This is a genomic window from Leptolyngbya sp. KIOST-1 (assembly GCF_000763385.1).
GTDB lineage: Bacteria > Cyanobacteriota > Cyanobacteriia > Phormidesmidales > Phormidesmidaceae > Nodosilinea.
This window is the reverse complement of the sequence record NZ_JQFA01000002.1, coordinates 1,546,707-1,660,976: the sequence shown is the minus strand read 5'-3', so window position 1 is coordinate 1,660,976 and position 114,270 is coordinate 1,546,707. Positions and strand designations below refer to the sequence as shown.

Below are 114,270 nucleotides of genomic sequence, written 5' to 3'. Positions count from 1 at the left end.
AACATTTTCATTCACGTCTTTCCAAGGCATGAAGATTAATGCCTTCCTGATTGAATAGGGTAATTTCATCTTGATTTCATAAGTTGATGGTAGTGAATTTAGACAATCAACTATTTTTCATATTGCCTGTATTTCATTGGCGTTTCATAGTTCAGTCATAATATGGCTATGAGAAACGCTAAGTATTATTTCGCTGCCTTGACTCTACAGTTTACTAGAATCTCTATCGTCATGGTAGTGAGAAATTAGCTCTTGTTTAAGGCAGCTACCTGAGTGAGTTGTTGAAATTTAAGCACCTATGCGCTCTATCAAACGACGAGAATTTTTGGGTTTAAGTGCGGGAGCTACAGCAGCTATCCTGCTCTCTCAGTGTTCCAAAGCACAAACACAAGGCTCTACGGCTAGCCCTACTCTGCTGCCAGGGCGAGTTATCAACAGCCAAGGAGGATTACTAAGCCTTGATTTAGAAGCGAATGTTCAGCCAGTACCCCTGGGTAATCGCAGAGCCAACCTGCTGACCTTCAACGGTCAAATGCCCGGCCCTCGGCTAGAGGCCAAACCCGGCGACACAGTGCAGATTCGCTTCACCAATCGGCTCAATCAACCTACCAATCTGCACTACCATGGGCTGCACGTTACTCCCCAGGGCAACGCAGACAACATTTTCCTCAGCGTGCCCCCAGGGGAGCGTTTGACCTACGAATTTACCCTGCCAGCCGATCATCCGGCGGGTACGTTTTGGTATCACCCTCATCACCACGGCCATGTGGCCGAGCAGTTGTTTGGCGGGCTGGCCGGGCTGTTTATCGTCCGGGGCGAGCTGGATGAGCTGCCTGAAATCAAAGCTGCTCAAGAAGCGTTTATGGTGCTGCAAGACTTTGACATCACCCGCGCTGGCGATATCGCCGCCCCTAACCCGATGGCAATGATGATGGGTCGCGAGGGGCCGATAGTGACGGTGAATGGACAGGTCAATCCAGGGTTAGCCATCCCCCAGGGCGGGCTTTTGCGGCTGCGGTTGCTCAATGCGTCTCCGGCCCGGTTCTATCGATTGCAGCTGGAGGGGCATACGTTGCACCTGGTGGCGACGGATGGGGGGGCGATCGCCGCTCCCATCGAGCTATCTGAACTCTTGCTGGCCCCTGGCGAGCGGGCCGAAGTGCTGGTGCAGGGCAACCGCGAACCGGGCCAATATCGTTTGCTTAACCTCCCCTACGATCGCGGCGGCATGATGATGGGGGGTGGCATGGGTATGGGTGGCGGTGGCATGGGCGGCATGAATCACAGCATGGGGAATATGCCGCATCAGAGCGGTGGTGACACTGCCCAACCTTTGGCCACCCTGACCTATGACGGTTCAGTTGCGGCCCTACCCCTACCCCAACAGCTAGGTCGTGTAGACCCTCTGCCAGAACCCACAGTGACCCGCCGCCTCGAACTATCGATGGCGATGGGGCCAGGTATGAGTATGGCGTTTTTGTTCAACGGCAAAACCTTTGATGAGCAGCGGATCGACATTACTCCTACACTCAACACCATCGAAGAGTGGGAATTGGCCAACGTCGATCCTGACCGGATGGATCATCCATTTCATTTACATGTCAACCCGTTTCAAGTGATCAGCCGCAACGGACAACCTGAACCCTACCAGGCTTGGAAAGACACGGTACTGGTAAAAGGCAACGAAGCCGTGCGCATCCGCATTCCATTTCGCACCTTTACAGGTAAAACGGTGTACCACTGCCACATCCTTGACCACGAAGATCTTGGCATGATGGGCACTGTGGATATTCAGCCCGCCTGAGCGCAAACGGAAACGCGAGCGGCTACCTATGGCTGAGCCACTCGCGTTTCTGGTCAACGCGAATTACTTCATAAAGGAAAATCGGCCATTCACCTTCTCGCCGCCGATATCCGACAAAATAGCGACGTTATACTCCCCGGTGGCGGTGGCTGGCAGCATAGCTGTGTAGTGTGCGCCGTCAGGGTCATAGCTCAACTCGATAGACTCCTGAGTGCCGTCGGGAGACTGAACTTGCGCCACTACCTTGGCATCGGCGATCGCCTCGTGGGTGTCGCCCTTTTGTAAAAAGAAATCTAGGTGAACCCCGGTCGGCTCATTGGAGGTGATCAGCTCTAGGTGGTAAGGGCCAGATTCAACCACCTGTCCCCCTTGGGAAGCTTGCGTTCCAGCGGAAGGTTCGGGGGCTGTTTGAGCTTCAACAGCGGGTGCTTCGGCAACGGGCGCTGCGGGAGCACTACTTTGCTCTCCACTGCTGCCACAGGCACCTAGGGTTAGAGACAGGCCGAGGGCTACTGCGGAAAAGGTCAGGGTCTTCTTAACGGTCATAGCGTTATTCCTTCAAAAAAGAAAACAGGATGTTGCTTAGGGGCAGCGTTGGGCTGCCCTATAAGAGTGAGCTACTGCACCAGAGCAGGATCGCGGGGCTCAGGTTCAAGCTCTGCGGGCGATTGCAGATCCGTCGCCTTGGGAACCAGATGTCGCCCAAACTGGGCGTACAGGGATGGCAGCACCAGCAGCGTCAGCGCCGTCGAGGTAAATAGCCCGCCCAAAACGACCACGGCCAGGGGCTGCAAAATTTCTTTGCCCGCCCCACTGCCCAGTACCAGGGGCACCATGCCCAGGGCCGAGGTGAGGGCCGTCATTAAAATGGCCACCAAGCGCTCTGAGGAGCCTTCGACAATCACCTGGCGCAGCGGCATTCCCTGGGCCAGTTTGGTGTTGTAGTTATCGACTAGCAGCAGACCGTTGCGGGTGGCCACCCCAAACAGGGTGATAAACCCAACCAGCGACGCCACCGACACCACCCCGCCACCTAGCGCAATGGAGGCAATGCCCCCCACCAGGGCCAGGGGTAGGTTGGCCATGATCATGATCACCCCTAACACCGACTTAACGGCGAAATACATCAGCACAGAGATGACGACGATCGCCAGCCCCCCAAACACCAACAGGTTGCGGCTAGCCCGCTGCTCCGACTCAAACTGCCCGCCGTACTGAATGTAGTAGCCCGACGGCAGCGCTACAGAGGCGCTGACGCGATCTTGAATGGCATCGACCACCGAGCCCAAATCGCGCCCGGCAACGTTAGCCGACACCACAATCAGGCGCGAGACATTTTCGCGATTGATGGTGTTTGGCCCAGTGCCATAGTCAATACGAGCGACCTGAGCTAGCGGAATTTTTTGGCCCACTGGGGTATCGATCAGTAGATTGCCGATCGCCTCCAGGTTGTTGCGGGCGTCATCTTGGAGCCAGACCAGCAGATCAAAGAGCTGCTGCTGCTCTAGCACCTGAGACACCACGCGCCCGTTGAGCGCCGTTTCAACCACGCTGGCAATTTGCCCTACGGTGAGGCCGTAGCGGGCTGCAGCGGGCCGATCAAACTGAATCTGCACCTGGCGAATGGGCACCTGGGGCTCCAGTTGCAGATCCACCAGGCCATCGATATCGCGAATCGCGGTTTCAACATCGCTGCCGATGGTGCGCAACTGGTCGAGGTCGGGGCCAAAGATTTTGATGGCGATCGCGCTTCTCACCCCCGAGAGCACCTCATCCATGCGGTGGGTGATAAACCCGCCCACGCTGGGGGCAATGCCGGGAATGCGGGCAAACTCTTCTCGAATGGTTTCGATGGAGGCTTCGCGATCGCGCAATCCTGCTTGGCTCAGCTCGATATCGAGGTGGCCCAAATTGACCCCACCGGCATCGGCATCTCCCGGTGCTCGCCCCGCCCGCAGCTGCACCGTCGCAAAGCGGGGGTCATCCTTGAGCGCCTCCTGCATGGCAATCCCGGCCTGGTTAGTGGCCTGCAAAGACATGCCGGGGTACAGGAGCATGGCGTTCACCAACGAGGGCTCTTGAAATTCTGGCAAAAACACCCGCCCCAGACTCGAAAACATCACCAGCGACGCTACCAACGCCGCAGTGGCAATGGCCAGCACCAACTTGGCACGGGCCATCACAAACCGCAACGCCGGTTGATACAGCCGTTGCGACGATCGCGTCACCCAGGTTTCATCGCTGGGCAGCGGGCAGTGGGCCAGCAGAATGGCGCAGAGTGCGGGGGAGAGCGTCATCGCCACCAGCGTAGAGGCCACAATCGACACCAGGTAGGCCACCCCCATGGGGGCAAAAATCCGGCCCTCCACCCCGGTCAAACTAAAGATGGGGGCAAACACCACCGCAATAATGACGGTGGAAAAAATAACGCTCACCCGCACCTCAACAGAGGTGTCATAGACCACCTTAAAGGGATGTTCCGGAGTGCCCGCCAGCTGGTTTTTGCGCAGCCCGCGATAGGCGTTCTCCATATCCACAATCGAATCATCGACCACGGAGCCAATGGCGACCGCCAACCCGCCCAGGGTCATGGTGTTAATGCCCTGACCAAAGGCATTGAGAATGATCATGCCCACCAAAATCGACAGCGGAATGGCGCTCAGCGTAATTACCGCCGTGCGCCAGTTCATCAAAAACAGCAGCAGAATAACCGAGACGATGATGATGCCGTCTCGCAGAGAACCCAGCACGTTTTCAACCGACGCCTCAATAAAGTTTTCTTGGCGAAAGGTTTCGGTGACGACGACATCCTCGGGCAGAGCCGCTTTTAGCTCCTCCATCGCGGCTTCCACCGCCCGTGTGACGGTGGGCGTGTCGTTGAGGGGCTGCTTGTTGACCACCATCACCACTGCTCGCTGGCCCCCCACGCTGCCGTCGCCCCGCTGGAGGGCGGCTCCAATGCGCACATCAGCGACATCTTGCAGCTTTACGGGGCGGCCATCTCGGGCGGCGACCACCGACTCTTGCAGTTGCTCAATCGAGTCTAGCCGCCCTACCCCCCGAATGATCAGCTCCTGATCGGGGGTGTTGAGAAACCCGCCTGCGGCATTGACGTTGGCCGCCTCGGTCGCCTCGGCTACCTCTTGCAGCGACACATTAAACGCCACCAGCTTGTCTGGATCCACCAGCACCTGGTACTGCCGCACGTCACCGCCGTAGGCAATCACCTGAGAAATCCCTGGTACCGCCAACAGCCGGTTGGTGACATCGCGATCCACCAGCCGCCTCACCTCCATCAGCGGCGTGGTTTCCGCCGTAAAGGCGTACATCAAAATTGTGCCGATAGGCGACGAAATCGGCGAAATTTGGGGAATGCCGACCCCCGCTGGCAGCTTTTCCTGCACCTGCTGGAGCCGCTCGGTCACCAGCTGTCGAGCCTGGTAGACATCGGTACCCCACCGAAAAATGACCTTGACGACCGAAATACTGACCGCCGAGGATGAGCGCACGGTTTCGACCCCTGGGGTGCCATTGACGGCACTCTCAATGGGCAGGGTAATCAGCGCCTCCACCTCTTCGGGGGCCAACCCCGGCGCTTCGGTTTGAATTTCCACCTGGGGAGGCGCAAAGTCTGGAAACACGTCCAGAGGCATTTGGGTGAGGTTGTAAATGCCTAAAAACGTCACCACGATCGCCCCGATGACCACGAGCCACCGCTGGGCGATCGACCATTTCAAAATGTTATCTAGCATCGCTGTTGTTCAAAATTTGGCAGGGTAGGTGGCTCACCATGGCCGTTGTAGTCGTAGGGTGGGCATTGCCCACCATCTGGAAAGACACTTCCCAGTCATTACCACAGCTACTTACGCGAAGGCTCTCCCTCTTCGACCAGGGGAGCAGCAAGGGTTGGCCCAGTGCCGTAGCGAGGATGCCCTTGTGCTGAAGGCGAAACCGCCTCGTCACCGATCGCTAGGGCATAGGTCGGACGCTGTCGCCTGGCCCACCAGATTCCGGCAGCAAAGGTGGTCATGGCGATCGCACCACTGCCCAGCCCCATCGCCCACCAGGGGATGCCCGCAGTTGCAGCCGCCTCGACGGGGGCGGCGGGTTCCTCTTCTGCTTCAGCACTCCCGCCCCGCAACGACTGGGCATAGAGCTGGTTAGCCCGCTGGGTAACGATTTCATCGCCCTCAAACAGGCCACTGAGCACTTCGACTTGATCGCCCGCCGTTCTTCCCAGGGTGACGTCAACGGGTTCAAAGGCATTGCCATTGCGCACAAACACTAGGGGTTGGCCGTTGGCTTCTACCACCGCTGACTGGGGAATGGCCATCACGGCCTCAGAAGTGCTCTCGGTGAGCACTTCCAGGGACGCAAACATACCGGGTTTGAGCGTACCATCGGCATTGTCTAGCTCGGCCTGCACAGGTACGACCCGAGTTTCGCCATCAACTACCGAACCAACCGTGGTAATTTGTCCTTCAAAAATTTGATCGGGCAGGCTGGCTACGGTGATTCGCACCCGTTGCCCAGGGGATACCTGAGGCAGATCTTTTTCAAAAATATTGGCGGTGGCCAATACCGTGCGATTGTCCACGATAGTCATCAGCACCGCGCCTGCGTCCTGGGCGGATTGCCCCAGGGTGACGTCGCGATCGGCAATGGTGCCTGCGATCGGCGCTTTGATGGTGATGGTGCCGTCTGGGTTAGCCGTGGCCCCCAGCTGCTGCAATCGGGTTTGGTAGGTCTCTGTACTCAACTGAGCGCGAGATTGCGCCACATTCAAAGCAGTCTGCGATCGCGCCACCTCGGTACGGGCATTCAACACCTCTAACCGACTCTCTGCCTCGGTTAAGGCCCGCTTGGCGTCGGCCAGCCCCGCCTCTGAGGCCAGCAGCTCCCGGCGGGCAATCGCCCCTTGCGCGGCTAGTTCCGAGTCGCGATCGTATTGCTCTTGGGCCACCCGCAGATCGGTTTGGGCTTCTGCAATGGCCCCTAGGGCAATCTGCTGCTGTTGGGCATAGGTCTGCTGAGCTAGCTGCAAATTGGCCTCGGCCTGCTGCACGTCTCCCTGTCGCTCAGCAGAGTTTTCCAGGGCGGTCACTCGCAATTCAGCCAGCTCTCCACTAGTGATGACGGCTAATGCCTGGCCCGCTTCCACGCGCTGCCCTGGCTCCACCAGCAGCTTAGTCACCGTACCGCCGACGGGGTTCGTCACCGATACCTGTCGCCCCGGCGAGGCTTCAATTTGCCCCGTTGCCTTTACGCCAAAAGCTAAAACCTGGCGCTTTACGGGCTCTACAGTCAGACCAATACGGTCAGCAATCTCAGAATCAACCTCAATGCCGGTTGGAGATGCTCCAGCTCCACTCCCCTGAAACTCATCTCCATGGCCAGCATGGGCCAAGACCTCGCCGGCCGGGGCCAGCAAGAGCATCAGCAAGACGGCTACAGGGAGCGATCGCCCTCTAGCCGCGATACAAAAGCGATCAAAGATAGCTGTCATAGGCGTGCCCTTGAACCACTCAATTACAGTCTTTGGAGAAAAATGCCATCGTTCCCCAAACATCCCACAGAAAAATGAAATCAGGATGAAATTTGTAGCTTTAATTGAGCAATCAATAGATTGCGCAGAGAAAATCCCCCAAAAGTTCAAGCTGAATCGCGCTAAAAGTACGTCTAAGCAAAGACTATGGCGAATAAGATTAGGCTTCTACTCTAATTCAAAAAGCTTAAAAACTTCATAAAGTTTCTAAGTGAAAAGATGCACTCTAATTTTTCTAACAAAACTTTCATTCTTGACTTAGGTAGCTATCACCAAATTAGCTGAAATGGGATCTACTATGACAAAACTTCCGCCAATAACCAAGCGCGGATCCTAGCAGTTCTCAAGGAGAAGACAATGAAAAAATATGTTCTTTCTGCACTAACTATTGCACTAGCTACAATTGCCTTTGCTCCTGTGGCCAGTGCCTCTAGCCAAACTAACCTCCGTGGCTTAGCTGCCGAAAAAGGCAGACCTGTAACCATGAGTGAACTTATTCAGCATAACCGTGATTATAGGGGTTCATAGACTTTTTTTAAGTGATAGCGCTTCAAATCGCTATCACTCATCAAGATGTCGCTCATCTCAATAGACTCTAAAGCCACCATTGCTCAAAAGCCTGGTGGCTTTTTTGGAAAAGCATATAGTGTCTCGTTATGTTTAAGAAGATCTAACAAGCAAAGTACTATATAGCCCCTCTTAATCAAGTGAGGCACAGCAGAAAATTGAAAATCTTGCTGCATGGCAGCCTTATCTCTTGATTCGCACCTCACTAGAGTAGGGTGTGCTATATGATTTAATGGCCATAAACTTTGCTCTAATTTTTCTAATAAAACTTTCATTATTAGCTTATGCAATTATCAGCCAATATTTGACCAGAAGATCTACGATGATAGGAGTTTCGCTGATGAATGCAAGGCGAAATCTAGTTGCTTTCATAGAGAATAAAATGAAAAAGTACTTTCTTTCCGTGCTGACAATTGCAATGGCTTCAATGGTGCTATCGCCTGTGGCAAGTGCTTCAGGACAGACAAATCTTAATGATTTATCTGCTGATCTGAATGGGGATGGCATTGTCTCCCTTGGCGAACTTAGGTTTCACAACGCTGAATACAGAGGGAAATAGTCAGCGATCGCCTTTGAGAAAAGCAAAAAGAGTAATGACTCTTTAGTTTCTTCAGGGGGCAGCTTCTCTTCACAGACAGATTCAAGTTACCTTACTCACTCTAAAAACTGCAAAGCCCACCGTAGATTAACGCTACGATGGGCTTTTTTTTGACTTTAATTTACTTTATATTTCAGAAAAAGTCTAACCGGGGTATTTGAGCAGATCTGCAAAAACTAGTCTAAATAAGGTTGTTCAGTTGCTCTTTGTATTGCAGCCAACGACCGATTGTAGTCTATGATGGCGTTTGCTAAATTGCCTTCTGCTTCAGCTAAATCCCCAATGGCACTTAATACGTCTAGTTGAGTGCCTACACCTGCATTAAACCGCAAGTTGGCCAATCGAAGTGCCTCCTGCGCTTGCTGTACCGCTACAGTAGCCGTAGTGATATTTTCTTGATTAGCCGTTAAATTAAAATAAGCATCTTCAACTTCCAAGCGAATACTGTTGCGAGTTTGGGAGAACTGAGTTTCTGCAATTTCAGACTCCTTATCTTGCTGAGCCGCCGATGCTGAAGCAGCACCCCCATCAAAGAGTTGCCACTGTAATCTAGCGCCCACGCTGAACCCATCATTCAGTGCCGTTGAATTGCCGCTCAAAGCCTGCTGAAGGCCGTAGTTGGCAACTAAGCTAAGGTTAGGTCTTACCGCTGCCAGGGCAATTTGTCTCTGGCGTTGGGCAATCGTGCGTTGGGCCAAAACCTGCGATAGCTCAACGCGACTTTGATAGGCCAGTACAATACTTTCCTCTAAGGTCAGCGGCCAGCCTCCAGCAATTTCGACAGGCAACGTCTCAACATTTACTGAAGCTGGTAAATTTAGCCTGCGTGATAGTTGTCTCTGCGCAATTTGTCGTTGGCTTTGAACCTGCGTCAAGTCTTGGCGGGCATTGGCCACCTGCACTTCTGCCCGTAGCACGTCAAACTGAGTGCCTACGCCAGCACGCTCTCTTAAAATTGTGTCCTGTAGATTGCGCTCCGCTTCATCTAAAAAGGCCTGGCTAATCCGAATTTGCTCAACGGTCAGCTGTAAGGCGTAATAATCATTGGCGGTATCGAGCAGCAGTTGAGCCCTACGCCGGTTGATATCTAGTTCAGCGACCCGAATTTGCTCTTCGGCTACTTGTATTCTGGCTTGTCTACCCCCTGACAAGCCCAAGTCATAAAGGGCCTCAAGGTCTCCTCTTAAAGTCGTTTGGTTGTCATTCTCTTCGCTATTACTTTGTAATGTTGATGCTAAACCAACGGTTGGATACAGTTCTGCTCTAGCTTCTCTAAGGGCAAACTGACTGCGTTCTAGCTCTAGTAAGGCAATCTGAAGATCTTCGTTGTTGCGCAATGCTAGCTCAAAAGCTTCTTCTATAGAGAGAGTCTCTGTCGTAGTAATTTCAACAACTTCTGGCTGAGTTGGCAAAAATAGCGGACTAGGCTCAGGGGAAAGACGGTCAAGTCGTGAGGTATCTTCTCCTGGCTGAGGCAAAGATTGAGCAAGGGCTCTAGATGCAGTCAGGGGAGCAACATCCAACGCAATCACCATGGCCAGACTGGCTAGGGTAGATGTAGAAAGTCGACAATTTTGACGCATGTTTAACAAAGAAATGAGTGCTCTTAAATCAACAAATAAACTACGCCAAAGCTAGAGAGAGGGAATTTCTAGATCGCCCCCTAGCAGCAGTCTTGAGAATGTATCCAAACCCTCGAATGGTGTGGATTAGCCGTTCTTTTTGACCGTCTTCCATCTTTTTTCGCAGAGAGCAAATGTAAAACTGGAGCACGTTGCTCTCATGGCCAAGATCGCAGTCGTAGCTCCAAACAGCATCAATGATCTGTGTTTTTTTAAGCGCTTCCTTAGGGTGCTCAAGAAAGTAAGCCAGTAAATCGAACTCCTTGGCTGTCAGGGTTAATTCATGACCGCCTCGATATACCGTCCGGCTGTAGTGGCTGAGTGTCACATCAGAGAAGACAAGTATTCTCGATGCATCTTCGCTATTGTTTCTCCTTAAAAAAACTTTAATGTGAGCCAAAACTAAATCTAGACTTATGGGTGTAGTGACATAGGCATCAGCCCCTGCTTCTAGAACAGCCGCTTGCTTTTGAGGAGTAGTGTCCTTATCGATATAGAGAATGGGAATTGGATTGCCTGTAGTCCTTAGCCTTCTGCATATATCAATAGCTGTTAAATCAGAAATAGACGAGCTAATAATTAGCGCGTCTGGCTCAATTTGGCGAACGTTGACAAGGCCGCTAAAACCATCTTGATAAACACTGACGAGGTAGCTCTCTTGGATTAGCTCGGACTCAATTAAACGAGAAAAGCTAGATTCATTTTCTATGACAAGAATATGTTTGGCCATATAAACCCACCTCACTCTCTAAAGTGAAAGCACCAGAAAGCAGGGCAAAATAAAGCCTATTCTAGGCGCTAGAACATAGGCTCTTCTTAACACTCTTAGCATCAAGCTTTCTGAGTCTTTCAGTGTTTGTCGCTACAGTATGGCAAGTAAAAATGAAATGAACGTGAAAACTCTACTCAATTCAGAAAGTGTTTTTTTGTCTCGTCCAGTCGTTGCGATTAAGGCGATTGCGGAAAAAGCTTAGTATTGTTGGCCAGATGGCATCTAGATAAGGTGCTGCAATAGGTTTCCCGCATCTGATTATTTAGTCACATCGACAGTTTTTTGCTTGTTGAGTTCTAAAAATTAAGGCCAGAAAATATTCCATGAAAAACAGGCCTCAGTTTTTGGAGTGAGGCCTGCCAAATTTTATTCGTCAACGAAATTACTGGCCGTACCAGTCTTTTCGCCACTGCTCCATTTGATCAATTTCGACCTGCTGGGTCGATACAATATCTTGGGCGAGTTGTTGAACGTCTGGTCGGCTACTTTTCTCTAGGGCATCTTGCGCCATAGCTAATGCCCCCTCATGGTGGGGAATCATGCCATTGATAAAACGTAGGTCAAATTCATCATCGGCAGCGCCCAAGTCGCCACTCATCATCATGGTGGCCTGCATATCAGGCGTCATAGCCATGGAATGTCCCATGGCTGCATGGTACATGACGGGCTCTTGGCTGGCATTTGGGTACCACGCTTGTCGCCATTGCTGCATGCGGTCAATCTCGACCTGCTGAGCGGCGATGATCTCCTCTGCCAACTGCTTGACTTCATCACGCTGCGAATTTTGCAAAGCCGATTCAGCCATCATGACTGCACCCTGGTGATGCAAAATCATGCCGTCAATAAACCGTAAGTCGAACTCCTCGTCACTAGGGCCGAGATCCATCATCATGGAATGGTCGGCCATGGGTTCATCTCCCATGGGCATAGCGGCAGAGTCTGATTCTTTAGGTGCCGGGGATGACGTGCCGCACGCGCTCACCATTACAGGTAGGGACACCAGTCCGCCCACTACTATCCACGAAGCTAATAGTCGTCTCAGAGTCATCGGATGTCAAACCTCTTTTTCATCACAAAGGCGATTGCTCGCTTTCAAGCGCGCTGACGCGCCCGGCACAACTGTCGGTTCTAAGTTTGACACTCAAAAATGAAATGCGGGTGAAATGGAACAGGTCTGAGCAAAATGACAGGACTCTGTCATGATCCAGAATCCATTTCACTTGATACAGCCATTGTTGATCGCACATTTGCCAAACAACAGCGTCCCTGGGGATTGTTCACCTCGCAGCCGCAGCGCTGGGCTTGAATATGGGCCGTAATGTCGTCAAGGGCGCGTCGGTTGGTCGGATTGCGGAGCTGCTGCCGTCGCCAGTCAAAGCAGTAGCACACCGGCACTTCCGGGCCAGGATCTTTGGCAAAGACCGGCACCTTGAGGCGATCGGTTTCAAAGGTTTGCCCGTCGGCACCAAAGTAAACCACCGGGCAGTCAGGGCTAGCGCAAAATCGGTAGCTCTGCTGGGCGTTGAGCTGCGCCAGAGCACTGGGCACCAGCAAACTCTTAAGGGTAATCAGCGGCACGGGTTTGCCCTTAGCCCTATTGCGGGGGCAGTGTTGAGGGGATTGCGTGGCGGTAGTTGGTTGGTCAGTACAACAGTCGCTCATCAGTGGTCTCCTAAATGGACTTTTCCTGAATTGATCTACTTCGCACAGCAGCGGCGATGCTGTCGATAGGCCACCACTGTTAGAGCAATCAAGACGCCCAACAGCGGCAGCAGGACAACATTGAGATAGCCTACCCAGACCGCCAATCCTAGGGGACTGAGTAGAATCACCAGCATCGGTGTAAAGCAGCAGAGGGCCACCACTACGGTGCCAATTAGACTAGCGATCAAGGTGTTTCTAGGGGGCATGGGATACCTGTTCAATAAAGCCGCAGATGGTTCCCTGACAAAGGGTTTCGGTTGGAACAGTAGCATCGTCGGGAAGTTGTGCCGCCAGGTTAGCGTAGTAGGTAGCCAGTTCCTGGCGGAGGGCTTGCAGCTCGGCAATTTGTTGATCGAGCTGCTGGAGATGGCTGGACACCATCGCTTTAAGCTGTTGGCAGGGCGCTGTGCCCCCGGCACGCAACGCAATCAGCTGACCAATTTCCGTCAGCGATAGCCCTAGCCGCTTGGCTTTTTGGATAAAGCGCAGCCGCTCCACATCGGCAGTTCCGTAGAGGCGATACTGAGCCGCGCTGCGCTGGGGGGCTTGCAGCAGCCCCAGCTGCTCGTAATAGCGAATGGTGGAAGCGGGCACCCCAGCGGCCCGACTCAGATCGCGAATTAACATGACGGTGGTTCTACCCCTGCCCTATCCCCGTCGCCGCCAGAGCGTCGCGGGAAATCGGCTGCTGTTGACGGCAACAGTCCACCAATTCGCCATCGACCACCACGGCGGGAAGCCGATGGATGCCGTAGTCCTCCAGTTTTTGACGAGCGGTGGCCGTGATTTGCTCACTGCGCACATCCCAAACTTGAATCTGGCAGGCTGTACAGCTCATCTGCTGCACCAGAGCCACGGCCTCGTCGCACCGAGGGCAACCGGCTACAAAAATTTCAACTTGTCGTTGAGTCATTTCATTACCTTGGAAGTTGTGTTCACTCTAAACCTTGAACCTAGCTTCAAGGTCAAGGGGGAGGCTAAACTCCGATTCGGTATGACAATTTACCAAACGCCCTTGACTCTCTAACGACTTTAGGGTTTAGCCTGAGATGACGGTTAATGCGGCAACTGATGCGAGGCCTCTATTGTGGATCCTTTGGATATAAACCCTTCAGATCTTAGAATCTCAGCAGACTTGGCCTCAGAAGTGTTGGCGCTGGCAGCACGACTACAGGCTGAGCAGCAAAGCAGCTACTCCCTGGAGGAATTAGTTGACACAGGAGCCGAGGCTAACATTGGGCCGGAGTATATTTGTCAGGCAGCGCAACAGATTCAATCACAACAGATTCAGGCGACATTACGCCCTGCCAGCTTCTCTTGGCTAGCTAAGGGCGGTGCGATGGCGGCAGTAATTTTGGTCGCGCTATTCGGTATGTCGCTAATTGGCGGCTCCACCGGTATGGGCTGCCATGCCAGGATGGACGCGGTAGAGAGCCATCGCCGATAACCCAGAGCTAGCCGCAGCCCTAACCTAGCGACTGCGGCGTCTCAATTATGAAATAAATATGAAAAGTCCTCGCCATCCACTATGCTTGTGATTATGAAACAATTATGAAAAGCAATGGATTGGCATGTACAGCGGCGATCGCTCCTTGGAGCCGGGCTTCTAGGGGCTGGCACCTGGTTGGGTAGACGGTTTAGCCAACCGGCACTGGCTCAGGAGCGTGCCCAGACTGCTCCGGATCTTCATCACCAGGGCATGACTACCCTAGGCGAGGTTGATCACCTTAGAAATGGCTTTGACCCTCACGTACTGCTGACCCAGTGGAATGGAGGACATGTCTCAATGCTGCCTACTGGGCAGCGACTGCGAGAGTACGACATTACTGCCGTCGAGCGAGAAATTGAGGTGGCTCCGGGGGTGTTCTATCCCGCCTGGACGTACAACGACCAAGTGCCGGGGCCAACCATTCGGGTCACGGAGGGCGATCGCATTCGCATTCGCTTTACCAATCAGGGCACTCACCTACACACCCTGCACTTTCACGGCATTCATGGAGCCAGGCAGGATGGCATTCCAGGAGTGATGGAGGCTGCGCCGGGGCAAACAGTGACCTACGAGTTTGATGCAAAACCCTTTGGCTGCCACCTCTACCACTGTCATTCTGTGCCGTTTAAGCGCCATCTCCACAAAGGGCTCTACGGGGCCTTTATCGTTGACCCTGACCCTCAGTGGCACCCCGACCAGGCAGATGTTGCCCGATCGCGCCTGCTGGGCTCCCCAGAAAACCAGCGCTGGCAGGAGTTGATGATGGTGATGAACGCCTTTGACACCAATTTTGATGAGGAGAACGAAGTCTACGCGGTTAATTCCATTCCCCACGCCTATATGAAGCAGCCGATTCGCATTGAGCGCGATCGCCCAGTGCGCGTCTATCTAATTAACGTGACCGAGTTTGACCCGATTAACTCCTTTCACCTGCACGCCAATTTCTTCGACTACTACGACCATGGCACCACCCTAACCCCTACCCACCGCACCGTTGATACCGTCATGCTCTGTCAGGCGCAGCGGGGCATCATCGAATGCTCCTTTGTAGACTTTGAGCCAGGACTCTATATGTTTCACGCTCACCAAGCCGAATTTGCCGAACTGGGCTGGATGAGTGCCTTTGAGGTGGTGGCATGAAGGCTTTGCCCTGGCGCTGGGTGTTGCCGCCCCTCTTGTTGTCCGGGCTGGCAGCCCTGCTGCTGACCCTGAGCCCGGCCCGGTTGCTCAACTTGAATGCACCGCCGCTGGAGTCCCTGATTGTGGAGCGTACCGTGCTCAATGATCGGGGCATCACCCTCAAGGTGCGGGCGGAGGGTTCAGCTCCCATGACCATTGCCCAGGTTCAAGTGGATGGTGCCTATTGGGCATTTACCCAGCAGCCTCCTGGCCCGATCCGGAGACTGGCGACGGCAACGGTGCAAATTCCATACCCCTGGGTAGAGGGTGAAGCGCATCACGTTCAGTTCTTGACCAACACGGGTGTTGTCGTTGCCCACCCCATTGACGTTGCTCTACCTACACCCGCTCTGTCTCTGGCAACGCTGCTGGGCTATGGCTGGCTGGGGCTCTATGTGGGCCTGGTGCCGGTGGGGCTAGGCATGTTGTGCTACCCCTATTTGAAAGTGCTGGGCCAGCGGGGGCTGACCTTTGTTTTAACCCTGACATTGGGGATGCTAGCCTTTTTGCTGGTAGACACCTTGCAGGAAGGGCTGGAGCTGGCCGGAAAGGCGGCGATCGCGTTTCAAGGCCAAGCCCTGGTCTGGTTTGCAGCTACAGTGGCTGGTCTGGCCCTATTTGTCGTGGGCCGACGCCGAGGCAAACCGCCCGAAGGCTCTGCGCTCTCTACCTACATGGCCCTAGGTATTGGCCTGCACAATCTGGGCGAAGGGCTGGCGATCGGCACCGCCTTTGCCCTGGGGGAAATTGCCTTGGGTTCATTTCTGGTGATTGGCTTTACGCTCCACAACCTGACTGAAGGACTGGGCATTGTCGCGCCGCTGCTCAAGCAAAAACTGCGCTGGCAGACCTGTGTGGCGCTGGCCGCCCTGGCTGGACTCCCTGCTGTAGTGGGGCTGTGGGTGGGGGCTTTTGCTTTTTCTCCCCATTGGGCGGCCCTATTCTTGGGCATTGGTGCAGGAGCGATTTTGCAGGTGATTGTAGAACTAGGCACTTACCTACAGCAGCAACTGCATCGGTCAAGTCTCTCTGGCTTGGCAGGGCTGAGTTTGGCTGGCTTTACGACCGGGCTACTTGTGATGTACAGCACCGCGCTGCTGGTAAAATTTTAGCCAGACAACCTAGCCACCACTTGTTTGAGCGCTACAAGCGCGTTAGATCTGGTGTGGGCTAGGTTGCTGGTACAGGTATGAGTCCGTGTACTGCCCAAGCTGGAAAGACGCTTTTAGCATGGGCACTGCGGGCGGCTTGAGAGGCTATCTGGTCTCTAAAACAGCCTTATCGTCTTTAGCTTAGTCGCAGTTAGAGGGGGGGCAATCAGGGGTGGGGAACAGGCAGGGGGCGGCAGCAGCAACGCCAGCCACGGCAGCGGTCAGAACAAGGGCAGAAACAGCCGCCAGGGAGAGCCTCTTAATCTGAGGAACTTTGAGCATCGGAATTGACCTCTTTGGTAAGAATGGTGAATCAAACGGCCTCTAGACGAGACTTTCCATAAGGTAAACCCTGAGGTTGGCTTGAGAGTCAACCCCCCAAACTTGCACTAAGCTAGCTCTAGCGACAATGGTCGCGCATCCCCAATCGGTCTTTTTCTAAAAGGATGGCCTGCTCAGACAATGAAGAAACTCCTCAAAATAGGCGAGCTGGCCAAACAGGCCCACGTGACGGTAGCCACCATTCGCTACTACGAGTCGCTGCACCTACTAGAATCGGTGAGCAAAGCTGAGAATGGCTATCGCTATTACGATGACGAAGCCGTTACTCGTCTGCTATTCATTAAGCAGGCCCAGACATTGCAGTTTTCCCTGGCAGAAATTCAGCAGGTGTTTGATGTTCGCAAGCAGGGGGAGCCGGTCTGCACCCTGGTTAAAACGCTAATCGACTGCAAAATTGCGACCCTGGAGCAAGAAATTCAGCAGGCCACCGCCCGTAAAACCATGCTAGAAACCTACCGCACGAGCTGGGCCGCCCGTCCTCTAGACAAGCCATCCGACGTTAAAATTTGCAGCCTGATTGAAGAAGTGGGCCTGGCTCTGAATTGTCTAGAGGCTATTTGAGAAACTGTCCGATCAAGCCTAATTTATTACAAATAAGCTTAAAGCCATGAACTATTATAGTCCCTCGAATTGGCTAAATTTACCCGAGGTCAATATTGCCATATTCTCTTATCTGCTGTCTTTCTTTTGGGAAATTCAGCAAATGCGGTTTTACCAAATTCCGGCTGGATACTCCCACTTCGATATAGTCAGAAATTGCACCCTCGCTACAGTCGGAGATGTCGTAATTATATTGATTGCATTTTGGGCCGTTGCAGCTCTATCGAAGTCTCGTCAATGGTTACGTTACCCAAACCGTAGCCAAATGGGTGTTTTTATCCTCGTAGGAGTGGTTATCACCGTTGTTGCCGAAGCCTTGGCTACTGGCCCCCTCAATCGGTGGACTTATGCCGAGTCCATGCCAACAATTCCGATTTTAGGCACTGGGTTAGTGCCATTGTCAATGTGGTTTCTAGTGCCTCCGCTCACCATTTGGTTTGCCAGGCGTCAAATTCAGCCTGTAAGGTCATAACATTCAGATCCAATCGTTCGAGATTTAACCAGAGCGAAGGATAACTAATACTGTCCCAGATTCATGGTGAAGTACATAGTTGCTAACCTTTCTGGAAGAGAGTCGCTGAGAATATTACAAGGCTCATGATAATGAGGTATACAGGTTTCTTTGCTATGGGGAATCTTACGCGTTATGGTGAGACTCCTGTAGATGAGATAGTTTGGTCTGAGTGTTGCGATGACCCCACGGGAGAAATGCAGGAGTCACTGCGGCATAATCACTAATCGACCGCAAAATTGCAACCACAGATACCCTAACCATGACCTGGTTTGAGCGATCGCAGCCCCTGCTAATTCTGCTTTCGGTGCTACTGGGGCTAGGTCTGGCGCAGATTGGCGACGTTGCTGCCCTGGCAGACCATCTCATTACACCGCTGTTGATGGGGATGCTGTACGCGGCGTTTCTGCCAATTCCGCTGCGGCACCTGGGTAGAGCTTTTGGCAACTACCGTGTGACCCTTGCCAGCCTGGCGGTCAACTTTGTTTGGACACCCCTGCTGGCTTGGGGTTTGGGGGCGCTGTTTCTGCGAGATGCGCCCGATTTGCGGGTGGGCCTGCTGATGTTGATGGTGACCCCTTGTACTGATTGGTATCTGGTGTTTACCGGCATTGCCAAGGGCAATGTCAGCCTCGCGACGGCTCTACTACCGCTGAACTTTGTCTTGCAGATGGTGCTGTTGCCCGTCTATCTGGCCCTATTTGCCCAGGCGCTGGTCTCACTCGATCTTGGGGTATTGGCGGGCAAAATAGCCACCGTTCTGCTGATTCCGCTGGCATTGGCGCTGCTGTCTCGCTACGGCATAAGCTGGCTAAGGGGGCCAACCAGGCCCCACCAAAAGCTGCCGCAGGTGGCGATGGTACAGCTCCTCTGTTTGAACTTGGCCGTTGTGGCTATCTTTGCCGCCGAAGGCGAGGCGTTACTTCAGCGTCTAGATCTGCTGCTGTGGTTGCTGCTGCCTATTGGTTCGTTTTTTGTGATTAACTTCGTGCTGGCTCAATGGCTGGGGCGGCGGTTGCGGCTGGCGTATCCAGAGGTAGTTTGCCTGACTTGCACGACCCTAGCGCGGAATTCTCCGGTGGCGCTGGCGGTGGCAGCAGCAGCCTTTGGCGATCGCCCTTTGATTGCCCTAACCCTGGTAATCGGCCCGCTGCTAGAGCTGCCGATTATGGCGCTGGTGGCCCATCTGCTGCTGCGCTCTCGCCCTGGCGATGGTTTGCCCCGCAGCAGGGAGAGTTGAGAGCTAGAGCGATCGCTGGGCGTACTGCAAAATGCCTGCGGCAATGCCCTGAGCCATGCGGCTGCGCCAGGCCGGGTCGTTGAAATTACGGGCATCTTGAGCCCCAGTGACAAACCCGGTCTCGACTAAAACCGATGGCATAGAGGTGTTTACGAGAACATGAAAACGAGCCTGGCGCACCCCGCGATCGGGCATGGTCACCAGACGCAAAATAGATTGATGAATCACCTGGGCGAGACGATTCCCTGAGCTGTGGTAGTAGGTCTCAAGCCCGTTTACCTCGGGCCTACTCAGGCTGATGGAGTTGGCGTGAATGCTGACAAAGAGATCGGCATTGGCCCGCTCGGCAATTTGCACCCGAGGGGCTAAGTCCATCTCCCGATCGTCGGAGCGAGTCAGAACCACCTGCGCACCGCTTTGTTCTAAAATTCTGGCGACTTCGTAGGCAATCGCCGAGACCACATCTTTTTCGCGCAGGCCACCCACGCCGATCGCCCCCGGATCTCGCCCGCCATGGCCTGGGTCGATCACAATGGTGACCGCCTGCTTGGGAATGCCGCTACTCGGTGGGGGCACCGCTGGGGTAGCCGGTATCATGGGCTCAGGCTGGGGGGGCACCACCGGAGCTTGAGACGGCGGTTGTACGGCAATGGGGGGCGACACAGCTGCGGGTGCCTGAGCCGATGCCGCGACTGGGCTGGCTGGGACAGCGGCGATCGCGACTCCCCTGGGCGGCAAAATCACAATGCCGCTGCCGTTGCTCACCGAGGCTTGCCATTCGGCACTGTTGGCGGGCACCGTGAGGGTAATTTGCAGAGTCGGCACCGCTGCGCTCACCGGCTGAATATCCCAAGCGGTGACCCCAAACTGATTGGCGGGTAGAGTTTGCCCGGTTAGGGCTGCCGCCACGGCAGCATTTTCGAGCTGAAGCACTACCTGAGTGCCACTGCTGCGCACGACCGTCAACCTTGGGCTTGCCCCAGAGGTGCGGATGAAAAAGCCATCGGGGGTAGTGCGTATGCCTTCAACCTGGGTAGCGGCTCCAGCGACTGGGGTGGCATTGACTTGGCTGGGGGTAGCCTGAGGAGGCGTTACACCTTGGGGCGGGGGCAGTTGCACTACCCACTGCTGTGGCGTTTCCCCCCGTACCACGACCTGGTCTGGGTTAAGGGTGTAGCCAGGGGCTAGCTCAATAACCAGCCGGGTAGTTTGAGCATCAACCTGCCCAATGCGAATAGCTTTAACAGCGCCGCCAACGGCCTGGTTAATCGTCCGCTGCTCTAGGGTGGTGCCGGGCAAGTCCACCACAATGCGGGTGGGGTTAAAGAGAAGCTGCGCCCTGGGCTGCACGGCGGCATCGGTCGAAAACTCTAGCCGGTTTTGCTGAGGGTCAAAGCGCCAGGTTCTAAACTGAGCGGCTTCGACTGGAAGCGCCAGCAGTAGCCCACCTACCATGCCGATTAGGCTCACCAGAGGTCGGTATTGTTTCATGCAGCATCTCACAGTGCGCTGGGTCAGCCTTTGATTTTGCCTGATTTTACGGCATCACGATCGCCCCTTTCATCTTGTTTCAGAGAAAATCTCATCCTCAAAACGGTCGCTACACTGTAGGAGGCAGGCTCTACCCCAAGCGTGAAGGTTCGCCTCAGAAACGCCATAGGCTCGGATTCATGGGGGCTCGGATTCATGGGGTTAGCTCAGCTTGTAAAGCGTCACAAGGCGCTGGTTTGCAGTCGTGCCTGGGCCTTACGGTACAGGCTCACGGTTAAGACCCATAGCTCAGTCGTGCGGTTAGGAGAGAAGCCATGCAGATCCAAAGAATGTTAGCGATCGCTCTAGGAATGGCCGTTGTGGTAGCCCCTGGAAGTGCTGTGGGGATAAGGCCTGCCCACGCGGTAGAGCAAGTTGCCGTCAATCTCCTGAATCAAGGCCGCCAGCAGGCGGAGCAGGGGCAGCTAGAGGCAGCGATCGCCACCTACAGCCAGGCGATTCAAGCCGATGCCAGCAGTGCTGATGCCTATTTCCATCGCGGCATTGCCTACCACGACCTGGGCGATTATCAGCTCGCCATCGCTGACTTTTCCAGAGCGCTTCAGCTTCGCCCCGACCATCCAGAAACCCTGTACAACCGGGGAGAAGCCCACGCTCACATGACCAATGCCGAGGCGGCGATCGCCGATCTGACCCAGGCCATTGCGCTAGCCCCTGATGTTGTCCAGCCCTATCTAGATCGCGGCCTTGTCTTGGCCGCCACCGGCAACTTACCCCAGGCCCTCAGCGACCTAGACGCCGCAATTGCCCTGGCCCCCGACAACGCCGATGCTTACTACAACCGAGGCAAAATTTATACCGAGCTGGGCAATGGCGAAGCCGCCCTCTCAGATTTCAATACCGCGCTCCGCCTCAACCCTGAGCTAGCTGAAGCCTACGGCAATCGCGGTATCTTGCAGTACCAGCTCGGCGACTCCCAAGCCGCCATGGCCGACTTGCGCCAGGCGGCGGCGCTGTTTCAGGCCCAGGGCGATCGCCAAGGCTATCAGCAAACCCTGTACTTCATGCAGCAGGTGCAGCAGGGGAGTGAGCAAACCCCGTGAGGTCAACGCCCTCAATCCTCTGAACAGATGTTCAGTGGTAACGATTCTCAGTATCATAGAGAAAAAGCCAGGAAACCTAATCGATGGCTCATTCTCGCTCTACAGAGAACTCTACAATTCAAGCCGTTGATGCCCCCAGTTGTGACGTCAGTTGTGACGAGTCGCTGGTGCATTTAGACAACGTTCGCCAGGTTCAGCCCGAGGTGCTCAGCACCGCAAAGGCCCAGCGGATGGCGGAGTTTTTTAGCGCCCTCTCTGACCCCCACCGGCTCAAGCTACTGTCGGCTCTAGCTCAGCAAGAACTCTGTGTGTGCGATCTGGCCGCTGCGGTGAAAATGGGTGAATCGGCGGTGTCGCACCAACTGCGGGTGCTGCGATCGCAGCGTCTAGTCACCTACCGTCGCCAAGGCCGCAACGTCTACTATGGCCTGGCTGACGATCACATCATGTCCCTCTACCGGGAAGTCGCCGCGCACCTAGATGAGTGACGTAATCCCTCTTTTGAAGGTTATCGAGTCACGGTGACTTCACTACGATCTGTAGGCAAAAATGTTCACTCTCACCCCCAAGCAAGTATTCATGTACTACATAGTCGAAACGACAAAACCCTTTGAACAGGCCGCCACCGATCTTGAATTGGCCGTTAAGCATCATGGCTTTGGCGTTCTCCATATTCACGACTTGGGGGCAACACTGCGTGGTAAAGGCATTGAGTTTGAAGCGCAGTGCAAGGTGTTTGAGGTTTGCAATCCGCAGCAAGCCGCCGCCGTCATGGCAACGGATATGCGACTGAATATGGCATTACCCTGTCGGATCTCGGTCTTTACCGAAAAAGGTACAACGAAGATCGGTTTGATCAAGCCTGCCCAAATGCTTGCAGCTCTGTCTCAGGATCCGGAATTAACTCGAATTGCTGAAGAGGTTGAAGAAAGAACTATCCAGATGGTTGATGAAGCAAAATAAGTAAAAGTTAAAAGTCCTCTTCCATAGTTGTTTGAATGCGGAAGAGGGGTGATGAAAACAGTTTTAGGCAGGCTAGCGTGGTCGGTTAAACCTCAAGTGGTTAACGTTCCAAGGACTGGTCTGCCCACGAAACCGGGTCTTCTGAAGGTTCTAGATGGGTGAATATAAATGTGCCGGGTAGAGAGCGGGCGATCGCCAGCTCAATTACTTCACAGAGGTCATGTCCCTGTTTGACCGTCCAACTACCTGGCACCAACACATGTACCGAGACAAACCGCCGGGCACCAGCCACCCGAGTTCTTAATGCATGAAATTGAATTCCCTCAGCCTCAAAAGGCTGCAAAGTATCGGCAACAATTTGACGCTCCTCAGCCGGTAAGGCCGTATCTAAAAGACCCATTCCCGTTTCGCGCAGCAATCTCAGCCCCGCCCAAACAATATTTGCCGCGACAACCAAGGCAATAATCGGGTCAAGAATTAGCCAACCCGTAGTGGGAATCAGAATTACCCCCACCACGACCCCTACCGATGTCCAGACATCGGTCAGTAGATGGTGTGCATCTGCCCGCAGAGTAATAGAGCGCAGCCGCCGACTGGCCCGCAGCATAACGATAGCCAACGTCCCATTGATCGCCGTTGCCGCCAGCGATAGGGCTAAGCCAATGCCCACCTGCTCTAGGGGTTGCGGGTCAAACAGCCGACCCCAGGCAGCAAAGGCAATGCTGCCCGCCGCCACCAAAATCAACACACTCTCGACGCCGCTAGAAAAATATTCCGCCTTGAAATGCCCAAAGGCATGGTCTTCATCCGGCGGTTTAGCCGCAAACGTCACGGCCCAGGTCGCGACGATCGCAGCCACCAGGTTCACCACCGATTCAGCAGCATCAGACAGTAGTCCCACCGAACCAGTCAGCAGGTAGGCCGTTGTTTTCAGCAAAATTGTTAAAACAGCAGCCCCGATGGAGAGCAGCGTGTAAAACCGAGCCGAGCGGTTTCCCATGGTAAATCTTGAATGCAGCAGAGAAGCCAAGCTCTACTGAGTAAGCCTACAGCAGTTAAACGCGTTTACGCAGCAGTAGCGATCAGGATCTGTCCTATGCCCCTTTATCTGTTGTAGACGCTCTAAGCATGAGTACTAAAACTAAACGAAGTATCGTTGCTTAGGGCTATCTATAGCTTTTAGGGCCGAGTCAGATAGCAGTGGCAATCTGGCTTCTCAAGCAGTGTTTCGATTAAGGCGTTCAAAGTTACAGCAGCCAAGAGCCCGCCGCCAAGGCTTCCTTGAATCGTAATGTAAGGGATGGATGTTGCCATCAGTCGCCGCTTGGCAGCAGGGGCGTGATTAAAGCCAATAGGCATACCAATTACCAGAGCCGGTTGAAAACGCTGTTGCTCTATTAACTGACAGACGGTGAGCAGCACTGAAGGGGCATAGCCAATGACCAGCACACTACCGGATAGACAGTCATGTAATGGTTGCTGCCAGCGTTTCTGGAGCCAAAAAGCCTGTTCAGCCTCGTTGGCGGCGGTAATGTGAGGATCGTCAATCAAGGTTGTAACCGGACAGCCCAAAGCGGCTAGCCGAGTTTGATCAATCGCCGTGGCTACCACAGGCACATCGGTAATGATCTCACACCCACTGCTGAGAGCGGTGCGTGCTGCGGCGATCGCATCGCCACTAATTTGGATGAGGTTAACTAAGCTCACATCACCGCAGGCCAGCACCAGCTGTTGGATCAAATGCTGGGTAATTTCAGAATAGTGCGAGAGGTTAGGCAGCAGGCGCTGAAGCGATTCCTGAAAGGCTTCGGGGTGGGCGGTGGTTTCGGCATCGAGGCTAGCCCAGAGCTGATCGATCTGGCTTAGACCCGCCTGGGTGTCTACATCGAGCTGCTTGAGCTGAGCCAGAGCTTGAGCCTGGGTGCGTTGACAATCTAGATCGCGCCCCAGCAGCCCCTCCAGGGCCGAAGCGGTATGGCGCAGGCGGGCAATCTGCTGCATCACAGCCTGATACTGCTGCTGTAGCTGGGTCATTAGGCTCGCGTCTGCGGTGGCTTCAGAGTCACTCTCTAGAATTTGCCCAATGTGAGAGAGCTGAAAGCCCTGCTGTTTAAGCGCTATCACTCGCTGTAATCGCTGTATATCCCGCTGGGTGTAAAGTCGGTAGTTGCTCTCTGAGCGGGGAACGGGAGGCAGTAACCCCAGGGTGTGATAGTGCCGCACCATGCGAGGGGTGACGCCTCCGCCTACCGCATCAGTGAGTTCTTTGATGGTCAGAAATTCAGTCGTCATAGGCTTAGCTTACGCTAAACCTTGACATTGGTGTCAATGTCAAGGTTTAGCCTGACAGAGTGAAGATTTCTCAGGTTGGCCTATGGTGTCTACTGCCCCGTTGAATGCTCTGTCGAAGTCTCGATTCGGCCACCTGTGCAAAGGTTTGTTTGACGAGCACCCCGAGGCGGTGGCGGCGATCGCCTGTGCGGTTTTAGTGGGGTTGGGCTGGCAAACCCTGGCCCTGGGCTGGGTGGGGGGTGCCCTGCTGTTTCTAGCGGCGGCCTACGTCATTGGTGGATTTGAGAGCGCCCGTGAGGGCTTGACCACGCTGGTGCAGGAAAAAGAGCTGGATGTAGACCTGCTAATGATTATCGCTGCCCTCGGGGCCGCCAGCCTGGGTCTGTGGCAGCGGGAGTACAACTTAATTGTCGATGGGGCCGTCCTGATTCTGATTTTTGCCATTAGTGGTGCCCTAGAGGGCTATGCCATGGGACGAACGGGGCGAAATATTCAAGGGTTAATGAGCCTGACGGCTGACACCGCAACGGTGATTCGCCAGGGGCAAGAGCAGATCATGCCAATCTCAGCGCTGCAAGTCGGCGATCAGGTTTTGGTCAAACCGGGGGAACTGGTGCCTACCGATGGGGTCGTGGCCGAAGGCTTCAGCACGGTGAACCAGGCGTCGATTACGGGGGAATCTATTCCTGTAGAGAAAACCGTGGGCGACGAGGTTTTGGCGGGCACCCTCAACGGCTACGGTGCGCTGCGCCTAACGCTCCACCAGCCGCCGGAAAGCAGCTTGATTCAACGCGTGATTCGCCTAGTGCAGCAGGCCCAAACCGAAGCGCCTCCCTCCCAAAAATTTATGGAGCGGTTTGAGCGTCGCTACGCCCAGGTGATTGTGACGGTGGGCGTTTTGCTGTCCACGCTGCCGCCCCTGCTGCTGGGCTGGGGCTGGGAGGAAACAATCTACCGCGCCCTGGTGTTTTTGGTCGTGGCCTCCCCCTGTGCGCTGATGGCCTCAATCATGCCGACCCTGCTCTCTGGTATTGCTAACGGGGCGCGACAGGGCATTTTATTCAAAAATGGGGCGCAGCTGGAGCAGATGGGCCAAATCAGAGCGATCGCCTTTGACAAAACCGGCACCCTCACGACCGGACAGCTCGACGTGGTGAATGTGCTGGCTGACGATCCGGATGAGCTGCTCACCGTGGCCGCCGCCCTCGAGAGCCTTTCGGAGCATCCCATTGGTGCGGCGATTGTGCAAGCGGCGCAGCGCCGAGCCCTGACCTGGCCAGCGGCGATTAACGGACAAGCCCAGGTAGGTCAGGGCATCACAGGGGAGGTAGCTGGGCGGTCTGCGGTGGTAGGTAAAGCAGCCTTTGTTAGTGCCCAGGTTCAAGCTCGTGGGCAGGCCGTTTCCTCTCATCTAGCGAAGCAAAGCCAGCAGTGGGAGGCAGAGGGCAAAACCGTGGTTTGGGTGGCCCACGGCGGCCCAGTGCTGGGCTTGATTGCGGTGGCCGACCGAGTGCGTCCAGAGGCGGCCAGGGCGATCGCCCGCCTTAAGCACCTGGGCATTGAGCAAGTGGTAATGCTAACGGGTGACAATGCCCGCACGGCTCACAGTATGGCCCAACAGCTGGGGGTAGATCAGGTGCATGCCGATTTAATGCCTGAAGATAAGGTCACGGTTCTACGGCAATTGCAGCAGCAGTATGGCAGCGTGGCGATGGTCGGCGATGGCATTAACGATGCCCCCGCCCTGGCTCTGGCCACGGTCGGCATTGCCATGGGCGCTGCGGGCAGCGATGTGGCCCTAGAGACCGCCGATATTGTGCTCATGGCCGATCGCCTAGAAAAGCTAGAACACGCTATTGGCCTAGGGCGGCGGGCACGGGCGATCGTGCGACAAAACATCGGCTTTGCCCTTGGGCTGATTGGGGTACTCATCGCGGGTACCTTGAGCGGGCATATCACCCTACCAATGGGCGTGTTGGGCCATGAAGGCTCTACTGTTATCGTCACCCTCAGTGGTTTGCGCCTGTTGAGAAGTTAAGCAAGTAAGCTAGCTTCAGTGCCTAGATCAAGAGGTCAATGCTAATTTACGTTTTAGCTTCTTTTGCTCGTATAGAGGCAGTTGTACTATCACCACGGTGACAATGTTGCGAAAGTAGTCAAATAGCAGCAGTAGCGCCTAGCCATTGAGAACTACTAGAGGGAGGGGCAATCCCCAGAGACTTAGACGCAGCAGGCGAGATTTCCAGCTCATGGTGAGTTGAGATATTGGTAGGCAGTTTTGCAGCCGTTCATTCGGGCAAGCCCAAACCCCAGCGGATTTTATCCTGCTCTACAATCGGCAGAGCCCAGGCCCACGGGCGGTAAGAGCACAATAGCGAAAGCCTCATCGGGAAGCGCTTGGAATGTACCGAATACCAGCGCTAATCAGGGCAAGAAACAGAACTCCCATTGCTCCGGCTAGCGGGTTTTGGTTCAGACCCGTCACCCATTCCGGCACTCGCCCGGTGTAGATCGCTAAATCGCCCACATCGATCAGGTAATAGCCCGCCACCAGCCCCCCATGCAGCCCAATGGCCAGCCCCAGGCGTCCGGCAGTGCGCTGGCGTGCCCAGCCCAGGGTCAGCCCCAGCAGCAGTAGGCCCGGAAAGCTAGGCAGCTCTTTCACAATGGCCTCCCAGGGTTTGATAAAGTGCAGCGCCGCATAGATCGTGCCGCTGGCCCACAGTGCCGGAGTAAAGCCCCAGTCGTAGCGCAGTTCATCCAGCAGCCAGCCACGAAAGAGCAGCTCTTCGGCCAGGCCAACACCCAGGCCCACCAGCAACCCCTCCAGGGCAATTCGCCCTAGGGTGGGCGGTGCCGGTTGCCAGGTCAGCCAACCCAACCCGCCCTCTAGGGTAAATAGCAGCCCCAGGCTCACCAGGCCCACAACTACCCCAATTGCCAGCTCTCGCCCATAGCGGGCCGATGCCCCTAGACCGTGGGTGCGCAGCGGTTGAGCTTGGCCATGCACGCGGCGACCCCACGGTACCAGCCATACCATAAACAAGACGTAGAGCAAAACTAAGGGAATAACGCTCAGGGAGCCATCAGTGCCCAGCCACGCGTAGAGAGGTAGGGCGATGGGCACCCAAACTAGCGCTAGCAGTAGCAGAAAGCAGAAAATCCTCACCGGGGCAGGATAGTGAACCAGCTTATGCAGTTGAATCATGCCAAAGGTGCCCGTTTAACCCGCTTGCTGAGCGTCATACATGGCCCTTAGCACCAACCCAGGGTCAACCCAATTGCCGTCGTATTTCAGCATCCAATGGAGGTGTGGGCCGGTGGTGCGCCCCGTCATGCCGACGCGGCCCAGTCGTGCCCCAGTGGACAAGTCTTGCCCCTGCTCATAGCGAATGCCCCCGTCTGGATCAACCAAATAGCGCTTGCCATTTGAGACTTCGACCCGACCGCTCATATGACAATAGCGATGCTCCCACTGGCCCGACCGAATGACGGCAGAGGTGCCACAGGTGGTGTGGTCAGAGACTTCGATCACCTTGCCGTTCCACCAGTTGCGCACAAAGCTGCCCTGGGGTGCGGCCAGGTCTAGCCCGTAGTGAAACTGAGATTCCCCGCCGCCAGTGGGAGAAGTTCTATAGCCAAATGCGGAGGTGTAAGCCTGAAAATTTTCGACGGGGAAGGACGCCTGCCGCCAAAACGCAACCGTGTCTTGGGCGAAGGCAGGAGCCGATGAACCAGGCCAGTGCAGGGTCAGAAAGAGCCCCAGGCCGAGGCAAAACGCTATCCGTAAAAACCTCGCACGACGCCAGAGATGACCCAGTTTGCTCAATGCTGTCACGACATATCTCCTCTGCACAGGCACAGTCAACGGCCTATTTATCGCCCAATTATGCATCAAGTTGAGTCGGTGTCTCAGATCCTCGACAGTTTGTCTCTCGATGCCTTGGTTTTCGAGGCAGACTAAAGTTCTTGTACTGGGGAAGCGCTCAGAGCCGCTACTGCCATCAGGCCCCAAATTACATCAAATCGCACTCGTTGAGCACGCGATATACAAAATTCGGCATTTTCTAAGAGAGTGTGCAGTTCAGCCTCGCTATAGCATTGCTGATGGGCCGGGTCAATTCTTTGCAGTACCCAATCACACAGTCTGCAAAACCAAAAGTCTCTACACCAGTCTAAAATTACTAGCTTTCCTTCTGGCTTGAGCACGCGCTTCATCTCAGCTAAAGCAGCCTGTGGATCTGAAAAATAGTGAAAGGCATTGGCAGAAACTACAACATCGAACGACTGAGCTGGAAACGGTAAATCCGATGCTGATGCCTCTTTAAAGGTAATGTTTGGATAGCGTTCGAGTTTTTGCTGGGCTTGAACCAACATTTGCTCAGAGATGTCGATGCCAGTGATGATTTGAGTTGGGTTGTTTTGTAAAAGCAAACGCTCTAGCTCACCTGTGCCACAGGCAATATCTAATACTGCTGCCGTCGGGGCAATCTCAGCCCATGCCTTGAAAAAGTTCAGCGTATTCGTGACATATCGCTTCCAGCGCCGATCGTAGACATTGGCGATCTGGTTGTACTGGTCTGTAACCGTTGACTCAATAGAACTCATCGGGGCGTACAGAAAATTTTGTGGGAGACACTCGCCAGTTAATCCTAACGGCTGGTGGGTCTACGTCAGATGTTTCCATCCCTGCCGGGAACGACGGGTGCCTTACCTCTAAGACTAGCCTTTTGCAAAGAGCATGACAGCGTACGATACTTACTGTACCATCTGAATAGTCTTTCAGATGTTCAATAGCTTTTCAAAGGTGCCGCTATGGCAGACTCTCACTCCCAGGCTTGTTGCGACAGCCCCGGCCCCACCCCTAAAGCTGCGGTAAACGCCCATGACGACTGCTGTGGGTCTGACCACGGCCACAGCCAAGATTCAAGTGACTTCAGCCTGCGGCAAGAGTTGACGCCGATCGCGATCGCCACCATTCTCTTCCTCATCGGGCTAATTTTCAACGAGGCGCTGCACAACACCTCCTTCGCCATCGCTGAATACGCGGTGCTGATTCCGGCTTATCTAATCAGCGGCTGGACTGTGCTGACCACGGCGGGGCGCAACATTTTGCGGGGGCGCGTCTTTGACGAAAACTTTCTGATGACGATCGCAACTCTGGGGGCGATCGCCATCCATGAAATTCCCGAAGCCGTTGCCGTGATGCTGTTCTTCCAGGTGGGAGAACTATTTCAGGGCTACTCGGTGGGGCGATCGCGCCGCTCGATCAAAGCCCTGCTAGAGGTGCGGCCTGACACCGCTAACCTCAGTGTTGACGGCGACATCCGTACCGTTGCCCCCGAGACCGTGCGGGTTGGGGATGTGATTGTGGTGCGCCCCGGCGAAAAAGTGCCCCTGGATGGCGACATTCTGGAGGGCAAATCCCTAGTTGATACCTCCGCTTTAACGGGCGAATCGGTGCCTCGCACCGTTGCCCCCGGTGAAACTTTGCTGGCCGGGATGATCAACCAGTCGGGGCTGCTCACGGTACGGGTGACCAAACCCTTTGGTGAGTCGTCGATCGCCAGAATTTTGGAACTGGTCGAAAACGCCAGCAGCAAAAAAGCCGACACTGAAAAATTCATCACCCGCTTTGCGCGGTATTACACCCCTGTAGTGGTGTTTCTATCTCTGGCGGTGGCGATTTTGCCGCCCTTGTTCATTGAGGGGGCTACCCAGGCCCAGTGGGTCTATCGCGCCCTGGTGCTGCTGGTGATCTCCTGCCCCTGCGGGTTAGTGATCAGCATTCCCCTCGGCTACTTTGGCGGGGTGGGCGGTGCCGCCAAACGCGGCATTTTGGTCAAAGGCTCCACCTATTTAGACACCCTGGCCCAGGTAAAAACGGTTGTGTTCGACAAAACCGGCACCCTCACCCAGGGCAACTTTCGCGTAACGGATGTGGTGACTCACAACGGCCTGAAGAAGCACCAACTACTGGAGTTAGCGGTCCAGGTCGAGTCGCAGTCTAACCATCCGGTGGCGCAGTCGATTCGTCAAGCCTACGGACAGACCGTCGATACCTCCGGCGTGCAAGACTACGAAGAAATTGCGGGTCACGGCATTCGTGCCACGGTGAACGGTCGGGTGGTGCTGGCGGGCAATGATCGGCTCCTGCACCGCGAAGCCATTCCCCACGATGTCTGTGTGGTAGACGGCACCGTGGCCCACCTGGCCGTGGATGGCGAATATAGTGGCCGCATCATCATCGCCGATGAGCTGAAAGAGGATGCTGTCGAAGCTATCCGGGCGCTCCATGCCCAGGGCATTGCCACTGCCATGCTCACTGGCGATAGTCAGTCAGTGGCCGACAGCATCGCCAAAAAGCTCGGCCTCGACGAGTATCGAGCCGAGCTGCTGCCGGAAGACAAAGTAGAGGCATTGGAGGCGTTTCTCCATCAAGCCAAGCAAGTCAAGGGAAAAGTCGCTTTTGTCGGTGACGGCATTAATGATGCCCCAGTGATTGCTCGGGCCGATGTGGGCATTGCCATGGGCGGGCTGGGCTCCGATGCGGCGATCGAAACCGCCGACGTGGTGATTATGACCGATGCGCCCTCAAAGGTGGCCGAAGCCGTTCAAATCGCCCACAAAACCCGGCGCATTGTTTGGCAGAACATCAGTCTTGCCATGGCCGTCAAAGCCCTCTTTATTGCCCTGGGGGCGATCGGCTTGGCCACCCTTTGGGAGGCCGTGTTTGCCGATGTAGGCGTTGCCCTGCTCGCCATCTTAAATGCGGGTCGAATTATTCGGAACCCTCGATAACGGGTTGAGATGAGCATTCTCCGGAGAATTGCAGCGTCCCCCCGTTACCAGCACCCGCCGTGGTGGTGGCCGCCGTGAGTGCCGTTGTGGTGGTTGACTATCACAGTATCAGCGATGTCTGAGGAGTTAACCGCAGCAGGATTACCCTGCCCCCATGCAACAGCTTGCATAGAAATCGCGATCGTAGCGGCGACAACTGCACTAACCATAGAAATCCGTGTCATGGCATCCTCCTTATGTGCTGAGTATTTATACTCTAATCTTAGCTTTCAGGTGGGGGCAAAACCCTCATCTGAGCAATTCGTCACAGGATGTCACCCTAGTTCATGTCCTGACCGAGACCCATTTCTAGTTATGTCTGCCTCCCTTCAAATCGTGCTGGGCACCTTAGCCCTGAGCCTGATTCATCCGCTAATTCCCAGCCACTGGCTACCGTTCGTAGCGTTGGGCAAGGCCGAAGGATGGTCGCGGCAAGAAACCCTATGGATTACAGCCCTAACCGGCTCGGCCCACACCGTTAGCACTCTCCTAATTGGGGTGGCCGTAGGGCTATTGGGCTACCAGTTTGCCGACTACTACGACATCGTGACGCACCTGGTCGCTCCGGCGGTGCTGATTGGGTTGGGCTTGGTTTACCTGAGTAAACCGCTGCGTCAACGCTGCGTCCCATGCTGCTCTCCGGACGAATCTCACCCTGTTGTAGCCACAGTTAGCCCCTCTGGCCGCAGTAAGGTAGCAGCGGTCGTAGCCATTGCCAGCGCGATGTTTTTCTCACCGTGCCTCGAAATTGGTGCATTTTACCTATCCGCAGGGGCGCTCGGATGGCAAGGCATTGCCCTGGTCTCCGGGGTGTACCCCGTTGTTACGGTACTGGGCATGGTGTTGGTCGTGAACTGGAGCTGGCAGCGGGCAAAATCGTTGTCTGCCGCAATCCCTACCTGGAATCTCAGTGGCCATACCTCAACAGGTCTAGTCCTCGTAGTTCTGGGTTTTTTGACGTTTTTTATTGATGTGTAGTCATGCCGCGTAAACAATCAACTCCCTGGATTCATCGCTATGCCCGCCCTCTGATGGCGGGGTTAGCGGCGGTTGGCGCTGTCGTCACCGCTTACTTAACGATCAACAAGCTCACGGGTAGCGCCACGGCCTGCCCTACCAAGGGCTGTGACATCGTGCTCTCTAGCCCCTATGCCACGGTGTTTGGCCAGCCGCTGGCCCTGTTTGGATTTTTGGCTTACGTGGGTATGGCAGTGATGGCGATCGCCCCCCTGCTGGTCAATGGGTCTGGGCAAAAAGACCTCAGGGATAAACTCACCCGATTGACCCAACCCCTGCTGCTGATCGGCGGCACCGCCATGATGGTCTTTAGCGGCTACCTCATGTATCTGCTTACCGCAGAAATCCAGGCGGCCTGTCTTTATTGCATCGGCTCAGCGCTCCTCTCTACCAGCCTGTTTTTGCTTGCCCTCATCGGCCAAAATTGGTCTGATCTATCTCAACCCTTCTTTATTGGCAGCATTACAGCATTTCTGGTGGTGGTGGGCACCCTGGGCGTCTATGCCAATGTCAACAACCCAGTTGCCGAGGGCTCGGGCGATCAGCTGGGGCCTGCCATCACCACCCAATCTGGCCCGGCTGAAATGGCTTTGGCTCAGCACCTGGCCGACACTGGTGCTATTTTCTACGGAGCCTGGTGGTGCCCCCACTGCCACGACCAAAAGCAGCTGTTTGGCCAAGAAGCCAGCCAGGTTATGCCCTACGTAGAGTGCGCTACCCCCGAGGGGCAAGAGCAAACCCCCGAGTGTCAGGAAGCTGGCATTACCGGCTATCCCACCTGGGAAATCAATGGTGAGCGCCTGTCGGGGACACAAACCCTAGAGGAACTTGCCCAGCTCTCGGGCTATACCGGCCCCACCACATTTCAAAATTCAATTTAGCGCGAAGGAGAATCCCTTGAGAGGTACAGGTAAACTATTGGGCCTGGCGGGTATGGCGATGGGAGGGCTGCTAATAGTGGCCACTCCGGCGGGTGCTCACAGCCCCGGCCAGGCGTTGAGCGAGCAGGCCCAGCGCGATGAACTGGCCGACTTGCTAGAGTCGGGGGCAGAGCTAGTCGAAGCCGGTGATCTGGCTGAGGCGCTCGCTCGTTACCAGCACGCGGCTGGTCTAGCTGAGGACAATGCCAAAATCTTCTCGGCCATTGGCTACCTTCAGGCTCGCCAGGGCAATTTTCAAGCGGCGATCGCCGCTTTTCAAACCGCTATTGGGCTAGAGCCTAACAATCTGGCTGTTTACTTTGGTTTGGCCCATGCCCATAGCAACCTGGGGGAGTATGAAGCGGCAGGCAATGCCTACCGGCAAATCCTACGATTGCAGCCCGATAACCAGGCGGCTCAACTGGGGCTAGGCGCGGCGCTGTTTCAAACCGCAGCCTTTGAAGAGGCTCTGGCGATCTACACCAAGCTTTTGCAGCAAGACCCCAACAACCTACAAGCCGCCGAATCTATCGGCCTGATTTTGCTCCAGCAAGGCAATACCGATGCGGCGATCGCCGCCTTAGAACGAGCCGCTATCCTGGCCCCCCAGGCCAGCCGAATTCAGCTGAACCTGGGCATTGCCCACCTCAAAGCAGGGAATATGGCCTCGGCGCTAACTGCGTTTAGAGCGGCAGCGGCAGAAGAGCCCCGCAACGCCGATATTCGCATGCAGATTGGCTACCTGCTCTGGCAGCAGGGGAATCTAGACGCCGCCCTAGAAAGCTATCAGCAGGCAGCCCGGCTTCAGCCCGACTCGGTGATTGCCCACGATGCGATCGCCGATCTCTACTTCGAGCAGCAAGAGGTACTGATGACCATCGTCGCCCATCGCGAGGTGCTCGAGATGGCCCCCGACCACGCCCCTGGTTACTACCATCTAGGCGTTGCGCTAGAGGCGCGGGGCCGCCGGGCAGAAGCGATCGCGGCGCTGCAACGGGCAAAGACGTTACTCCTGGAGCAAGAAAACGGTGAAGACGCCCAGATTGTTGACGAGCTGCTGCAAAAACTCCAATCGTCGTAGCCTGCCCAAGCTAAACAGACTGCACTTTCCACAAACTCCGCCGATAACCACATTGCTGCACTACGGAACGTTGAACTATGGCGACTGACAGTAGCAAAAGGGAATTTAACCCGTTCTTGGGGTACAGCTACTCTAGGCGGCTGGTAGAGCTAGGGCGTGTTGTCCTGCTTGTGGGTGGGTTAAGCAGCGGGTTGGCGGTTGTACCAGCCCTGGCCACAACTGAGATAGACCCATCAACCCCCATTTCAGCAGAGTCGTTGCTCCCTGCCGCAGCCAGTCCGTCCGGAGTCGAAAGCGGACCCCAAGCTCCTGCTCCTGCTTCAATACAGGGTTCGGTAGAAGCGTTACCCAGTGCAAGCGTTAGCGCACCTGCTCAACCGCCCGAACGGACTGTACCCAATCAAGTGCCTGCTAATGACTCTGTTCCGGCTGGTTATAACAGCGTCTTTATTGACCCAACTGATTACAGCCTTGGGGCGACAGCGGCTCCAGGAGGGGCTTCTCCTAATCTCGTGTTTGCAGAACGAGCAACGGGCTGTCAAATCACCGTAGCAGGGTCGCAAACCCCTCCCCAGTCTTCCTGTCAAGCAACCGCCCCAAACTCTACCAGCCCACCTGCGGATAGTGGCTATGGCATTCAAGTGGGGCCTGTTACTATCAGCTCGCGCGGTGTTAGCTTGGGCGATACCACCATCGTTAGCCGAGCCCAGTTAAATGAAAGACTGCGGCCCTTAAACATCCTCCGTCGCGGCAATGAGGAATATGTTTTCCCCCTGTCTATTCCAGCCCCAATCACCTCGCTGTTCGGCTGGCGGATGCATCCCGTCCATCAAAACTGGCGATTTCACGCTGGCACCGACTTGGGGTCTCCTGCTGGCACCCCGGTTTTAGCCACCCGCTCAGGCAAGGTTGCGGTGGCCGATTACCTTGGTGGTTATGGCCTAACGGTAATTCTGCGCCACGATGATGGGGATTTGGAGTCTCGCTATGCCCATTTGTCCAAGCTGGCCGTGCAGGCTGGAGAATGGGTTGAGCAAGGGGAGGTTATTGGTCTGGTGGGCAGCACCGGCACGGCGACTGGCCCAAACCTGCACTTTGAAATCCGCCAGCTAACTAGTCAGGGCTGGATAGCAGCAGATGCCAAAGATATCTTAGACGACGGCATTGCTGACCTGCTCAACGTTATCAACAACCCCTTGCAGGCATTGGGAGCGGGTACCGCTGGTGAAGCCAGTGGCGCAGCGGCTCCCGCCGACTATCCCTTCCGCCCGGCCCAGCCAAACGCCAGCTAGTGCCCTGGCTACAGCATCTGTCATGTCCAAAAGCCCTTTCCCCTTTGCAGCGATGGCCACCCCTAATCGTGCTTCTGCTCGGCGCAACCAGAGACTAGTTCAGCAACGTCAACTGTTGGCCGCCAAAATGCAGGTGGTGGCGTGGCGGCGCATCGTTGTCGTCTGGCTGCTGTTGGTGCTGGCCTTAGTCGGAATTGGCGGGCGGCTGGTCTACTTACAGCTGCTGCAAGGGGAGACCCTGAGCGCTCTAGCCGAACAGCAGCGAACACTACCGACGCTGATTCGCCAAGCTCGTTACCCAATTGTCGATCGTTTCGGTGGCGTGCTGGCGACTGACCAGGTTGCTTATACCCTTTACATGCATCCCAAGCTGTTTAAGCAGTCTGTCGCCGAGGTAACCGAGGCATTGGCCTCTGTGGTGGCTATGCCACAGAATGAACTCTTGGCTTTACTTAACCAGCAATCCACCGGTATTCGGTTTCCGGGTCAACTGTCAGAGGTGGAGGGCGATCGCATTCGATCCTTACGCATCGATGGCCTAGAGTTGGTGCCTCAGCAGCAGCGGTTTTACCCCCAGCAGGAACTCTTTGCCCCGATCCTAGGGTTCATCAATCTCGATGGGAAACCCCAGGCCGGGTTAGAGATGGCCTACGCCGAACAACTCGCGATCGCCGCGCCCCCAGCTGTCGATCCAGCGGTGCCGTCGTTAGCGCGTGGGTCATCCCCAAACGCAAGCTTACGCTTGACGCTTGACAGCCGCCTACAGCGCATTGCCCAGCAAGAACTAGAGGCGGTGGTTCAGGCATACAACGCCCAGCGAGGCACCGTAATGGTTATGGACGCCCCAACTGGAGAAATCTTAACCCTGGCCAGCGTGCCCACCTATGACCCCAATCGCTACTACGATGCCGACATCAGCGCCTTTCGCACTTGGCCAGTGAGCGACACCTACGAACCCGGCTCGACTTTTAAGCCGATCAATGTTGCGATCGCCCTAGAAGATCAAGTGATTTCCCCTGATGACGTCATCAACGACAGCGGACGTATGCAGTTTGGTAAGTGGTTGATTAAAAACAGCGACTACGGCGAGGTCGGTGCCCGAGGCCCCATTTCAATTACCGATATCCTCAAATATTCCAGCAATGTAGGCATGGTGCAAATCATGCAAAAAATGGCGGCTTCCAACTACTTTAGCTGGCTAGAACGCCTGACCCTGGGGCAGCCTACAGAGATTGACTTGCCGTCGGAAGCCTCTGGGCAAATGAAACCCCGAGACAAATTCATCAACAGTCAGGTCGAAACGGCCACTACTTCATTTGGTCAAGGGTTTGCGCTGACACCGGTAAAAATGCTGCAACTGCTGGCCACCTTAGCCAATGGTGGGAACCTGGTAACTCCTCACATTGTCGAGGGTATGGTGGCAGAAGACGGTACCTATCTGTGGCAGACCGAACATGCCGATCCTAAAGCCGTCTTCTCCCTACAAACCACCCAACAGGTGCTCGCCATGATGGAAGCAGTGGTCGCTGAGGGAACCGGTAAACCTGCCCAAATTGAGGGCTACCGGGTTGCTGGAAAAACGGGCACAGCCCAAAAAGTTAACAACTCAACCGGTTATAGTTCTGCCCGCATCACTAGCTTTGTAGGCATTGCGCCCGTAGAAGCCCCCCGCTATGTGGTGTTAGCGGTCATTGATGAGCCCACTGGCGAGAACGCCTACGGCTCGACGGTAGCAGCTCCTCTGGTTAAACGGGTGATGGAGTCGCTGTTGGTGCTCCAGGGAGTATCTCCGAGTCGCGCTGGAGAAGTGCCGTGAGGCACAAAGATTTTAGTACTTGCTCTCACCATGTTTGCATCATTGACGTGCTGTAATCAACTTCCCAAGGGGGAATTCATCATGTGGCCAGTCAAACACGGGCAACCCTATGCCAACGAAATCGAACGGTGGATGTACGCCAACTTTGTAGCAGCATTCTTTGAGAAATTTGACGAGCTGCGCGACCTCGACGTTGACGATCCGTTTGAGTGTATCGATGCCACCGAGCAGTTTGATGCCCTACCTAGCGAAACAAAGCTAGCGGCAGTCTGTGAATCGGCTATCGCGATTATGGATCCGTTGTCTTCCCTTGGGGGGCAAAATGCCCTGCTTGCCGAAGCGGGGGCGATTCCGTTTGAGTGCATGAAAGGTCTCATTGTCATGGAGATTGAAACGACCCAGGAGCTTGAGTCTGTGGAGCCTGGCCTCTCAAAATGGGGCGACTTCTGGCGGCGGCAGGTGCTCCTCTTTTTCTACGCTCTCCATGGCTTGTCGTTGGTAGACATGGTTGAGAGCATTCTCTATGAAGAGGCCGGTGAGCCGGGTGAACTGTCTGAAGCCCTGATTCAATCGTGCAGTGCTCGGGCGCAAGAGGCGATTGACCAGAAAACCTATCTAGACTTTCTGCCCTGGATCCCGAAGTCACCCCAGGAAACGGACATCGAGAAATGGGAAGACTTGATTGAAAGTTACCTGATGGATGATCGCCTGTTTCAAGATCACGACTGGCTGATCAGTCTGCCTTCTTCCCATCCTGAATTGCCCGATGCGGCGGTTCTGGAGTTGCAGTTCAAAAATCAGGAAATCCAAGCAACCGTCGGCATTGCTCCAGCCTACTTTGACATGGGGCTAAGCCAACGACAGCTCAAGCCCTGGAAGGATCTCAGGCGAGAGCTGGAGACCTATTGGGTCGCGCCCCACTTACAGACCCCGGCCATTGCCCACAGAATTGTGGAGGCTCTGGGGCAGGGGCATTTACTGGGGGCACATCCAGCCGAGGACAGCGAACCAGAAGCGTGGCGCTCAGGTGCGCCCAAACGAGTGCAGGACTTGCTGGAGAAAATTACCTTTCGCGAAGGCTGCCACCTGGCGCTGAATATCGCTGAGCCGGGCGAGGTCGATCAGCTGGTTCCGATTACCCACATCAGCGTGCTGGAAGCGGAGGCGGGCTATGGCGTGGGAGGTAAAATCTGCGAGTTTGAGACTGAAGCCGGTGCTGCTGCGATCGGGGATGCGCTGAACCCTGAGGCGATCGAGGAGGTGGTTGTCTTGGCAGTTGAGGGGTTGGCGTCCTTTTTTGGGCCAACGGATGATGCGGCGGGGTGAAAATCGTTTCCGGTGCCTGGGTTACCAGGGCGAAGATCGACATTTGATGGGAAGAAATCTTCTGGGAGAGGATATACCTAGGGGGTAGCTCTGGCACAGGCTAGACAGATCGAGTGAAAAGCTACTGGGAAATACCCCGGAGAGCAAAAAGCACTGATAGGCCCCAGAGGGTGACGAACTGCTGCAACACTGCCCTGTCAAGCTCACGGCTGGGGTAGGAAAAATGACGCTCAGCCTGCTGCGGTGAATTTCTCCTGGAATAGCAAGTAACCCAAAATCCTAGCTTAGTCATTGCCATCGCTAGTTGAAAACAAAATGCCGAAAGAACTTGGTAGACCTTGTATCTCGGCATAATCGTCCCCCGTCACTAGCGTGGGGTCTTCTTCATAGTCATCAACAGCTTCCCAAAGAAATCGGTTACAAAGCCACTTAGCCAATTTGTCAAAATCGCGGTCAGCATCCAAAAACAGTACCCCTACGACCGCCTCAAACATTTCTCCCCAGACGCCAGGTTCATCTTCAGGAGGTTTCTGGTTTTTCCGATTCCAAGAAGAGCTAATCTCGGGTAGGCCAAGGGCGATCGCAAAGTTAGCCAAAAACGGTCTATTCACTAAATTTTGCCGATAGTTATCAAAACCTTCGTGAGTTAATTCGCGCCTGGTGCCATAGAGAAAATCCGCCAGAATAGCGTCTATCAGCATGTCACCTAGAAAAGCAAGACGACGGTATTCTTGCTTGAGTGTGACTTGTTGGCTGGGCGGCAGTCCCAACTCATTGATAGTGCAGGGATCCGTAAGGGCGATCTTAAGTAACTCGTCACTGTGAAAATCAGGAAACGCGATCGCACGCTTAGCCTCTTCAAGCTTGATCATGATGGCAGGCATCGATAAAAGTCCTTGCTGGGTTTATCTAGCCATTCTTCCCAGCGGACTCCCTTGCCTCTAACGCCTCCCTCAAGAGCATTTCAACCACGAACGTAAACGATCGCTGCTCTCTGTCTGCGATCGCCTGAATAGCTTCCCTCATCGGGTCTGGCAGGTAAATGCTGGTCTGACGCTTTTGGGTAGTCATAGCCGCTCTATTTAGCTCTAGAGCAAGCCTAGGTGAAGCATTGCGCTCAAGGGTAATCTACTCTAGGTTAGAGTAGATTAATCTAATACAGATAGATATATTCGCTAGTTCAAGCCACCTCAGCTTTTTTAGCGGCCAGGCTGACCTTCGCCAGCGCCCAGGAGGTGCTATCCCTATGGCTCAACCTTTTCCAAAACAGCGATCGCGCCAGCTTCAGGTCATCTATCGAGCCTTTGGGTACGCCCTTAACCCTGGCCACTTGCACCTCCCACCAACCACTAACCTGCCCGCCGCCTTCCCCCAGGTCGAAGCGCCCCGCTTTCACTACGGCGATCGCCTCTGCTGGATTCCCTATGGCAACGCGACCGATTGGGGCCTGGTTATTGGCCAGTTCTACAGCTACGCTCCCCACAGCCGCCGCTGGCAGTGGTGCTACCTGATCTGGCTCGATCTTGCTTCCCCCAGTGCCACCTGGGTCAGAGCCGATATCGCCTGGGAAGGCGACCTCGAACCCCTTGATGAGGAGCCTATCCGATGAATCCTCGCCCCCTTTCTCCCCGCGAGCAGCGCCTAATCGAGCGGTACAGCTACTGCCAATTGGGCATGACGCCCCAGCGTTTTTACGCCAAGTGGCAGGTGAGCCAGGAAGACATGGCGGCGATCTGCTCCCGATCAGTTTCGACGGTGCGGGGCTGGTTTCGCAAAGGTCGCAGCTATCGTCGCCCCACCCCTGTAGACCTGCGCCATTTGGCCCTAATGGATTTTCTGCTCGACAACTTTGACCAGATTCCGGCAGACCTACGGCAGGCCCTCTGCACCACCGAGCAGGAAGACGATCACACCTAACCCGAAATTGTCAATATCACCGTGCTCTGTTTTGGTAAATCTCCCCCAGATAGGGTGGCATCAACTGCACTGAATCGAAGCATCAGGGAGGACAGTCAAATGAGCCAAGGGCACCGAATCATGGCCGATATCAAACGTATCCGGGCGGCGCTGGCAACGCCAGGGCAGGGCTCGTACCGTCTGCAAAAGCTTCCTCGGCAGGCTGTTTGGCTAGTTCACTGTAGAAACAGCAAAACCTACCGGCTAACCTTCCAGCCTGCCCCGATTAACGCTTGGACGCTGCATCCCCCAGATCGAGAAGCTTCTGAACTGTTGGGCAAGATTGAGCAGGCATTGAAGCCCAGCGCGGCCAGTGCCGGAGAGAGCGTGCAGTCTTACCCAATGGATGCTGTCAGCGAGCAGGAGACTCACCGTTTAGAGCGCCAGCAGTACTCTTCATATGCGGCCTACGAGGTGGAAGCTCCTACGGCCTACAACCAGCTGCTCCATCCCTGGTGCGTTGTTCAACTCCTCCCCCACATGCAGCGGCGCACGGTGGCGCGGTTTCGACGGCGCAATGATGCTGATGCCCATTTGAGGGCTATGCAGCGGCTGAGCCCCTCAGCTCAGTACACCGTTATGTTTGATCCAGCTCCATCCAGCCACTGCTTCACTCCCGAGGGGCATGGGGAGGTGTTTGCCTGAGGGGAGAGAAAAGCACCATACCGTTCTCAACCCTATCTAATGGCTTAGACCTGGATAGTGAGAGTAGGAACCACCGCTTCTTGTCCCATTTGTAGAATGTCTTTCGCCATTGTTTGAGAGGCCACATTCGCGATGCCCCTCTGGGGCGGCTACGCCAACGCTCTGCCAGTCTTCTGTAGTGAACATCTGAGCGAGTATAGCGATCGCCTCAGCCCGAACCCCCTTCTGTTCGTTGGGTAACGCCTGCTCTTCCTCTGCCAACAGCGCCTCAATCCATGCCGTTTGTTCGGGGGTGAGATACCTCAGGTGACCGTATAAGCATTTTTGCGCCTCCATGTAGACAGCCTCTAGACTCCGCCCGAGCTGCCACGACTCTAACCACCCCTGCAACTCCGGTAACAAAATGGATAGCACTCGCACAGTCCACCGCTGCCGCTGCAGAGCTTCCGGCGAAACCTCCTTGAGTAACTCCACATACGGCTGTAGACCTAGACCAGCCTCAACCTTCCCTTCCTCACTGGCGCGATCGACATCTGCCTCCCGAACCCAATCCTCATCATTGAGCAAGTCCATCAGGTTGCCTGTTCTGCTCAGTTGTTCAGCTAGGATTGCATCATTCATAAGCTGTGAGGACGTTGTGAATCGAATAGGATGTTAAACCCCCACCTATTCTTCCAACTCACTAGGGTCGATACCCAGTTCCCGTAGTTTTTCCATAGCCCGATCTAATTTGCGCTGGGTCTGGTTCCGTTCCTGGTACAGCTCCTCAGGGTCTTTGAAGCGCTCCCCATTGGGATAGAACAGCGCCAGTCCATCCTCAAACATGTCAAATGTGACCCCTAGGGTCGGGGATGTCCAGGGCAAATTGAGGCGGGTTAGTAGCACTAGCCGTTCATCTGGGGCCTGGCGCGTCAGTCCCCAAAACTCAAAATTGTCGGGGTCGTAGAAGACCATTTCCAGCACCCCATACCGGTCATAAAACGCTTGCTTTTGTGAAATCTCAGTGGCTGAATTACTGGGAGAGATAATCTCAAAAACTACCTGGGGCGGGATGTTGTCCTCTTTCCACTGCTTGTAGCTGCCACGGTCAACATCCGGACGCCCCAGCACCACCATGGCATCAGGGGCCTGGGAAGGAACGGGGGGAGCATCCACCTGAACCGGATACCAGAGCAAATCCCCTGCGACAAAAGCTGTTTGGCCCTGCAAGAGATTTCTTAGATTGCTGACCAACCGCACAATCCAACGGTATTGCTTCGTGTTATCAGCCATGGGCTGACCATCGGAGTCGGGATAGATATCCGTGGTTACCGTTGCTTGAGTCATGGTCAGGTGGCCCCATCATCATATGGCTAGCGAACAAGGTGCTGAGCTCTTTGAGCTACCTCTCGTCTGAGTTGTTGAGGCCCTCGATCGTACTCAGGCGGCATTGACGCCTGATGGACGGGTTCCGCTAAGACCTCTAACAACTGAACCATGACCTCCAAGCTTGTTCTGAGGCAGATGCTCAATCAGGGAAATCGCTCGTTGCCGAATATCCATAGAAGACAGGACGAAAGGTTTTAGGCAAGCTTGCCTCAATTGTAGCAGTGGGCAAGTGTGGCGCAGCTTGAAGGTCGTTGGATCAGCTCCTATCCAGCAGGCGACCGTCAGCACCCCAGAGATAAGGTCGTAGGAATTCTTAACCATGTCCAAATCGGGGTAAGTTTGGGGTAACGCTAAATTCATGGCCTTGAAACCCTTGCTGAATAAGAAGTGATTCACAGCTTCCCAAGCTGAATGTCGTCGGTTCGAGTCCGATCACCCGCTTTCAAGTGTTTCAGTGTCCATTAAAGGATTATTTGTCCGACTTTAAAGGATTAGTGTCCATTTTTAACGAAAGAATGGGGCTTCCAGCGATCGGGGGCCGTTTTTGCTAGGTTCGGCGAACTTCTTCACCAGTTTTAAACAATTAATTGTCCAGTTCCGGGTGCGACACTCAAAGCAATACACTAGATCTAGTCGCAGGCAAGCTGTACTATTCTCCCAGTGAGAGTTTCTGCCAAAGCTGCCAAGCTTATTGCCTAAAATGCCTAGCCCTTAGCTTCGTACTTAGAGAAAATACTTGCAGAAGGATAATGTCGCTCAACTGTAATTTGCCGCAAAGGCATAGTTTCCATCTGGGAAACGTACTACTGGAACCCAAAAAGGATGGCCATACCAGTTTCTTGAGGTTGAACCCAGCAGTTTTGTCATTAGTAGGGCTGGCCTTTGCCTGCTAACTCCGTAGGGTGGATTGCCGGCGTTACCTGGAACAATTGCTCTAGTCAAGCCAGTTAATGAACGCGAAATATTAGAAGCTCGGCTAATAATAACAAGAGATATATTGTCATCGAATTCTGAAGAATTACGAATTTCAGCCAATGCAGTTCTAATTAGCTCATCATCCCACGCACCATTTAGCCCTCCTATGGTACCGAAGTGAAAGTTGAGAATCTGCAAGGCAGAATCTATAGAAATAGTGTATGCAGTGCGTTCCTGTGGATATTGGGAGAGAGAAAGAAGTTCATCTAACTGCTGGGTTTGTGCGTTAACTAGAATCGGAGGTTCTGCGATCGGCTGACGAGGAAAATATTGTCGACCACCCACGTAAGCCCGTTGATCTACAGTCATCTTGTTAAGAACATTTCGCCGGGTCGGATTTAGGCTGGTGCTTAGAGGAAGTACAGAAATTGGTTCACCTACCTGATTACAAACCTCTCTAACCGCGTTATCAGAAGCGTGTATATCATAAAATCTACGAGCTAAATGTATTGGCAAATAAATTCTAATTGCTGGCAATTCATTTTGCCTATATCCATACATTCTTGCATGTTGCAGCACAGTATCCATTTGAGGTTTTTGTGCATCCCTACCGTAATAGGTTACTAGCAAATTTCTAATAGTAACTCCTCTTCCAATTTTAGCGCCACCGATGTAAATAGTATGCCTTCTGGTAGGGTTTGGATCTACTCCGTCCCCCGTAGAAGCATTAACTTCAGAAATGGAAGTAGATAAAATGTAGTTTCTAACTTCGCTTATTACATCTTCAAAGGAAGGCATATCATTTCCAAATGTGCTCTGCAAAGCATTATATGCCTCCATAAAGCCGCTCATTGTCCTATTTGAAGGAGTTTGATTAGGGCCTAACTCACCTTGCAACTGGGTAAAAAACTGACTTATTACGATAGCGGCTTGGGTGTGCTGTGCTTGCCTAAAACTTGTATGAAGTAAATATGTATAATTTTTAATATTGCCTAGCAATCTGAGGGAAGCAGCTCCTGTTAAGAAAACAAAGAGTGAGTCTATCAGTGACGGAGGAATTTGATTCTGATTGCTAAGTAACGCTAAATCCATTGGAGGCACTAAACACAAATGTGGTGACGATTGAAAATCATCATCATTGAAGAAATGGTTCCCTCCCACATAACTTTCGCTCGCTGTGTAACTTCTACAAAGGTTGGCCTAAAAGCGTCTTGGCTATCTTGCAGAAATAGTGCTTGTGGCGTTGCAGTCGTCTGCAAAAACGTATATGAAATCAAAGAATTTCTTAGGTTTGTGATTTCTCTATTAACGCTACTAGGTGGACGATTATTATTGATATTGGTATCTAAGCTTGCTTGATCTGCTTCATCATCAATAATCAGAAAGTTGTTCTCGTTACGACCAAGCTGGTCTATCGCAGCCGTGAGTCTTGGGAGAACTGTGGGATTTTTTGATGAAACAAAAATTAGGGGAATACTCGGATTAAGATTGGGGGGTTGTTTGAAGTCTTGCTTTTCAAGTACGTGGCAATTATGTAGAGAAGATTGTATCCTATTCAGAGTTTGAATATACAAATCATTCAAATCAGAAGTTAGAACCACAAAATTCTGGTGGCCATTATCTAGACCTAATGCAATCACGGCAATAATTACGGCAGTCTTACCACTTTGAATGTTCCCATATATCAATCCCTGAGAAGAGCCTGTCTCTTCTGGAGCTACGCAACGAGTAAGAATGTTAGTAGCAGTTGTAAATATCACGTTGCAATCTGATTCCGCAATGCCTTCCAACAACATAGTTTGCCGAAGATTTTGTACAGTTGTTCCTTCAACTACTTGTCGGCTCGAAGTGTTGCTGAATACCATGTAGACAGACCATTTAGTTCAACCGTTTTATAATAGACAAGGAAAATGCTCCTTGCAAAGAAGAAAACAGAGTGCAACAAGAAAACGATACAAGTGTATTAATTTTCTTAAAGTTTAGCCCTGCATGCAAAATATTTGGATTTTTGAAATAAGATAAGAGATCATTTAAAAGTCATGCTGAAGCGTTTGTCGCTATCCTCTCAATTCACGAAGTTCTAAAAAGAATAGTTATGCATTTGACGCTTGATTTCCGAAAAAAAGACGAGGGGTTCTTAGGACTTGAGGAACGTACTATTCTTTTGATTGAAGACGACGCTGAAAATTCTATTCGCAGAACTTCCATCGGTATTGACGGTGGTCAAAAATATATACTGATAAAACTTCATGAAATCAGGAATGGTACAGCAGTCAAATTGGCTGAAGAGAAACTCTTTCCCGAAAACTACGGGCTAGGAAGATTGAATTCTTCAAAAATTAATTTAGCTCTCAAGTTGATCGATGAGAATGCTTCCAGTGAGGAGCAAGCGATTATTGTAGGAAGAAGTGTATACGGCTGTGATTCAAGGTTTTTAAAGGAGTTAGCTGCAAGAAGACTTGATTTTGCATTAGAATTACGTCCCTCATTTAGGGCTTCAATATCTGCCTGCGAAAGCGACAAAAAAGATGCTCTCGATTTGAAGAAAAAAGACTTGCCAAAACTCTCAGAAGTACTTGATCTTCAGATCCACAGAAAATGGGAGACTTTTTCTGTGCTTGAGCCTACAAGTGATAAAAACATTGCTTATTCTTGCATTGATTTAGGGGTTATGGATTCCTCCAAAGGTGCTGAGAGCAGAATTTTTCTGGCTCAAAGAGGTGCTATTTCAGGGATCAGCAGAAATAGTATTTTTTTTGCTACTTCTTTGAAGGAGGCAAATATGCAAGAACTTGTCTCTATTGTAGGTTGGTCGCGGTGGATTCGCCCCGTCAGTCGTGCTCAGAAAAAAAGAGATACTGCAATATCTCAATCTCCAAAAAGAGAAGTGAAAAGAACTTCAAAGTTAGCAACCCGACCCAACTTAACTAATCAAACTATCCTCCCGCAAAAAAGCCAAGGTTTTCCAGATGGAGAGGCACAGGTACTTAAGGGAACTTTAAGAAAGAACTGGGAGGACTTAAATATTATTGAGCTTTTCGCCGGTGCAGGCGGTATGGGGCTTGGTTTTTTGATGGCTAATAAGGGAGCCAACCCGTACAGAATCATTTTTTCTGGAGAAGTTAATCCAATATATGTAAGAACTTTAGAGCAAAGCCATATTTTTGCTTCTGAAATCTACAAAAAGGAATTGGGACTTTCGTTGCCAGAGCAAAGTGTCCCAATTGATCTTCGTCAGCCAGACGCCAAACAATATCTATCCAGAATTGCTAGAGAAGCAGGAGGTATCCAATTACTTATAGGAGGCCCACCTTGTCAAGGTTTTTCCAGCTCAAATCGAAATTCTGGAGGAATCAATAATCCCAATAACAAATTATTTGCAGTCTTTTTAGATTATGTAGAACAGCTTAAGCCAGCAGTCTTTCTTCTCGAGAATGTTCAAGGAGTAGCATGGGCACAGCATCAAAATGATCAAGATGGTAGTCTGCTTGGATATCTAAGTCGGCGGATGGAAAAAGCAGGTTACTTTGTCTCGCAAAAACTTCTTGATGCAGCTTGGTATGGAGTACCTCAATATCGTTACCGTTTCTTTGCCATAGGTATTAGAGCAGACCTAGGTTACACCTCTGAGGACTTTGGAGATTGGGGACCATATCCTTTTCCAACTCATGGACCAGGAACCTCTAAAAGTTTCGTGACTGTACGCGATGCTATCAGTGATCTGCCTTCAATTGGAAATGGTCATAATGAAATATTTACTCCATATACACCTATGGAAAATGGAAACTTATTTTTAGACACTATGAGACATGGTGCTGCTACAGATTTTGTTGCTGACCACATAACATCAAAGCACGCGGCACTGGTCTGTTAAGAGGAGATACATTGAAACCCTCTCAGGCAGAGAAGTTCCTGGGTGGATAGCAAGCGACTACACAAGCCTTGGCAACTATGCCTTGGTCAGCTATGTCGTGCTGGCCGCCGCTGCCCTGTTTGAAAGTTTAGCCCTAGCCGTATCTATTCGGGAGTTTAACAAAAACTATCCCCGCAAAGCTGAGGTTAGTTTATGGCAAGCCATTCGCGAGAGTAAAGATCCCAGCGCATTTATTGTCATTGTGGAAGATGCTGCTGCGCTGGTCGGGCTTGCCATTGCCTTTGGTGGAATTGTGCTCACCCAGATGTTCGACAATGCTCTCTATGACGGCGTTGCTTCCATCCTGATTGGGCTATTGCTCATCGTAGTCGCCACGCTGTTGGTCATCGAAACGAAGAGTCTACTGATGGGGGAAAGCGCTTCTATCGCGGTGCGAGACAGCATCAAAACCCTCGTCAAGGCTGACCAGGCTGTCTCTGATATGGGGCCACCGATTACCCTGCACCTAGGCCCTCGGGATATCATGCTGGCGATGAATATTGAATTTTGCGATCATCTCTCTGCCGATGAGATTGAAACAGCGGTATGCCGTATCGAGCAGAGCATTCGCGCCACCCATCAAGACGTGAAACGCATCTTTATTGAAGCTGCCTCTCTGGATGGAGTTGACTAAAAAATTAAGTGTGGAGCTGGTGCGATTGCCTAGTATTTGTAGGGCTAGGCGATCGCACCCTTCCCGAAACTAACCCCTACTGCGCCCGGTAGCTATCAATGGCCTGACGCACCATCGCCTGGGCCTCCCTCGCGTCGCCAAAGCCGCGCAGCTCGATCACATCGCTACCCTGGGGCAGGCGCTTGTAGACCGCAAAAAACTCCTCCATCCGCTCCAACTCCATGGCGGGCATATCGCTGATGTCGCGAATATGGCACTGGTCTGTTAAGAGGAGATACATTGAAACCCTCTCAGGCAGAGAAGTTCCTGGGTGGATAGCAAGCGACTACACAAGCCGATCGCCATGGCCGGAGTCGTCCGTTTGCCCAGTCCCCAGTGTGGCCTGACCCAGTTGTGGAGGATCCGCTGAACATCCAAGGTTCGTTGCAATCCATCACGAGTCTTAGCATAGAGGTTTTGACGCCGACGATAAGCGCTGCATCGCCGCCTCAGGGCGGCATTGTGAGCCTCGTTATGGTTGGCATGCACCTCGACTAGCGGGCTAACCGCGGTGTAGGGATGCTCGGGTCTCACCCATACGACCCGCCTGAGACCTTGAGACCCTTTCACTTTCATGGCGACTTCCAAGCCATGCCGCCAGACTTTTCGGGTGCGATACCGACTGGGACACTCCCTCAGGGCCAAATAGACGCTAGCCAAGTCCCACAGTGCTTTAGCATAGCGGTGTTCTCCATCGGTAAACCAGCGAATGAACGGGCAGCGTTTGGCCCACTGCCAGGCCTGTTGGGTTCCCCGTTGAAACAGCAGTTCATCTTTGTGCCCGGCCATCGCTGAGACCCAGTAGCGGCTTTGGCGCTCAATAAAATGAATCGTCCACCCTTGGGCGCTACTGGGGGGGACGGTTCTCGCCCACGCGAGTGTAGACTTCATCGCCTTCCAGCGTTACCTCTCGACCACCTGGGGCCGGCGGTGACCAGGCATCCGCTTGACGGGCTAAGCGCTCTTCCCACCGCAAAATGGTAGAGTGCGACGCCCCAAACAAGCGACCGGTTGCTCTCACTCCCAGGCCTTCGCTGCGACCATTGAGGGCGGTCGCAACCACTGAACTCGGGGTGCGCAGGCGAGCCATCGGGGTGCCGGTTCGGTCGTTAAAGCACTTGCTGCAACCCTTACAGCGATAGCGCTGAAGCACAGTGCCGTCCGAAAGCGACTCTCGCCCGTTTTTCACGACTTGTTGGCTTTGGCAGTAAGGACAATCCATCATGCTGAAGTAGTTACACTACAGTCATTCTACCTATCAACGCCTAGCAGACCAGTGCCACGGGAAGACCTGCGGCGGCAGTTTGAAACCGGAGAACTCCAGGGGCTAGTCGCCATCCGCTGCCTGGATGAAGGGGTTGATATCCCCGCTACTCAGACGGCGGTGATCATGGCCAGCAGCGGCAACCCGCGCCAGTTTGTGCAGCGGCGGGGCCGGGTGCTGCGGCGTGCCCCCGGCAAAGATCGGGCGACCCTTTTTGACATGATCGTCGTGCCCCCGGCCCTGGAGGGCGAGTCGCTGGCGGTGGAGCGCTTAGATACCACTCAAAAGCGTAAACGCTGTGAAAAAAACTCCCCTCTCTACAATGCCTTGAACGCCTGGCTGGGTCAATCAGTGCCTTGGGCACATCGAGCCCATTTGACGACCTGCCTCTGGATGGTGGTGGCCCTGCTCCAACGAGGAGAGGTCAGCCTGACGCGGTGGTTACCCTATGTGCCGTGTCGAGGGGTGCAGGCGCAAAGCAAACAACGCCGTTTGAGCCGCTGGTTACACAATAGTCGTCTGAACGTCCACCGCTTGTACCAACCGTTGATCCAGGCGGCGTTAGCCGATTGGGGTGAGGTGAACTCGGGGTGCGCAGGCGAGCCATCGGGGTGCCGGTTCGGTCGTTAAAGCACTTGCTGCAACCCTTACAGCGATAGCGCTGAAGCACAGTGCCGTCCGAAAGCGACTCTCGCCCGTTTTTCACGACTTGTTGGCTTTGGCAGTAAGGACAATCCATCATGCTGAAGTAGTTACACTACAGTCATTCTACCTATCAACGCCTAGCAGACCAGTGCCAAGCACGCTGATTATGTGATTAAAAGATATAGCTTGATTCCATCAGGCGGAAATTGGGAAAACATTAAAGACGCAATGACAAATTATGCAAATATTTCTAAAACACATAGTAATATTTACAGGCGACTGATTTGGGATGAACCTTCCATAACTATTGGACATTATCGGAAGAGTATGCTCATTCACCCAGAACAAAATCGTGGTCTTTCTTGGAGAGAAGCGGCAAGACTTCAATCTTTTCCAGATTGGGTTCGTTTTGCTGGAAATCCTGACAAGAGTAAGTGGGAACAAGGGATTGTTCACAAACAGCAACAGCTGGCTAATGCGGTCTGTCCTCTTTTAACAAAAGCAGTCGCCGAATTTATTTTGAAAATTTGAGTTAGCCAAAGAAAGTCATTGTAAACAAATGCAGTCAAAAAAAACAGGTTGGCTCCGTTACTGGATTGGCCATTGGCTCCGTTCTTTTTCCCGTGCGGCATTCACTCAATCCTTATCGCTAGCCGATCTAAATCCACCATACTTCGTTGGCGAGGCGGGCATTTCCACAGATAGTTCCCGTTTTAGTCCTAAATACAGTCCCAGCTAACGAGTTCTTTAGTTTTCAGCAAAAACTTTACCTGCCGTAGAGCCGCCAGGCAATCACCCAACCTGAATCTTGAGATAGCCGCGCCACAGAGATACTACAGAGCTAAGTGCTCAGCCCATCAGACTCCATTTCCCGCTTGATATCTTCCCAAAGCTCCGGCCTAGTGTTACTAAGGGCATCTGTGCTTGCAATGAGCAGAGACAGAAACACCAAAAGCTACACTGCCTCAAGCCGCTGGTAGATTTCCTCGGCCAGAGCCCTTGTCCTGTAAGCTTAGGGACTTTCCTCAACCGAGGTGTACCTCATAAGTTCAAGAACCGTTTTATACTTCCCGTTCTATTCTTAGGTACAGCCCAGAACGACGAAAACGAAACTTGACCTAGCTGCAGAGCCATAGGCCCTTAGAAATATCAGGAGCTCTATTAAATTTAACGAATCATCTGCAAACAATCCGTGGTATATCTCCGTTTATACGGACTACCGCTTCTTTTGGGTCAATACTAGGGGCAATAAAAGAGTATGCTCTAGCGTCTTCTTGTAATTGTCGTTTATGTGCCTTAGGTAAGCTACCCAGCTTTTTCAACCATTTCTCAGCTTCTGGGCCTTCAATAGGAATAACCCAACTTTCCATCGTTAGACCATCAATGAGTTCTTGTTGAAGCGCACAGGGTCCGTGTTTAGTCAAAAAGGCTGCAATTAGCAATCGCTCCAGATACTCAAATTGTCTGCGATCTTCAGTGTAGTTGTCCATGATCTCACTACGGAAATAGTAGCCTTCAACCCCCTCTACAAAGCTCATATTGGTCTTTAAAGCAGAGCCATCTCAAAGCAATCAGTGACCAATGATTTTTGAGCAGACCTAGTTCAAGTCCAAGAATGACCAATTTACGATAAGCATCTGTTTGGGGGAGCTAGTAGTCATATTCTTTTGAGTTCGAGAGATTTTCGGTCAGCTTGATCAATAGTATTGGTACAAGCCATGAGATAAAACAAAAACTTCTGGAGATCGGCTTCACAAACATCCAGGTAAGTTTGGTTAGCGACGGTAGTTGCCCTCGTAGCACAAGGTCCTTTATGAACTGTATAGACCGTGGACCCATCGAACTCAGCAGGACATCATCGCGCCCCACCTGGATGAGCCCCAGCGCATGGCCTTGAAAGTGCTGAACTGCTGTAGTGAGTTAGAGGGGCAGAGTGTGGGGGCGATCGCCAGCCTGGCAGAGCTGCATCAGGAATCGACTCGGGCGATCTTGAAGTCTCTAGAAGGAAAGATGGTGGCCGCTGAAGTGACGGCTATGGGGAAGTTGTGGAAGCTTAAACAATAAATCTTGGTTAAGAAAAGGTTGCTCAAATCCTGATTCTAATCAAGCCGTTATGCTTACAGCATTTTTCACTCTAATGAGGCACAATCTATGCTTCTTGAATCTGCTTGATATAACAGTATGAGACCTTATTCGCTAGCCTTCCGTCGAAAGATTATCAAGGCCTATGAAGACGAAGCTATTTTGCAAAGAAAATTAGCAAAGCGATTTAGTGTCGCACCTAGTTTGATTCAAAAACTGCTTAAGCAGTATCGAGAAACAGCTTCAGTGTCACCTAAGGTGAGCACTCAGCAGACTACTCCTAAGCTGAATAGTGAGCATCTTGCTATACTCCATCGTTTGGTCGAAGAATAGAATGATGCCACTCTAGAAGAACTGCGAGATCTATTAGCTGCCGAAGCAGGTGTTAACGTCAATCGCTCAACAGTTGATAGAGCCTTGGGTAAATTAGATCTGACATTAAAAAAAGACGTTCCATGCCGACGAAAAGGAAAGTGAGCGTGTCTTGCTCAAACGTGTAGTATTTTGGCAGATGCTTCAAGGCATTCTGGCTCAAAACCTTATCTTTCTTGATGAGTCTGGCGTCAATCTGGCCTTAACCCGATTGAATGCTCGCTCTACCAAAGGTAGTCGAGCCCATGGAAAACGTCCTCAAAAGCGGGGTAAGAACGTTTCCATTATTGGAGCGATAGGCTTAAAAGGAGTTGTAGCTAGTGCAAACATTATGGGAGCCGTTGATGGTTTGACATTTGAAGCTTTTATTTTCCAGAGATTAGTGCCACAGCTATGGGAGGGAGCTTGCGTTATTATGGATAGCTGCTCAATTCATCTAGGAAAAGAGATTGATAAGTTGATTGGCCAGGTTGGTGCGAGGCTCATTTATTTGCCACCCTACTCTCCTGAATTTTCCCTAGCCGAAAATTTCTGGTCAAAGGTTAAGTCCATATTATGTTCACTCGAAGCGAGGACTTATTCTGACTTAGAAAAAGCACTTAAAGAAGCGTTTGAACAGGTCTCTCTAGAAGATATCGAAAATTGGTTTACTAATTGCTGCTACTGTACCTCACCAGGCTGAGAAGGGCTATAAAGGCTCAAAAAACAGAATAGCTAGTCGGTCTGATTGTCCTTTGATCGCCGTGGGATGGCTAACCAAAAGGCTTTCTGTCAAAAGAGGATCGGGGCTCGGGCGGGCGAGCTTCGTACTGAATCAAACGGCGAATGGTGGTTTCGGGCACCCGCAGTCGCTGGGCCATTGCGGCCTCAATGGCTGCTGGGGTCTGTTCCGGCAGGTAAAAGTCGAGGGTGCGGGGCACCGGTTCAACAACGATCACCTCTACCCGAGTGAAGGGGCGATCGCCCCTGAGGGTCGCCCGAATGCTCAAAATGCCGTCGGTCTGGGCCGCGTTGGGCACCAGCACCAGGGGCTCGACCGCGCGCCCCGCCACGCCCAGGTAGTGCCGAGTCCAGGCCCAGCCCCCCAGACCCAGGCCACCGCCCAGCAGCGCCAGGGGTAGCCACAGGCCAATGCCAGAGCGGTTGATCAGGTATTGGAAAGGGAGCATGGCGGCGGACTAAGCGAGGGGAGCGTACTTTATTTTAGTTTGGCGTTGAACGGGGCCGCTTAACCTGGCCGGTTGCCTTGCCATCATCTAGCCGTCCACTTTAGTACACTGGGAACAGTTCCCTTTTTCTGGCCAGGTGATGAGAATTTTGTTGGCCGAAGACAACCCCGACCAGCTGGAGCCGATGCAGACGGCCCTGGAGCAGCAAAACCACATTGTCGATGCGGCCGCCGATGGCACCACCGCCGACTGGCTCTGCGGCACCAACACCTATGACCTGCTGATCCTGGACTGGATGCTGCCGGGCCTGAGCGGACTCGATCTCTGCCGTCGCTACCGGCAGAGGGGGGGCAAGGCTCCGGTGCTGATGCTAACGGCCCGGGGCAGTCTCAAAGACCGGGTGACGGGCCTAGATACCGGGGCCGATGACTACCTGGTGAAACCCGTGAGCCTGGTGGAACTGCTGGCCCGGGTGCGGGCATTGGGTCGCCGATCGCCCCAGTGGCAGGGGGAGGTGCTGACCCTGGGCGATCTGCATCTCCATCTAGACCGTCTGGAGATCGAGCGGGGTAGTCAGCGGGTCAAGCTCTCGAAGCGGGAGTTTCAGCTGCTGGAGTACTTGCTGCGCCACCCCCATCAGGTGCTCACCCATGCCCAGCTTGAGCAGGCCCTTTGGGCGGTGGGGGCTGAGCCGGAGAGCAACGCCCTGTCTAAACTGGTGCGACGGCTGCGGCGACGCCTGGAGAGCCTGGGGGTGGACGGCTGGCTGGAGACGGTCTACGGCATGGGCTACCGCCTCAGCGTGCCCGAACTCTGTCGCTAGGCTGACCCATGTTCACCCGGAGCCGTCAGCAGTTGACCCAGTGGCTCATGCTGGCCATGGGCAGTGTGTTTGTGGTGTTTGGTGGCCTGCTGTACGTGCTGGAGGTGGAGCGCGAGCTGTACAAGCTCGATCGGCGTCTGTACCGGGAGGCAGAACTGCTGGTCAGCGGCGGCGGCAGCCAATCCCTGCCTGACCCTCACTACCCGGTGCAGTTTGAGGTGACTACGGTCCCCCTGTTGGGGGGGAGCACCCTGACCATTACCTCCGACCTGGTCTATGCCCGCTGGTACGACTCCAACAACCATTTGCTGATGTATTTTGGCCCGTTGGGGGGCGATCGCCAGGTGCAGCCTGGTTACCAAACCCAGACCCTGGACGGTCAGCGCCTGCGACAGATGACCGTCCCCATCGAGTCGGAGGATCAGGTGCTGGGGCACCTGCAGCTGGCCGTGCCGCTGGCCCCCGCCGAGGCCGCGCTGGCTCAAATTCGCCTGTTTTTGTGCGTCGGGCTGCCGGTCGGGGTGGGGCTGATGGGGCTGATGGGCTGGTGGTTTGCGGGCCAGGTGATGCGGCCCATTCAAACTGCCTACCGACGACTAGAACAGTTCAGCGCCGACGCCAGCCATGAGCTGAGGTCGCCCGTGGCCTCGATTCTCAGCCAGGCGGAGCTGGGGCTGATGGCCGACAACCCCCAAAACCAGACCTTGCGGCTGCGGCGCATTGCCGAGTTGGCCCAGTCCATGGGGCGGCTGATCAACAGTTTGATGCTGCTGGTGTCGGCCGATCAGCCCTCCACCGAGCAGCCGTTCAACCTCACCGAGCTGCTCCAGAGTCTGGCCCTGGAGCTGGAGGCCGAGGCCGAGGCCAAAGCCCTGCGGTGGGATCTGGACCTGCCCGCCGCCGCGATCTGGGTCAAAGGTGAAGCGGACCTGCTGCGTCAGGCGATCACCAACCTGCTCAGCAATGCCTGCCGCTACACCCCGGCGGGGGGGGAGGTGTGGCTGGCGCTCAGCAGCCAGGCCGAAACGGCCAACATTGTGGTCCGCGACAGTGGCATTGGCATTCCGGCCGCTGACTTGCCCCACGTGTTTGACCGCTTCTACCGAGTGGATGCGGCGCGATCGCGGGAAACCGGCGGCTTTGGGCTGGGGCTGGCGATCGCCCAGCAGATTGTCCAGGCCCACGGTGGCAAGATTCAGGTCACCAGCACCGAGCACCAGGGGTCTACCTTTACCATTGTGCTGCCGCTGGCGGGGGCGCGGTTGAACCCCCAGCGCCAGCGCTCCCGCCCCCGGTCTCTGCGGACAAAATCGGCAGCCACTCATCTGCTGGAATGATTGCTGGGGATTTTTGAAAAATTAATTTCTTCAGCTTTTTAGAAGCACGCCTTTTAGACGCACACCTTAGCAGCGGCAAAACGGGTTCTAAACCTATTAACCAGCGCTTAATCCTGAGGCCTTAGTGTGATTAGGTGTTGATGCAAGCGTTGATCTAAGTAGACAATCCACGGATTGTTTTCAGCGGCTGCGGCGTCGAATCGCTGTCCACGGTGGGGAACGTAAAAATGATGACAGGGGTATGCCAAAGGCAGTCAACCAAGGACTGGTAAAGACCAGATTAAAATTTGGTTAACCTTCCGATGGTCATGATTTTGGCCGGGCTGGCAGGCTAGATTTTGTCCTTTTTTTGTCCTTTTTTTGTGTAATTCTCACAGCGGACGTGACTCGGCGGCTCAAACCTAAATTGATAACTTTTTCACCGGATAGTGTGATAGTTTCTTGGTTGGGCGCTCCACTGCAAATCTAAATGTTTCAAATGTTTCAGGTTTAGTTTCGGGTAATGCTTGCAGCCTAATTCAGAGGTCTGTTTTTATCTGATTCTGTAGTCGTTCTAAAAGAAAGTTGGACTTGTTTGCCATGATGTTTAATCGCAAAGCGTTCAATCGCAAAGCACTGCTGGCGGCATCCCTGCCTGTGATTCTGGGTGTGGCGGCCTGCGGAGGCGACACAACCACCGCCGGTGACCCCGACGCTCCCCCGGTAACCGCTGGCGGTGGCACCGGCAACACCATTGCCATCAGCGGCGCCGGTGCTACCTTCCCAGCGCCCATCTTCCAGCGCTGGTTTGACGCCTATAACCGCGAAGTCAACCCCGACGTGCAGGTCAGCTATCAGTCCGTGGGCAGTGGTGCCGGTCTGGAGCAGTACATTGCGGGCACCGTAGACTTTGGTGCGTCCGAGGCTCCCATCACCGAGTCCGAAGACCGGATGAAGTCCTTCCAGGATGCCTATCCCTTCGAGCCGATTCAGCTGCCCATCGTCGGTGGCCACGTGTCCTGGTCCTACAACCTGCCGGGTATCGAAGACCGGGAACTGAGGCTCAGCCGCGAGGTGTACTGCGGCATCGCCACTGGGGAGATCACCCAGTGGAGCGACCCTGCAATCGCCGAGGTCAACCCCGATCTCGATCTTCCTGACCTGCCCATCACCTTTGCCCACCGTTCCGACGGTTCGGGTACCACCTTTGTGTTTGTCAACCACCTCGACACGGTTTGCGACAACTGGCAGGCGGGCGTTGGCACCTCCGTGGACTGGCCGGTGGGCATTGGTGGCCAGGGCAACGAGGGCGTAGCCGCCACCATTCAGCAAAATGAAGGGGCGATCGGCTATCTGTCCTACGCCTATGCCGCCCTCAACGACATTTCCTCCGCCGTGATCGAAAACCAGGCCGGCAACTTTGTGGAGCCTACTCCCGAAAACGCCGCTAACGCCCTGCTCGACGCGGAAGTGCCCGACGACTTTGCCCTGCTGGTGCCTGACCCTGCCGGCGAAGACGCCTACCCCATTGTGGGTCTGGTCTGGGTAATGATCTACCAGGAGTACGAAGATGATGCCCGCTGGCAGGCCATGCGCGACGTGTTCGAGTGGGCGCTGGGGCCCGACGGTCGGGCTCTGACCGAGGAGCTGCTGTTTGTGCCTCTGCCCGATCCCCTGGTACAAAGGGTTCAAGAAGTGTTTGATACCGTCAACGCGGGTTAAACCCTGGCTAAGGCTGCGGTGGGCATGTCAGGAGCTTGTGGCGGCATTCCCACCGCAGCCAGACTCGGTAAAGTCTCCCGGAACTGAAACTTACAGCAACTCACTGGAGTTAAGGAATTGTCATGGCCCTGGCTGAACAATCAACAGGCTTTACTAAGCGCAGTCTCGAAAAGCGCACCAGCACGGCTCGGGTTTTAGATGTGGGCTTTTGGGGGTTTACCCTCACGCTGGCCATTGGGGCTGGGGCGGTACTGTTCTGGATTATTATGCAGACGGCGGTTTCGGCCTGGCCTGCTATCCAGCAGTTTGGCCTCGGCTTTATTGTCGGCACTACCTGGAACCCGGTCACCAACATCTACGGGGTGCTGCCAATGATCTACGGCACCCTGGTGACCTCCTTTATCGCTTTGCTGATTGCTGTACCCCTGGGCATAGGGGTGGCGATTTTCTTGACTGAGGGGTTTGCGCCCAAGTGGGTGACTACCCCCATTGCCTTTGCCATCGAGCTGATTGTGGCGATTCCCAGTGTGGTTCTGGGCATCTGGGGCATTTTCGTCCTGATTCCGTTTATCCGGCCCATTTTCAGAGCTATAAACGCCTATCTGGGCTGGATTCCTATTTTTGGCGGCCCCAACCCCCGCGGCAACAGCCTGCTGCTGGTGGGGTTGGTGCTGGCCATCATGATTGTGCCGATTATTATTTCCATCACCCGGGGCACCTTTGAAGTTCTGCCACGGGAGTTGCGCAACGGCTCCCTGGCCCTGGGGGCGACGCGGTGGGAGACTATTCTGCGGGTGCTGATTCCGGCTGGGCTGTCTGGCATCATCAGTTCGGTAATGCTGGCCATGGGGCGAGCCCTGGGCGAAACGATGGTGGCGGCTATGCTGGTGGGCAACGCCAACCGCATCGATATTTCCTGGCTACAGCCCGGCTCGACCATTACCGCTCTGATTGCGTCTCAGTTTGGAGAGGCGGGGCGGACCCAGGTGTCGGCGCTGATGTACGCCGGTCTGGTGCTGATGGTGTTGGCCCTGGTGGTCAATATTTTGGCGGAGCTAATTATTCGCAAATTCCAGAACATCGAGTAGATCGCCGCTGAGACCGATGGGGCAGCAGTAAGTAACCTGGCTGTCCACCCTTTCGATCCCATCCAGACAGTTAGCCAAGGCAAAGAGACGCTATGGATACCGCAGACATTAGGGCTGATGTGGCCTACGGAACCGATGACTTTGACATGACTGGCCAGGCGCTGGCCACCCACCGCCGAATTTTGGGTAAGGGGCTGACGGTGCTGACCATGGTGTTTGCCGCAGCGGTGGTGGTGCCCTTGCTCTGGGTGCTGCTCAGCGTCTTTCAGAAGGGGGTCGATGCGTTTGTCTTCCCCGATCTGTTTACCCGGCTGCCGCCCCCGCCGGGTCTGTCGGAGGGTGGGGTAGGCCATGCCATTATCGGTTCACTGATGACCCTTGGCATTGGCACGGCCATTTCGGTGCCCTTCGGTGTTTTGGCTGCGGTCTACCTGGCCGAGTTTGGGCGCGGTACCCGGCTGGCCTACCTGGTGAAATTTTCCTGCAACGTGCTAACCGGGGTGCCCGCCATTCTCATGGGGCTGTTTGCCTACAACATCATCGTCCGGCCGATGGGGTCCTTTTCGGCTTTTTCGGGCGGGGTGGCCCTGTCGGTGCTGATGTTGCCCATCATTATTCGCTCCACGGAGGAGGCGTTGCTGCTGGTGCCCAATGAAATGCGCCTGGCCTCTACGGGGATTGGCGCTACGCGGTTTCAAACCGTGACTCAGATTGTTTTGCCTGCGGCGGTTACGGCCATTATTACCGGCATTGTGCTGGGGGTGGCACGGGCCGCTGGGGAGGCGGCACCCCTGCTGTTCACCGCCTTTAACAACAACTTCTGGGCCACCAGTATCTGGCAACCGGTGTCGACCCTGCCGGTGCTGATCTACTTCTTCTCCATCATTCCCTACAAAGCTTCCCAGCAGCTGGCCTGGGCTGCGGCCCTGGTGCTGCTGGCCATCGTGCTGACCTTCAGCATTGCCGCCCGCTACCTGAGCCGCAAGCAGAAGTTCTAGACCCCCGCCCCGTTCGGTGTCCTGCTGCTTTAGTGGGGCACAATACGGTAGCTTTTTGCAAATTCTCGCTAGCCTTCTCCCCCCTTAACTCGCACTAACCCTGGAGACACCATGTACGATACGAGCGCCACAGCTGTGGATACCCGGCGCACCTTTGAGGTGAGAAACCTATCGGTTTACTACGGTGGCACCGTAGCCCTGCGGGACGTCACTCTGGATATTCTAGAGGGCAAGATCACGGCGTTTATCGGCCCTTCGGGCTGTGGCAAAAGCACCCTGCTGCGCTGCTTTAACCGCACCAATGATCTCATTCCAGGGGCTGGGGTGAAGGGCCATCTCACCTACAAGGGCAAGGGCCTCTACGATGACTCTGTTGACCCGGTGGTGGTGCGCCGCCGCGTTGGCATGGTGTTTCAACAGCCCAACCCCTTTCCCAAGTCGATCTACGACAACGTGGCGTTTGGTCTGCGGGTGAATGGCTTTAAGGGCAATCTGGACGAGGTGGTGGAGACCTCCCTGCGTAAGGCGGTTCTGTGGGATGAGGTGAAAGACAAGCTCAAGGATTTGGGCACGTCGCTGTCCGGGGGGCAGCAGCAGCGCTTGTGCATTGCCCGCGCCATTGCCATTAGCCCAGACGTGCTGCTGATGGATGAGCCTTGCTCGGCCCTCGACCCGATCTCCACCCTGCGTATTGAGGAGTTGATGAACGAACTCAAGCGGGAGTTCACCATCATCATCGTCACCCACAACATGCAGCAGGCCTCGCGGGTGGCCGACTACACGGCGTTCTTCAATGCCGAGGCCCTGGAGGGGGGCAAGCGGGTGGGCTACCTGGTGGAGGTGGACAGAACCGAGACTATTTTCTCGAACCCCCAGGACCAGCGCACCCGGGATTACGTCAGCGGTAAGTTTGGCTAGGGGATACCCCCAGGGGGGTGGCTTTAGCGCACAATAGGAGCTATTCCACTTCCCCTCGGCCATGGTTCAAAATCTCAAATTTGACGCGGTCAGCGATCGCCTGCCTCCCCAAAACATTGAGGCTGAGGAAGCCATTTTGGGGGGGATTTTGCTCGACCCGGAGGCGATCGGTCGGGTGATGGAGATTCTCACCCCCGACGCTTTTTACATCGGTGCCCACCGGGACATCTACAAGGGGGCACTGGCCCTCCACGCCAAGGGGCAGCCCGCCGACCTGATGACGATCGCCGTGTGGCTGAAGGACAACGGCAAGCTGGAGCAGGTGGGGGGCCAAACCCGCCTGGCCCAGCTGGTCGATCGCACTATCAGCGCCGCCAACATCGACCAGTACGCCACCCTGGTGATGGACAAGTACACCCGTCGCCTGCTGATCCAGTCGGGGGGCGACATTGCCCAACTGGGCTACGACACCACCCTGCCCCTGGAGAATGTGCTGGACCAGGCGGAGCAGCGGCTGTTTGGCATCACCCAGGCCCGGCCCCAGGGGGGGCTGACGGCCACCTCCGATATTTTGATCGAGACGTTTTCGGAGATCGAGCAGCGGTCCCTCGGCGTCGTCCTGCCCGGCATCCCCTGCGGCTTCTACGACCTGGACGCCATGACCCAGGGTTTTCAGCGCTCAGACTTGATTATTGCCGCTGCGAGACCGTCAATGGGCAAGACTAGCTTCGTGCTCAATATAGCTCGCAATATCGCGGCTTTGCAAAAGCTTCCTGTAGCTATTTATAGCTTAGAAATGTCGAAGGTGCAGCTGGTCTATCGCCTGCTCTCCAGTGAAGTGGAGATGGAGAGCAGCCGCCTGCGCACGGGCCGCATCGCCCAGAACGAGTGGGAAAAGCTGGGCCACGCCATCAGCGTGCTATCCCAGATGCCAATTTTTATTGACGACACCCCCAACATCTCTGTCACCGAAATTCGCTCCCGCTGTCGACGTCTCCAGGCGGAGCAGGGTGGGGCCCTGGGGCTAATCTTGATCGACTACCTGCAACTGATGGAGGGCGGCGGCGACAACCGGGTGCAGGAATTGTCGAAAATGACGCGATCGCTCAAGGGTCTGGCCCGGGAATTGAACGTACCGATCATCGCCCTGTCGCAGCTCAGCCGTGGCGTCGAGTCGCGCACCAACAAGCGCCCGATGATGAGCGATCTACGTGAGAGTGGTGCGATCGAGCAGGACGCAGACCTGATCATGATGCTCTACCGCGAAGAGTATTATGACCCCGACACCCCCGATCGCGGCATTGCCGAGATCATCCTCACCAAGCACCGCAACGGGCCTACGGGCACCGTCAAGCTGCTGTTCGAGCCGCAGTTTACCCGCTTCCGCAACCTGGCCACACCGGGCATGTAGGGGGCCTGACTTAGGGTTCACGGTTCACGGTAAGCGGTTTAAGGAGAGCCATGTACAGCTTACCGTAGACCGTCAATCCGGTTAACCCGCCGCATCTAACTTGACTGCCTACTGGGGCCGCACTGCGATCGCCTCACTCAACCGCACCCAATTTCTGCTGGCTAAAAACAACTAGTTGGTTATATAGTAAATATAGCGGCCCCGCCGTTCCCCCTTCCCCAGGAGTTTATCGCCGTGGATCACGACCTCATCTTTCGCCAACTCTTCGATGCCGACTCGTCCACCTACACCTACCTGCTGGCCGACCCGACCTCTAGGCAGGCCGTGCTGATCGACCCGGTGTTTGAGCAGCACCAGCGCGATCGCGCCCTGATCGAAGAGCTCGGCCTGACGCTGGTGGCCACCCTCGACACCCACTGCCATGCTGACCACGTGACCGGTGCGTGGCTGATGCAGCAGGCGCTGGGTTCAAAAATTGGCATTTCGGGGCGCTACGGCGATATGGTGCAGGGGGCCGACTATTTGCTCGATCACGGGGATGTAGTGAAGTTTGCCCAGCGCAGTCTCGAAGTTCGCGCCACCCCCGGCCACACCGACGGCTGCATTACCTATGTGCTCGACGACCACTCCATGGCCTTTACCGGCGACTGTCTGCTGATTCGCGGTGCGGGTCGCTGCGACTTTCAGCAGGGCAACGCCCACACCATGTACGCTTCCATCACCGAGCAGATCTTTAGCCTGCCTGACGACTGCATCATCTGGCCGGCCCACGACTACAGCGGTCGCACGTCATCTAGCGTAGCTGAAGAAAAGGCCTACAACCCCCGCATTGGGGGCCAAGCCGACGAAATTGACTTCGTAGGCTACATGGAAAACCTGGGCCTGCCCCACCCCAAAAAAATCGACATCGCCATTCCGGCCAACTGCGTTTGCGGCAAACCGGAGGATGGCAAAATGCCCGCCGTGGCCGAGTGGGGGCCAGTGCGCCTTACCTACGGCGGCGTCAAAGAGATAGATCCCCAGTGGGTGGCCGAAAACTTAGGCAAAGTAAACGTGCTCGACGTGCGCGGCCAGGATGAGTTTAACGCCGAGCTAGGCCACATTGCGGGGGCTCAGCTGCTGCCGCTAGGTGAGCTAGAGGGGCGAGTGGATGAGATTTCTGCAGGGCAGCCGGTGGTGGCGGTATGCAAATCGGGACGGCGATCGGCCCAAGCTACCGTGATTCTTAAAAAGCAGGGGCTAAAAGAGGTGGCCAGCCTGCGCGGCGGCATGCTGAGGTGGAATGCCGCCCACCTGCCCGTAGAGAAAGCTTAGCGACGACCAAGTTTGCATCGATGGACTCAACTCCGAACCAGGGCACCGTCTAGGCGGTGCCTTTTTTTACGGGAGCTGGTCGGGGTCAATGCCCTGGGCGCGGAGTAGGGCGGCTAGGCGATCGGCCCGTTGACGCTCAACTTCAGCCCGCTGACGCTCGACTTCAGCCCGCTGGCGCTCGGTTTCGGCCTGTTCTGAACTCCAGAGCAGCAGGTTGCCGTCGGCATCCCACCAGCGCAGCCAGTTGAGAGTTTGGGCTAGGCGTTCGCCGTACCAGATCCCTAAAAATAGCTCCAGGGGCTCAATCCAGAAGCGTCCTGCAGCATCGGGTTGTTGAATTTCATAGCGCCCGTTTTGCAGGTGACGCACTTCTAATTTGGCCCTTTGAGGGGCGTAGATAACGTAGGTGGGCACCTGCAAAATGTGTTCGTAGAAGTAAAGCTTGCCGTAGGGTGCAATCGATCGAATGGATAGCTCACCGTTATCATCGGCAGAGAGGAATTCCATCACGACAGCTACCGCATCGCCTTCTAGCTGGGGAGTGTAGCTGCGGCGTACGACATCCTCAGGAATTGGATTCACCCGTGGCACGTAGAACCAGTCAGGCGCTTTGACGATGGTTTCGTCATCGACCCCGGCAACTAGGCCAAAGTTGGAGCCGATCAACATTTCAGGCCGAATGCGTTGGGCTGCGCCGAGGGCATCGGTGAGGGCGGCGGCCAAGGGCGGCTGATGAATGTTTTCCACTGGGTCGTCGATCAGTTGGAAGTCGTCGGGCAATGGTGGCCAGGTGATCGTCGGGCCAGTACGGGGCTGAGCTTGAACCATGGCAAGCTTGTCCTGGGCAAGGGAAGGGACAGTGCGATCGCTGATTCTATCCTAATCTCTGGCTCAATTAGACCTGGCTAGAACTCTAAAAACTTAAGCCAGCGCCCGTTCCCTGAGCGGAGTCGAAGGGAACGGGCGCTGGCCCAAATTGAACCTACAGAACCGCCAGGGCCTAGCGCATTGCGCCGACGCGCACGGTTTGCAGGCTCTCGGCCAGCTGGCGCACCACGGCGACCATCGCCAGTGGGTTGTCGAGCTTGTTGACGGCTGAGCCCACGCCGACGCCTGCGGCACCGGCGGCGATCGCCATCGGAGCGGTCACATCCGACAGGCCCGAGGCGCACAGCACCGGCACCGCCACCGCCCGGGAGATAGCGTGGGCCGCCGCCAGGGTGGGGGCAGCTTTTTCGATCAGCCCCAGGGTGCCGGGGTGGGTGGGCTGGCTGCTGGTGCCCCCCTCGGTCTGGATGATGTCGGCCCCGGCGGCCACCAGGGCTTCGGCCAGCGCCACCTGCTCGTCGAGGGCCAGAATGTGGGGTACCGTCACCGACAGGGTGATCTGGGGCAGCAGGGCGCGGGTGCGGCGGGTGAGGTCGAGCACCTCGGGCGCTTCAAAGCGACGGCCCTGGGCGTAGAAGGCGTCGAAGTTGCCAATTTCGATCAGGTCGGCCCCGGCGGCGACGGGGGCCAAAAAGGCTTCGGGCTCTACCGCCGAAACACAGATGGGCAGGGTGGTGTTGGCCCTGGCCAGGCGCACCAGGTCGGCATCGGCGGCGATGTCGACAAAGGTGGCCCCGCCCTGGTCGGCGGCTTTGACCACGGCGGCTACCCGCTCGTGATCGAGGTTGGTGAGGCCGCTGATGATTTTGAGCACGGAGTGGGTGGCAAAAGCCCGCTGCAAATCAGAACGCATAGGTATAACTCTCAATCGCTGATTCAATTGCTACGTCAGGCCCAGTTCAGGGTAGGTTGGCAGTGCGATCGCGCCGCTACCCGCACCTGAACAAGGATCAATTGGCAACATTGTCGCATTCCAGATGAGTTTGCGGGAGCAATCCCAAGGGAAGTCCGCCAGCCCGCCGCTGCCAACCTATTCTCTGGCCAAAATTAGGCCCTCCCCTTGCCCGCCTGGCTAAAATCCTTCCTGCGAGGGATAAAAAGCCGCCATTCCATCCAGCACCATTGACCCTAGGTAATGCTGATTTGGCTCGGCGTAGGCCCCAAGGGCTGTGCTTGCCCCCATTACCGCCGCAATATTGACCGCCGCAACATTGGAAAAGGCATGAAACTTTTAGTCGTTTACTACACCATGTATGGCCACACGATGCAGCTGGCCCAGGCGGTAGCTGAGGGGGCCAAACAGGTGGCTGGCATTGAGGTGGTCCTGCGTCGGGTGCAGGAATTTGATGCCGTCAATCAGGTCATCGATCAGAACGATGTTGCCCGCCAGGTGCGGGAGCAGCAGCAGGAGATTCCGGTGTGTACCGTCGATGATCTGAGAGAAGCCGATGGCGTGGTGTTTGGATCGCCCACCCGCTACGGCAACATGACCGCCCAAATGAAGCAGCTGTTCGACTCCACTGCCAGCCTCTGGCTGAATGGCGAGATGGAAGGCAAGCCTGCGGGGGTGTTTACCTCCACCGCCTCCACCCACGGCGGCCAGGAGACCACCCTGCTGACGATGATGGTGCCGCTGCTGCACCTGGGCATGCTGGTGGTGGGCGTGCCCTATTCCATAGAGGGCATGATTCATACCGAAGCGCGGGGCGGTACGCCTTATGGGGCCTCCACTATCGCCGGTGGCCAGGGAGAACTCAGCCCCAAACCAGAAGATCTGGCGATCGCCCAGGCCCTGGGGCAGCGGGTAGCCCAGGTGACGACCCAGGTTCGAGGCGGTTAAACCCAAAGTATGCCTGGGAGACACCCACTCTTCAGCTGCCCCATGACGCAGGCAGGTTAAGCCAGACCGCTGAGGGGGAACTCCCGCCGCTGGTTGGTTTCGGCTTCGGCATTTACCGCCCGCCGGTAGGTATCGACAATGTGGTTGGGCAAAATATCGCCCCCCTGGGTGAGAAAGGACCATTCTTCCCCCACGTGCACAAACTCGGCCCGCAGTCGGGTGGGGGGCATGGTGGGGATGGGGTCGGCCAGGTTGGTGATCCGAAAGCTGTTGGGCAAAATCTGGGCGTAGCTGCGGGCAAACTGGGTGTTGCCCACCCTGGGGCTGGCGTACACATAGAGTTGCAGGCTGGGCCGCAACTGGGGCAGGGCCAGGGCAATATCGAGGGCCAGCACCGTGGCCAGCGCCGCCCCCAGGCTGTGGCCCGACACGTAGCAGGGCTTGCTGGGGTCGATCTGGTTTACTGCGTCCACCACCACCGGGTTAATGATGCTGTTGGCAATGCGGCGAAAGCCCGTGTGGATGTTGCCCAGGCTTTCGCCGCTGGTGGGATCGAGGTAGGGCTGCTGCACGGCATAGATATTGCCCACCCACTCGGCGGTGCGCTGGGTGCCGCGAAAGACCAAAATGCTGTCGTCGTCAGACTCCAGCAAAAACCCGAAGAACACTTCGATCCGGCGGCCCACCCGCACCGCCGCCGTTACCCCGGTGCGAATGGCGTCCTCGGTTTGGGCCAGGGTGTCCTCCAAAGCGGTGGGATCGTCCAGGAGGGTGGGATCGTCAATCACCTGCTGGGGAATCTGAAGCTCGATCTGGTCGTTGACCTGCCGCTCCTGGCCCCGAAAGTTGGTGACCAGGCGGTACTTATCGAGGCTGGGGCTGTAGTCGAGTAGCTGCTGCAGGTTGCCGTCGTAGCTGGGATCGTTGCGCCCGGTGATGTACTGCTGGGTGGCCAGCCGACTGAGCAAAATCAGACGTTTGGAAATCTCCCGGTTGTAGGCCACGGGCGGCGGCGGAAAGGCCGCTGCCGCCTGGATCGCCTGAAACTCCTCGACCATGCGAGTGTCGCCTGTGACCGCCGCCTGAATAATGTCGTTGGGGTCGTAAAACTCAGCTGCGAAGGCATCGATAATCGCCTGGCGCTCCCTGGCCCGCTCCCGCCGCACGTATTCGGTACCCAGGCTGGCGGCGCTACCCGCCGCCACCCCCCCCAGCAAAAACTGCCGCCGTTTGAATTTGTCCATACACGAGGCTCCAGAGGATTTGTAGACGGAGATGGTTCTAGGGAGAGGGTTTGCCCAGTGGTGGGCAGAGCCCACCCTACTTTCTGTGATCGATCTACCTGTCCGAAGACATCAGGTTCGGGAAGGCCCGGGTGAGGGCGGTAAAGTCGGGCCGCTTTTGGCTGGTGTAGAACTGGTTGGTGGACTGCCCCGCCACCCAGGTGGCCGTGGCAAAGCCAGCGGCACGGGCAAAGGCCCCCACGTAGGGCACCACAACCCCCAGCCCAACCAGCGTGGCCCAGGCCAAAAAACCAGCGATGACGGCGGCCATAAAGCCAAACAGGTTGCCCACCACCGCCAGCACGTCCTGGCCCTGGGGTTTGCCCCAGACGTTGCGAATATCCCAGATCATTTTCAGAATCAGGCCGAGCACAATCAGAAATTTCAGTTCCAGGGTGCCGCCCCCCCGCAGCGGCACCAGCCCCACGATCGCCGCCCCCAGCGCGTAGTCAAAAATCAGCCGTCGCACCTCCCCCTGGCGGCCAATCAGCGCAGCCATCCCCGCCAGGGCCGAGTTGACCGCCAACTCCGATGAGCGAGTTCGCAGGGGCTGTCTGGCCAGAGTTCTGGCGGTTTCCGGGTCCAGCTGAAAGGCCTCTCGCAGCTGGGCCAGCAGCGCCGCCTCCTGGGGATCGATACCCTTGGCCCGGGCGATCGCCGCCGCCCCCCGGTATACCTGCTGCTGCATGGCGGGGGTCTGAATCTGCGCCAGCCAGTACTCCACCGGGGTCGGATCGCGCAGCAGCCCCTCCGGCGTCACCCCCACCGGCAGCGGGGCGAAGCTGTTGAGCGCGGCCAGAAAGGCCTCAAATTCCTGCGGCGTCGGGTCGCCCTTGAGCTTGGCGACGGCGGCCAGGGTTTCGAGGCAGGCGAGGGTTTCGGAGTCGGGCATGGGTAGGGGGTAGGGGGTGGATGGGTGGTGGGGTGAAGGGGTAGGCGGGTAGGGGGTGGATGAGTTAAGCCATTAACCAGCTCATTCACTCATCCACTCACCCACTTGTCCAGCCGCTTGCGATCGCCCCCAAACTGCCGCCTCGGCAGCCGCTCCCTGCCGCCGAAGGCGTAGATCCAGCCCATCACCACGGCCCAGTGGATGAGGACAATGGGCCACAGAGAGCCGGTGATCCAGTACACGCCGGAGAGCAGGAGGCCGAGCCAGCCCGCCAGGATCAGGAAGCGGCGATCGCTCAAGGTAGGCCAGGCGGCCCGGTAGGTGGTGCGGCCCAGCAGCAGGTGGTAGAGCAGAAACAGCACCAGGCTGAGGGCGGCCCACAGAATCCACTGGGGGCCGGGGATGCCCTCCTTGGGGTGGGGCAGCAGGGCCACCCGAAAGACAATTTCCTCCAGCAGGGCCGGAATTAGAAAGACTCGCAGGGCGCTGAGGACCATGGGGAGGGGGCGGTCCCAGGCATTCTGGCGCTTCAGAAAACGGGTTTTGAGGCCGTAGGGAATGGCGATCGCTCCGTACAGCCCCAGGGCCAGGAGGGCCACCAGGCCATTGATCGGGTTCAGGGGCACCGTCACCGCGTCGGCAAAGCGCTGCACCGCTCGCCCCACCAGGGGAATGCCACCCATCAGCGTTGTCGGCGGCACCGGCTCCACCCGGGGGTCATCGCCGCCCACCATGTTGGTGCGCAAAAACCACAGCTGTGCCCCGTGGGCCAAAAATATCCGCGCTACTTCGTCGTGGGCCCAGCGGGGCATCATGCTCTGCCAGCTCAGCGCCCCGGCAAACAGCCCCCTACGGCTGACAAACGCGCCCCGATCCGCCACCCCCGCCAGGGATTCAGCATTGTTTTGCCAGTCGGGGCGGACCACGCCGTAGGGCACCAGCATGTCCTCCAGGGCGCGGCCCAGGGCCACAAACTGGATCGCCCGCACCACTTCGTGGCTGTCGGGGTTTTGCCGCAGCCAGGCCACAATGTCGGGGTTGTTTTCAATCCGGCGGCGAATCTGCTGAATGGCGATAAACAGTGCCTGGTTGGAGTCCTGCACGCAGGAGGTGGCGGGGGTGACGCCCGCCACCCCGGTGCCGTCGCCGGTGCGGTAGCGGGCGGCAATCACCTGGGTCTGCTTCAACAGTTCCTCAAACAGCGAAATGCGAGTGTCGCCAAACTCAAACGGCCGGATAAACGAGTCGAGCTTGACCACCACATCGGAGATCGGGCGAATGCCCAGCCAGCCCCGCTGCATGTCACCGCTGTAGCCGGCCCAGTCGTGGGTGCCCGAGAGCACCGCTGGGGAACTGTGGGCGTAGATCTGCTGGTACTGAATGTCGAACTGGAGCTCGTCGGCGATCGGTTCGCGCACCACCCGCCCCAGGCCGTAGGCAAAGTGCCCCGTCACCGTGCCCAGGGGAATAAACTCGCTATTTTCGCCGCCAATGCCGCCAAACAGGTGAATCACCAGGGCGTAGTCGCCCTCCTGCCACTGGGCCCGGGCAGCGTCAGAGCTGCCGCCGTCGGGGCTGACCAGCACCCGCTGGAGGGTGCCCTTGCGCTGGGGGGTGTCACGCCAGTTCTGGCGATCGATGTAGTGGTAGCCCGCCGCCCGGCCCAGCACCACCTGGTCGGGCAACAGCTGAAGCAGCGATCGCGGCTTCAGCGCCTGGACGGTGAACATATTAGTGCTATCCCGCGACCCGTAGATGTACCACCCGGCCCGCCCCGCCGGGGAATGCTCCAGGTCCCGCAGGTTGGAGAAGAACCGCTCCCCGTTCGCCATCGGCTGCTGGGGAATCCGCACGGTACCGATGGGGCCGGTGAAGTCCTGGGTGGCCGGATCGAAAAACTGCACCCGAAAGAACTCCGTCGGGCAGGGGGCCGGGCCGGGGCAGGTCTCGGGCAGCGGCGCATTGACGCTGGTATCGGGGCTGAGGATCTTCACCAGGCCGTACTCCCGCCCGGTGATCTGCACTGGCTCCAGGGGAGTTTGCAGCACCGGCTGGCCGTTCTGCTCCGTCAGCTCCGCATCCACCAGCCGCACCGTGACATCGTCCCGGGGGCGTGCCCCGGCCAGGGATTGCAGCGGCCCCACCCGCCTGCGCCCGTTCAGCCGCGTGGGCACCACGTTGCCATTGGCCCAAAACCGCTCCGCCTGGGGGCTGAAGGTGATGTCGGTGGTGACGGTGTCCACGTAGGCCCGGGCCAGGTCCGAGGGGGCCCAGGTGAGTTTCAGGCGCTGCCCCAACCGCCCCGGATCGCCGTGCCACACCTCAAACCAGGCCCAGTCGCCGGGGTCGGCGGCATACTCCGCTTCGCTGGGCAGCATCAACCGCCCAATCCAGCGCCCGTTGGGCCGCAGCAGCGGGGAGGTGGGTAAAGGCTGCACCGGGAAGGTCTCCACCCGGTTGAAGGGCTCGGCCTGGGCCAGCTCATAGTTGGAGATCGGCTCAGAGGCCGGGGCCGCTGGCTCGGCTTGGGCGCTCACCCACCCGCCCAGCCCCAGCAAAATCGCCGTTGCCAGGGCCAAACACACCAGAGGCCACCAGCGCCTGGGCCTACGCCCCAAGGAGTTGTAAAGAGGAGTCTGCACCTTTTTCCCAGCCCTGTGAATGAGACGAATGAGCCTGCGATCGCAGCCTAGACCACCGGGCAGCCTGGCTCAACTCCGGTTTCTGCGCCGCTAATCTCTGGCTATAGGTGGCACCCGTGACTGGCACTGGGGCCGAGAAACTAAGTTTTTCGGCGACCCAAGACCGCTATTATCCCTAACCTCAGCACCTTAGCGAGAATCTGTAAGAAAGTTGTAGGGAATGGCGGTAAATTCCCTCAACACCGCCCCTAAAAGGGAAACACCCGAGGCGTAATCAGCACCGTCAGACCCCAGAACAGGAGATTGAAGGGGATGCCCACCCGCATAAAGTCCATGAACCTGTAGCCCCCCGGCCCGTAGACCATCAGGTTGGTCTGGTAGCCGATGGGGGTGCTAAAGCTGGCCGAAGCGCCGATCATGATGGCCACCGCAAAGGGCAGAAAGTTTACCCCCAGGCTCTGGGACAGGGACAGGGCGATGGGGAACACCACCGCTGCCGCCGCGTTGTTGGTGATCACCTCGGTCAGCAGGCTGGTGATGGCGTAGATGGCAGCCAGGGAGACCCAGGGGTTGCTGCCCACCAGCCCCAGCACCGCCAGGGAAAAGGCTTCGGCCGCCCCCGTCACCTCCAGGGCTTTGCCCAGGCCCAGGGCGGCGGCTACCACCAAAATCACCGACCAATCAATCGTTCGAAACCCCTGCTGAAACGAGCAGCACCCGGTCACTACCATCAGCGCCGCCGCCCTGGCGGCGGCGTGGAGCATATCCATCCAGCCGAAGGTGGCCAGGGCCACCATCAGCACCAGGATGCCAAAGGCGATCGCCGCCCGGTCGTGGCGCAGGGGGTCGGAGTTGGGCACCGGGCTGATCAGGTAAAAATCGCGGGAGGCGCGGCGCTCTTCGAGAAATGAGGGGTTGGCCTCCAGCAGCAGGGTGTCGCCGGGGCGCAGGCGGATGTCGCCAATTTTGCCGGGCAGGCGCTCGCCGTTGCGGCCCACCGCCAGCACCACCGCACCGTAGCGACTGCGAAACTGGCCCTGGCGAATGGTGACCCCCACCAGCGGGCAGGTGTTGGAGACAACGGCTTCGAGCAGCGATCGCTCTTCTCTGGGGGAATCCAGCTTGAACACCTGGTCGGTGGCGGGCTTTAGCCCCCGAATCTGGTTGAGGTCCACAATCGAGTCGACCATGCCCACAAATACGAGCTGGTCGCGATCGCGCAGCACCTCCTGGGGCGTTACCACCGTCAGCAGCTGCTCCCCCCGCTGAATTTCGGTCAGAAACAGCCCCGGCAGGTGGCGCAGCCCCGCCTTCTCCACGGTTTTCCCGCTCAGGGGGCTGCCCTCTTCCACCACCATCTCCACGGTGTACTCGCGGGGGTCGTCGGTTTCGGCCAGGGCGGGTTTGCGGGTGGGCAGCAGCCAGCGCTGGGAGAGAATTAGCATCAGGGACCCGGCGATCGCGCAGGGCACCCCCACCGGCACCAGGTCAAACATCCGCAGCCCCGGCAGGTCGGTTTCGGCCAGAATCAAGCCATTCACCACCAGGTTGGTGCTGGTGCCAATCAGCGTACACATGCCCCCCATGATCGCCGCGTAGCTGAGGGGAATCATCAGCTTGGAGGGGCTGAGGCGCAGCTTGCGGCACCAGTCGCTCACCGCCGGAATGAACATCGCCACGATTGGGGTGTTGTTCAAAAAGGCGCTCAGGCTCACCACCGGCACAATCAGCCGAATTAACGCCTGGGTTTGCCCCTGGGGCATGCCCAGCACCGTGCGCGACACCATATCCAGCCCGCCGGTCTGCTGGAGCCCCGCCACCACAATGTAGAGCACCGCCACGGTGATCATGCCGGAGTTGCTGAACCCGGCCAGGGCCGTGGCGGTGTCCAGTACGCCGCTGAGCATCAGCACCACCAGCGCCGCCAAAAAAATCACCTCCGCCGCCAGGCTGGTGAGCGCGTTGAGCAGAAAGGCGGCCAGGGTGACCGCGATCGCCAGCCAGCCCTGCCAGCTCAAATCGCTGATTGGAGAGACTGCCACCAGAGCAAGGCCCAGGGCGATCGCCGCCCCAGCGGCCAAGCCAACCCACCCTCGAGTGAACCTACCGTGGGCCGAGGGCAGCGCCAGGCTGGCCCCAGGCTGAGCCGATCGCGAAAGCTGTTCGTTTTCCATTCCAAATCTATTTAGGCTGAACACTGCCCCAGGTCGGGCTTTGCTGATGCAATTATGCCTGATAGCAAATCCTAACTGTATACCCCCCTACGCGGTCCCTCCGCTCTAAGTCTGGTGAATAGGGTCTGGTGAATAGGACTTGGACAACGCGATTGGGCCAACTATTTTTGAGCTATAACAGGGGTTGCGAGGGACAATGGCAGAGTACGGCACCTACAACATTCCATGGCAAAGGCAAAAGCTTCCAGCTTGGCTTCAAAAACGATCGAAATGCTCACTACCCAGAGCTTTTTGTTCCGTGGGCTGGAGCAAGACCCGCTGCTCAGGGACCTCGACCCCGATCTGCTGGTGACCGAAAAACTCTACTCCAATCGCCCGGTGTATACCGCCTTTCGCCCCCAAACCTGGCAAGAGCACTTGTATGTCGTGGTGGACGGCGGTCCGGTCATTATGCGCAGCACCCCCCTCGACCGGGTTTTGGCCCTCACCTACCCCGGCGGCTGCTTTGGCATGCGCAGCCTGCCGGTCGGAGTAGGGTCGGCGACCCGGGCCTTCCCCAGCCTGGTGGAGGCCTACAAAACGACCAACGTCATCAAGGTGCCGGTGTCGGTCGTGCAGGATCTCTACGCTCAAAACGAAGAATTTCGAGACCGGTACATCCTGCTGTTTGAGCTGCGGGAAAAGTTTCAGTACCACCTGCTCAACTGCAGTACCTACCCGCCCCAGGCGGTGGCGGCGGTGCTGCGAGGGTTGATTTTCCAGGAGCGCAGCCTGGGGGCCCAGCCCCAGGGCAACAAACTTGAATACGTATTTGACCTGCCCATTGACCTGATTGCGCGCGCCTGCCAGCTCAACCACCGCACCGTGGAGCAGGTGCTCAAGGGACTGACCAAGGCGGGCTACATCAAAACCGACAAACTGGCCGACTCGGCCAACGACCTGGTCAAGGTGGTGGACCCCGAGGGGCTCAAAGAGGTCTACGGGGCCACCCGCGACAAAGTCTCCTGGTGGCCGCTGAAGTAAACGGACGCAACAAACAGAAGCCCGCCGTCGATCGCGCTGGCTGCCCCACCCTGCCGGTCATCCGATGAAACCCTTTTACCACCAGGAATTTGTTGTGCCGAGGGCGGTTGTCGATGACAACGGCCATGTCAACAATGTCGCCTACGTGCAGTGGATGCAGGATGTGGCGATCGCCCACGCCACCGATGTAGGCTGCACCGCCCAAACCCAGGCCCTGGGGGCTACCTGGGTGGCGCGATCGCACCAAATTACCTATCTGCGCCCGGCCTTTGCGGGCGATCGCCTGCGCCTCATCACCTGGGTCGCCACCCTGCGCAAGGCCCGCAGCACCCGCCACTACAAATTTTTGCGCCCCAGCGACGACACCGTACTGGCCACGGGTGCCACCGAGTGGGTGTTTGTCGATGCCATTACCCACCGCCCCCGCACCATTCCCCTATCGGTCTCGGGCTGCTTTGAGCTGGTGGATGCCCCCGTCGATGGCGGGGGCTGATCGCCACCGGTAGGGGCCCCGAGACGAGCTTCTGTAGCGGCCTAAAGGTTGGCCTGCTGCTCCATCTGAGCCCGCAGGCGGTCTTCCTGGGCCCTCAGTTCTGGGGTCAGCGCTTCGCCAAAGTCGTCGGCCTCAAAGAGGGGGCGAATCTCGATGTCATCCTTTTGAAAGGGGCTGCGCTTGACCCAGGCGATCGCCTCTGCCATCGACGCCACCTGCCAGATCCAGAATCCGGCAATCAGCTCCTTGGTTTCGGTGAATGGCCCATCAATGACCGTGCGCGACTGGCCCTCGCACCGCACCCGCACCCCTTTGGCACTGGGGTGTAGCCCTTCGCCCGCCAGCATGACCCCGGCCGCCGCCAGGGCTTCGTTGAACTGGCCCATCTCGGTCAGCTCGGCCTCGCTGGGCATCACTCCGGCTTCGGAGTCGGCGGTTGCTTTGACAATGACCATGACTTTCATAGTGGTTTCTCCTGGGTGAATCGATCGTCCCCCGGTCAGGGGCAACCCTGCCGGACTTCCATCGCCTGTACAAAGTAATCGTTCGGCGGCGGATGAAATCGACAGCGGCGCAAAAAAACTTGGAGGTGGGTTTGCTGGCGTCAGCCAGGACGCCCAGGGCGGTGCTGGCGGCGCTTGTAAATCCAGAAGACGGCGGCGATCGCCAGCGTAATCAGCACCCCTTTGCCGATTGGGCTAATCAGCGTCTGCACCTGCTCGAACTGGTCGCCCAGCAGGTAGCCAGCGGCGGCCAGGGCCCCCGTCCACAGCACTGTGCCCAGGGCCGAGTAGCCGAGGTAGGGCAACAGCGGCATGTGGCTCAGCCCCGCCGGTACCGAGACGTAGGTGCGTACCCCTGGCACAATCCGGCCCAGGCCCACCACCCAGCTGCCGCCGCTGCGCTGAAAAAAAGCGATCGCCTTTTCGATGTCCCTGGGCTTGAGCGTCAGCCAGCGCCCGTAGCGCCTGACCCCCACCATCAGCTGCTCGTGGGTAATCAGCAGCCCCAGCACGTACCAGGCCGAAGCCCCCACCAGCGATCCTAACGACCCCGCCACAATCACCCCGCTCAGGTTGAGGGTGGTGCTATCGCGGCTGACAAATCCGGCCAGGGGCATCACCAGTTCGGAGGGAATGGGCGGGAACAAATGCTCCAGCACCATCAGGCCAAAAATGCCGAGGTAGCCAAGGGACTCAATCCAGGCGGTGATCCAGTTGAACATAGGGCATGGGGCAATGGAATAGTAAGCTCAGACAGTTTTCTGACCGCTTGGCGGGGCTGGCGGGTTTGAACAATTGGCACCGGAACTATAGATCCACGCCCTTACCCTTCCCCGTGGCAACGCGAAGGCGAAACTGGTGAGCATTGGCCGAGTTCAAACGTTTGCCCTCCCCGGTGCCTTACATTAGGGCTTTTATGCAAAGTGATGACGCCTCTTGCCGATGAGTTGAAACACATTATTTCGTTTCTACCGTAAATAGTTGCAGCCATCCCCAGCCTCTATCCAACTGTAGAAAGCCTGTTCTCAAAAGAACTATTTCCTTCTCTGGAGCGATGGCCTCGGCTTACACTGGCCTTACGCTGATAGGCTTAATCCATCAAATTGTCCCTACTGCTATGCCAAACGGATTTTTACTAAGTCGCGCTCTGCTCAACTTTGAAACCGACTCTGAGGATCTGTTGGCCGAGCTATCTGCGGTCACCCGGACGCCGGATGGCCACCTGTGGGTGGGGTCCGACGAATATTTGACCCTGGAGCGGCTCACCCCTACCGGGAATGGGGTTTACAGTAACCACAAGACCTTTCACCTCAAAGAATTTGTTCAACTCTTCGATCACGACACCGAGATCGATATTGAAGGACTCAACTACTGTGATGGCTATATATGGGTGGTGGGTTCCCACAGCTCAAAGCGCCGCCAGGCTAAGGGTAAAAAACAGCAAAAAGACATCGAGCGGCTGTCTGAAATTAGCTACGATTCCAATCGATCGCTGCTGGCCCGGCTACCCGTTTTGAATGGCGAAATTGTGCCCGCCTATGCCCAGCCCGACACGGCCAATGGCGATCTCACCGCCGCCAGCCTGAAGCAGGTCAACGGCCATAACCAGCTGCTCGAAGCGCTGGCCACCGACCAGCACCTGGGGCCCTTCCTACAGATGGGGCTGCCCTCCAAGGACAATGGCTTTGATATCGAAGGCATTGCTGTCAATGACCATCAAATCTTTTTGGGGCTGCGGGGGCCGGTGCTGCGGGGCTGGGCCATTGTGCTTGAGCTTGAAGTGGAAGACGGGGAACCCGGCGAGCTTGTGCTCAAAGACCTGGGGGATGGCTGTCTGTACCGCAAGCACTTTCTCGACCTCAATGGTCAGGGTGTTCGCGAACTGTGCCTGCACGATGGCGATTTGCTGGTGCTGGCCGGACCCACCATGGAGCTAGAGGGGGCCATGCAAATGTTTCGCTTTGAAGATGTTCTCAACCACACCAGCGATACCCTGTGGAGTCAAGATTCGGGTCGGCTGACGGTGATGTTTGACCTCCCCTTTACCATTGGCTCCGACCACGCCGAGGGCCTGACGTTGGTACCCTGCCTGGGCTACGAGCACAGTTTGATGGTGGTCTACGACTCTCCCGACCGCAGTCGCCGTCCCCACGCCAAGGGGGTATTTGCCGACATTTTTCACCTGCCGACAAAAGATTAACTCCGCAGCTGTGTCCGCTGGCGTCAGGCCTCAGCGTCGGTTTCCTGGGCCGAGTCGACCCAGGGCTGCCAGTAGTTAGCCATGCGGTGAATAAAGGCGGCTGAGTCCTCGCAGTAGAGCCTTTGCCCCAGGGTTCTGGCCTGCCGGTGGAGCCGGTGCTGGCGATGCTTCATCAGGGGCAGCAGCACCTGCATGTGCACCTCCTCCACGGCGACCTCACTCGGGTGGTTGAGCAAAAAGTGTCGCAGGGCCGCGATGTCGTGCCCGCTGCCTAAATCCTGAGCCAGATGATGAAGCTCGGTTTCAAACGCGCTCATCACCGGGGGCCACATTGGCTTGAGCAGACAGGTGACGTGCCACAGGTCTTTCACCCGCTTGCGCCAGTCGTGGAAGGCGTCGTCGTCGCCGTCATCGTAGGCGGTGTGGTACCGCTCCTGCCCCTGGTGGTAGATTTGCCTCAGGTTTTTGGCCAGGGCTTTCCAGCCCGTTTTGCTCAGCGCCAGCTGGTTGAGGTGGGCCCGGCTGTCCTTGAGGTCGGACACAATGGCGTCCATGGGGTTGTCGCGATCGGTCAGGGCGTTGAGCCGGATCTGGTGCAGATCGACCAGACTCCGCCGCAGCCTCGCAAAGCCGTTGGTGTCCAGGGTGAGCCCGTAGGTGTCGAGCAGGTCGTCGAGGGTGTGCTGATACACCTCGCTGTCGCGGGCCAGGGAGAGCGATCGCCCCAGGTCGCGCAGCGCATTTTTTTCGCGCTGGTAGGTCTCTTTGTCGATTGACTTTTGCACCAGCCGCAGCACGGTGCGCCCCTTTTTGAGGTGCTTGCGAGCGCTGTGGACCGCCTGTCCTGGCGTATCATAAAACTCTTCGCTCAGCTGCTGAATAGCCTTGTCCAACTGTTCACTGAGGATGCGATGCACATTGGCTTCAACGGTGCTGTCAGCAAAAAAACGATACGCCATAGCCCCTAGGACACTGCGTCCTTAGAATCTGGATCAAGCTCAAACCGCTGCTGGTCGCGACGATCCATTTCGTCTTTTACCGCGACGGGCTGCTCGGCCTGGGTATCGATGCCAGCAGCAGCAGCAATTTCGTCAATGTTGTTCTGGTCGGGGGTGGGAGTGGTGCCGCCAATCGCCTCTTCACCCACCACTTTGGCCTGTTCGGTCATGGCATCAGGGTCGCCTGCGGTGGTAGGACTGCCCGAGGCCATCCGGTAATCGTCGGGCATCTCAGCCCCAATCATGGCGCTGTTGTCCTCGAGCCCGGTGCGGGCCGCCTCTGCGGCAGCCTGCGCCGCAGGCAGATGAATGACTGGCTCGTTGGGCGGGGGCGGCGCTTTGTCAATCCCCTGGGATACTTGAGTTGGAGATCCCTGAGCCGATTTAGAATGTTTCGATCTGGCGTTTTTGGAATTCATAAAACTGTGCTTTGAGATGCTTCAAAATGCTGTGGGAAGAGGGCTAGAGCGCAACTGGTGGGCTAATCTAAAGCGCTTGTTTAGGTGAGGGCGATCGCGTCAGAGCATCACTCATTAGACTGATCAGCCAGAACTGTCTATCAGCAGGAGTAATTGGCGATTGCTTGTCCCTGAAGATGCAGCTGAAAAGCTTAAAATTGCCCTATTTCTACTTCGCCAGAATAGCAATAGTCCAGGTAGAACCCTATCACCCCAGCGGTAGATATCACGGGGCTTGCCAATCTCTTGCCAAGCACAATTTGAAGCCATTCAGGCTTAAATGACTCCCAAGTTTAGCTATGTTTCAATAGTCTCCACAGAATGATTAAATTATTCTTTCAGCGAACTTCAACACCCGCAGAATTAGCAGCGCAAAGCCAACGCCCATCAGGCCCAGCTGCCACTGCCCCAGGCCAGCGGCCACCCCAACGCCTGCGGAAATCCAAACGGCCGTTGCAGAGGTCAACCCCCGCACCCGGTCTTCGCGCAAAATCGACCCCGCCCCCACAAATCCAACGCCGGTAATGATGCCCTGGAGGGTGCGGGCCATTGATGAACCATCGGCTTGAACTAGCCCAGGCTGCACGGTAGCCAGAATAAATATGGCTGATCCCAGCGCTACCAGCATATTGGTTCTGAGCCCAGCGGCTTTGTTGCTAAATTCTCGATCGAAACCGATCACCGCCGCCAACCCAACGGCGACAGCCAAACGGCCAGCGACGTCTAGCCAGGAGGTAGGAGTGAGAACATCCATAGGGGGTTAGGAGAACTGAGCCGCTTCGAAGCGGGTATACCAGTAGGCCCAGGCAATTAACACAAACTGAAAGGGCAGCCGAAAGGCGTGGAACCACCAGGTATCTGGAATACCCGAAATTTGAATGTGGTTGAAGGCCATATTGAGGTTGGCCGGATACACCGCCACAAATAAGATCACCAGGCCCCAGGCGGAGATCTGTTGTAGGGCTGGAACCAGCAGGCCCAAACCCAGCAAAACTTCGATCGCGCCGCTGAGGTACACCAGCATCGCCGGGGCGGGCAAAAACCCTGGCACGATGCGAATGAACGGCTGGGGCACCACAAAATGCAGTACCCCGGCTACCACCATACAAACGGCCAGAACAACTCGCAGTCTGTCTTTGTTGCGGTGGAGAAATGCCATGGGTAGCCCTGCTAGGTCCTGGTAAAACAGAGATCGCCTTACCCAGGCCTAAGCCTGAGGAAAGCCGTTCTTCGATCATCGGTGGCGAGCCTTTCGCCAACCTCTGGCCACGGGCAGATTGCCGGGACAGGTCTTTTGTCGCAGCGATGTAGCCCATACCCGCCCCTTCCCTCCCCTCCGACAGATGAAAATGTTTAATAAACTTCACTAAAGTTCACATAGAAATGCTCCGAAGCACAATTACATGAGGACGTTTTTCTATGCGTTTTTCTTTCATCTTTCGCAACGCTGCGATCGCCGCTGTAGCGGCTAGCGCTAGTCTGCTGCTGGGTACTACGGTCCAGGCCAGCAACCACACCGATGGCAGCATGGCCGAGCCCCAAACTCAGCAGCAGGCCCAACCCGGCACCGCCGCCACCATGTCCATTGTGGATGTTGCTAACAACAGTGGCTCGTTTGACACCCTGGTGCAGGCCGTGCAGGCTGCCGGTCTGAGGGACACCCTGGCTGGCGAAGGGCCCTACACGGTCTTTGCTCCCACCGATGAGGCCTTCAATGAGCTGCCCGATGGTGCCCTGGACTATTTGCTCCAGCCCGAGAACCAGGACCTGCTGGCGGAAGTGCTGTCTTACCACGTGGTGCCGGGGTCTGTGACCTCTGATCAGCTCAGCACTGGGGGCATCAGTGCCCTCAGCGGTGGAGTCGCGATCGCCGTTCAGGAATCGCGCATCGTGGTCAACAACGCTAGCGTCATCAACCCCGATATCCAGGCTGACAACGGTGTCATCCACGGCATCAACCGAGTCCTGATTCCTGAGGCCCTGCGGCAGGATCTGGCCTCCCGCCTGGGTGTAGAGAGCATCTACTAGGGACCGTTATCAGTTAGCCTGATAACCCAGTATTAGCGACTATTGCCCTCCAGCTTTGCCTCTCCCAGAGGCGAAGCTGGGGACTATTATTATTGGATTGAGTTCATATTGATTGACGCGGGTATACAACTGTCACACCGATCGACGGATTTACCCGAGGGCGAAGACTTTAGCGGCGAATTGTCGGCAGATTGGATCAACCCGTGCAATGGTTTCTAAACCGCATTTTTGCGGGTAACCGCCCAAAAAATGCCGGCGCTACCGGGGGCCCGGAGCTTACAGGCTGGGCACTCGCAGGTAGCCCCCCCCGCAACCAGGGTGAGGTATTGGATTTCTGCCTGAACAGAGCGTTCGCTGATGGGCAACCCCAACATTTTTTTGATGTGGGATTCTAGAGGACGGCAGGCGCGCCGGGCATAGCCCAGACCCTGTCGCTCAGAGTAAATAACGTAGTCTGACAGCCAGCTTTCGTTCATGCAGTTAATGCTTTGAGCAACAAGTATCGAGCAACGACACATCTATCTTAGGGCATAGATCGCTCTGTCTCCCGCGATAGATGTTACCTAATCATGCCCCAAAATGGCTGCGCTTTCCCATCAAGACGTTTGATCTAAGTCCGATCGCTTTGAAACAGGCCTGGAACAGACGTAGGCCCATTCATCTATCCCCGATGGCGAGGCAAATTGTCGCCCGTTTCTGTCTTCTGGTCGAAGGAGATTGCGGTTTGGCTTCCTAGGCTGAAGCCAGGTTTATCGGGTGAGTTTTTGATAGCTACAGACCCCAGGTGAAACCTCGGTGGGCTGCCAGCGCTTTTTCCGATTTGTCCTGTGGCCGATAGTTAGCGCAGCCCTGTTGTCAGGAGGTAAAGGTATGGAAAACTCGATGAGCACCCAAACGCCAGGGGATAAACAGGCGGGCGATCTGGAGCGCTGGGCGTCAATTGTTGGCGGTGGGGCCATGGTGCTGGCAGGGCTTCAGCAGCGATCGCTGCGGGGCATTCTTACCGCCGTTGCGGGCGGTGGCCTGGTCTACCAGGGCACCCAGAGCAAAAGCACCCTGAAGCAAGTGGAAGAGGCCGTGGGCTTGGACCAGGCCATTCGGGTTGAGAAAACCGTTACCATCAATCGCCCCGCCGCCGACCTCTACGCCTTCTGGCGCAACTTGGGCCAGCTGCCCACCTTCATGCGCCACCTGCGATCGGTTCAGGTAATCGACGATCGCCGCTCCCACTGGGTAGCCAACGCCCCCCTGGGCCAGGAGATCGAGTGGGATGCGGTAATTGTCACCGACGAACCCGACCACCTGATCGCCTGGGCCTCGGCTGAGGATGCCCCGGTCGAAAACTCTGGATTTGTGCGATTTCAGCCGGCGGCGGGCGATCGCGGTACCGAGGTCAAGGTGGTGATGGAGTACCAGCCCCCGGGTGGCCTGCTAGCCGCTGCGATCGCCAAACTCTTTGGCGAAGAACCCGAACAGCAGATTGGCGACGAACTCAGCCGGTTCAAGCAGCTGATGGAAGCTGGGGAAATCGCCACCACCGAGGGGCAGCCCAAGGGGGCCTAGGGTGCGGAGTGGTGAACCCTCCCCAGACGAATGTTCACGCCTGATTTAGTGATTTGACGTTTCTGATACCGAGTAGAACCATGATTAAACTTTTCTCCCGCTTTTTCCTCACCTCCCTTCGTCGCCAGTGCGCTGACTTCCTGCGCCGATTGAGCCAGTTTGAAGTTCGTCCCCTTGCCCGCACCGCGACTCAAGCCGTCGCGGTGACGACCCTGTCGGTGGTGCTCTGGCTGGGGGCTGCTGGCACCCACGCCCAACCCGCTCTGGCGGGCGACAATCTGGACGCTCGCCCCTACGAGGCCGAGGCCGTACGCCAGTCCCGCAACCCGCTCAGCAACGAGAACTACTCCGGTGGCGTTGACCCCTCGGTAGCCGCTAACCGCCAGACCGCGCCCGAGGACCAGGCCAACGGGATTCTCGAAACTGTCAAGGATGCGGTGCAGGGGGTGCTGCCCGGCAACTCCGGCAATGAGGGCCAAAACGCCTACAACCCCAACACCCAGCCCAACCCCAATCCCAACCCCACGCTGAATCGCTACGGCAGCGCTCAGCAGCAGTAGAGTTAGCCCCTCTCCCTACCGTCTTTGTGTTTAGGGGGACGGCCCCAGGGTCGTCCCCCTCCCCTGCTCCCCTGCCCCTTCCCCGGAGAACTTTCAATGAAAGCTGTTTGCTGGCACGGTTCCCAAGATGTGCGGGTTGACACCGTCCCCGATCCCAAGATCCTCAACCCCCACGACGCCATCATCAAGGTGACCTCGACTGCCATCTGCGGGTCTGACCTGCACCTCTACGATGGTTATATTCCCACCATGAAGTCCGGGGATATTTTGGGCCACGAGTTTATGGGGGAAGTGGTGGAAACCGGCCCCGAGGTTACCAACCTGAACCAGGGCGATCGCGTGGTGGTGCCCTTCACCATCTCCTGCGGCAACTGCTTTTTCTGTAGCCACGACCTGTGGTCGCTGTGCGACAACACCAATCCCAATGCCTGGATGGCCGAGAAGTTCTACGGCCACTCCCCTGCGGGCCTATTTGGCTACTCCCACCTGATGGGCGGCTATGCGGGTGGTCAGGCGGAATACGTGCGCGTCCCCTTTGCCAATGTCGGCCCGCTGAAGGTGCCCGAGGGCCTGAGCGATGAGCAGGTGCTGTTCCTCACCGATATTTTCCCAACCGGCTATATGGCGGCCGAAAACTGCGATATTCAGCCCGGCGAGGCCGTGGCGGTGTGGGGCTGTGGCCCCGTGGGGCAGTTTGCCATTCGCAGCGCCATGATGCTGGGGGCCGAGCGCGTCTTCGCCATCGATCGCATTCCTGAGCGCCTGGCCCTGGCGGCGGCGGCGGGGGCCGAAACTATCAACTACGAGGAGATGGACGCAGGCGTTGCCCTGAAGGAACTGACCGGCGGCCTGGGCCCTGACTGCTGTATCGATGCGGTGGGCATGGAGGCCCACGGCACGGGGGTGATGGCGCTTTACGATACGGTCAAGCAGGCGGTGCGGATGGAGACCGGGCGGGCGATGGTGCTGCGTCAGGCGATCGCGGCCTGTCGCAAGGGTGGCAAGGTGTCGGTCCCCGGCGTCTACGGTGGCTTTATCGACAAAATGCCGATGGGGGCCTTCGTGAACAAGGCTCTGACGATGCGATCGGGACAGACCCACGTGCACAAATACCTCCGGCCCCTGCTGGAGCGGATTCGCAACGGCGATATTGACCCCACGTTTTTGATCACCCACCGGCTGCCCCTGGAGGAAGCCCCCCGCGCCTACAAGATCTTCCGCGACAAGGAAGAGAACTGCATCAAGGTGGTACTGAAGCCCTTTGCCACCGCCGTTTAGAAGGTGGGTTCAAATCACTGCCCCCTAATCCCCCAATTCTGGGGGACTTTGAGACGGTACGGTTCCTCCCAGCATTGGGGGCTAGTGGTTCGTCAGCTTTGATTTTATGTGTAAATGACTTTTGAGAGCATTGCTGGCAGTCGATCACAAGATCAAAGCACTCACAAATTCGAACTTGACAGGCCACTAGGGGGGCAAATCATCTTGGCAATCAGCAACTCCCTAAAGCACAGGGTGGGCAAGTTCTTGCCCACCCTATTTTTCGTGACCACCTGAGTCAGGCAAAGTTTAGCCTGATCAAACCCCTACAGCCGGGTGTGGCTGCCGTCGCAGAAGGGGGCGTTCTGGGTGTACTTGCAAGCACACAGCGCCACCTGTTTTTTCTCCTCCAGGGTAAATTTCAGGGGGGTGAACTCGGTCCCGGCATGGGCACCGTTGCAAAAGGGCTGGGTGGTGGACTGGCCGCAGGTGCACCAAAAATAGGTGCCGGCCTCCAGTTCCATCACCACGGGCTTGGTATCAGCAATTACAGGTTCAGCCATCGATCGCTCCTCTCTTGGGTTATTGTGTTGCACGGGCATCCCGCGAAGGCAGGCATTCCCTGCCTCCGCAAGCTTTAGGGGATGGTGGATCAAGACGATGCCGCAGCTGTCTAGGCCGCCATATCAAACACCAGCACTTCGGCCTCGGCGGCGGTTCCGGTCAGGCTCAGACTGTCCAGGTCGCTGATGGCAGCGCCATCGCCAGCGGTGAGGTCGTGGCCATTCAGGGAGACGGCCCCCCGCGCCACCTGCACCCAGGCCACTCGGCCCGCAGCCAGGGCGTGCTCAACGCGATCGCCCTCGGCCAGAGTGGCGGCGTACAGGTTCACATCCTGGTGGATGGTGACCGAGCCGTCGCGGCCATCGCGGGAGCCGACCAGGCGCAGCTGCCCCTGTTTGTCGGCGGGGGCAAGGGATATCTGCTCGTAGCCGGGGGCAATGCCCTCGGTGTCGGGCAAAATCCAGATCTGCAAAAAGTGCACCGACTCGGTATCGGAGGCATTGAACTCGCTGTGGCGAATGCCCGTACCCGCCGACATCCGCTGCACATCCCCAGGCCGAATCACAGACCCGGTGCCGAGGCTGTCCTTGTGCTCCAGGGCCCCATCCAGCACGTAGGTCAGAATTTCCATGTCGCGGTGGCCGTGGGTGCCAAAGCCCTGGCTCGGCAGCACCTTGTCTTCGTTGATTACCCGTAGGCTGGCAAAGCCCATGTGGCGAGGGTCGTAGTAGTTGCCGAAGGAGAAGGTGTGGCGAGAATCGAGCCAACCAAAGTTTGCGGCACCGCGCTCGTGGGCAGGACGAATCGTAATCATGGCAGACACCTCCTAGTTAGTGTCAATGGATTGGAAACATCCGAATACATCAACGATATACTGATTCTAAATAAACGACAATAATCTATTTTGTGGACATATTGTCGCCTTAGAAAAGACAATGGGGCGATCGCGATGGACAAACTTGAGAGCATGCGGGCCTTTACCCAGGTGGTGGAAGCGGGGGGGTTTGCCGCCGCCGCCCGCCGGATGAACCTGTCGCGATCGCAGGTCAACAAGCTGGTGATGACGCTCGAAGATCACCTGCAAACCCAGCTTCTGCACCGCACCACCCGCAAGGTCTCCCCCACCGATGCCGGCCGGGCCTACTACGATCGCTGCATCGCCATCCTGGCCGACCTCGAAGAAGCCGAGCTGGCCCTCACTCGGCTGCACCAGGAGCCGCGCGGCAGCCTGCGGATCAACGCGCCGATGACCTTTGGTACCCTGCATCTGGCTCCGCTGGTGGTGGAGTTTATGGCCCAGTACCCCGACCTGCGGGTGGAGCTAGTGCTCAACGATCGCCGCATCGACCCAATCGAAGAGGGCTTTGACCTCACCCTCCGCATCGCCGCCCAACCCCCCGGCCCGGGGCTGATCGCCCATCGGCTGGCCCCCTGCCCCCTGGTGCTGTGCGCAGCCCCGGCCTACCTACAGCAGCGCGGCATTCCAGCTCAGCCCGAAGATCTAAAGCACCACGACTGTCTCCACTACGGCCACCGCGCCCAGGACAACAGCTGGACCCTAGGGGGCGATGCCTCCCACACCGTCCCGATCGCAGGGCCGCTGTGCTGCAACAACGGCGAGGTGCTGCGGGCCGCTGCCCTGGCGGGACTGGGCATCGTTATGCTGCCGGATTTCATCGTCGGGCCGGATTTGCAGGGCGATCGCCTGCGCCCGCTCCTGACCGACTACCCGCCGCCTGCGATCAATATCTACGCCCTGTACCCGGTCAACCGCCACCTGTCGGCCAAAGTGACCCGGCTGGTGGCGTTTCTGACAGCGAAACTGGGGCCTGGAGGCACGATTTACGGTCCACGCTCAGCCGTGAACCGCTGACCGTAGACCGTTGACCGTAAGCCGCAAACCGCACCGTTTCGCTAAATGCGCGCCACGTCAAAGGTATTGCACTGGTGAATGTCGCCGGTCTCAATGCCGCGATAAAACCATGTGGCCCGCTGCTGGGAGGTGCCGTGGGTAAAGGAGTCGGGGGTGACGTAGCCCTGGGCCTCCATCTGCAGGCGATCGTCGCCGATCTGGCTGGCGGCGTTGAGGGCTTCTTCAATGTCGCCTTCTTCTAAAATCTGGCGGGCGACCTGAGCGTTGTGGGCCCACACCCCGGCAAAGCAGTCGGCCTGTAGCTCCAGCCGCACCGACAGATCGTTGGCTTGGGGCCGGCTGAGCCGCTGCCGAGCCCGCTGCACCTGGCCGGACACCCCGAGCAAATTCTGCACATGGTGACCCACCTCGTGGGCAATTACGTAGGCCTGGGCAAAGTCCCCCGGCGCGCCGTGGCGCACCGACAGGTCGTGGAAAAAGCTGGTATCGAGGTATATCCGCTGGTCGGCGGGGCAGTAAAACGGCCCCATGGCCGATTGCCCCAGCCCACAGGCCGACTGGGTAGCGCCGGAGTACAGCACCAGGCTGGGTTCCCGGTAGTCGGCCCCAAACTCCGATCGAAAAATGCTGTTCCAGGTGTCCTCGGTTTCGCCCAGCACCGCCGAGACAAACTCCGCCGAGCGATCGGCCTCAACCTGGGAAATTTGAGGGGCATTGTCGTAGGGGCTGACGTCTATGCCCGGCTGCAACACTACCGAAGGGTCTCCGCCCAAAAACGCGATCAGCAGCGCCAGCAGCAGCGCCCCAATGCCCCCGGTTGCCGCCCCGCCAGGCACACCGGCCCCGCGCCGATCCTCAATGTTGGTGCTGCGCCGACTCGACTGCCATTTCATGGGGTGACCTCGTTTTGTCTGGGCTGGGGGGGGGCTTGGGGAACCAATCTTAAGCCATTCGCTTCTAGTGATTTTGAACGTTCTAGACCGCCTGAGCGTTCCATTTGATCCATGGCCTGAGCCATCTCTGTTTGAATTTTAGAAGAGGGGCTCCCTCCCGTTGCCAGAAATGCCACGGCAAGTTTTGGGTTTAAGCCATAAAAAACCCGACCCTCCTAGGAGAGCCGGGGCAGATTGGTCGTTCCATTTATGGTCGTTGTGTTAACAATAGGATTTAAAGATAAGAAAGTCATAAGATTAAGGGGCTAAAAGTCCCGCTGGCGGGTCAATTTCGAGGTATCCCTGGGCCAAATTCACCACGGGCACAATTGCGGTTACAAATGGAACCAGAACCGTGCGGGGCTTGGGGGGCAAAGCATCTTCTGTGGCCAGAGCATCATAGGTCACTTCTAAGAGATCGTTGCCAGCGGCAAAAATATCGGTCACGGTGCCAATCTCTGCGCCAGTGGACTGCACAATCACCCGTAGCCCCACCAGGTCAGCGACATAAAACTCGTCGGGCTCCAGGCTGGGGCGATCGCCCGCTGGTACCAGCAGCACCGCATCCCGCAGGGCTTCCGCCGCCTCCCGACTGTCAACCTCGGCCAGCTGCACCACGTAGAGCCCTTTGCCATCCATGTAGCGCCCCCGCACCAGGCGGACGGGCTCGGGGGTAAGGCTGCGGGGGCGCTTCAGCCAGCGATCGCCCGGTTCCAAAAACCGCTCGGGAAAGTCGCTGCTGGGGTACACCCGCACCTCGCCTTTCACCCCCTGGGGCGCAACAATGCGGCCAATTTCAATCCAGTCGTCGGTGGTCGCCATTATGCGGACACCGCCACGGCGGTGGTTTGGTACACCTCGGCCACCAGCGCCCCCAGGCGGGCGGCCGCCTCGGCCAGGTCTTCGCGGCTGGCGGTCAGGCTCAGGCGCAGGCACTGGCGGGTGTGGGGCCAGGTCTCTCCCGCCTCGGGTCGCAGACCTGGGAAGAAGGGGTTCCCCGGCACCACAATCACGCCCCGCTGCTTGAGCCGGTTGTACAGCTCCTGGTCGGTGATGGGCAGCTGGTCAAACCACAGCCAGGCAAAGATCGCCCCCTCGCCCCGGTGCAGGTACCAGGGCAAATCGGGGGGCATGGCCCGGTCCAGGGCGGCTTCGAGCACCGCAAACTTGTCCTGGTAGTAGGGGCGAATCACCTGCTCGGACAGGCGGGCCAACTCCCCCGAGGCAATGGCGCGGGCCGCGATCGCCTGGCCGTAGCGCGACGAGTGAATGCAGAAGTTGGTCTGAAAACACTCCAGCACCTGAATCATGGCCGGATCGCCGACCGCCACCCCCAGCCGTTCCCCCGGCAGCCCCGCCTTGGAGAGGCTCATGCAGTGCAGAATGTTGTCGCCAAATACCGGCTCCATCGCCGTAAAGTTCAGCGCCGGGTAGGGGGGCGCGTAGGCCGAGTCGACTAGCACGGGCACGGCGTGGGCGGCGGCGAGACTGGCGATGTGCTGCACATCGTCAGCGGTCAGCACGTTGCCCGAGGGGTTGCAGGGCCGCGAAAACAGCACAAAGCCGGTATTTTCGTCGATTGCAAGCTGGCTGAAGTCGGGCCGGTAGCGGAACCGATGGGTCGCCGCGTCGGCCTCAATGGTGGGCCGGTAGGCTCGCACCGCCTCCGGCACCAGGGAAATGCCGCCGTAGCCAGTGTAGTCGGGGCTGAGGGGCAGCACGATGTCCTTCATGCGGCCGGTGCTCTGGTAGCCGCCAAAGGCATTGGCCGCCAAAAAGTACAGGGCCTGACTGCCGGGGGTAATCAAAATGTGGCGATCGCTCAGGTTCAGCCCGTAGCGCTGGTTAAAATCGGTTTTGATCGCCTCCACCAGCGGCTCGTAGCCCTGGCTGTTGCCGTAGCGGCACACCACATTACCGTACTCAGCACTGGCCAGCAGCGCCTGGGTGCAATCGCGCCACAGCTGCTCAATTTCAGGCAAAATTACCGGGTTGCCCGCACTCAGGTTGATGAACGCCTGCCCCTGCCCCGCCCGCAGCGTTTCAATAATGTCTTTCATAATGGCGCGCACGCCAGTCAGGTGAGACATCTGCTCGCCAAAGCGGGTGAGTTCTGGAGTCATGGGAAAGAGGGGAAGTGGGAGGGTGGATGGGTAGGGGGGTGGATGGGTGCGGAGCGGCACCGCTCCAGCCCCCGAAACGGCATGGCCTGAGGCCTGTCACAACAACTATAGTGACTGCGGTCAGACTAGTATAGTAGCCGCCAGCCCCATCCACCCATCCACCCGCCTACCCATCCACCCATCCACCCGCCTACCCATCCACCCATCTACCCACTCACTCCCCTCCACCCCATGAACCCCCTCGCCTCCGGATTTCTCGCCAGCCTGTTCGCTGGCTTGAGCACGAGCCTTGGTGCGTTGCCGGTGCTGCTGCCCTACGACCCTTCCGAGCGCACCCAGGGTATTTTGCTGGGCATTGGCGGCGGCATGATGCTGGCGGCCACCTCGTTCTCGCTGATTTTGCCGGGTACCGATGCGGCGATCGCCCTGGGCTACTCCGGTCCCGTCGCTGCGATGGTGATGGTCGCCGGAGTTTTGCTCGGCGGCGCGTTTCTGTGGGGTGCCCACAACCTGTTTCCCCACGAGCACTTTTTCAAAGGGCCGGAGGGACCAGAGGCCCAGCACATGAAGCGCATCTGGCTGTTTGTGATCGCGATCGCGCTGCACAATTTTCCGGAAGGCTTGGCGGTGGGCGTCGGCTTTGGCGGCGGCGAGCAGGCCGGGGCCCTGGCTCTGGCGGTGGGCATTGCGCTCCAGAATATTCCCGAGGGGCTGGTGGTGGCGATCGCCCTGCGCAACATCGGCTACGCCCCTGCCTATGCCTTCGCGATCGCCTCCCTCACCGGCCTGATCGAGCCCATCGGCGGCCTGGTTGGCGCTGCTGTGGTCACCCTGGCCCAGGCTACCCTGCCCTGGGCGATGGGGTTCGCCGCCGGGTCCATGCTGTTTGTAATCGTCGATGAAATCATTCCCGACATCGACCAGAAAGCCTTTGGCCAACGCGGCACCCTGGGCCTGATGGGCGGTTTTGTCACCATGATGTTTTTAGATATTGCCCTGGGTTAGTAGTGTCCTATAGGGCATTGCTGAATGTAGGTATGATATGCCCCCCCAGCCCGCCAATTCTGGGGGGAGTCAAAATCTCAAAGTCCCCCAGAATTGGGGGACTCAGGGGGCGATGACAAGGATGTCAAGTTTACAGATTCATTATTCAATTCAGCAACGCCTCCTATAGTTCTCTGCGGCATACGTCGTCCAAATGTTCCTGAAACCGCCCCCCGGTACCTGACACCCAGTACCTGAAACCCGATACCTGACACCCCATACCCGCCCCCCGGTACCTGACACCCCAATCAGAGTTGACCTATGTCTGCCGGCCAGTGCTAGGTTCAGGCTTCCTGAACAGCAGGCTTGTGTTTGCCTTTTACACTAAGAGAAATCTCCAAATTGCAATCTCCAAGTTTAAACCTATGATTGTTGATGCCCCTCTGTTAGACCTGCTGTTTAGCGGTGCCAACCTGTTTGTGCTGCCCTTCTGGACCCTGATGGTGCTGGTGCCCAACACCAAACTCACCCGCACCGTGATGGGATCTTTTCTGCCCTTTGTCGCCCTGGCCGGGCTGTACCTGTTTCTCTTTGTCACCAGCTTTAGCAACGTGCAGGGCATCGAGGCCCTCTCCGACCCCAACCTCAGCCTGAGCGACCTGGTGGCCATCTTTGCCCAGCCCCACGTCACCGCCACCGGCTGGGTGCATTTCCTGGTGTTTGACCTGTTTGTGGGTCGCTGGATCTACTGGCAGGGGCAGGAGAGCGGCGTCTTTACCCGACACTCCCTGGCGCTGTGCCTGTTTGCTGGTCCCCTGGGGCTGCTGTCACACCTGCTGACCGATGCCCTGTGGCGCAGGTTTGCGGGGAGCGGAGTAGAAGAGGCGGTCGGGTAGGGAATCCCTCTACCCCCCTCCCCGCTGAACCCCAAAGGGTGATACAACTATCCCCATGTTGGCCAGTTAGAGACACAGACATAACGTGATGACTTCTTTGGTGTCGTGGTTTAGAGATCGGCAGCGCCCCTGGACCAGTCGCCAGTGGCGGCGGGTAGCCCAGTTTTTGGGGCTGTTTGGGTTGTGCTTTGCGATCGCGATCGGCTGTGCTGGCAACGATCGGCCCGCCGCCAACGCGCCTGCGGACGGTGAGGGTGGCCGCATCACCATCGGCACCACCCTCACCGCCCGCACCCTCGACCCCGCCGACGCCTACGAGACGTTTCCGGGCATCTTGCTCTACAACCTGGGCGATCGCCTCTACACCTACGAGCCGGGGACCACTAATCTGGTGCCCCAGCTGGCCACCGAACTGCCCACCATTAGCGACGACGGCCTCACCTACACCATTCCCCTGCGGCAGGATGTCACCCTCCACGACGGCACCGCTTTCAACGCTGAGGTGATGGCCTTTTCGATCCAGCGGTTTATGGAAAATGGCGGTCGGCCTGCCTACCTACTGTCCGAGAAAATTGCCAACGTCGAGGCCACGGGCGACTACGAACTGACGCTCACCCTCAGCGCCCCCTTCGCGGCTTTTCCAGCACTGCTTAGCTTTTCGGGCGTCACCCCCGTATCGCCCGAGAGCTACGAAATTGGGGCCGGCAGCTTTAACCCCGACAGCTTTGTGGGCACTGGCCCCTACCGGCTGGCCGCCTTCACCAGCGACTCGATCCGACTCGACGTCAACGAAGACTACTGGGGCGATGCCCCCGCCAACAGCGGCATCGACATCCAGATTTTCACCAGCCCCGCCAACCTCTACAACACCTTTAGAACCGGCGGGCTGGATGTGGCCTACCAGACCCTCGACCCCGAACAGGTGGCGGCCCTGGAGCGCGAGGAAAGCTCCGGCGGCTGGCAGGTGATCGAGGCGGGCACCAACGTGATCAACTACATGTCGCTCAACCAGACCATTGAGCCCCTGGACGATGTGCGGGTGCGCCAGGCGATCGCCGCTATGGTCGATCGCCCCCTGCTCAACGATCGCGTCTTCCAGGGCCAGGCAGAACCCCTCTACAGCCTCATTCCTGCCAGCTTTGATGTGGCCGAGCCGGTCTTCCAGGAGGCCTACGGCGACGGCGACTTCGACCAGGCCCGCGACCTGCTCACCGAGGCCGGGTTCTCAGAAGCTAACCCCCTCACCGTCGAAATCTGGTACCCCTCCGCCTCCACCATCCGCAGCATCGTCGCCAACACCCTGAAAGAATCTATCGAAGCGGGGCTGCCCGGCCTGGTGACGGTGGACGTCCAAAACACCGAAGGCGCTACCCTCTGGGAAAACGTCGGCAAGGGTGTCTACCCCATCATTCTCTCCAACTGGTACCCCGACTACTACGACCCCGACACCTTTATTCAGCCTTTTCTGGGCTGCGAAACCGGCAACGGCAGTACCTGTGAAGCAGGCGCTTCCCAGGCCAATGGCTCCTTTTACTACAGCCCCGAAGCCAATGACCTGATTGCCCAGCAGCGGGCCGAGCAAGACCCCGCCGCCCGCCAGGAAATCATTGCAGACCTGCAGCAGATGATGGTGGAGGACGTCCCCTACGTGCCCCTGTGGCAGAACAAGGACTATGTCTTTGCCCAGGACGGTGTAGACGGCGTTGCCGTGGAGCCAACCCAGCAGTTTCTGCTCTGGCAAATCAGTCGAGGCTAACCCATGTCCTCCCGCTCCGCCGCCCTGCGCTACTACGTCTTCACCCGGCTGCTGCTGGCCCCGCTGATGATTTTAACCATCACGACAGTGGTGTTTTTGCTGCTGCGGGCCACGCCGGGGGATCCGGTGGATGCGCTGCTGGGGGCGCGGGCACCGGCGGCCGCCAAAGAGGCGCTACGGGTGCAGCTTGGCCTCGACCAGCCCCTGTTGATTCAGTACCTGAACTACCTAGGCAATCTCCTGCGACTGGATCTGGGCTCCTCCCTGGCCACCCAGGGGCAGTCGGTGTGGCAAATCATTCGGGCCCACTTTCCGGCCACGGTGGAACTGACGGTGTGCGGCATGCTGGTGGCCACCGTGGTAGGGGTGGGGGTGGGGGCCCTAGCCGCCTCGCGACCCAACTCACCCATGGATGCGGGGGGACGCCTGTTTGGCATTGTCACCTATGCCATCCCGATGTACTGGTTCGGGATGATTTTGCAGCTGATTTTTGCGGTGCAGCTGCGCTGGTTCCCGATTGGCACCCGCTACCCGCTGCGGACGGCACCGCCCGCCGGGCCGACTGGGCTGTACCTGCTCGATAGCCTGCTCTCGTTAGATCTGGGCGCGTTTTTTACCACCCTCTACTACCTGGCGCTGCCCAGCCTGACGCTGGGGGTTTTGATCAGCGGCGTGTTTGAGCGCATGGTGCGGGTCAACCTGAAGCAAACCCTGACCGCAGACTACGTAGAAGCGGCCAGGGCACGGGGGATTCCAGAGCGGCGCATCGTGCTGGTGCATGCCCTCAGGAATGCCCTGATTCCGGTGATTACGATTCTGGGGCTGACCTTTGCAGCCATGCTGGGGGGAGCAGTGCTGACGGAGGTGACTTTTTCCTGGCCGGGGCTGGCCAACCGACTCTACGAGGCGATCTCCCAGCGTGACTACCCGGTGGTGCAGGGGCTAATGGTGTTTTTCGCCATGATCGTGGCGGTGATCAGCATCGCGATCGATATTTTGAATGCCTATATCGACCCCCGGATTCGCTATTAGAGGCGACTTCTGAAAGACTTTCTCCCTATTTCTCCCCAATCGTGGGCAGTACCTACCTACAGCAAGTACAGTCGCCGAAGTATAGCGGGGAGTTTGTTCTGAAAATCTCCTCCTTCGCAATGGGTTGTTTCCGCTGATGTTGCAGGGGCTGATGAGGCGATTGCCCCTGCGGCCAGGTACTATCTACATCAACGCTGTGGCCCCTTTGCCGAGGCAGACCGGGGGCAAACTTGGTAGGTTAAGAGCAGGGGTGGTCCCAGCTCAACAACCGTCTGTGGTGGCAGGTGGGTTTGCTTGCAGACTGTGCCGAGAGGGGGCAGGGGCGTCTGGTCAGCATTAAACAGTTTGTCGCCGCAAGTCGGCCTATGCTCTAGCCAGATCGACAGGCCGTACCCCAGCAACCGCCAACCCAGGCCCAGCGCCCAACTGATATACTGAACGTCCACCCGTTACAAAAAGCAAAGCACACGCCGGCTCGCCCACGGAGATTATGCAGCCAACCGATCCCGACAAGTTTACCGCCAAAGCCTGGGACGCCATTGTCGAGGCCCAGGATGTGGCCCGCCGCTGCAAGCATCAGTACATGGAGGTGGAGCACGTCATCATTGCTCTGCTGGACCAGGAGGAGGATGGGCTGGCCCACAAAATTTTGACCAAGGCCAACCTCGACAGCGACCTAATTCTCGACGAACTGGAGACCTTTGCCAAGCGCCAGGCGCGGGTGCGGCCCGGCCTCGACAGCAATCTGTATCTGGGGCAGAGCCTCGATCGCATGCTGGATGGGGCCGAGGCGGCGCGGCAAACCCTGAAGGACAAATATATTTCCGTCGAGCACCTGCTGCTGGGCTTTCAGGAGGACGAGCGGATTGGCCGTCGGCTGCTGCGCGGCTTTAACGTTGAAGGCGCGGAACTGATGGCGGCGGTGCAGGCGGTGCGCGGTAGCCAGAAGGTCACCGACCAAAACCCCGAGTCCCAGTACGACGCCCTCGATAAGTACGGCATTGACCTCACCCAGCTGGCCCGCGACGGTCAGCTCGACCCGGTAATTGGCCGCGACGACGAGATCCGCCGCGTGATTCAGGTGCTGTCGCGGCGCACCAAAAACAACCCCGTGGTGATTGGCGAGCCGGGGGTGGGCAAAACCGCGATCGCCGAGGCCCTGGCCCAGCGCATTATCAACGGCGAGGTGCCCGAGTCGCTCAAGGGCCGCACCCTGATTTCCCTTGACATCGGCGGGCTGATTGCCGGGGCCAAGTTTCGCGGCGAGTTTGAAGAACGGCTACGGCTGGTGCTCAAAGAAGTCACCGACTCCGCTGGACAGGTGGTGCTGTTTATCGACGAGCTGCACACAGTGGTCGGGGCTGGGGCGGGCCAGGGCACCATGGATGCCAGCAATCTGCTCAAGCCTATGCTGGCCCGGGGCGAGCTGCGCTGCATTGGCGCGACCACCCTGGACGAATACCGCAAGCACATCGAAAAAGACGCCGCCCTGGAGCGCCGCTTTCAGCAGGTGTACATCGGCCAGCCCAGCGCCGAAGACACCATCTCCATTCTGCGGGGGCTGAAAAAGCGCTACGAGTCCTACCACGGCGTCGAGATCGCCGACAGCGCCCTGGTGGCGGCGGCGGTGCTCTCCGATCGCTACATCTCCGATCGCTTCCTGCCGGACAAGGCCATCGACCTGGTGGACGAAGCCGCCGCCAAGCTGAAGATGGAAATTACCTCCAAGCCCGAGGAGCTGGAGGGCATTGAGCGTCGGCTGATGCAGCTGGAGATGGAAAAGCTCTCCCTGGAGGCCGAAAATGGCTCCATGACCGCCGCCTCGCGGTCTCGCCTCAGCCGCATTGAGCAGGAGATGGCCGAGCTCCAGACTAGGCAGCAGTCGCTCAGCGGCCAGTGGCAGGGCGAAAAGCAGGCCCTCGACGCCATCAACGCCCTGAAGGAGGAAGAGGACCAGATCCGCATCCAGATTCAGCAGGCGGAGCGGGCCTACGACCTCAACCGGGCCGCCCAGCTCAAGTACGGCCGACTGGAGGCGATTCAGCGCGATCGCGAAGGCCTGGAGGCCCAGCTGATCGAAGTGCAGGCCCAGGGCACCACCCTGCTACGGGAGCAGGTGACCGAGGCCGACATCGCCGAAATCGTTGCCAAGTGGACGGGCATTCCGGTCAATCGCCTGATGGAGTCGGAGCGCCAGAAGCTGCTCCAGCTCGAAGGCCACCTGCACGAGCGGGTGATCGGCCAGGACGAAGCCGTGGAGGCCGTCGCCGCCGCCATCCGCCGCGCCAGAGCGGGCATGAACGACCAGGGCCGCCCCCTGGGCTCGTTCCTGTTCATGGGGCCGACGGGGGTGGGCAAAACCGAGCTGGCCCGCGCCCTGGCCGAGTTCCTGTTCGACACCGAAGACGCCCTGATTCGCATCGACATGTCGGAGTACATGGAGAAAAACGCCGTATCGCGGCTGGTGGGGGCGCCCCCCGGCTACGTCGGCTACGAAGACGGCGGCCAGCTCTCCGAGGCGGTGCGTCGCCACCCCTACTCGGTGGTGCTGCTCGACGAGGTGGAGAAAGCCCACCCCGACGTGTTTAATATTCTGCTCCAGGTGCTTGACGACGGCCGCATCACCGACTCCCAGGGCCACCGGGTCGACTTCCGCAACACCGTGGTGATCATGACCAGCAACCTGGGCAGCGATCACATCCTGGAGCTGGCCGGCGACGACGATCGCTACGACGAAATGCGTACCCAGGTACTCAAGGTGCTGCAAAAGGCGTTTCGGCCCGAGTTCCTCAACCGGGTGGACGACCTGATCCTCTTCCACTCCCTGCGCAAGAGCGAGCTGCGGAAGATCGTGGCCCTGCAGATTCGCCGGGTGCAGCGCCGATTAGCCGACCAGGCGATCGGGCTGGAGATTACCGACCCGGCGATCGACTTCATTGCCCAGAGCGGCTACGACCCGGTTTACGGGGCGCGTCCCCTGAAGCGGGCGATTCAGCGGCAGCTGGAAAACCCGATCGCCACCAAGATTCTGGAGACCACTTTTGCCCAGGGGGCCACCATTGCGGTGGATTTGCAGGATGGTGAACTGGTGTTTACGCCCCAGGCCCCTGCGGCCCCTAAGCCTCCGGTTGCCCCTGAGGACGAGGCAGCCACCAAATTGGAGTCAGTGGTGGGCGGTTAGGTGCTCAGCTGTCGCTGCTGCCAGTCCTGACCCAGAGCAGTGAGGGCTGGACAGCAGGCAAAAGACCTATAGCAGAGACGCGATCGCAGGACGACCCTTGCGGTCGTTTCACCATGCATTGGACCGCGATGGGCGATCGCTCCTGCTCACTGCTGCTCAATAGTGCCGACCGCGATCGTAGCGTTCTTGGAGCCATGGGTTAAGGAATGACGATTTTTCTTCAGGGAAAAGCCAAAAAATTTCTGTAACAAATTTGTCAATTTAATTTTCATATCAGGGCTTCTTAACGTTCTGCGGCCATAATTTTGTCAACCCTGTAGTGCATTGGTTACGTCAGCGTTTGAAATCCAACTAATAATCCATTGAAGGTTTTTCCCATGCAACTACGTTTTCTTGGTGCCGAGTACGCCTGCCAGTGGCCCAGTATTGAAACCCGTGAAGGGGAGGTGGTCGGAAAGTATCGGGGCGTGGCCTGGAGCGCCAGACACCACAGTCCCACGGTAGCGGCGAAGGCCTCGACGCCTGTGACCCTGCATTTTATGGGCCGATCCTACCAGGCTCATGTGTAGTTAGCCGCTGGACTCCTGGAATGTGATTAACCGGCGATCGCCGGTTTTTTTGCGGCTGGAATTGGCGGTTCTAGCTGAACGGGGGCGTCAGCAATTGACCTCTGACAGCCCAGAAACTGCAGCGTGAGTTTCCCCAGCGCTGTTGTTCCGGGGAGGGATGCGCCAGTATCCATCATGTTTTTGCATAGGTGCCATCGAGGGTGTCTTTTGCGCCTAAAACTGGGGCAACTTAGGATTGTGGCAGCTTGAAAAACGCAGCCGTTGTCAGCAATCCGGAGGTTTGGTATGTTTTGGCTTTCAATCTGTCAGAGGTCAGAAGCTTTAGATCCCATTGCACCCGACAGCCGCCCCTGGGCAAACGTGGAGAAATTTTGGCGGTTTTGCAAGCTGTACGGGGACTACCAGGCCACCCCGCCCCGGCTGCGGCGTCGGTTCATTCTCAACCTGGAGAGCACCCTGGAGCAGGCTAGTAGCGGTGGACAGGCCTACCCGACAGTCGATTCCTGGGCTGAATGACCCCAACAGCGTTCAAGCCATCGGGCTAGCACCCTGCGGCATAGGTCAGCCAACTGTTCCTGAAGCCTGAAACCCAGCACCCGAAACCCTTAGCAATGGTGCCCTAATTCTGACAACCCGTACTAGCTAGCCCGATGCCTTGTTCAGGGTATGGCTGATTTAGCCGTGTCTAGGGGCTGTCATCAATTAGCTGCTGAACGCCTATAAACCAAGGGTTACAACCCCTAGCCCGTTTTTGGGTCGGGCGTGGCAAAGCTTGGTAGACAGGGGTTTTGACCAAAATTGATGGCACGCCCTAGGACTCGTCAGACGATCGCACCGCAACTGGGCTGTAGATCTGCATTTCACCGGCACTCAGCCGCTGCCAGTAGTCCTTGAGGTCCGCCGCCACTTCGTTGGAGAGAATGTAGCAGCCGACCAGGTTGGGGAAGGCCATACCCAGCAGCATCAGGTCGCTGAAGTCGATAATCACCCCCAGGCTGGTAAGCGTGCCCAAAAATGTGCAGGTCACGTAGATGAGTTTGAACACAATGGTGGTGCGCTCACCAAACAGGTAAGCCCAGGCCTGAATACCGTAGTAGCTCCAGGAAATGATGGTGGAAAAGGCAAACAGGCACACCGCCAGGCTCAGCACCACCGGGAACCAGCCGATCACCGACTCAAAGGCGCTGGCGGTCATGGCGACGCCGCTCAGCTCAGCGCCGGTGTCCTGGTAGGCGCCGGTGAGCACGATCGCGATCGCCGTCATGTTGCAGATTACGATGGTGTCGATAAACGGCTCTAGCAGGGCGACAATGCCCTCGCGGATGGGTTCGTCGGTGCGGGCTGCGGCGTGGGCAATGGGGGCCGACCCCACCCCGGCCTCATTGGAAAACGAGCTGCGGCGAATGCCCTGCACCATGACGCCGACGATACCGCCGACCGCCGCGGTGGGGGCAAAGGCCTGACTGATAATGGTGCCGATGGCGGCGGGCACCTGGCCAATGTTCACCAGGATGACAAAGATGCAGGCCAGAGCGTAGATGATGGCCATAGCAGGCACCAGTCGCTCGGCCACTGCCCCAATGCGGCGAATGCCGCCGATGATCACAAACCCGGCCAGGGCGGCCAAAACCAGGCCGAACAGCCAGGCGGGCAGCCCCGGCACCAGGCTGGAAATGGCCGCGTAGGCCTGGTTGGACTGGAACATGTTGGCACCGCCCAGGCTGCCGCCCAGGCAGAGGATGCAGAACAGCACCGCCAGGCCCTGGCCCAGGGGTCGCATGCCCTTGGGAGTCAGACCCCGAGTCAGGTAATACATGGGGCCGCCTAACACCGTGCCGTCGTTGTCGATGCGGCGATACTTCACCGCCAGGGAGCACTCGACAAACTTGGTCACCATGCCCAAAAAGCCTGCCAGGGTGAGCCACACCATGGCCCCCGGGCCGCCCAGCTGAATGGCGATCGCCACCCCGGCAATATTGCCCAGCCCCACGGTGCCCGACACCGCCGTGGCCAGCGCCTGGAAGTGCGACACCTCCCCATCGTCGTGGGGGTCGTCGTATTTTCCCTGCACCACTTCAATGGCGTGCTTGAACCCGCGCAGGTTAATAAACCCCATCCGTACTGTGAAGAACAGCGCCGCCACAAATAGCCACAGCACGATGAACGGAAATCCGTTCTCGCCGCCGATGGGAAAAAAGAGCAGCAGAGCCATCACCTCAACGATGGGCTCAAAGATAGCGTCTACCCCGGCGGTCGCCTCCTCCTGCGCAAAGGCCGGGGGCACCAGGGTAACCAGCAGCATAGCCACCAGCCCCAGGCCAACCCAGGAACGGTGGTGCTTTAGGTCTCGCCAGAGGTGAACAGCCCAGGCAAGCTGCGGCGGTTTGGCTGGCGACGGACGCTGAGGATGGCTCATGGACTTGGGAGGGTAGAGGTCTGGTCGTAACAGATATCCAAAGATACTGATCCGCAATTGGGAAGTCAGTATAGGGGCATCGGGCCTACAGGCCGCAGCGTTTGCACAAGATTCTTATCCTTTCCTGTACAGATAGCAACTTTTCGAGGCCCTGACTGTTACTTCAGACACCCTCAGTCGGGCCGCAGTAGGGTCAACCGAACCTCCCAGTCGAGAAATTGCCGCTTGTGAATTTTGCCGCCAGCGTCAAAGATTGCTGATAAGCGAACCACTATTCGAACCACTACCGCACCGCCATGACGACGATTCTGGAACAGGGCAACATCTCGATTCATACCGAGAATATCTTTCCGATTATTAAGAAAGCGCTCTACTCCGAGCACGAGATCTTTTTGCGCGAGTTAGTCTCCAACGCCGTTGATGCCATCAAAAAGCTTTCGATGGTGTCTCGCTCCGGCGAATACTCCGGCGACATCAGCACCCCCGAAATCGAAATCAAGCTCGATAAGGACAAGAAAACCCTCAGCGTGTCAGATACCGGCATCGGCATGACCGCGGAGGAGATCAAGAAATACATCAACCAGGTGGCCTTCTCCAGCGCCGAAGAGTTTATCACCAAGTACAAAGACAGCGCCGCCGAAGACCCAATCATCGGCCATTTTGGCCTCGGCTTCTACTCCTCGTTCATGGTGGCCTCCACCGTGGAAATCGACACCCTCTCCTACCAGTCGGGGGCCGAAGCCGTCCACTGGAGCTGTGACGGCACCACCCAGTTTGAGCTCAGCGCCTCGGAGCGCAGCACCGTGGGCACCACCATCACCCTGCACCTGATGGAGGGCGAAGAGGAATACCTGGAGCCCGCTCGCATTCGGCAGCTGATTAAAACCTACTGCGACTTCATGCCTGTGCCGATTAAGCTAGACGGCGAAGTGGTCAACAAGCACGAAGCCCCCTGGAAGCAGTCCCCCAGCAGCCTCACCGATGAAGACTACCTGGAGTTCTACCGCTACTTGTACCCCTTCCAGGAAGATCCGCTGCTGTGGATTCACCTCAACACCGACTACCCCTTTGTGGTCAACGGCATTCTCTACTTCCCCAAGCTCAAGCCCGACATCGACATCACCAAGAGCAGCATTAAGCTCTACTGCAACCAGGTGTTTGTCACCGACAACTGCGAGGAGGTGGTGCCCCGGTTTTTGCTGCCCCTGCGCGGCGTGATCGACAGCACCGACATTCCGCTGAATGTCAGCCGGAGCTTTTTGCAGGGCGATCGCACCGTGCGCCGCATCGCCGACTACATCGCCAAGAAAGTCGGCGACAGCCTCAAGGCCCTGTACCGCGACGACCCCGCCAAGTACATTGCCAGCTGGCAGGATCTGGGCAACTTCGTCAAGTTCGGCTCGCTAAACGATGACAAGTTCAAAGAGCAGGTCAAAGACATCCTGATCTTCCGCACCACGGCCAAGCTGGGCGAAGCCGAAGCGCCCAAAGTGGAAGTGCAGACCGACGAGGGCGACGCCTGGTCGGAAGTGGCCGATAACAAGCCCGCCACCGACCCCAAGGGCAACTTCTACACCACCCTGAGCGAATACCTGGAGCGCAACAAAGAGCGCCACGAAAACCGCGTCTTCTACGCCACCGACGAAGTCTCCCAGGCCACCTACATCGAGCTGTTCAAGAGCCAGGGCCTGGAGCTGCTGTTCATGGATTCGTTCATCGACACCCACTTCATCCCCACCCTGGAGCGGGAGTACTCGGACGTCAAGTTTGTTCGCGTCGATGCCGACCTGGACGACACCCTGCTCGACAAAGAACAGCAGAGCGAAATCGTTGACCCCGCCACCAACAAAACCCGCGACGACCAGATCAAGGAGATGTTTGAGCAGGCGCTCAACCGCCCCCGCGTGAACGTCAAACCCCAGGCGCTGAAGGGCGAGGGCGCACCCCCGGCGATGGTGCTGCTGCCCGAAGAGGCCCGCCGCATGCAGGAAACCATGGCGATGATCCAGCAGCAGGAGATGCAGTTCCCCGACGACCACGTGCTGATGGTGAATACCGCCCACCCGCTGATCCAAAACCTGCTGGGTCTCAGCCAGAGCACGATTATCGGAGCCGACGGCGGCAGCTCCCCGGCGGGCGATCTGGCGACGATGATCTGCAACCAGGTCTACGACACGGCGCTGATGGCCCAAAAAGGGTTTGATGCCAACGGCATGAAGGCCTATGTGGAGCGATCGAATACGCTGCTGACGAAGCTGACGGAGCGGTAGAAAGCTGCTTGTGTAGCCAGATCCCAGGGTTCTTCAAGAACCCTGGGATCTTTCGATCGGGGTTTGTCTCGGGTTGATTGGGGTGGGGGCGATGGGGGTAACCTCCCTGGTGATGGTGGGGAGGTTGGGTGATGCTTGCGGGTTTGATGGGCACGGGCAGAGCCCTTTGCCCATCCTACGGGGTTACAAAAGCGTTGCCAGGATCTCGATCAGGCGATCGCATTCCTCGATCGTGTTGTAGTGCACCATGCTGACCCGCACCACGCCCTGGTTCGGCCGCAGCCCCAGGTCTTCAATCAGCCGCAGGGCGTAGAAGTGGCCGTAGCGGATGCCAATGTTGTGGGCATCCAGGTGGGGTGGTATCTGGTCGCTGCCCATGCCCTCCACCACAAACGAGATGGTCGATACCCGCTGCGTCGGATCCGCCGTATCGCGGCCGATGATCTTGACCCGGGGCCGACTGTGCAAAAACGACAGCAGCCGCTGGTTCAACTCGCCTTCGTGGGCCTGGATCAACTCAAACGCGCGATCGATCGGGTCTCCGTCCCCGGAATGGCCGTGGTGCTCGGCCAGGGTGGCAAAGTATTCAGGGATGGCGGTGAGGCTATAGCTGAGTTCATAGCTGCTGCCTCCCGGCTGAAACTTGTAGGGAATCGCCGTGTTTTCGATGAAGTAGTGGTTGTAGCCCGGCAGGGCCAGCAGCAGCTCTTTTTTGCCGTAGAGCAGCGCCTGGTGGGGGCCGTAGACCTTGTAAAGGCTAAAAGTGTAGAAATCTACGTCCAGCGCCTGAACATCCACCCGGCGGTGGGGGGCAAAGGCCACCCCATCGACACAGAGCAGCGCCCCGTGGGCGTGGGCTAAGTCGGCGATCGCCCGCACCGGATTGATGCTGCCCAATACGTTAGAGGTGTGGGTCACCGCCGCCAGGCGCGTGCGCGGCGTCAGCAGAGCCTCGAGGTCAGCCAGCTCCAGCTCAAAGGTGGTGGGATTCACTCGCCAGGTTTTGATTACCAGGCCCTCGCGTTCCAGCTCACGCCAGGGGCTGATGTTGGCCTCGTGGTCGGCATTGGTGACGACAATCTCGTCCCCCGGCTGTAGTGTGGGCCGAAAGCACTGGGCCAGCATCCGCAGCAGGGCCGAGGTGCTGGGGCCGAGGATGACCTCGGCAGGGTCGGCGGCGTTGATGAAACGGGCCATCGCCCGACTGCCCGCCGCCACCCGCTCCGTAGCCCGCTGGGACACCCCATAGGAGGCCCCCAGCTGCACGTTCGAACCGTAGAGAAAGTCGGTGATGCGATCGACGACGGGCTTGAGAATCTGTGATCCGCCGGCATTGTCAAAAAAGACCCAATCCCCCGCCAGGGCCGGAAAGTGCCGACGCACAACGTCGAGCTGGAGCGGGGGAGCTTGGGTCAGCATAGGATTTTGCCGTTAGGTGCAGGCTACATCATACGCTCCGACTGGGGCGGCAGGAAGCTGCTGTCAAACACTTCCTGGGGGGTGGGGGTGCTGGCCAGGCCAAAGCCCTCCACCACCTGGTCGATGGTGACCGACAGGCGATCGTAATCCACCGCCCCCAGGCCCATGGTGTCGTTCTCGGGGCTGGTGTAGAGCCGATCCAGGGCGATTTGCAGGCGCTCGGCCTCCACTTCCATATCAAACAGCTCGTCGTCCGCCAGGCGAGCCACCGTCTCCAGGGCGGCCTCTGGGTCCGCCAGGGTGTCCTGGAGTCCTCGCAGGTAGGCGGCCACAAACCCGCGTACCGCCTCCGGGTTAGCCTCTAGAAAGTCTCGGCGCACGATCAGGGCGTTGCCGTAGAGGTCGAGGCCGTGGTCGTTGTAGTAGAACACGTTGAGGGTGTCGGCGCTAAAGCCTAGCTTTTGGGTGAGCACCGGTACGCAGGAGGTGGAGAAGCAGGAGATGCCGTCGGCACTGCCCTGGGCCAGCAGGCTCTCCCGCAGCTGGGGCTCCACGTTGGTCCACTCGACGCTGTCGGGGTCGGCCCCCACCTGGTTGGCCAGCACCGGCCACAGTCGTCGGGGACCGTCCCCTGCCGGGGCCGCCAGGTTGGCCCCCTCCAGCTCAGCGGGGTCGTCGATGCCCGAGTCAACCCGGGTAACAATGGCAAAGGGAGAGCGGTTGAACTTGATTGCCACCGCCACCAGCTGGTCGTCGGGGTTGTTGTCGTTGAACTCCATCATGGCGTACATGTCGCCCTCGGCAATGTCGAACTGCCCGGCGGCTACTTTAGTGATGGAGTCGGCGGAACCAAAGCCGCGTTCAAAGGTGACATCTACACCCTCTTCGGCAAAATAGCCCTGATCCAGAGCGATCGCCAGGGGGGCATCTACCCCCTGGAACAACCAGGACAGGGTGAACCGGATCGGGGTCAGCTCGTCGGTATCGGGGGCAGCCGCTGTCGATTCGGCAGTAGGGGAGTCGGGGGTGGCCACTTGGGTACCCCCGACGCAGGCGACCAGACCCAGGGTAGCTGCCAGCAGCAAAGAACCTAAAAGGGAACGAACGGGCTTCATAGTAAGGACTACTCCGTTGCCAAATTTACCAAAATCACGCAGGTGTTCTAGATATAGTGGCTCTGTTACGGCAAGTTGGTAGTCTGCAATACTTAGCTACAAAGTCAACGCTATAAAGTTGCAAGGTAAGCCATAGATTCTGCGGCAACTTGTTTAGTAGGTTTATTGTCCTGTCGGGAGGGGTCAGGGAATGACCACGGTGCTGTGAAAACGTTCTTAAAAACCAGGCTGGCCGCCTATTTGTTACCGACCGTAGCCGTGGTAATTCTGCTGATCGTTTGGGAGGCGGCGACTCAACTCTTGCAGGTGCCCACCTTTATACTGCCCGCCCCCAGCGACATCTGGGCCGCTGGCCAAAACTTTGGCACCACCGTCTGGCGCAACGGCATCCACACCCTCAACACTACCCTGATGGGGTTTTTTCTGGGTTTGATTAGCGGTGTTTTGCTGGGTTTTTTGATCGGCTACTCCAGGCTGGCCTACGTCATTTTGTATCCGCTGCTGGTAGGGTTCAATACTATTCCCAAGGTGGCGCTGGTGCCGCTGCTGGCGATCTGGTTTGGCATTGGCACCATTCCGGCGGTGATCACCGCCTTTACCCTGGCTTTCTTTCCCATTGCGGTCAATGTGGCAGCGGGGCTGGCGACGGTGGAGCCCGAAATGCAGGATGTGCTGCGATCGCTGGGGGCTTCCCCCTGGGAGGTGTTTCGCAAGGTTGGCTTCCCCCACTCCCTGCCCTACCTGTTCGCCTCCCTCAAGGTAGCTATCTCCCTGGCCTTCATCGGCTCGGTGATCTCTGAAACCGTTGCTTCCAACCGGGGCATCGGCTATGTCATCGTCAGCGCCAGCGCCAGCTTCAACGTGCCCCTGGCATTTTTAGCCATCCTCGCCCTGGCGGTGATGGGCATCGTGCTCTACGGCGTCTTCGCGTTGATCGAACAGCGCACTATCCACTGGGCTAGATAGTTAGCTGCGCTGAATGTGGCGGCGCAGTTCGGTGTACATGTGGTGGAAGTCGTCGGTGAAGCACATATCCAGGGTGCGGGGTCGGGGCAGATCGACCTTGAGGGTGTAGACGATGGTGCTGGGGCGGGGGCCGAGCACGTAGATGGTGTCTGAGAGAAACAGGGCTTCCCGCAGATCGTGGGTGACCATCAGGGCGGTGCAGCCAGTTTGCTGCCACAGGTTTTGGGTCAACCCCCACATTTCTTCCCGGGTGAAGGCGTCGAGGGCGGCGAAGGGTTCGTCGAGCAGTAGAATTTCGGGCTGATGGATCAGGGCGCGGCAGAGGGAGGCCCGCTGGCGCATGCCGCCGGAGAGCTGCCAGGGGTAGTGGTTTTGGAAGTTGCTTAGCCCCACCGTGGTCAGCAGCTGCTCGGCGGACTCAACGTATTTAGCCCGGTTTTGGCGGAAGCGGCGCTTGTGGGGTTGCACCACCTCCAGGGGCAGAAGCACGTTGTTGAGGGTGTTGCGCCAGGGCAGCAGCACCGGGTTTTGAAAGGCAATGCCAATATTCTTCAGGGGCCCTTTGATCGGCTGGCCGTGGAAGTACACGGCCCCTTCCTCCGCCGGGTTAAGCCCCGACACCATCCGCAGCAGGGTGGTTTTGCCGCAGCCGCTGGGCCCCACCAGCGACACAAACTCCCCCTGGGCCACCCGAAAGGAGATGTGATCGATGATTGTCATCGGCGCGCCCTTGCCCCGGTAGGTGAGGCGAATGTCTTGGAAGTCCAGGGCGGGGGTCTCCTGGGCAGTGGCGGCGGCGATCGCGCTGATTTCAACCATAGCGGCGGTTTACATACACTTCCCTAGACGCTAATGGCCCAGCCGCTGCGGCGGTGTAGCTTAAATTACATTTGGCCAGAACTCAATGGTCATAACTGTGGACAATGGCGCAAAATCTTTGCAGTCCGTGGCTTTGGGCAATTGATCCGGATCTCATCCAAATGAGAACCGCTATACCAAGGTTCACGGTTTGTGGCTGAACGGGCGCTTTCCAATCCGGGGGTATTTCTGTGGCGCATCCTGAGATCGTTGAATACGCTGACCGCTTAGTAGTGCAGTCCCGCATGTCCGTGGGCATGCGGGTTCTTTTCGCTGCCCTCGGCTGCTTCCCGCTCCTGGCTCCCTATGAGCTTTTAATTAAGATCGAATGGGAACATTACTTCAATTTCTTTTTCTTGTTTGCGGCGTTTATCTCAGCGGGGGCCACTTTCCTGAGCGCAATACTCTTTTTTGCAGCGGTGGCTGGTTTAAGTGCCGAAATAGTCTTCGATAGACCCGCTGCCACCGTCAGCTTTACCCAGGAAGCGCCCGCCATTAAGCGGACGACCCGGATATACCCTTGCTCAGATATTCAACGTGTTGAGGTTCGAGAACGCACGTGGAGCGATAGCGGGCCGACTTACTACTTAAGTGTCTCCCTGGCAGACGGCAGTGTTATAGAGAGCGGCTCATCGTCGTCCCGGGCTGAAATTGAACGAATCAAGCGTCGCGTTGACCAATTCCTGGCCCCTGCCTAATCGATGAGTGGGGGAGGCAATTGGCCTGGTTGGGAACGTCAGGCATCAGCAACCCTTGCCAGGGGGCAGAAATCCTGGTACACCTGTGCCATGTCCTCAGGCCGCACCCACGATCGCATTACTCTCTGGGCCTTACCGCTGGTGGTTTTGGCCGCCTTTCGCGTCACCCTCAGCGGCTGGCTGACGGCGGTGGTGTGCCTGGGCTTTTTGCTGGGGGGCTGGGTGCTCGGCCCCGATCTGGATATTCACTCGGTGCAGTACAAGCGCTGGGGCTGGCTGCGGTGGATCTGGCTGCCCTACCGGGGCAAAATCCGCCACCGATCGCGCTGGTCCCACGGGCCGATCATCGGTACGGTGGTGCGGGTGCTCTACCTGTCCCTGTGGCTGGGGCTGGGGGGGCTGCTCGCGGTCGATCTGCTCAACGGGGCTCAGCGCACGGCCCTGAGCTGGGGCGACCTGGTGGATGGCCTGGGCTGGGCGCTGGTCACCTACTGGCCCTGGTGGCTGGCGCTGCTGGTGGGGTTGGAGCTGGGTGCCCTCAGCCACTACGTCGCCGACTGGCTCTCCTCAGCGACCAAGCGCAATCGGGGCAAAGCGTCAGGTAAGCCTAAGCTAAAGCGGCGATCGGCCCGGCGGGGTAGGCGGTGAGGGTGATGAGGGTGGGATTGGGTATGAATCAATCATCCAACGCCTCCCGTAGCGGCAAACGGCCGTTTGCCCTTCCCCAAATGTAGAGCCATCGCCAGAACCGTTAGGACATGACCAATGCCTCTGAAGCGATGGCTCTACCTAGCTTTTGGTTGCCATTGATGACACGTCCTAGGGCTGAAGGGTGGGGGATTTGGACCATCGATCGCCTTCGACTAACGTGTGCACCTGCCAGTCGGGACTGGTGTGGGGGTAGTCCTGGCGAAAGTGGCCACCCCGGCTTTCGGTGCGGAAGGTGGCGCTGTTGAGAATCAGCCAGGCGATGTCGTGCAGGTTGGACAGTTCGCCCCAAGCCCGCACCAGCGGCCAGGTCAGTGTTTCGGGGAGGGCATAGCTGGTGCCGGTCGGTAACCTGTGCAGCGCCTGCAGGGGATGCTGCTGCCACTCGCGGCGCCACTGGCCGAGGCTGGCGATCGCGTCCTCCAGCCCGCTCTGGTGGCGGCTGATGGCAGCGGCCTCCCACATTAGCTGGGTCAGGCGCTGGCGCTGCTCCTGCAGGGTGGTCCAGAGGGCATCGGCTGGGGGCAGGCCGTCCAGGGCGATCGCATCGGGACGGGATAGGGCCGCTGGGAGGTGGGCCTCGCTCTGCAGCGGCAGGTGGGCCAGCTCGGCCCCATACACTAGGCACTCCAGCAGGGAATTGCTGGCCAGCCGGTTGGCCCCATGTACTCCTGTACTGGCGTTTTCGCCTACCGCATAGAGGCCTGGAATAGAGGTCTGGCTGTGCAGATCGGTGGTGATGCCCCCCATCCAGTAGTGGGCGGCGGGGGCCACGGGCACCAGCTCCGTCAGCGGGTCGCAGCCCCAGTGCCGACACACCTGCAAAATATTCGGGAAGCGGTACTGGATGCGATCGCGCGGAATGGGGCGCAGGTCGAGCCACACCTGGCGATCGCCGGTCTTTTGCAGGTGGTGAAAAATGGCCCGACTGACCACGTCGCGGGGGGCCAGCTCGCCGTCGGGGTGGTAGTCAAAGGCAAAGCGATCGCCCCGGCGGTCCACCAGGTGCGCCCCCTCGCCCCGCACCGCCTCGCTGATCAAAAAGGGCGGTGCCCCCGGCTGGGCCAGGGAGGTGGGGTGAAACTGCACAAATTCCAGGTCGCGCAGCTGGGCGCCCGCCCGCCAGGCCATCGCCACGCCATCGCCAGTGCTAGCGGCGGGGTTGGTGGTCTGGGCGTAGACCTGGCCGCCGCCGCCCGTCGCCAGCACCGTGGCCTGGGCCGACAACCAGCCCAGCCGCTGTCGGTGCGCCACCAGGACCCCCCGACAGGCCCCATCCGCCAGCCACAGGTCGAGGGCAAAGGCCTGCTCAAAGACGGTGATGTTGGGCTGCTGCAGCACCGCCTCCGCCAGAATAGAGACGATCGCCCGGCCCGTGGTGTCGGCGGCGTGGAGCACGCGGCGACGAGAGTGGGCGGCCTCCAGGGTCATCGCCAGCTGGCCGTCGGTGCGATCGAAGGCTACCCCCAGATCGACCAATCGCTCGATGCAGCGGGCTGCCTGGCTGGCCAGATGCTCCACCGCCTGGAGGTCGCACAGCCCCGCCCCAGCCACCAGGGTATCGGCCACGTGTAGCGACACCGCATCGTCGGCCCCGATGGCGGCGGCAATGCCCCCCTGGGCCCAGTCACTGGCGGAGACAGACAAGGTATCCTTGGTCACCAGCCCAATCCGCCAGCGGGAGGGAATCGACAGCGCTGCGTACAGTCCGGCGGCCCCTCCCCCAATCACCAAAACATCAAACTGGCTGGGCTGGGTGGCGGCTAAATCAGGCTTGGTCAAGGGCGGCTCTCCATGGAGATTCAGCGAAGACAGTCAGCAGATGGCCACAGATCGAATACTTAAAAGCCCTGGCTGTCAGCGTTGACCCTAGTGGGTCAACCCGGCCAGCCAGGGCCAGTGGGCGAGAGCAGAGGTGTAACCCGCCGTTTACTTGTAAACGCCGTTGTTAAAGCGATCGCCGCCTTCTACAAACGCCGAGTCGGGTACGGTAACGGTGAAGTTGTCGAGGTTTGCCCGCAGAATGTCGATTTGCTGATCGCTGAGGCCAGGCAGATCGAGCACGTCTTCAACGCTCTCGTAGGGGGCATTGAGCAGAATCTTACGGGCCAGGTTGGGGTATAGCCCCGGATACTTTCTAAAGCCCTGGACGTTGGCGTTGTTGAGGTCGAGTTTAGCGCCGTACTCTGTCTTTAGCTTGGCATCGACCGCGTTCTGCGGCGGGGCGGCTGCCAGCCAGGTCATCGCCTCAAGGGGGGCGCTATAGAGGTCTGCCCCAGAGATGGGCTGGGCCAGGGCCGGGCTACTCACCCACCCCAAGAGCACTGCCAACGCAACGAGTAGGCCAACCAGTTGTTTCATTTACCCTAATCCTCTCCTACCAGTGTGAATGTCTATACACAGCATTTCTAAGAGACTACCATCTTCCATGCCCCCGCAACGGAGTAAAACACTGGCTTGGGCCTCGATAATTGCTAATCGCTCCTAGTTCTGCTCCAGGCGCTCCAGTTCCTGGGCGTAGTACTCGCCAATGTCCTGCCCCTGGAGCAAAATCTGCTCGTACTGGAGACTGGCCCGAATGGTGAGGGCAGCCCCCAAAGCCGGCGGCTCAAGGGCGCTCAACACCCAGATCGCCCCCGACTCATCCACCAGTTCGTACAGGCTCTGACCCACCAGGGGCAGCTGCCGCTCGACCGTACCGGTTAGATACAGGCTGGCGCGATCGCCCTGACCGGCATCAGCAATGGGGGTCACCGGGTCCATCCAGGCCAGACCAGGCCAGCGGCTGAGGCGATCGCGCAGGCTATAGCCCACCGCGGCATCGAGGCTGGCGCCGCAGCTGGTCATTGCCGCCAGGGCCAGGGCCAGCCCTCCCCAGGCCAGGCCACAGCGGGTAAAACGACGTTTGTTGGGAGTGGTAGGGCGAGTCATAGGAGAGAGAGGGGTGAACCCTTAGGGGCGATCGCTGCCCTTAAAGGCGCAACAGAGGGGCAAAATCTGAGACACTGGAAAGCGTCGGCAGCTCCGGCTGGGCCAATCCTGTGCCAGGCACCGATACCCGCTTTCACACTTTCCGAGATCCAGGTTAGCGCACCCCAGCCATGACCCTACTGCTCGACGGCAAAGCCCTCGCGAACCAAATTCAGTCCCAGCTGGCCCAGGAGGTTCAGGCCCTCACCGCCCAGGGCTTTCGTCCCCCAGGGCTGGCCGTGGTCATGGTGGGCGACAACCCCGCCAGCGCCGCCTACGTGCGCAACAAGGAGCGGGCCTGTAGCCGGGTGGGCATGGTGTCCTACGGCAAACACCTGCCCGCCACCGCCACCCAGGCCGAGGTGACGGCGCTGATTCAGCAGCTCAACGCCGACCCTAACGTGGACGGCATTCTGGTGCAGCTGCCCCTCCCCGAGCACCTGGACGCGGTGGCCCTGCTCAACGCCATCGACCCCGACAAAGATGCCGACGGGCTGCACCCAATCAACTTGGGGCGGCTGGTGCGCGGCGAACCGGGCCTGCGCAGCTGCACCCCCTACGGCGTCATGCGGCTGCTGGAATCCGCCAACATTAACCTGGTGGGGGCCAACGCCCTGGTGGTGGGCCGCAGCATTTTGGTGGGCAAGCCCATGGCTCTGATGCTGATCGAGGCCAATGCCACCGTCACGGTGGCCCATTCTCGCACGGCGGATTTGCCCGCGCTGATGCGGCAAGCTGATATTCTAGTGGCGGCGGTGGGACGCCCCGGTATGATTACGGCGGCGGACGTAAAACCCGACAGCGTGGTGATCGACGTAGGCATTAACCGGGTCGAGCAGCCCGATGGGTCGGCCCGACTGGTGGGCGATGTCGATTTCGCCTCGGTGCAGCCGGTGGCTGGAGCCATTACCCCAGTGCCCGGCGGCGTTGGCCCCATGACGGTGGCCATGCTGCTCGAGAACACTGTCACCAGCTACCGCAGCCGTCTCTAGCCCAGCGAATTAACCTCGTTTAACCCCCTCACCCTACTATCCCTTTCCCTGTCTGTTGCTGCTATGGTGCCCACCAACTCCCTCGATTCCAGACCCTCGCCCGCTGGCCAGTTTGACCTGGAGGCCTACCTGGCAGAGCAGCGTCAGCGGGTAGAGGCCGCCCTCGACCAGGCGCTGACCCTGCGCTACCCCGAAACCCTCTACGAGGCCATGCGCTACTCGCTGCTGGCCGGGGGCAAGCGCCTGCGCCCGATTCTGTGCCTGGCCAGTTGTGAGCTGGCGGGCGGTACGGCTGAGCTGGCCATGCCCACCGCCTGCGCTCTGGAAATGATCCACACCATGTCGCTGATCCACGACGATCTGCCGGCCATGGACAACGACGACTATCGCCGGGGTCGCCTCACCAACCACAAGGTCTACGGCGAAGATGTGGCGATTTTGGCGGGGGATGCTCTGCTCACCTACGCCTTTGAATATGTGGCGACCCAAACCCGGGGAGCAGCGCCCGAGCAGGTGCTGAGGGTGATTGCCGGATTGGGGCGAGCGGTTGGTGGCGAAGGGCTAGTAGGCGGTCAGATCGTCGATCTGACCAGCGAGGGCAATCCGAATGTGACCCTCGAAACCCTGACCTATATCCACAACCACAAGACAGCGGCACTGCTCGAAATTTCGGTCACCGCTGGGGCCATTCTGGCTGGGGCCAGCGACGAGGCGGTCGAAAGCCTGCGCCAGTACGCCCAGCGAATTGGTCTGGCCTTTCAAATTGTCGATGATATTCTCGACATTACCTCGACCTCCGAAACCCTGGGCAAGTCGGCGGGCAAAGACATTACCGCCCAAAAGGTGACCTATCCCAGCCTCTGGGGTCTGGAGGAATCCCGTCGCCAGGCCGACCAGCTGATTGAGGCGGCGAAGGACAGTCTGGCCGGATTTGGCGACCTGCGCCTGCCGCTGCTGGCGATCGCAGATTACATTGTTGCGCGCACCTACTAGGGCGGCCTGAGGCGATGGATAGTATTAGCGATATCTTAGACAACCACGTGCTGATCGTAGCCCTGATCGCCTGCTTCACGGCCCAGGTGCTAAAGGCGTTTATTGAGCTGGTGCGCCACCGCAAGCTCAACCTGCGGGTGATGGTAGGGACCGGCGGCATGCCCAGCGCCCACTCGGCCCTGGTGACGGCCCTGACCTGCGGTGTGGGGCAGACCCTGGGGTGGGCCAGCCCACTGTTTGCCGCCACCTCGGTCTTTTCAATCATCGTTATGTACGACGCGGCTGGGGTGCGCCAG

The 114,270-nt window shown here is 57.5% G+C and carries 107 protein-coding genes, 1 tRNA gene and 2 pseudogenes (1 of these 110 cut by a window edge); 59 read left to right on the top strand and 51 right to left on the bottom strand.

The annotated features are described in order from the left end of the window. Nucleotides 1-298: 298 nt before the first annotated feature. Nucleotides 299-1,804 carry a multicopper oxidase family protein gene (locus NF78_RS07295; RefSeq protein ID WP_052049945.1) on the top strand — a complete coding sequence of 502 codons (1,506 nt, stop codon included), beginning with the start codon at nt 299-301 and terminating at the stop codon, nt 1,802-1,804. A gap of 63 nt (nt 1,805-1,867) precedes the next feature. On the opposite strand, the gene NF78_RS07290 is transcribed toward NF78_RS07295, so the two are convergent. The 3 genes from NF78_RS07290 to NF78_RS07280 all read right to left on the bottom strand — a co-directional run bounded on the left by NF78_RS07290 (nt 1,868) and on the right by NF78_RS07280 (nt 7,310). Next, the gene (locus NF78_RS07290) at nt 1,868-2,350 is read right to left on the bottom strand and encodes a hypothetical protein (RefSeq protein ID WP_035985536.1); all 483 of its coding nucleotides are present in this window, start codon (nt 2,348-2,350) and stop codon (nt 1,868-1,870) included. Between the two features lie 71 nt (nt 2,351-2,421). Beyond that, entirely contained in the window at nt 2,422-5,556 is a 3,135-nt protein-coding gene (locus NF78_RS07285) for an efflux RND transporter permease subunit (RefSeq protein ID WP_072016009.1), read from the bottom strand. Nucleotides 5,557-5,663: 107 nt separating this feature from the next. Continuing rightward, on the bottom strand, nt 5,664-7,310 hold the full coding sequence (locus NF78_RS07280; RefSeq protein ID WP_197064785.1) for an efflux RND transporter periplasmic adaptor subunit: 1,647 nt from the start codon (nt 7,308-7,310) through the stop codon (nt 5,664-5,666). A 396-nt stretch (nt 7,311-7,706) separates the two neighbouring features. On the opposite strand from NF78_RS07280, the gene NF78_RS30950 reads away from it, so the two are divergent. Together NF78_RS30950 and NF78_RS29200 are read left to right on the top strand one after the other, a co-directional pair. After that, nucleotides 7,707-7,877: a hypothetical protein gene (locus tag NF78_RS30950; RefSeq protein ID WP_156119688.1), complete on the top strand. Its 171-nt coding sequence runs from the start codon at nt 7,707-7,709 to the stop codon at nt 7,875-7,877. Between the two features lie 271 nt (nt 7,878-8,148). Next, nucleotides 8,149-8,475: a hypothetical protein gene (locus NF78_RS29200; RefSeq protein ID WP_146150485.1), complete on the top strand. Its 327-nt coding sequence runs from the start codon at nt 8,149-8,151 to the stop codon at nt 8,473-8,475. Between the two features lie 215 nt (nt 8,476-8,690). On the opposite strand, the gene NF78_RS07275 is transcribed toward NF78_RS29200, so the two are convergent. The 7 genes from NF78_RS07275 to NF78_RS29195 all read right to left on the bottom strand — a co-directional run bounded on the left by NF78_RS07275 (nt 8,691) and on the right by NF78_RS29195 (nt 13,525). Continuing rightward, nucleotides 8,691-10,049 carry a TolC family protein gene (locus NF78_RS07275; protein WP_197064784.1) on the bottom strand — a complete coding sequence of 453 codons (1,359 nt, stop codon included), beginning with the start codon at nt 10,047-10,049 and terminating at the stop codon, nt 8,691-8,693. An 88-nt stretch (nt 10,050-10,137) separates the two neighbouring features. Then, nucleotides 10,138-10,866 (bottom strand): response regulator transcription factor, encoded by a 729-nt coding sequence (locus NF78_RS07270; protein WP_052049938.1) that lies wholly within the window; start codon nt 10,864-10,866, stop codon nt 10,138-10,140. Nucleotides 10,867-11,290: 424 nt separating this feature from the next. Further along, on the bottom strand, nt 11,291-11,893 hold the full coding sequence (locus NF78_RS07265; RefSeq protein WP_263970561.1) for a DUF305 domain-containing protein: 603 nt from the start codon (nt 11,891-11,893) through the stop codon (nt 11,291-11,293). A gap of 212 nt (nt 11,894-12,105) precedes the next feature. Next, nucleotides 12,106-12,570 carry a putative iron-sulfur cluster-binding metallochaperone gene (locus NF78_RS07260; protein WP_035985533.1) on the bottom strand — a complete coding sequence of 155 codons (465 nt, stop codon included), beginning with the start codon at nt 12,568-12,570 and terminating at the stop codon, nt 12,106-12,108. A gap of 35 nt (nt 12,571-12,605) precedes the next feature. Next, nucleotides 12,606-12,818, bottom strand: coding sequence for a mercury resistance system transport protein MerF (gene merF, locus NF78_RS07255; protein ID WP_035985532.1), 213 nt, complete (start codon nt 12,816-12,818; stop codon nt 12,606-12,608). Then, on the bottom strand, nt 12,808-13,239 hold the full coding sequence (locus NF78_RS07250) for a heavy metal-responsive transcriptional regulator (protein WP_035985531.1): 432 nt from the start codon (nt 13,237-13,239) through the stop codon (nt 12,808-12,810). The genes merF and NF78_RS07250 overlap by 11 nt, the downstream gene beginning before the upstream one ends. 10 nt (nt 13,240-13,249) lie before the next feature. Next, a complete protein-coding gene (locus tag NF78_RS29195; protein ID WP_072016006.1) occupies nt 13,250-13,525 on the bottom strand; it encodes a thioredoxin family protein in 276 nt (91 codons plus the stop codon). Nucleotides 13,526-14,398: 873 nt separating this feature from the next. Between NF78_RS29195 and NF78_RS07235 the strand changes: the two genes are divergently transcribed. The 4 genes from NF78_RS07235 to NF78_RS07220 all read left to right on the top strand — a co-directional run bounded on the left by NF78_RS07235 (nt 14,399) and on the right by NF78_RS07220 (nt 19,124). Further along, on the top strand, nt 14,399-15,241 hold the full coding sequence (locus tag NF78_RS07235; protein ID WP_263970560.1) for a multicopper oxidase domain-containing protein: 843 nt from the start codon (nt 14,399-14,401) through the stop codon (nt 15,239-15,241). Then, entirely contained in the window at nt 15,238-16,392 is a 1,155-nt protein-coding gene (locus NF78_RS07230) for a ZIP family metal transporter (protein ID WP_035985528.1), read from the top strand. Before NF78_RS07235 ends, NF78_RS07230 begins: the two co-directional genes overlap by 4 nt. A gap of 501 nt (nt 16,393-16,893) precedes the next feature. Further along, a complete protein-coding gene (locus tag NF78_RS07225) occupies nt 16,894-17,334 on the top strand; it encodes a MerR family transcriptional regulator (protein ID WP_035985527.1) in 441 nt (146 codons plus the stop codon). An 812-nt stretch (nt 17,335-18,146) separates the two neighbouring features. Continuing rightward, nucleotides 18,147-19,124 (top strand): arsenic resistance protein, encoded by a 978-nt coding sequence (locus NF78_RS07220; protein WP_035985526.1) that lies wholly within the window; start codon nt 18,147-18,149, stop codon nt 19,122-19,124. 3 nt (nt 19,125-19,127) lie between these two features. Here NF78_RS07220 and NF78_RS07215 read toward each other — a convergent pair whose 3' ends face one another. Next, on the bottom strand, nt 19,128-20,615 hold the full coding sequence (locus tag NF78_RS07215; RefSeq protein WP_035985525.1) for an N-acetylmuramoyl-L-alanine amidase: 1,488 nt from the start codon (nt 20,613-20,615) through the stop codon (nt 19,128-19,130). A 314-nt stretch (nt 20,616-20,929) separates the two neighbouring features. Here NF78_RS07215 and NF78_RS07210 point away from each other — a divergent pair, with 314 nt between their 5' ends. The 3 genes from NF78_RS07210 (at nt 20,930) to NF78_RS07200 (ending at nt 22,681) form a co-directional block, all read left to right on the top strand. Then, a complete protein-coding gene (locus NF78_RS07210; protein ID WP_035985524.1) occupies nt 20,930-21,718 on the top strand; it encodes a tetratricopeptide repeat protein in 789 nt (262 codons plus the stop codon). An 83-nt stretch (nt 21,719-21,801) separates the two neighbouring features. Further along, complete coding sequence (locus tag NF78_RS07205) at nt 21,802-22,206, top strand: ArsR/SmtB family transcription factor (RefSeq protein WP_035985523.1); 405 nt, start codon at nt 21,802-21,804, stop codon at nt 22,204-22,206. 61 nt (nt 22,207-22,267) lie between these two features. Next, the gene (locus NF78_RS07200) at nt 22,268-22,681 is read left to right on the top strand and encodes a DUF302 domain-containing protein (protein ID WP_197064783.1); all 414 of its coding nucleotides are present in this window, start codon (nt 22,268-22,270) and stop codon (nt 22,679-22,681) included. Between the two features lie 100 nt (nt 22,682-22,781). On the opposite strand, the gene NF78_RS07195 is transcribed toward NF78_RS07200, so the two are convergent. Both NF78_RS07195 and NF78_RS07190 read right to left on the bottom strand, forming a co-directional pair. Further along, a complete protein-coding gene (locus NF78_RS07195) occupies nt 22,782-23,681 on the bottom strand; it encodes a cation diffusion facilitator family transporter (RefSeq protein ID WP_035985522.1) in 900 nt (299 codons plus the stop codon). A gap of 179 nt (nt 23,682-23,860) precedes the next feature. Further along, a complete protein-coding gene (locus tag NF78_RS07190) occupies nt 23,861-24,973 on the bottom strand; it encodes a precorrin-8X methylmutase (RefSeq protein WP_035985521.1) in 1,113 nt (370 codons plus the stop codon). Between the two features lie 82 nt (nt 24,974-25,055). Here NF78_RS07190 and NF78_RS07185 point away from each other — a divergent pair, with 82 nt between their 5' ends. After that, complete coding sequence (locus NF78_RS07185) at nt 25,056-27,011, top strand: heavy metal translocating P-type ATPase (protein WP_035985519.1); 1,956 nt, start codon at nt 25,056-25,058, stop codon at nt 27,009-27,011. Nucleotides 27,012-27,356: 345 nt separating this feature from the next. On the opposite strand, the gene NF78_RS07180 is transcribed toward NF78_RS07185, so the two are convergent. The 3 genes from NF78_RS07180 to NF78_RS07170 form a co-directional block, all read right to left on the bottom strand. Next, nucleotides 27,357-28,181: a CPBP family intramembrane glutamic endopeptidase gene (locus NF78_RS07180; RefSeq protein ID WP_035985517.1), complete on the bottom strand. Its 825-nt coding sequence runs from the start codon at nt 28,179-28,181 to the stop codon at nt 27,357-27,359. A gap of 15 nt (nt 28,182-28,196) precedes the next feature. Next, a complete protein-coding gene (locus tag NF78_RS07175; protein ID WP_225885244.1) occupies nt 28,197-28,811 on the bottom strand; it encodes a M23 family metallopeptidase in 615 nt (204 codons plus the stop codon). Nucleotides 28,812-28,933: 122 nt separating this feature from the next. Beyond that, entirely contained in the window at nt 28,934-29,581 is a 648-nt protein-coding gene (locus tag NF78_RS07170) for a class I SAM-dependent methyltransferase (protein ID WP_035985516.1), read from the bottom strand. A gap of 207 nt (nt 29,582-29,788) precedes the next feature. On the opposite strand from NF78_RS07170, the gene NF78_RS07165 reads away from it, so the two are divergent. The 7 genes from NF78_RS07165 to NF78_RS07135 all read left to right on the top strand — a co-directional run bounded on the left by NF78_RS07165 (nt 29,789) and on the right by NF78_RS07135 (nt 39,265). Then, nucleotides 29,789-31,774 carry a heavy metal translocating P-type ATPase gene (locus NF78_RS07165; protein WP_035985515.1) on the top strand — a complete coding sequence of 662 codons (1,986 nt, stop codon included), beginning with the start codon at nt 29,789-29,791 and terminating at the stop codon, nt 31,772-31,774. A gap of 354 nt (nt 31,775-32,128) precedes the next feature. Continuing rightward, nucleotides 32,129-32,791, top strand: coding sequence for a hypothetical protein (locus NF78_RS07160; protein ID WP_035985513.1), 663 nt, complete (start codon nt 32,129-32,131; stop codon nt 32,789-32,791). A gap of 2 nt (nt 32,792-32,793) precedes the next feature. Next, a complete protein-coding gene (locus NF78_RS07155; RefSeq protein ID WP_035985512.1) occupies nt 32,794-33,711 on the top strand; it encodes a vitamin K epoxide reductase family protein in 918 nt (305 codons plus the stop codon). 16 nt (nt 33,712-33,727) lie between these two features. Beyond that, on the top strand, nt 33,728-34,831 hold the full coding sequence (locus tag NF78_RS07150) for a tetratricopeptide repeat protein (RefSeq protein WP_146150513.1): 1,104 nt from the start codon (nt 33,728-33,730) through the stop codon (nt 34,829-34,831). A gap of 77 nt (nt 34,832-34,908) precedes the next feature. Continuing rightward, complete coding sequence (locus NF78_RS33220; protein WP_081972538.1) at nt 34,909-36,123, top strand: peptidoglycan DD-metalloendopeptidase family protein; 1,215 nt, start codon at nt 34,909-34,911, stop codon at nt 36,121-36,123. 52 nt (nt 36,124-36,175) lie between these two features. Next, nucleotides 36,176-37,939 (top strand): peptidoglycan D,D-transpeptidase FtsI family protein, encoded by a 1,764-nt coding sequence (locus tag NF78_RS07140; protein ID WP_035985510.1) that lies wholly within the window; start codon nt 36,176-36,178, stop codon nt 37,937-37,939. 81 nt (nt 37,940-38,020) lie between these two features. Beyond that, nucleotides 38,021-39,265 carry a hypothetical protein gene (locus tag NF78_RS07135; protein WP_035985509.1) on the top strand — a complete coding sequence of 415 codons (1,245 nt, stop codon included), beginning with the start codon at nt 38,021-38,023 and terminating at the stop codon, nt 39,263-39,265. Between the two features lie 284 nt (nt 39,266-39,549). On the opposite strand, the gene NF78_RS07130 is transcribed toward NF78_RS07135, so the two are convergent. Beyond that, nucleotides 39,550-40,149, bottom strand: a complete 600-nt coding sequence (locus NF78_RS07130; protein ID WP_035985508.1) for a ribonuclease III domain-containing protein — start codon at nt 40,147-40,149, stop codon at nt 39,550-39,552. 25 nt (nt 40,150-40,174) lie between these two features. After that, nucleotides 40,175-40,336, bottom strand: a complete 162-nt coding sequence (locus NF78_RS30945) for a toxin-antitoxin system HicB family antitoxin (protein ID WP_106920408.1) — start codon at nt 40,334-40,336, stop codon at nt 40,175-40,177. Between the two features lie 175 nt (nt 40,337-40,511). On the opposite strand from NF78_RS30945, the gene NF78_RS07125 reads away from it, so the two are divergent. The 3 genes from NF78_RS07125 to NF78_RS07115 all read left to right on the top strand — a co-directional run bounded on the left by NF78_RS07125 (nt 40,512) and on the right by NF78_RS07115 (nt 41,866). Next, a complete protein-coding gene (locus NF78_RS07125; RefSeq protein WP_225885242.1) occupies nt 40,512-40,874 on the top strand; it encodes a hypothetical protein in 363 nt (120 codons plus the stop codon). After that, nucleotides 40,871-41,182: a hypothetical protein gene (locus NF78_RS07120; protein ID WP_035985507.1), complete on the top strand. Its 312-nt coding sequence runs from the start codon at nt 40,871-40,873 to the stop codon at nt 41,180-41,182. Before NF78_RS07125 ends, NF78_RS07120 begins: the two co-directional genes overlap by 4 nt. Nucleotides 41,183-41,281: 99 nt before the next feature. Then, entirely contained in the window at nt 41,282-41,866 is a 585-nt protein-coding gene (locus tag NF78_RS07115; RefSeq protein ID WP_035985506.1) for a hypothetical protein, read from the top strand. A 36-nt stretch (nt 41,867-41,902) separates the two neighbouring features. Here the strand turns inward: NF78_RS07115 and NF78_RS07110 are convergent, their stop codons facing one another. Together NF78_RS07110 and NF78_RS07105 are read right to left on the bottom strand one after the other, a co-directional pair. Beyond that, nucleotides 41,903-42,487 (bottom strand): hypothetical protein, encoded by a 585-nt coding sequence (locus tag NF78_RS07110; protein ID WP_035985504.1) that lies wholly within the window; start codon nt 42,485-42,487, stop codon nt 41,903-41,905. Nucleotides 42,488-42,532: 45 nt separating this feature from the next. Continuing rightward, nucleotides 42,533-43,192 (bottom strand): Uma2 family endonuclease, encoded by a 660-nt coding sequence (locus NF78_RS07105; protein WP_035985503.1) that lies wholly within the window; start codon nt 43,190-43,192, stop codon nt 42,533-42,535. Nucleotides 43,193-43,561: 369 nt separating this feature from the next. Here NF78_RS07105 and NF78_RS30940 point away from each other — a divergent pair. Continuing rightward, nucleotides 43,562-43,676 (top strand) — tRNA-Ser (locus NF78_RS30940). Between the two features lie 314 nt (nt 43,677-43,990). On the opposite strand, the gene NF78_RS29180 is transcribed toward NF78_RS30940, so the two are convergent. Beyond that, a complete protein-coding gene (locus tag NF78_RS29180) occupies nt 43,991-45,241 on the bottom strand; it encodes a Z1 domain-containing protein (protein ID WP_072016003.1) in 1,251 nt (416 codons plus the stop codon). Between the two features lie 8 nt (nt 45,242-45,249). Beyond that, nucleotides 45,250-46,014 carry a DEAD/DEAH box helicase family protein gene (locus NF78_RS30935; RefSeq protein WP_156119687.1) on the bottom strand — a complete coding sequence of 255 codons (765 nt, stop codon included), beginning with the start codon at nt 46,012-46,014 and terminating at the stop codon, nt 45,250-45,252. 230 nt (nt 46,015-46,244) lie between these two features. Between NF78_RS30935 and NF78_RS29170 the strand changes: the two genes are divergently transcribed. Both NF78_RS29170 and NF78_RS07100 read left to right on the top strand, forming a co-directional pair. Next, the gene (locus NF78_RS29170) at nt 46,245-48,023 is read left to right on the top strand and encodes a DNA cytosine methyltransferase (RefSeq protein WP_072016001.1); all 1,779 of its coding nucleotides are present in this window, start codon (nt 46,245-46,247) and stop codon (nt 48,021-48,023) included. Nucleotides 48,024-48,105: 82 nt separating this feature from the next. Then, a complete protein-coding gene (locus tag NF78_RS07100; RefSeq protein WP_052049934.1) occupies nt 48,106-48,696 on the top strand; it encodes a cation diffusion facilitator family transporter in 591 nt (196 codons plus the stop codon). A gap of 76 nt (nt 48,697-48,772) precedes the next feature. Here NF78_RS07100 and NF78_RS07095 read toward each other — a convergent pair whose 3' ends face one another. Together NF78_RS07095 and NF78_RS29165 are read right to left on the bottom strand one after the other, a co-directional pair. Then, on the bottom strand, nt 48,773-48,976 hold the full coding sequence (locus tag NF78_RS07095) for an inorganic diphosphatase (protein ID WP_035985002.1): 204 nt from the start codon (nt 48,974-48,976) through the stop codon (nt 48,773-48,775). Next, a protein-coding gene (locus NF78_RS29165; protein WP_156119686.1) for an IS1 family transposase occupies nt 48,961-49,957 on the bottom strand; the annotation gives its coding sequence in 2 pieces (ribosomal slippage) (nt 48,961-49,596 and nt 49,598-49,957; 996 coding nt in all). The genes NF78_RS07095 and NF78_RS29165 overlap by 16 nt, the downstream gene beginning before the upstream one ends. A 54-nt stretch (nt 49,958-50,011) precedes the next feature. Here NF78_RS29165 and NF78_RS32900 point away from each other — a divergent pair. Then, complete coding sequence (locus NF78_RS32900; RefSeq protein ID WP_035985501.1) at nt 50,012-50,629, top strand: helicase-related protein; 618 nt, start codon at nt 50,012-50,014, stop codon at nt 50,627-50,629. On the opposite strand, the pseudogene NF78_RS32305 reads toward NF78_RS32900, so the two are convergent. Beyond that, nucleotides 50,580-50,738 (bottom strand): annotated as a pseudogene (locus NF78_RS32305) (transposase); the annotation flags it as partial. The gene NF78_RS32900 and the pseudogene NF78_RS32305 overlap by 50 nt on opposite strands. 74 nt (nt 50,739-50,812) lie before the next feature. Here NF78_RS32305 and NF78_RS29155 point away from each other — a divergent pair. Further along, nucleotides 50,813-51,175, top strand: a complete 363-nt coding sequence (locus NF78_RS29155) for a DNA cytosine methyltransferase (protein WP_156119684.1) — start codon at nt 50,813-50,815, stop codon at nt 51,173-51,175. A 644-nt stretch (nt 51,176-51,819) separates the two neighbouring features. Here the strand turns inward: NF78_RS29155 and NF78_RS30925 are convergent. Continuing rightward, entirely contained in the window at nt 51,820-52,182 is a 363-nt protein-coding gene (locus NF78_RS30925; RefSeq protein ID WP_156119683.1) for a hypothetical protein, read from the bottom strand. Nucleotides 52,183-52,531: 349 nt separating this feature from the next. On the opposite strand from NF78_RS30925, the gene NF78_RS30920 reads away from it, so the two are divergent. Continuing rightward, nucleotides 52,532-52,708: a hypothetical protein gene (locus NF78_RS30920; RefSeq protein WP_156119682.1), complete on the top strand. Its 177-nt coding sequence runs from the start codon at nt 52,532-52,534 to the stop codon at nt 52,706-52,708. 117 nt (nt 52,709-52,825) lie between these two features. Beyond that, nucleotides 52,826-53,780: pseudogene (locus NF78_RS30340) on the top strand (IS630 family transposase). Nucleotides 53,781-53,850: 70 nt separating this feature from the next. Here NF78_RS30340 and NF78_RS07075 read toward each other — a convergent pair. After that, nucleotides 53,851-54,267: a hypothetical protein gene (locus NF78_RS07075; protein ID WP_035985499.1), complete on the bottom strand. Its 417-nt coding sequence runs from the start codon at nt 54,265-54,267 to the stop codon at nt 53,851-53,853. A gap of 139 nt (nt 54,268-54,406) precedes the next feature. On the opposite strand from NF78_RS07075, the gene rppA reads away from it, so the two are divergent. The 8 genes from rppA (at nt 54,407) to NF78_RS07035 (ending at nt 63,857) form a co-directional block, all read left to right on the top strand. After that, nucleotides 54,407-55,090, top strand: a complete 684-nt coding sequence (gene rppA / locus NF78_RS07070; protein ID WP_035985498.1) for a two-component system response regulator RppA — start codon at nt 54,407-54,409, stop codon at nt 55,088-55,090. A gap of 8 nt (nt 55,091-55,098) precedes the next feature. After that, nucleotides 55,099-56,427, top strand: a complete 1,329-nt coding sequence (locus NF78_RS07065) for a sensor histidine kinase (RefSeq protein ID WP_052049931.1) — start codon at nt 55,099-55,101, stop codon at nt 56,425-56,427. A gap of 579 nt (nt 56,428-57,006) precedes the next feature. Then, nucleotides 57,007-58,128 carry a phosphate ABC transporter substrate-binding protein PstS gene (gene pstS, locus NF78_RS07060; protein WP_263970559.1) on the top strand — a complete coding sequence of 374 codons (1,122 nt, stop codon included), beginning with the start codon at nt 57,007-57,009 and terminating at the stop codon, nt 58,126-58,128. 122 nt (nt 58,129-58,250) lie between these two features. Continuing rightward, nucleotides 58,251-59,216 carry a phosphate ABC transporter permease subunit PstC gene (gene pstC / locus NF78_RS07055; RefSeq protein WP_035985497.1) on the top strand — a complete coding sequence of 322 codons (966 nt, stop codon included), beginning with the start codon at nt 58,251-58,253 and terminating at the stop codon, nt 59,214-59,216. 92 nt (nt 59,217-59,308) lie between these two features. Further along, nucleotides 59,309-60,214 (top strand): phosphate ABC transporter permease PstA, encoded by a 906-nt coding sequence (pstA, locus tag NF78_RS07050; protein WP_052049930.1) that lies wholly within the window; start codon nt 59,309-59,311, stop codon nt 60,212-60,214. Nucleotides 60,215-60,325: 111 nt separating this feature from the next. Continuing rightward, nucleotides 60,326-61,132 (top strand): phosphate ABC transporter ATP-binding protein PstB, encoded by an 807-nt coding sequence (pstB, locus tag NF78_RS07045; protein WP_035985496.1) that lies wholly within the window; start codon nt 60,326-60,328, stop codon nt 61,130-61,132. 61 nt (nt 61,133-61,193) lie between these two features. Continuing rightward, complete coding sequence (gene dnaB, locus NF78_RS07040) at nt 61,194-62,543, top strand: replicative DNA helicase (protein WP_035985495.1); 1,350 nt, start codon at nt 61,194-61,196, stop codon at nt 62,541-62,543. Between the two features lie 234 nt (nt 62,544-62,777). After that, the gene (locus NF78_RS07035; RefSeq protein WP_035985494.1) at nt 62,778-63,857 is read left to right on the top strand and encodes a rhodanese-like domain-containing protein; all 1,080 of its coding nucleotides are present in this window, start codon (nt 62,778-62,780) and stop codon (nt 63,855-63,857) included. Between the two features lie 66 nt (nt 63,858-63,923). On the opposite strand, the gene NF78_RS07030 is transcribed toward NF78_RS07035, so the two are convergent. Together NF78_RS07030 and NF78_RS07025 are read right to left on the bottom strand one after the other, a co-directional pair. After that, complete coding sequence (locus tag NF78_RS07030; RefSeq protein ID WP_035985493.1) at nt 63,924-64,685, bottom strand: Uma2 family endonuclease; 762 nt, start codon at nt 64,683-64,685, stop codon at nt 63,924-63,926. A 172-nt stretch (nt 64,686-64,857) separates the two neighbouring features. Further along, nucleotides 64,858-65,598, bottom strand: coding sequence for a DUF561 domain-containing protein (locus NF78_RS07025; RefSeq protein WP_197064782.1), 741 nt, complete (start codon nt 65,596-65,598; stop codon nt 64,858-64,860). Nucleotides 65,599-65,967: 369 nt separating this feature from the next. On the opposite strand from NF78_RS07025, the gene wrbA reads away from it, so the two are divergent. Continuing rightward, nucleotides 65,968-66,585 (top strand): NAD(P)H:quinone oxidoreductase, encoded by a 618-nt coding sequence (wrbA, locus tag NF78_RS07020; protein WP_035988985.1) that lies wholly within the window; start codon nt 65,968-65,970, stop codon nt 66,583-66,585. A gap of 56 nt (nt 66,586-66,641) precedes the next feature. Here the strand turns inward: wrbA and NF78_RS07015 are convergent, their stop codons facing one another. From NF78_RS07015 to NF78_RS07000, 4 genes are all read right to left on the bottom strand, one after another. Further along, nucleotides 66,642-67,829 (bottom strand): lipase family protein, encoded by a 1,188-nt coding sequence (locus NF78_RS07015; RefSeq protein ID WP_035985492.1) that lies wholly within the window; start codon nt 67,827-67,829, stop codon nt 66,642-66,644. Between the two features lie 94 nt (nt 67,830-67,923). Continuing rightward, entirely contained in the window at nt 67,924-68,760 is an 837-nt protein-coding gene (locus NF78_RS30335) for a TerB family tellurite resistance protein (RefSeq protein ID WP_052049928.1), read from the bottom strand. Nucleotides 68,761-68,849: 89 nt separating this feature from the next. Then, complete coding sequence (locus NF78_RS07005) at nt 68,850-71,339, bottom strand: type II CAAX prenyl endopeptidase Rce1 family protein (RefSeq protein ID WP_052049926.1); 2,490 nt, start codon at nt 71,337-71,339, stop codon at nt 68,850-68,852. A gap of 311 nt (nt 71,340-71,650) precedes the next feature. Beyond that, a complete protein-coding gene (locus tag NF78_RS07000; RefSeq protein ID WP_081972537.1) occupies nt 71,651-73,576 on the bottom strand; it encodes an SLC13 family permease in 1,926 nt (641 codons plus the stop codon). Nucleotides 73,577-73,846: 270 nt separating this feature from the next. Between NF78_RS07000 and NF78_RS06995 the strand changes: the two genes are divergently transcribed. Further along, nucleotides 73,847-74,599 carry a Crp/Fnr family transcriptional regulator gene (locus tag NF78_RS06995; RefSeq protein WP_263970558.1) on the top strand — a complete coding sequence of 251 codons (753 nt, stop codon included), beginning with the start codon at nt 73,847-73,849 and terminating at the stop codon, nt 74,597-74,599. A gap of 64 nt (nt 74,600-74,663) precedes the next feature. Beyond that, nucleotides 74,664-75,092 (top strand): acyl-CoA thioesterase, encoded by a 429-nt coding sequence (locus NF78_RS06990; RefSeq protein ID WP_035985490.1) that lies wholly within the window; start codon nt 74,664-74,666, stop codon nt 75,090-75,092. Between the two features lie 41 nt (nt 75,093-75,133). On the opposite strand, the gene NF78_RS06985 is transcribed toward NF78_RS06990, so the two are convergent. Together NF78_RS06985 and NF78_RS06980 are read right to left on the bottom strand one after the other, a co-directional pair. Beyond that, nucleotides 75,134-75,556 (bottom strand): YciI family protein, encoded by a 423-nt coding sequence (locus NF78_RS06985; RefSeq protein WP_035985489.1) that lies wholly within the window; start codon nt 75,554-75,556, stop codon nt 75,134-75,136. A gap of 140 nt (nt 75,557-75,696) precedes the next feature. After that, nucleotides 75,697-76,317, bottom strand: a complete 621-nt coding sequence (locus tag NF78_RS06980; RefSeq protein WP_035985488.1) for a DedA family protein — start codon at nt 76,315-76,317, stop codon at nt 75,697-75,699. A gap of 395 nt (nt 76,318-76,712) precedes the next feature. Here NF78_RS06980 and NF78_RS06975 point away from each other — a divergent pair, with 395 nt between their 5' ends. Continuing rightward, nucleotides 76,713-77,795: a DUF3616 domain-containing protein gene (locus NF78_RS06975; protein WP_035985487.1), complete on the top strand. Its 1,083-nt coding sequence runs from the start codon at nt 76,713-76,715 to the stop codon at nt 77,793-77,795. A 23-nt stretch (nt 77,796-77,818) separates the two neighbouring features. On the opposite strand, the gene NF78_RS06970 is transcribed toward NF78_RS06975, so the two are convergent. The 4 genes from NF78_RS06970 to NF78_RS06955 form a co-directional block, all read right to left on the bottom strand. After that, a complete protein-coding gene (locus NF78_RS06970; protein WP_035985486.1) occupies nt 77,819-78,754 on the bottom strand; it encodes a CHAD domain-containing protein in 936 nt (311 codons plus the stop codon). A gap of 5 nt (nt 78,755-78,759) precedes the next feature. Next, nucleotides 78,760-79,212 carry a DUF6335 family protein gene (locus tag NF78_RS06965; protein ID WP_052049924.1) on the bottom strand — a complete coding sequence of 151 codons (453 nt, stop codon included), beginning with the start codon at nt 79,210-79,212 and terminating at the stop codon, nt 78,760-78,762. Nucleotides 79,213-79,576: 364 nt separating this feature from the next. After that, nucleotides 79,577-80,005 carry an MgtC/SapB family protein gene (locus NF78_RS06960; RefSeq protein ID WP_035985485.1) on the bottom strand — a complete coding sequence of 143 codons (429 nt, stop codon included), beginning with the start codon at nt 80,003-80,005 and terminating at the stop codon, nt 79,577-79,579. A 6-nt stretch (nt 80,006-80,011) separates the two neighbouring features. Then, nucleotides 80,012-80,410, bottom strand: a complete 399-nt coding sequence (locus tag NF78_RS06955) for a DoxX family membrane protein (RefSeq protein WP_035985482.1) — start codon at nt 80,408-80,410, stop codon at nt 80,012-80,014. A gap of 260 nt (nt 80,411-80,670) precedes the next feature. On the opposite strand from NF78_RS06955, the gene NF78_RS06950 reads away from it, so the two are divergent. From NF78_RS06950 to NF78_RS06930, 4 genes are all read left to right on the top strand, one after another. Then, nucleotides 80,671-81,279, top strand: a complete 609-nt coding sequence (locus NF78_RS06950; protein WP_035985481.1) for a fasciclin domain-containing protein — start codon at nt 80,671-80,673, stop codon at nt 81,277-81,279. 870 nt (nt 81,280-82,149) lie between these two features. Then, entirely contained in the window at nt 82,150-82,842 is a 693-nt protein-coding gene (locus NF78_RS06940; protein ID WP_035985479.1) for an SRPBCC family protein, read from the top strand. 80 nt (nt 82,843-82,922) lie between these two features. Beyond that, nucleotides 82,923-83,402, top strand: coding sequence for a hypothetical protein (locus tag NF78_RS06935; protein WP_035985477.1), 480 nt, complete (start codon nt 82,923-82,925; stop codon nt 83,400-83,402). Nucleotides 83,403-83,498: 96 nt separating this feature from the next. Beyond that, the gene (locus NF78_RS06930; RefSeq protein WP_035985476.1) at nt 83,499-84,680 is read left to right on the top strand and encodes a zinc-dependent alcohol dehydrogenase; all 1,182 of its coding nucleotides are present in this window, start codon (nt 83,499-83,501) and stop codon (nt 84,678-84,680) included. A gap of 305 nt (nt 84,681-84,985) precedes the next feature. On the opposite strand, the gene NF78_RS06925 is transcribed toward NF78_RS06930, so the two are convergent. Then, nucleotides 84,986-85,222, bottom strand: coding sequence for a CDGSH iron-sulfur domain-containing protein (locus NF78_RS06925; protein ID WP_035985475.1), 237 nt, complete (start codon nt 85,220-85,222; stop codon nt 84,986-84,988). Between the two features lie 110 nt (nt 85,223-85,332). Next, nucleotides 85,333-86,037, bottom strand: a complete 705-nt coding sequence (locus NF78_RS06920; protein ID WP_035985473.1) for a pirin family protein — start codon at nt 86,035-86,037, stop codon at nt 85,333-85,335. A 135-nt stretch (nt 86,038-86,172) separates the two neighbouring features. On the opposite strand from NF78_RS06920, the gene NF78_RS06915 reads away from it, so the two are divergent. Beyond that, on the top strand, nt 86,173-87,096 hold the full coding sequence (locus NF78_RS06915; RefSeq protein ID WP_052049923.1) for a LysR family transcriptional regulator: 924 nt from the start codon (nt 86,173-86,175) through the stop codon (nt 87,094-87,096). Between the two features lie 41 nt (nt 87,097-87,137). Here NF78_RS06915 and NF78_RS06910 read toward each other — a convergent pair whose 3' ends face one another. From NF78_RS06910 to NF78_RS06900, 3 genes are all read right to left on the bottom strand, one after another. Then, nucleotides 87,138-87,989, bottom strand: a complete 852-nt coding sequence (locus tag NF78_RS06910; RefSeq protein ID WP_035985472.1) for a neutral zinc metallopeptidase — start codon at nt 87,987-87,989, stop codon at nt 87,138-87,140. Nucleotides 87,990-88,286: 297 nt separating this feature from the next. After that, the gene (rimM, locus tag NF78_RS06905; protein WP_035985471.1) at nt 88,287-88,850 is read right to left on the bottom strand and encodes a ribosome maturation factor RimM; all 564 of its coding nucleotides are present in this window, start codon (nt 88,848-88,850) and stop codon (nt 88,287-88,289) included. Then, a complete protein-coding gene (locus NF78_RS06900) occupies nt 88,850-90,151 on the bottom strand; it encodes a valine--pyruvate transaminase (RefSeq protein WP_035985470.1) in 1,302 nt (433 codons plus the stop codon). Before NF78_RS06900 ends, rimM begins: the two co-directional genes overlap by 1 nt. Nucleotides 90,152-90,382: 231 nt before the next feature. On the opposite strand from NF78_RS06900, the gene NF78_RS06895 reads away from it, so the two are divergent. The 7 genes from NF78_RS06895 (at nt 90,383) to NF78_RS30915 (ending at nt 99,085) form a co-directional block, all read left to right on the top strand. After that, nucleotides 90,383-91,156, top strand: coding sequence for a ZIP family metal transporter (locus NF78_RS06895; RefSeq protein ID WP_035985469.1), 774 nt, complete (start codon nt 90,383-90,385; stop codon nt 91,154-91,156). A gap of 404 nt (nt 91,157-91,560) precedes the next feature. Further along, entirely contained in the window at nt 91,561-92,031 is a 471-nt protein-coding gene (locus NF78_RS06890; RefSeq protein ID WP_035985468.1) for an ABA4-like family protein, read from the top strand. Between the two features lie 88 nt (nt 92,032-92,119). Further along, nucleotides 92,120-93,787 (top strand): ABC transporter substrate-binding protein, encoded by a 1,668-nt coding sequence (locus NF78_RS06885; protein ID WP_052049920.1) that lies wholly within the window; start codon nt 92,120-92,122, stop codon nt 93,785-93,787. 3 nt (nt 93,788-93,790) lie between these two features. Continuing rightward, the gene (locus NF78_RS06880) at nt 93,791-94,819 is read left to right on the top strand and encodes an ABC transporter permease (protein WP_035985467.1); all 1,029 of its coding nucleotides are present in this window, start codon (nt 93,791-93,793) and stop codon (nt 94,817-94,819) included. Nucleotides 94,820-95,309: 490 nt separating this feature from the next. Next, complete coding sequence (gene clpB / locus NF78_RS06875) at nt 95,310-98,000, top strand: ATP-dependent chaperone ClpB (RefSeq protein WP_035985465.1); 2,691 nt, start codon at nt 95,310-95,312, stop codon at nt 97,998-98,000. Nucleotides 98,001-98,377: 377 nt separating this feature from the next. After that, complete coding sequence (locus tag NF78_RS29135; protein ID WP_072015995.1) at nt 98,378-98,569, top strand: DUF4278 domain-containing protein; 192 nt, start codon at nt 98,378-98,380, stop codon at nt 98,567-98,569. Nucleotides 98,570-98,854: 285 nt separating this feature from the next. Further along, nucleotides 98,855-99,085, top strand: coding sequence for a hypothetical protein (locus NF78_RS30915; protein WP_156119681.1), 231 nt, complete (start codon nt 98,855-98,857; stop codon nt 99,083-99,085). A 295-nt stretch (nt 99,086-99,380) separates the two neighbouring features. Here the strand turns inward: NF78_RS30915 and NF78_RS06870 are convergent, their stop codons facing one another. Next, nucleotides 99,381-100,985: an alanine/glycine:cation symporter family protein gene (locus NF78_RS06870; RefSeq protein ID WP_081972536.1), complete on the bottom strand. Its 1,605-nt coding sequence runs from the start codon at nt 100,983-100,985 to the stop codon at nt 99,381-99,383. Nucleotides 100,986-101,281: 296 nt separating this feature from the next. Here NF78_RS06870 and htpG point away from each other — a divergent pair, with 296 nt between their 5' ends. Continuing rightward, nucleotides 101,282-103,255: a molecular chaperone HtpG gene (htpG, locus tag NF78_RS06865; protein WP_035985463.1), complete on the top strand. Its 1,974-nt coding sequence runs from the start codon at nt 101,282-101,284 to the stop codon at nt 103,253-103,255. A 183-nt stretch (nt 103,256-103,438) separates the two neighbouring features. Here the strand turns inward: htpG and NF78_RS06860 are convergent, their stop codons facing one another. Both NF78_RS06860 and NF78_RS06855 read right to left on the bottom strand, forming a co-directional pair. After that, nucleotides 103,439-104,674, bottom strand: a complete 1,236-nt coding sequence (locus tag NF78_RS06860; protein WP_035985461.1) for a cysteine desulfurase-like protein — start codon at nt 104,672-104,674, stop codon at nt 103,439-103,441. A gap of 23 nt (nt 104,675-104,697) precedes the next feature. Continuing rightward, on the bottom strand, nt 104,698-105,759 hold the full coding sequence (locus NF78_RS06855) for an ABC transporter substrate-binding protein (RefSeq protein ID WP_197064780.1): 1,062 nt from the start codon (nt 105,757-105,759) through the stop codon (nt 104,698-104,700). A 234-nt stretch (nt 105,760-105,993) separates the two neighbouring features. Between NF78_RS06855 and NF78_RS06850 the strand changes: the two genes are divergently transcribed. Then, entirely contained in the window at nt 105,994-106,755 is a 762-nt protein-coding gene (locus NF78_RS06850; RefSeq protein WP_052049919.1) for an ABC transporter permease, read from the top strand. Here the strand turns inward: NF78_RS06850 and NF78_RS06845 are convergent, their stop codons facing one another. After that, nucleotides 106,756-107,574 (bottom strand): ABC transporter ATP-binding protein, encoded by an 819-nt coding sequence (locus NF78_RS06845; protein WP_081972535.1) that lies wholly within the window; start codon nt 107,572-107,574, stop codon nt 106,756-106,758. Between the two features lie 230 nt (nt 107,575-107,804). On the opposite strand from NF78_RS06845, the gene NF78_RS06840 reads away from it, so the two are divergent. Together NF78_RS06840 and NF78_RS06835 are read left to right on the top strand one after the other, a co-directional pair. Continuing rightward, on the top strand, nt 107,805-108,311 hold the full coding sequence (locus NF78_RS06840) for a hypothetical protein (RefSeq protein ID WP_156119680.1): 507 nt from the start codon (nt 107,805-107,807) through the stop codon (nt 108,309-108,311). 90 nt (nt 108,312-108,401) lie between these two features. After that, a complete protein-coding gene (locus tag NF78_RS06835; RefSeq protein ID WP_035985456.1) occupies nt 108,402-108,959 on the top strand; it encodes a metal-binding protein in 558 nt (185 codons plus the stop codon). Nucleotides 108,960-109,130: 171 nt separating this feature from the next. On the opposite strand, the gene nadB is transcribed toward NF78_RS06835, so the two are convergent. From nadB to NF78_RS28090, 3 genes are all read right to left on the bottom strand, one after another. After that, nucleotides 109,131-110,801 (bottom strand): L-aspartate oxidase, encoded by a 1,671-nt coding sequence (gene nadB, locus NF78_RS06830; RefSeq protein WP_035985455.1) that lies wholly within the window; start codon nt 110,799-110,801, stop codon nt 109,131-109,133. 147 nt (nt 110,802-110,948) lie between these two features. Then, nucleotides 110,949-111,380, bottom strand: coding sequence for a photosystem II complex extrinsic protein PsbU (psbU, locus tag NF78_RS06825; RefSeq protein WP_035985454.1), 432 nt, complete (start codon nt 111,378-111,380; stop codon nt 110,949-110,951). 123 nt (nt 111,381-111,503) lie between these two features. Next, nucleotides 111,504-111,950 (bottom strand): hypothetical protein, encoded by a 447-nt coding sequence (locus NF78_RS28090; RefSeq protein WP_052049917.1) that lies wholly within the window; start codon nt 111,948-111,950, stop codon nt 111,504-111,506. A gap of 170 nt (nt 111,951-112,120) precedes the next feature. Between NF78_RS28090 and folD the strand changes: the two genes are divergently transcribed. The 3 genes from folD to NF78_RS06805 form a co-directional block, all read left to right on the top strand. Then, entirely contained in the window at nt 112,121-112,981 is an 861-nt protein-coding gene (folD, locus tag NF78_RS06815) for a bifunctional methylenetetrahydrofolate dehydrogenase/methenyltetrahydrofolate cyclohydrolase FolD (RefSeq protein ID WP_035985453.1), read from the top strand. Between the two features lie 63 nt (nt 112,982-113,044). Further along, on the top strand, nt 113,045-113,974 hold the full coding sequence (gene crtE, locus NF78_RS06810; protein WP_035985452.1) for a geranylgeranyl diphosphate synthase CrtE: 930 nt from the start codon (nt 113,045-113,047) through the stop codon (nt 113,972-113,974). 14 nt (nt 113,975-113,988) lie between these two features. Beyond that, on the top strand, nt 113,989-114,270 hold the 5' portion of the coding sequence (locus tag NF78_RS06805) for a divergent PAP2 family protein (RefSeq protein WP_035985451.1). It continues 174 nt past the right edge of the window; only the first 282 of its 456 coding nucleotides appear in the window; it begins with the start codon at nt 113,989-113,991; its stop codon lies beyond the right edge, outside the window.

Coding starts and splice junctions, on each gene's coding strand:
- NF78_RS07295 (WP_052049945.1), top strand. CDS start 299: ATGCGCTCTATCAAACGACGAGAATTTTTGGGTTTAAGTGCGGGAGCT.
- NF78_RS07290 (WP_035985536.1), bottom strand. CDS start 2,350: ATGACCGTTAAGAAGACCCTGACCTTTTCCGCAGTAGCCCTCGGCCTG.
- NF78_RS07285 (WP_072016009.1), bottom strand. CDS start 5,556: ATGCTAGATAACATTTTGAAATGGTCGATCGCCCAGCGGTGGCTCGTG.
- NF78_RS07280 (WP_197064785.1), bottom strand. CDS start 7,310: ATGACAGCTATCTTTGATCGCTTTTGTATCGCGGCTAGAGGGCGATCG.
- NF78_RS30950 (WP_156119688.1), top strand. CDS start 7,707: ATGAAAAAATATGTTCTTTCTGCACTAACTATTGCACTAGCTACAATT.
- NF78_RS29200 (WP_146150485.1), top strand. CDS start 8,149: ATGGCCATAAACTTTGCTCTAATTTTTCTAATAAAACTTTCATTATTA.
- NF78_RS07275 (WP_197064784.1), bottom strand. CDS start 10,049: ATGGTGATTGCGTTGGATGTTGCTCCCCTGACTGCATCTAGAGCCCTT.
- NF78_RS07270 (WP_052049938.1), bottom strand. CDS start 10,866: ATGGCCAAACATATTCTTGTCATAGAAAATGAATCTAGCTTTTCTCGT.
- NF78_RS07265 (WP_263970561.1), bottom strand. CDS start 11,893: ATGGTGAGCGCGTGCGGCACGTCATCCCCGGCACCTAAAGAATCAGAC.
- NF78_RS07260 (WP_035985533.1), bottom strand. CDS start 12,570: ATGAGCGACTGTTGTACTGACCAACCAACTACCGCCACGCAATCCCCT.
- merF (WP_035985532.1), bottom strand. CDS start 12,818: ATGCCCCCTAGAAACACCTTGATCGCTAGTCTAATTGGCACCGTAGTG.
- NF78_RS07250 (WP_035985531.1), bottom strand. CDS start 13,239: ATGTTAATTCGCGATCTGAGTCGGGCCGCTGGGGTGCCCGCTTCCACC.
- NF78_RS29195 (WP_072016006.1), bottom strand. CDS start 13,525: ATGACTCAACGACAAGTTGAAATTTTTGTAGCCGGTTGCCCTCGGTGC.
- NF78_RS07235 (WP_263970560.1), top strand. CDS start 14,399: ATGCTGCCTACTGGGCAGCGACTGCGAGAGTACGACATTACTGCCGTC.
- NF78_RS07230 (WP_035985528.1), top strand. CDS start 15,238: ATGAAGGCTTTGCCCTGGCGCTGGGTGTTGCCGCCCCTCTTGTTGTCC.
- NF78_RS07225 (WP_035985527.1), top strand. CDS start 16,894: ATGAAGAAACTCCTCAAAATAGGCGAGCTGGCCAAACAGGCCCACGTG.
- NF78_RS07220 (WP_035985526.1), top strand. CDS start 18,147: ATGACCTGGTTTGAGCGATCGCAGCCCCTGCTAATTCTGCTTTCGGTG.
- NF78_RS07215 (WP_035985525.1), bottom strand. CDS start 20,615: ATGAAACAATACCGACCTCTGGTGAGCCTAATCGGCATGGTAGGTGGG.
- NF78_RS07210 (WP_035985524.1), top strand. CDS start 20,930: ATGCAGATCCAAAGAATGTTAGCGATCGCTCTAGGAATGGCCGTTGTG.
- NF78_RS07205 (WP_035985523.1), top strand. CDS start 21,802: ATGGCTCATTCTCGCTCTACAGAGAACTCTACAATTCAAGCCGTTGAT.
- NF78_RS07200 (WP_197064783.1), top strand. CDS start 22,268: ATGTTCACTCTCACCCCCAAGCAAGTATTCATGTACTACATAGTCGAA.
- NF78_RS07195 (WP_035985522.1), bottom strand. CDS start 23,681: ATGGGAAACCGCTCGGCTCGGTTTTACACGCTGCTCTCCATCGGGGCT.
- NF78_RS07190 (WP_035985521.1), bottom strand. CDS start 24,973: ATGACGACTGAATTTCTGACCATCAAAGAACTCACTGATGCGGTAGGC.
- NF78_RS07185 (WP_035985519.1), top strand. CDS start 25,056: ATGGTGTCTACTGCCCCGTTGAATGCTCTGTCGAAGTCTCGATTCGGC.
- NF78_RS07180 (WP_035985517.1), bottom strand. CDS start 28,181: ATGATTCAACTGCATAAGCTGGTTCACTATCCTGCCCCGGTGAGGATT.
- NF78_RS07170 (WP_035985516.1), bottom strand. CDS start 29,581: ATGAGTTCTATTGAGTCAACGGTTACAGACCAGTACAACCAGATCGCC.
- NF78_RS07165 (WP_035985515.1), top strand. CDS start 29,789: ATGGCAGACTCTCACTCCCAGGCTTGTTGCGACAGCCCCGGCCCCACC.
- NF78_RS07160 (WP_035985513.1), top strand. CDS start 32,129: ATGTCTGCCTCCCTTCAAATCGTGCTGGGCACCTTAGCCCTGAGCCTG.
- NF78_RS07155 (WP_035985512.1), top strand. CDS start 32,794: ATGCCGCGTAAACAATCAACTCCCTGGATTCATCGCTATGCCCGCCCT.
- NF78_RS33220 (WP_081972538.1), top strand. CDS start 34,909: ATGGCGACTGACAGTAGCAAAAGGGAATTTAACCCGTTCTTGGGGTAC.
- NF78_RS07140 (WP_035985510.1), top strand. CDS start 36,176: ATGGCCACCCCTAATCGTGCTTCTGCTCGGCGCAACCAGAGACTAGTT.
- NF78_RS07135 (WP_035985509.1), top strand. CDS start 38,021: ATGTGGCCAGTCAAACACGGGCAACCCTATGCCAACGAAATCGAACGG.
- NF78_RS07130 (WP_035985508.1), bottom strand. CDS start 40,149: ATGCCTGCCATCATGATCAAGCTTGAAGAGGCTAAGCGTGCGATCGCG.
- NF78_RS30945 (WP_106920408.1), bottom strand. CDS start 40,336: ATGACTACCCAAAAGCGTCAGACCAGCATTTACCTGCCAGACCCGATG.
- NF78_RS07125 (WP_225885242.1), top strand. CDS start 40,512: ATGGCTCAACCTTTTCCAAAACAGCGATCGCGCCAGCTTCAGGTCATC.
- NF78_RS07120 (WP_035985507.1), top strand. CDS start 40,871: ATGAATCCTCGCCCCCTTTCTCCCCGCGAGCAGCGCCTAATCGAGCGG.
- NF78_RS07115 (WP_035985506.1), top strand. CDS start 41,282: ATGAGCCAAGGGCACCGAATCATGGCCGATATCAAACGTATCCGGGCG.
- NF78_RS07110 (WP_035985504.1), bottom strand. CDS start 42,487: ATGAATGATGCAATCCTAGCTGAACAACTGAGCAGAACAGGCAACCTG.
- NF78_RS07105 (WP_035985503.1), bottom strand. CDS start 43,192: ATGACTCAAGCAACGGTAACCACGGATATCTATCCCGACTCCGATGGT.
- NF78_RS29180 (WP_072016003.1), bottom strand. CDS start 45,241: ATGGATTTAGCGTTACTTAGCAATCAGAATCAAATTCCTCCGTCACTG.
- NF78_RS30935 (WP_156119687.1), bottom strand. CDS start 46,014: ATGGTATTCAGCAACACTTCGAGCCGACAAGTAGTTGAAGGAACAACT.
- NF78_RS29170 (WP_072016001.1), top strand. CDS start 46,245: ATGCATTTGACGCTTGATTTCCGAAAAAAAGACGAGGGGTTCTTAGGA.
- NF78_RS07095 (WP_035985002.1), bottom strand. CDS start 48,976: ATGTATCTCCTCTTAACAGACCAGTGCCATATTCGCGACATCAGCGAT.
- NF78_RS30925 (WP_156119683.1), bottom strand. CDS start 52,182: ATGAGCTTTGTAGAGGGGGTTGAAGGCTACTATTTCCGTAGTGAGATC.
- NF78_RS30920 (WP_156119682.1), top strand. CDS start 52,532: ATGGCCTTGAAAGTGCTGAACTGCTGTAGTGAGTTAGAGGGGCAGAGT.
- NF78_RS07075 (WP_035985499.1), bottom strand. CDS start 54,267: ATGCTCCCTTTCCAATACCTGATCAACCGCTCTGGCATTGGCCTGTGG.
- rppA (WP_035985498.1), top strand. CDS start 54,407: ATGAGAATTTTGTTGGCCGAAGACAACCCCGACCAGCTGGAGCCGATG.
- NF78_RS07065 (WP_052049931.1), top strand. CDS start 55,099: ATGTTCACCCGGAGCCGTCAGCAGTTGACCCAGTGGCTCATGCTGGCC.
- pstS (WP_263970559.1), top strand. CDS start 57,007: ATGATGTTTAATCGCAAAGCGTTCAATCGCAAAGCACTGCTGGCGGCA.
- pstC (WP_035985497.1), top strand. CDS start 58,251: ATGGCCCTGGCTGAACAATCAACAGGCTTTACTAAGCGCAGTCTCGAA.
- pstA (WP_052049930.1), top strand. CDS start 59,309: ATGGATACCGCAGACATTAGGGCTGATGTGGCCTACGGAACCGATGAC.
- pstB (WP_035985496.1), top strand. CDS start 60,326: ATGTACGATACGAGCGCCACAGCTGTGGATACCCGGCGCACCTTTGAG.
- dnaB (WP_035985495.1), top strand. CDS start 61,194: ATGGTTCAAAATCTCAAATTTGACGCGGTCAGCGATCGCCTGCCTCCC.
- NF78_RS07030 (WP_035985493.1), bottom strand. CDS start 64,685: ATGGTTCAAGCTCAGCCCCGTACTGGCCCGACGATCACCTGGCCACCA.
- NF78_RS07025 (WP_197064782.1), bottom strand. CDS start 65,598: ATGCGTTCTGATTTGCAGCGGGCTTTTGCCACCCACTCCGTGCTCAAA.
- wrbA (WP_035988985.1), top strand. CDS start 65,968: ATGAAACTTTTAGTCGTTTACTACACCATGTATGGCCACACGATGCAG.
- NF78_RS07015 (WP_035985492.1), bottom strand. CDS start 67,829: ATGGACAAATTCAAACGGCGGCAGTTTTTGCTGGGGGGGGTGGCGGCG.
- NF78_RS30335 (WP_052049928.1), bottom strand. CDS start 68,760: ATGCCCGACTCCGAAACCCTCGCCTGCCTCGAAACCCTGGCCGCCGTC.
- NF78_RS07000 (WP_081972537.1), bottom strand. CDS start 73,576: ATGGAAAACGAACAGCTTTCGCGATCGGCTCAGCCTGGGGCCAGCCTG.
- NF78_RS06995 (WP_263970558.1), top strand. CDS start 73,847: ATGCTCACTACCCAGAGCTTTTTGTTCCGTGGGCTGGAGCAAGACCCG.
- NF78_RS06990 (WP_035985490.1), top strand. CDS start 74,664: ATGAAACCCTTTTACCACCAGGAATTTGTTGTGCCGAGGGCGGTTGTC.
- NF78_RS06985 (WP_035985489.1), bottom strand. CDS start 75,556: ATGAAAGTCATGGTCATTGTCAAAGCAACCGCCGACTCCGAAGCCGGA.
- NF78_RS06980 (WP_035985488.1), bottom strand. CDS start 76,317: ATGTTCAACTGGATCACCGCCTGGATTGAGTCCCTTGGCTACCTCGGC.
- NF78_RS06975 (WP_035985487.1), top strand. CDS start 76,713: ATGCCAAACGGATTTTTACTAAGTCGCGCTCTGCTCAACTTTGAAACC.
- NF78_RS06970 (WP_035985486.1), bottom strand. CDS start 78,754: ATGGCGTATCGTTTTTTTGCTGACAGCACCGTTGAAGCCAATGTGCAT.
- NF78_RS06965 (WP_052049924.1), bottom strand. CDS start 79,212: ATGAATTCCAAAAACGCCAGATCGAAACATTCTAAATCGGCTCAGGGA.
- NF78_RS06960 (WP_035985485.1), bottom strand. CDS start 80,005: ATGGATGTTCTCACTCCTACCTCCTGGCTAGACGTCGCTGGCCGTTTG.
- NF78_RS06955 (WP_035985482.1), bottom strand. CDS start 80,410: ATGGCATTTCTCCACCGCAACAAAGACAGACTGCGAGTTGTTCTGGCC.
- NF78_RS06950 (WP_035985481.1), top strand. CDS start 80,671: ATGCGTTTTTCTTTCATCTTTCGCAACGCTGCGATCGCCGCTGTAGCG.
- NF78_RS06940 (WP_035985479.1), top strand. CDS start 82,150: ATGGAAAACTCGATGAGCACCCAAACGCCAGGGGATAAACAGGCGGGC.
- NF78_RS06935 (WP_035985477.1), top strand. CDS start 82,923: ATGATTAAACTTTTCTCCCGCTTTTTCCTCACCTCCCTTCGTCGCCAG.
- NF78_RS06930 (WP_035985476.1), top strand. CDS start 83,499: ATGAAAGCTGTTTGCTGGCACGGTTCCCAAGATGTGCGGGTTGACACC.
- NF78_RS06925 (WP_035985475.1), bottom strand. CDS start 85,222: ATGGCTGAACCTGTAATTGCTGATACCAAGCCCGTGGTGATGGAACTG.
- NF78_RS06920 (WP_035985473.1), bottom strand. CDS start 86,037: ATGATTACGATTCGTCCTGCCCACGAGCGCGGTGCCGCAAACTTTGGT.
- NF78_RS06915 (WP_052049923.1), top strand. CDS start 86,173: ATGGACAAACTTGAGAGCATGCGGGCCTTTACCCAGGTGGTGGAAGCG.
- NF78_RS06910 (WP_035985472.1), bottom strand. CDS start 87,989: ATGAAATGGCAGTCGAGTCGGCGCAGCACCAACATTGAGGATCGGCGC.
- rimM (WP_035985471.1), bottom strand. CDS start 88,850: ATGGCGACCACCGACGACTGGATTGAAATTGGCCGCATTGTTGCGCCC.
- NF78_RS06900 (WP_035985470.1), bottom strand. CDS start 90,151: ATGACTCCAGAACTCACCCGCTTTGGCGAGCAGATGTCTCACCTGACT.
- NF78_RS06895 (WP_035985469.1), top strand. CDS start 90,383: ATGAACCCCCTCGCCTCCGGATTTCTCGCCAGCCTGTTCGCTGGCTTG.
- NF78_RS06890 (WP_035985468.1), top strand. CDS start 91,561: ATGATTGTTGATGCCCCTCTGTTAGACCTGCTGTTTAGCGGTGCCAAC.
- NF78_RS06885 (WP_052049920.1), top strand. CDS start 92,120: ATGACTTCTTTGGTGTCGTGGTTTAGAGATCGGCAGCGCCCCTGGACC.
- NF78_RS06880 (WP_035985467.1), top strand. CDS start 93,791: ATGTCCTCCCGCTCCGCCGCCCTGCGCTACTACGTCTTCACCCGGCTG.
- clpB (WP_035985465.1), top strand. CDS start 95,310: ATGCAGCCAACCGATCCCGACAAGTTTACCGCCAAAGCCTGGGACGCC.
- NF78_RS29135 (WP_072015995.1), top strand. CDS start 98,378: ATGCAACTACGTTTTCTTGGTGCCGAGTACGCCTGCCAGTGGCCCAGT.
- NF78_RS30915 (WP_156119681.1), top strand. CDS start 98,855: ATGTTTTGGCTTTCAATCTGTCAGAGGTCAGAAGCTTTAGATCCCATT.
- NF78_RS06870 (WP_081972536.1), bottom strand. CDS start 100,985: ATGAGCCATCCTCAGCGTCCGTCGCCAGCCAAACCGCCGCAGCTTGCC.
- htpG (WP_035985463.1), top strand. CDS start 101,282: ATGACGACGATTCTGGAACAGGGCAACATCTCGATTCATACCGAGAAT.
- NF78_RS06860 (WP_035985461.1), bottom strand. CDS start 104,674: ATGCTGACCCAAGCTCCCCCGCTCCAGCTCGACGTTGTGCGTCGGCAC.
- NF78_RS06845 (WP_081972535.1), bottom strand. CDS start 107,574: ATGGTTGAAATCAGCGCGATCGCCGCCGCCACTGCCCAGGAGACCCCC.
- NF78_RS06835 (WP_035985456.1), top strand. CDS start 108,402: ATGTCCTCAGGCCGCACCCACGATCGCATTACTCTCTGGGCCTTACCG.
- psbU (WP_035985454.1), bottom strand. CDS start 111,380: ATGAAACAACTGGTTGGCCTACTCGTTGCGTTGGCAGTGCTCTTGGGG.
- NF78_RS28090 (WP_052049917.1), bottom strand. CDS start 111,950: ATGACTCGCCCTACCACTCCCAACAAACGTCGTTTTACCCGCTGTGGC.
- folD (WP_035985453.1), top strand. CDS start 112,121: ATGACCCTACTGCTCGACGGCAAAGCCCTCGCGAACCAAATTCAGTCC.
- crtE (WP_035985452.1), top strand. CDS start 113,045: ATGGTGCCCACCAACTCCCTCGATTCCAGACCCTCGCCCGCTGGCCAG.